This is a genomic window from Rhodococcus sp. P4_C10, from assembly GCF_056402135.1.
On the sequence record NZ_JBFUHZ010000002.1, the window covers coordinates 57,045 to 172,387 of the forward strand.

The 115,343-nt window shown below is 70.3% G+C and carries 86 protein-coding genes and 3 pseudogenes (1 of these 89 only partly in view); 51 read left to right on the forward strand and 38 right to left on the reverse strand.

The genetic code is table 11. The annotated features are described in order from the left end of the window. A protein-coding gene (locus AC1DWC_RS01460) for a TIGR03668 family PPOX class F420-dependent oxidoreductase (protein WP_477905510.1) crosses the window boundary here: on the reverse strand, nucleotides 1–154 show its beginning. It extends 284 nt beyond the left edge of the window; only the first 154 of its 438 coding nucleotides appear in the window; its start codon is at nucleotides 152–154; the stop codon falls past the left edge of the window. A gap of 28 nt (nucleotides 155–182) precedes the next feature. Next, a complete protein-coding gene (locus AC1DWC_RS01465) occupies nucleotides 183–1,100 on the reverse strand; it encodes an aldo/keto reductase (RefSeq protein ID WP_477905512.1) in 918 nt (305 codons plus the stop codon). Between the two features lie 142 nt (nucleotides 1,101–1,242). Here AC1DWC_RS01465 and AC1DWC_RS01470 point away from each other — a divergent pair, with 142 nt between their 5' ends. The 7 genes from AC1DWC_RS01470 to AC1DWC_RS01500 all read left to right on the forward strand — a co-directional run bounded on the left by AC1DWC_RS01470 (nucleotide 1,243) and on the right by AC1DWC_RS01500 (nucleotide 33,187). After that, nucleotides 1,243–2,085, forward strand: a complete 843-nt coding sequence (locus AC1DWC_RS01470; protein WP_477839836.1) for an undecaprenyl-diphosphate phosphatase — start codon at nucleotides 1,243–1,245, stop codon at nucleotides 2,083–2,085. A gap of 9 nt (nucleotides 2,086–2,094) precedes the next feature. Further along, nucleotides 2,095–2,829 (forward strand): histidine phosphatase family protein, encoded by a 735-nt coding sequence (locus tag AC1DWC_RS01475; protein ID WP_477905514.1) that lies wholly within the window; start codon nucleotides 2,095–2,097, stop codon nucleotides 2,827–2,829. Nucleotides 2,830–2,865: 36 nt separating this feature from the next. Then, nucleotides 2,866–3,459 carry a DUF3090 domain-containing protein gene (locus tag AC1DWC_RS01480; RefSeq protein ID WP_477839753.1) on the forward strand — a complete coding sequence of 198 codons (594 nt, stop codon included), beginning with the start codon at nucleotides 2,866–2,868 and terminating at the stop codon, nucleotides 3,457–3,459. 3 nt (nucleotides 3,460–3,462) lie between these two features. Beyond that, nucleotides 3,463–4,281: an SCO1664 family protein gene (locus AC1DWC_RS01485; protein ID WP_477905515.1), complete on the forward strand. Its 819-nt coding sequence runs from the start codon at nucleotides 3,463–3,465 to the stop codon at nucleotides 4,279–4,281. Between the two features lie 150 nt (nucleotides 4,282–4,431). Further along, complete coding sequence (locus tag AC1DWC_RS01490) at nucleotides 4,432–31,344, forward strand: non-ribosomal peptide synthase/polyketide synthase (protein WP_477905517.1); 26,913 nt, start codon at nucleotides 4,432–4,434, stop codon at nucleotides 31,342–31,344. 76 nt (nucleotides 31,345–31,420) lie between these two features. Continuing rightward, nucleotides 31,421–32,662 carry a cysteine--1-D-myo-inosityl 2-amino-2-deoxy-alpha-D-glucopyranoside ligase gene (mshC, locus tag AC1DWC_RS01495; protein ID WP_477905519.1) on the forward strand — a complete coding sequence of 414 codons (1,242 nt, stop codon included), beginning with the start codon at nucleotides 31,421–31,423 and terminating at the stop codon, nucleotides 32,660–32,662. Between the two features lie 123 nt (nucleotides 32,663–32,785). Then, nucleotides 32,786–33,187 carry a DUF1622 domain-containing protein gene (locus AC1DWC_RS01500; RefSeq protein ID WP_477905521.1) on the forward strand — a complete coding sequence of 134 codons (402 nt, stop codon included), beginning with the start codon at nucleotides 32,786–32,788 and terminating at the stop codon, nucleotides 33,185–33,187. Between the two features lie 36 nt (nucleotides 33,188–33,223). On the opposite strand, the gene AC1DWC_RS01505 is transcribed toward AC1DWC_RS01500, so the two are convergent. Next, nucleotides 33,224–34,216, reverse strand: coding sequence for an NAD(P)/FAD-dependent oxidoreductase (locus tag AC1DWC_RS01505; RefSeq protein ID WP_477905524.1), 993 nt, complete (start codon nucleotides 34,214–34,216; stop codon nucleotides 33,224–33,226). Between the two features lie 91 nt (nucleotides 34,217–34,307). On the opposite strand from AC1DWC_RS01505, the gene AC1DWC_RS01510 reads away from it, so the two are divergent. The 3 genes from AC1DWC_RS01510 (at nucleotide 34,308) to AC1DWC_RS01520 (ending at nucleotide 36,186) form a co-directional block, all read left to right on the forward strand. Then, on the forward strand, nucleotides 34,308–34,904 hold the full coding sequence (locus tag AC1DWC_RS01510; RefSeq protein WP_477905526.1) for a helix-turn-helix domain-containing protein: 597 nt from the start codon (nucleotides 34,308–34,310) through the stop codon (nucleotides 34,902–34,904). A 99-nt stretch (nucleotides 34,905–35,003) separates the two neighbouring features. Next, nucleotides 35,004–35,804, forward strand: coding sequence for a CPBP family intramembrane glutamic endopeptidase (locus tag AC1DWC_RS01515; RefSeq protein ID WP_477905527.1), 801 nt, complete (start codon nucleotides 35,004–35,006; stop codon nucleotides 35,802–35,804). Between the two features lie 184 nt (nucleotides 35,805–35,988). Next, entirely contained in the window at nucleotides 35,989–36,186 is a 198-nt protein-coding gene (locus AC1DWC_RS01520; RefSeq protein ID WP_477905529.1) for a hypothetical protein, read from the forward strand. 120 nt (nucleotides 36,187–36,306) lie between these two features. Here the strand turns inward: AC1DWC_RS01520 and AC1DWC_RS01525 are convergent, their stop codons facing one another. Continuing rightward, a complete protein-coding gene (locus AC1DWC_RS01525) occupies nucleotides 36,307–37,341 on the reverse strand; it encodes an alpha/beta hydrolase (protein WP_477905531.1) in 1,035 nt (344 codons plus the stop codon). A gap of 349 nt (nucleotides 37,342–37,690) precedes the next feature. Between AC1DWC_RS01525 and AC1DWC_RS01530 the strand changes: the two genes are divergently transcribed. Next, the gene (locus tag AC1DWC_RS01530) at nucleotides 37,691–38,086 is read left to right on the forward strand and encodes a tautomerase family protein (RefSeq protein WP_477905533.1); all 396 of its coding nucleotides are present in this window, start codon (nucleotides 37,691–37,693) and stop codon (nucleotides 38,084–38,086) included. Nucleotides 38,087–38,124: 38 nt separating this feature from the next. Here the strand turns inward: AC1DWC_RS01530 and AC1DWC_RS01535 are convergent, their stop codons facing one another. Continuing rightward, nucleotides 38,125–38,496, reverse strand: coding sequence for a YybH family protein (locus AC1DWC_RS01535; RefSeq protein WP_477905535.1), 372 nt, complete (start codon nucleotides 38,494–38,496; stop codon nucleotides 38,125–38,127). Between the two features lie 107 nt (nucleotides 38,497–38,603). Between AC1DWC_RS01535 and AC1DWC_RS01540 the strand changes: the two genes are divergently transcribed. Beyond that, complete coding sequence (locus AC1DWC_RS01540) at nucleotides 38,604–39,494, forward strand: LysR family transcriptional regulator (protein WP_477905538.1); 891 nt, start codon at nucleotides 38,604–38,606, stop codon at nucleotides 39,492–39,494. On the opposite strand, the gene AC1DWC_RS01545 is transcribed toward AC1DWC_RS01540, so the two are convergent. Beyond that, a complete protein-coding gene (locus AC1DWC_RS01545) occupies nucleotides 39,481–40,878 on the reverse strand; it encodes a flavin-containing monooxygenase (protein WP_477905540.1) in 1,398 nt (465 codons plus the stop codon). The two genes, AC1DWC_RS01540 and AC1DWC_RS01545, sit on opposite strands and share 14 nt — an antisense overlap. A gap of 227 nt (nucleotides 40,879–41,105) precedes the next feature. Here AC1DWC_RS01545 and AC1DWC_RS01550 point away from each other — a divergent pair, with 227 nt between their 5' ends. After that, nucleotides 41,106–41,891: an oxidoreductase gene (locus AC1DWC_RS01550; RefSeq protein WP_477905542.1), complete on the forward strand. Its 786-nt coding sequence runs from the start codon at nucleotides 41,106–41,108 to the stop codon at nucleotides 41,889–41,891. Nucleotides 41,892–41,934: 43 nt separating this feature from the next. Further along, nucleotides 41,935–42,744: an alpha/beta fold hydrolase gene (locus AC1DWC_RS01555; RefSeq protein ID WP_477905543.1), complete on the forward strand. Its 810-nt coding sequence runs from the start codon at nucleotides 41,935–41,937 to the stop codon at nucleotides 42,742–42,744. A 3-nt stretch (nucleotides 42,745–42,747) separates the two neighbouring features. Here the strand turns inward: AC1DWC_RS01555 and AC1DWC_RS01560 are convergent, their stop codons facing one another. Continuing rightward, nucleotides 42,748–43,767 (reverse strand): alcohol dehydrogenase catalytic domain-containing protein, encoded by a 1,020-nt coding sequence (locus tag AC1DWC_RS01560; protein WP_477905545.1) that lies wholly within the window; start codon nucleotides 43,765–43,767, stop codon nucleotides 42,748–42,750. A 185-nt stretch (nucleotides 43,768–43,952) separates the two neighbouring features. Between AC1DWC_RS01560 and AC1DWC_RS01565 the strand changes: the two genes are divergently transcribed. Beyond that, a complete protein-coding gene (locus tag AC1DWC_RS01565; RefSeq protein WP_477905547.1) occupies nucleotides 43,953–44,702 on the forward strand; it encodes a VOC family protein in 750 nt (249 codons plus the stop codon). 9 nt (nucleotides 44,703–44,711) lie between these two features. Here AC1DWC_RS01565 and AC1DWC_RS01570 read toward each other — a convergent pair whose 3' ends face one another. From AC1DWC_RS01570 to AC1DWC_RS01610, 9 genes are all read right to left on the reverse strand, one after another. After that, nucleotides 44,712–46,136, reverse strand: coding sequence for an aldehyde dehydrogenase family protein (locus AC1DWC_RS01570; RefSeq protein ID WP_477905549.1), 1,425 nt, complete (start codon nucleotides 46,134–46,136; stop codon nucleotides 44,712–44,714). Between the two features lie 29 nt (nucleotides 46,137–46,165). Then, nucleotides 46,166–47,290: an NDMA-dependent alcohol dehydrogenase gene (locus AC1DWC_RS01575; RefSeq protein ID WP_477905551.1), complete on the reverse strand. Its 1,125-nt coding sequence runs from the start codon at nucleotides 47,288–47,290 to the stop codon at nucleotides 46,166–46,168. 70 nt (nucleotides 47,291–47,360) lie between these two features. Continuing rightward, nucleotides 47,361–48,569 (reverse strand): TIGR02679 family protein, encoded by a 1,209-nt coding sequence (locus AC1DWC_RS01580; protein ID WP_477905553.1) that lies wholly within the window; start codon nucleotides 48,567–48,569, stop codon nucleotides 47,361–47,363. Nucleotides 48,570–48,572: 3 nt separating this feature from the next. Next, entirely contained in the window at nucleotides 48,573–52,787 is a 4,215-nt protein-coding gene (locus AC1DWC_RS01585; RefSeq protein WP_477905555.1) for a TIGR02680 family protein, read from the reverse strand. A gap of 12 nt (nucleotides 52,788–52,799) precedes the next feature. Continuing rightward, nucleotides 52,800–54,230: a TIGR02678 family protein gene (locus AC1DWC_RS01590; RefSeq protein ID WP_477905557.1), complete on the reverse strand. Its 1,431-nt coding sequence runs from the start codon at nucleotides 54,228–54,230 to the stop codon at nucleotides 52,800–52,802. Continuing rightward, nucleotides 54,227–55,678, reverse strand: a complete 1,452-nt coding sequence (locus tag AC1DWC_RS01595; RefSeq protein ID WP_477905799.1) for a TIGR02677 family protein — start codon at nucleotides 55,676–55,678, stop codon at nucleotides 54,227–54,229. The genes AC1DWC_RS01590 and AC1DWC_RS01595 overlap by 4 nt, the downstream gene beginning before the upstream one ends. 200 nt (nucleotides 55,679–55,878) lie before the next feature. Continuing rightward, on the reverse strand, nucleotides 55,879–56,583 hold the full coding sequence (locus AC1DWC_RS01600) for an MspA family porin (RefSeq protein ID WP_477905559.1): 705 nt from the start codon (nucleotides 56,581–56,583) through the stop codon (nucleotides 55,879–55,881). A gap of 135 nt (nucleotides 56,584–56,718) precedes the next feature. Next, on the reverse strand, nucleotides 56,719–57,861 hold the full coding sequence (locus tag AC1DWC_RS01605; protein ID WP_477905561.1) for an MFS transporter: 1,143 nt from the start codon (nucleotides 57,859–57,861) through the stop codon (nucleotides 56,719–56,721). After that, nucleotides 57,858–58,775 (reverse strand): PAC2 family protein, encoded by a 918-nt coding sequence (locus AC1DWC_RS01610; protein ID WP_477905563.1) that lies wholly within the window; start codon nucleotides 58,773–58,775, stop codon nucleotides 57,858–57,860. The genes AC1DWC_RS01605 and AC1DWC_RS01610 overlap by 4 nt, the downstream gene beginning before the upstream one ends. Nucleotides 58,776–58,826: 51 nt before the next feature. Here AC1DWC_RS01610 and metH point away from each other — a divergent pair, with 51 nt between their 5' ends. From metH to hisG, 8 genes are read left to right on the forward strand one after another with little or no spacing between them, the layout of a single operon-like run. Further along, a complete protein-coding gene (gene metH, locus AC1DWC_RS01615) occupies nucleotides 58,827–62,396 on the forward strand; it encodes a methionine synthase (RefSeq protein WP_477905565.1) in 3,570 nt (1,189 codons plus the stop codon). Then, on the forward strand, nucleotides 62,389–63,096 hold the full coding sequence (locus AC1DWC_RS01620; protein WP_477905567.1) for an HAD family hydrolase: 708 nt from the start codon (nucleotides 62,389–62,391) through the stop codon (nucleotides 63,094–63,096). Before metH ends, AC1DWC_RS01620 begins: the two co-directional genes overlap by 8 nt. A gap of 23 nt (nucleotides 63,097–63,119) precedes the next feature. Further along, complete coding sequence (locus AC1DWC_RS01625) at nucleotides 63,120–64,631, forward strand: ABC transporter substrate-binding protein (RefSeq protein WP_477905569.1); 1,512 nt, start codon at nucleotides 63,120–63,122, stop codon at nucleotides 64,629–64,631. A 4-nt stretch (nucleotides 64,632–64,635) separates the two neighbouring features. After that, a complete protein-coding gene (locus AC1DWC_RS01630; protein WP_477905571.1) occupies nucleotides 64,636–65,583 on the forward strand; it encodes an ABC transporter permease in 948 nt (315 codons plus the stop codon). Further along, complete coding sequence (locus AC1DWC_RS01635; RefSeq protein WP_477905573.1) at nucleotides 65,580–66,395, forward strand: ABC transporter permease; 816 nt, start codon at nucleotides 65,580–65,582, stop codon at nucleotides 66,393–66,395. The genes AC1DWC_RS01630 and AC1DWC_RS01635 overlap by 4 nt, the downstream gene beginning before the upstream one ends. An 11-nt stretch (nucleotides 66,396–66,406) precedes the next feature. After that, nucleotides 66,407–68,038, forward strand: a complete 1,632-nt coding sequence (locus AC1DWC_RS01640; protein ID WP_477905801.1) for a dipeptide ABC transporter ATP-binding protein — start codon at nucleotides 66,407–66,409, stop codon at nucleotides 68,036–68,038. A gap of 27 nt (nucleotides 68,039–68,065) precedes the next feature. Next, nucleotides 68,066–68,347, forward strand: coding sequence for a phosphoribosyl-ATP diphosphatase (locus AC1DWC_RS01645; RefSeq protein WP_477840141.1), 282 nt, complete (start codon nucleotides 68,066–68,068; stop codon nucleotides 68,345–68,347). Nucleotides 68,348–68,400: 53 nt separating this feature from the next. Beyond that, entirely contained in the window at nucleotides 68,401–69,252 is an 852-nt protein-coding gene (hisG, locus tag AC1DWC_RS01650) for an ATP phosphoribosyltransferase (RefSeq protein ID WP_477840139.1), read from the forward strand. Here the strand turns inward: hisG and AC1DWC_RS01655 are convergent. The 3 genes from AC1DWC_RS01655 to AC1DWC_RS01665 form a co-directional block, all read right to left on the reverse strand. After that, the gene (locus tag AC1DWC_RS01655) at nucleotides 69,167–70,330 is read right to left on the reverse strand and encodes an NADH:flavin oxidoreductase (RefSeq protein ID WP_477905575.1); all 1,164 of its coding nucleotides are present in this window, start codon (nucleotides 70,328–70,330) and stop codon (nucleotides 69,167–69,169) included. The genes hisG and AC1DWC_RS01655 overlap by 86 nt on opposite strands. Then, on the reverse strand, nucleotides 70,327–70,842 hold the full coding sequence (locus tag AC1DWC_RS01660; RefSeq protein ID WP_477840136.1) for a nuclear transport factor 2 family protein: 516 nt from the start codon (nucleotides 70,840–70,842) through the stop codon (nucleotides 70,327–70,329). Before AC1DWC_RS01660 ends, AC1DWC_RS01655 begins: the two co-directional genes overlap by 4 nt. A 67-nt stretch (nucleotides 70,843–70,909) precedes the next feature. Next, nucleotides 70,910–71,635, reverse strand: coding sequence for an IclR family transcriptional regulator (locus AC1DWC_RS01665; RefSeq protein WP_477905577.1), 726 nt, complete (start codon nucleotides 71,633–71,635; stop codon nucleotides 70,910–70,912). Nucleotides 71,636–71,979: 344 nt separating this feature from the next. Between AC1DWC_RS01665 and AC1DWC_RS01670 the strand changes: the two genes are divergently transcribed. Genes AC1DWC_RS01670 through AC1DWC_RS01685 form a run of 4 tightly spaced genes read left to right on the forward strand, consistent with a single transcriptional unit; the run spans nucleotide 71,980 to nucleotide 74,505 of the window. Then, nucleotides 71,980–73,134, forward strand: a complete 1,155-nt coding sequence (locus AC1DWC_RS01670) for a 3-ketosteroid-9-alpha-monooxygenase, oxygenase component (RefSeq protein ID WP_477905579.1) — start codon at nucleotides 71,980–71,982, stop codon at nucleotides 73,132–73,134. Nucleotides 73,135–73,175: 41 nt separating this feature from the next. Then, complete coding sequence (locus AC1DWC_RS01675) at nucleotides 73,176–73,361, forward strand: hypothetical protein (RefSeq protein ID WP_477905581.1); 186 nt, start codon at nucleotides 73,176–73,178, stop codon at nucleotides 73,359–73,361. Between the two features lie 28 nt (nucleotides 73,362–73,389). Next, nucleotides 73,390–74,181 (forward strand): SDR family NAD(P)-dependent oxidoreductase, encoded by a 792-nt coding sequence (locus AC1DWC_RS01680; protein WP_477905583.1) that lies wholly within the window; start codon nucleotides 73,390–73,392, stop codon nucleotides 74,179–74,181. A 9-nt stretch (nucleotides 74,182–74,190) separates the two neighbouring features. After that, a complete protein-coding gene (locus AC1DWC_RS01685) occupies nucleotides 74,191–74,505 on the forward strand; it encodes a nuclear transport factor 2 family protein (protein ID WP_477905585.1) in 315 nt (104 codons plus the stop codon). A gap of 91 nt (nucleotides 74,506–74,596) precedes the next feature. On the opposite strand, the gene AC1DWC_RS01690 is transcribed toward AC1DWC_RS01685, so the two are convergent. Both AC1DWC_RS01690 and AC1DWC_RS01695 read right to left on the reverse strand, forming a co-directional pair. Next, a complete protein-coding gene (locus AC1DWC_RS01690) occupies nucleotides 74,597–75,406 on the reverse strand; it encodes a thioesterase family protein (protein ID WP_477905587.1) in 810 nt (269 codons plus the stop codon). Then, the gene (locus tag AC1DWC_RS01695) at nucleotides 75,403–76,308 is read right to left on the reverse strand and encodes a RecB family exonuclease (RefSeq protein WP_477905589.1); all 906 of its coding nucleotides are present in this window, start codon (nucleotides 76,306–76,308) and stop codon (nucleotides 75,403–75,405) included. The genes AC1DWC_RS01690 and AC1DWC_RS01695 overlap by 4 nt, the downstream gene beginning before the upstream one ends. A gap of 88 nt (nucleotides 76,309–76,396) precedes the next feature. Here AC1DWC_RS01695 and AC1DWC_RS01700 point away from each other — a divergent pair, with 88 nt between their 5' ends. Continuing rightward, the gene (locus tag AC1DWC_RS01700; RefSeq protein ID WP_072844727.1) at nucleotides 76,397–77,263 is read left to right on the forward strand and encodes a tRNA (adenine-N1)-methyltransferase; all 867 of its coding nucleotides are present in this window, start codon (nucleotides 76,397–76,399) and stop codon (nucleotides 77,261–77,263) included. A 20-nt stretch (nucleotides 77,264–77,283) separates the two neighbouring features. Here the strand turns inward: AC1DWC_RS01700 and AC1DWC_RS01705 are convergent, their stop codons facing one another. Beyond that, nucleotides 77,284–77,766, reverse strand: coding sequence for a WKL family lipoprotein (locus AC1DWC_RS01705; RefSeq protein ID WP_477905591.1), 483 nt, complete (start codon nucleotides 77,764–77,766; stop codon nucleotides 77,284–77,286). Between the two features lie 171 nt (nucleotides 77,767–77,937). On the opposite strand from AC1DWC_RS01705, the gene arc reads away from it, so the two are divergent. Continuing rightward, nucleotides 77,938–79,713 (forward strand): proteasome ATPase, encoded by a 1,776-nt coding sequence (gene arc / locus AC1DWC_RS01710; protein ID WP_477905593.1) that lies wholly within the window; start codon nucleotides 77,938–77,940, stop codon nucleotides 79,711–79,713. On the opposite strand, the gene AC1DWC_RS01715 is transcribed toward arc, so the two are convergent. After that, nucleotides 79,646–80,254, reverse strand: coding sequence for an NUDIX hydrolase (locus AC1DWC_RS01715; protein WP_477905595.1), 609 nt, complete (start codon nucleotides 80,252–80,254; stop codon nucleotides 79,646–79,648). The two genes, arc and AC1DWC_RS01715, sit on opposite strands and share 68 nt — an antisense overlap. A gap of 35 nt (nucleotides 80,255–80,289) precedes the next feature. Here AC1DWC_RS01715 and AC1DWC_RS01720 point away from each other — a divergent pair, with 35 nt between their 5' ends. The 7 genes and pseudogenes from AC1DWC_RS01720 to prcA all read left to right on the forward strand — a co-directional run bounded on the left by AC1DWC_RS01720 (nucleotide 80,290) and on the right by prcA (nucleotide 86,162). Beyond that, entirely contained in the window at nucleotides 80,290–80,676 is a 387-nt protein-coding gene (locus AC1DWC_RS01720) for a nitroreductase family deazaflavin-dependent oxidoreductase (RefSeq protein WP_477905598.1), read from the forward strand. A gap of 78 nt (nucleotides 80,677–80,754) precedes the next feature. Further along, a pseudogene (locus tag AC1DWC_RS01725) lies at nucleotides 80,755–81,979 on the forward strand (hypothetical protein). 271 nt (nucleotides 81,980–82,250) lie between these two features. Continuing rightward, nucleotides 82,251–82,598, forward strand: coding sequence for a hypothetical protein (locus tag AC1DWC_RS01730; RefSeq protein ID WP_477905600.1), 348 nt, complete (start codon nucleotides 82,251–82,253; stop codon nucleotides 82,596–82,598). Between the two features lie 30 nt (nucleotides 82,599–82,628). Further along, complete coding sequence (gene dop / locus AC1DWC_RS01735; RefSeq protein ID WP_477905803.1) at nucleotides 82,629–84,092, forward strand: depupylase/deamidase Dop; 1,464 nt, start codon at nucleotides 82,629–82,631, stop codon at nucleotides 84,090–84,092. 182 nt (nucleotides 84,093–84,274) lie between these two features. Next, nucleotides 84,275–84,469 (forward strand): ubiquitin-like protein Pup, encoded by a 195-nt coding sequence (locus tag AC1DWC_RS01740; RefSeq protein ID WP_072844720.1) that lies wholly within the window; start codon nucleotides 84,275–84,277, stop codon nucleotides 84,467–84,469. Beyond that, a complete protein-coding gene (prcB, locus tag AC1DWC_RS01745) occupies nucleotides 84,466–85,350 on the forward strand; it encodes a proteasome subunit beta (RefSeq protein WP_477905602.1) in 885 nt (294 codons plus the stop codon). The genes AC1DWC_RS01740 and prcB overlap by 4 nt, the downstream gene beginning before the upstream one ends. Next, a complete protein-coding gene (prcA, locus tag AC1DWC_RS01750) occupies nucleotides 85,347–86,162 on the forward strand; it encodes a proteasome subunit alpha (RefSeq protein ID WP_477905604.1) in 816 nt (271 codons plus the stop codon). Before prcB ends, prcA begins: the two co-directional genes overlap by 4 nt. Before the next feature lie 41 nt (nucleotides 86,163–86,203). Here prcA and AC1DWC_RS01755 read toward each other — a convergent pair. Continuing rightward, nucleotides 86,204–87,379: pseudogene (locus AC1DWC_RS01755) on the reverse strand (phosphatase PAP2 family protein); the annotation flags it as partial. A gap of 88 nt (nucleotides 87,380–87,467) precedes the next feature. Here AC1DWC_RS01755 and pafA point away from each other — a divergent pair. The 7 genes from pafA to AC1DWC_RS01790 all read left to right on the forward strand — a co-directional run bounded on the left by pafA (nucleotide 87,468) and on the right by AC1DWC_RS01790 (nucleotide 95,920). Next, complete coding sequence (gene pafA / locus AC1DWC_RS01760; protein WP_477905606.1) at nucleotides 87,468–88,826, forward strand: Pup--protein ligase; 1,359 nt, start codon at nucleotides 87,468–87,470, stop codon at nucleotides 88,824–88,826. Between the two features lie 26 nt (nucleotides 88,827–88,852). Next, nucleotides 88,853–89,863: a helix-turn-helix transcriptional regulator gene (locus AC1DWC_RS01765; protein WP_092775996.1), complete on the forward strand. Its 1,011-nt coding sequence runs from the start codon at nucleotides 88,853–88,855 to the stop codon at nucleotides 89,861–89,863. After that, nucleotides 89,860–90,831: a helix-turn-helix transcriptional regulator gene (locus AC1DWC_RS01770; RefSeq protein WP_477905609.1), complete on the forward strand. Its 972-nt coding sequence runs from the start codon at nucleotides 89,860–89,862 to the stop codon at nucleotides 90,829–90,831. Before AC1DWC_RS01765 ends, AC1DWC_RS01770 begins: the two co-directional genes overlap by 4 nt. Nucleotides 90,832–90,905: 74 nt before the next feature. Then, nucleotides 90,906–91,172, forward strand: a complete 267-nt coding sequence (gene tatA, locus AC1DWC_RS01775; RefSeq protein WP_477905611.1) for a Sec-independent protein translocase subunit TatA — start codon at nucleotides 90,906–90,908, stop codon at nucleotides 91,170–91,172. Between the two features lie 70 nt (nucleotides 91,173–91,242). Next, nucleotides 91,243–92,184, forward strand: a complete 942-nt coding sequence (gene tatC / locus AC1DWC_RS01780; RefSeq protein ID WP_477905613.1) for a twin-arginine translocase subunit TatC — start codon at nucleotides 91,243–91,245, stop codon at nucleotides 92,182–92,184. Nucleotides 92,185–92,235: 51 nt separating this feature from the next. Further along, entirely contained in the window at nucleotides 92,236–94,956 is a 2,721-nt protein-coding gene (locus AC1DWC_RS01785; RefSeq protein WP_477905615.1) for a DEAD/DEAH box helicase, read from the forward strand. A 121-nt stretch (nucleotides 94,957–95,077) separates the two neighbouring features. Next, nucleotides 95,078–95,920, forward strand: coding sequence for a DUF4333 domain-containing protein (locus AC1DWC_RS01790; protein ID WP_477905617.1), 843 nt, complete (start codon nucleotides 95,078–95,080; stop codon nucleotides 95,918–95,920). Between the two features lie 19 nt (nucleotides 95,921–95,939). Here AC1DWC_RS01790 and AC1DWC_RS01795 read toward each other — a convergent pair whose 3' ends face one another. Continuing rightward, a complete protein-coding gene (locus tag AC1DWC_RS01795; RefSeq protein ID WP_477905619.1) occupies nucleotides 95,940–96,893 on the reverse strand; it encodes a 5'-3' exonuclease in 954 nt (317 codons plus the stop codon). Between the two features lie 37 nt (nucleotides 96,894–96,930). Here AC1DWC_RS01795 and AC1DWC_RS01800 point away from each other — a divergent pair, with 37 nt between their 5' ends. The 3 genes from AC1DWC_RS01800 to AC1DWC_RS01810 all read left to right on the forward strand — a co-directional run bounded on the left by AC1DWC_RS01800 (nucleotide 96,931) and on the right by AC1DWC_RS01810 (nucleotide 99,393). Next, nucleotides 96,931–98,070 (forward strand): M24 family metallopeptidase, encoded by a 1,140-nt coding sequence (locus AC1DWC_RS01800; protein WP_477905621.1) that lies wholly within the window; start codon nucleotides 96,931–96,933, stop codon nucleotides 98,068–98,070. A 126-nt stretch (nucleotides 98,071–98,196) separates the two neighbouring features. Then, nucleotides 98,197–98,676, forward strand: a complete 480-nt coding sequence (locus AC1DWC_RS01805) for a helix-turn-helix domain-containing protein (protein ID WP_477905623.1) — start codon at nucleotides 98,197–98,199, stop codon at nucleotides 98,674–98,676. A 282-nt stretch (nucleotides 98,677–98,958) separates the two neighbouring features. Further along, entirely contained in the window at nucleotides 98,959–99,393 is a 435-nt protein-coding gene (locus AC1DWC_RS01810; RefSeq protein ID WP_477905625.1) for a DUF6278 family protein, read from the forward strand. Between the two features lie 75 nt (nucleotides 99,394–99,468). On the opposite strand, the gene AC1DWC_RS01815 is transcribed toward AC1DWC_RS01810, so the two are convergent. The 3 genes and pseudogenes from AC1DWC_RS01815 to AC1DWC_RS01825 all read right to left on the reverse strand — a co-directional run bounded on the left by AC1DWC_RS01815 (nucleotide 99,469) and on the right by AC1DWC_RS01825 (nucleotide 100,981). Next, on the reverse strand, nucleotides 99,469–100,017 hold the full coding sequence (locus tag AC1DWC_RS01815; protein ID WP_477905627.1) for a hypothetical protein: 549 nt from the start codon (nucleotides 100,015–100,017) through the stop codon (nucleotides 99,469–99,471). Between the two features lie 81 nt (nucleotides 100,018–100,098). Continuing rightward, nucleotides 100,099–100,629, reverse strand: a pseudogene (locus AC1DWC_RS01820) (recombinase family protein). Nucleotides 100,630–100,636: 7 nt separating this feature from the next. Continuing rightward, nucleotides 100,637–100,981 carry a hypothetical protein gene (locus tag AC1DWC_RS01825; RefSeq protein WP_477905629.1) on the reverse strand — a complete coding sequence of 115 codons (345 nt, stop codon included), beginning with the start codon at nucleotides 100,979–100,981 and terminating at the stop codon, nucleotides 100,637–100,639. Nucleotides 100,982–101,414: 433 nt separating this feature from the next. Here AC1DWC_RS01825 and AC1DWC_RS01830 point away from each other — a divergent pair, with 433 nt between their 5' ends. After that, nucleotides 101,415–101,936, forward strand: coding sequence for a GNAT family N-acetyltransferase (locus AC1DWC_RS01830; RefSeq protein ID WP_477905631.1), 522 nt, complete (start codon nucleotides 101,415–101,417; stop codon nucleotides 101,934–101,936). Between the two features lie 246 nt (nucleotides 101,937–102,182). Here the strand turns inward: AC1DWC_RS01830 and AC1DWC_RS01835 are convergent, their stop codons facing one another. From AC1DWC_RS01835 to AC1DWC_RS01845, 3 genes are all read right to left on the reverse strand, one after another. Further along, nucleotides 102,183–102,728 (reverse strand): DUF2716 domain-containing protein, encoded by a 546-nt coding sequence (locus AC1DWC_RS01835; protein ID WP_477905633.1) that lies wholly within the window; start codon nucleotides 102,726–102,728, stop codon nucleotides 102,183–102,185. Between the two features lie 75 nt (nucleotides 102,729–102,803). Then, entirely contained in the window at nucleotides 102,804–103,028 is a 225-nt protein-coding gene (locus AC1DWC_RS01840) for a cold shock domain-containing protein (protein WP_477905635.1), read from the reverse strand. Nucleotides 103,029–103,677: 649 nt separating this feature from the next. Then, nucleotides 103,678–104,319 carry a TetR/AcrR family transcriptional regulator gene (locus AC1DWC_RS01845; protein ID WP_477905637.1) on the reverse strand — a complete coding sequence of 214 codons (642 nt, stop codon included), beginning with the start codon at nucleotides 104,317–104,319 and terminating at the stop codon, nucleotides 103,678–103,680. 79 nt (nucleotides 104,320–104,398) lie between these two features. Here AC1DWC_RS01845 and AC1DWC_RS01850 point away from each other — a divergent pair, with 79 nt between their 5' ends. Next, on the forward strand, nucleotides 104,399–104,737 hold the full coding sequence (locus tag AC1DWC_RS01850) for a VOC family protein (protein WP_269590300.1): 339 nt from the start codon (nucleotides 104,399–104,401) through the stop codon (nucleotides 104,735–104,737). Between the two features lie 188 nt (nucleotides 104,738–104,925). Here AC1DWC_RS01850 and AC1DWC_RS01855 read toward each other — a convergent pair whose 3' ends face one another. The 3 genes from AC1DWC_RS01855 to AC1DWC_RS01865 all read right to left on the reverse strand — a co-directional run bounded on the left by AC1DWC_RS01855 (nucleotide 104,926) and on the right by AC1DWC_RS01865 (nucleotide 107,262). Continuing rightward, nucleotides 104,926–105,513: an SMI1/KNR4 family protein gene (locus AC1DWC_RS01855; RefSeq protein WP_477905639.1), complete on the reverse strand. Its 588-nt coding sequence runs from the start codon at nucleotides 105,511–105,513 to the stop codon at nucleotides 104,926–104,928. 626 nt (nucleotides 105,514–106,139) lie between these two features. Then, complete coding sequence (locus AC1DWC_RS01860; RefSeq protein ID WP_477905804.1) at nucleotides 106,140–106,571, reverse strand: hypothetical protein; 432 nt, start codon at nucleotides 106,569–106,571, stop codon at nucleotides 106,140–106,142. Between the two features lie 274 nt (nucleotides 106,572–106,845). Beyond that, on the reverse strand, nucleotides 106,846–107,262 hold the full coding sequence (locus AC1DWC_RS01865; RefSeq protein WP_477905641.1) for a hypothetical protein: 417 nt from the start codon (nucleotides 107,260–107,262) through the stop codon (nucleotides 106,846–106,848). A gap of 985 nt (nucleotides 107,263–108,247) precedes the next feature. Between AC1DWC_RS01865 and AC1DWC_RS01870 the strand changes: the two genes are divergently transcribed. Then, a complete protein-coding gene (locus AC1DWC_RS01870) occupies nucleotides 108,248–108,763 on the forward strand; it encodes a GNAT family N-acetyltransferase (RefSeq protein WP_477905643.1) in 516 nt (171 codons plus the stop codon). A gap of 215 nt (nucleotides 108,764–108,978) precedes the next feature. Here AC1DWC_RS01870 and AC1DWC_RS01875 read toward each other — a convergent pair whose 3' ends face one another. After that, nucleotides 108,979–109,269: a hypothetical protein gene (locus AC1DWC_RS01875; RefSeq protein ID WP_477905644.1), complete on the reverse strand. Its 291-nt coding sequence runs from the start codon at nucleotides 109,267–109,269 to the stop codon at nucleotides 108,979–108,981. A gap of 875 nt (nucleotides 109,270–110,144) precedes the next feature. Continuing rightward, entirely contained in the window at nucleotides 110,145–110,285 is a 141-nt protein-coding gene (locus AC1DWC_RS01880; protein ID WP_477905646.1) for a hypothetical protein, read from the reverse strand. 446 nt (nucleotides 110,286–110,731) lie between these two features. On the opposite strand from AC1DWC_RS01880, the gene AC1DWC_RS01885 reads away from it, so the two are divergent. Next, nucleotides 110,732–111,586: a hypothetical protein gene (locus tag AC1DWC_RS01885; protein WP_477905648.1), complete on the forward strand. Its 855-nt coding sequence runs from the start codon at nucleotides 110,732–110,734 to the stop codon at nucleotides 111,584–111,586. A gap of 558 nt (nucleotides 111,587–112,144) precedes the next feature. On the opposite strand, the gene ccsB is transcribed toward AC1DWC_RS01885, so the two are convergent. Next, nucleotides 112,145–113,113 carry a c-type cytochrome biogenesis protein CcsB gene (gene ccsB, locus AC1DWC_RS01890; protein WP_477905650.1) on the reverse strand — a complete coding sequence of 323 codons (969 nt, stop codon included), beginning with the start codon at nucleotides 113,111–113,113 and terminating at the stop codon, nucleotides 112,145–112,147. A gap of 258 nt (nucleotides 113,114–113,371) precedes the next feature. Between ccsB and AC1DWC_RS01895 the strand changes: the two genes are divergently transcribed. Beyond that, nucleotides 113,372–114,100 carry a ubiquinone/menaquinone biosynthesis methyltransferase gene (locus tag AC1DWC_RS01895; RefSeq protein WP_477905652.1) on the forward strand — a complete coding sequence of 243 codons (729 nt, stop codon included), beginning with the start codon at nucleotides 113,372–113,374 and terminating at the stop codon, nucleotides 114,098–114,100. A 423-nt stretch (nucleotides 114,101–114,523) separates the two neighbouring features. Here AC1DWC_RS01895 and AC1DWC_RS01900 read toward each other — a convergent pair whose 3' ends face one another. Next, nucleotides 114,524–115,024 carry a DinB family protein gene (locus AC1DWC_RS01900; protein ID WP_477905654.1) on the reverse strand — a complete coding sequence of 167 codons (501 nt, stop codon included), beginning with the start codon at nucleotides 115,022–115,024 and terminating at the stop codon, nucleotides 114,524–114,526. Nucleotides 115,025–115,343: the final 319 nt, after the last annotated feature.

The following is a 115,343-nucleotide window of genomic DNA, read 5'->3' on the forward strand; positions in this document are numbered from 1 at the left end:
TGGACTTCGGCTTGTCGTCCACCGCCGAGTACACGAGGCCGTCGGCCGTCGCGAACACAAGGGGCACCAGGTGTGGGCGGCCCGCGGCGGTGACGGTGGCCATCCGTGCCACCCTCGCCGCGGCGAACCGCCGTCGTTGTTCCTCGGCGTGCACGGTGCCCAGAGTAGGCGGGCGGGGCCCGTCAGGCGCTGACGTCGTCCAATGCCGCCGAGATCGCGGCGGGCAACTCCAGCTCCTCGGACGCCAGCACGCCGGTGTGCTGCGCGTAGTCCCGGGCGCCGACGATGGCGCTGGCGACCCCGGGACGGTCCCGCACCCACGCGAGCGCGACGGCCAGCGGCGAGGCGCCGAGTCCGTCGGCGGCGGTGACGACCGCCTCCACCACCCGGGCGGTTTCCTCGGTCAGGTAGCCCGCCACCAGTTCCGCGCCGGTCTCGGAGGCGCCCCGCGAGTCCGCCGGGATGCCGTCGCGGTACTTCCCGGTGAGCACGCCGCCGGCCAGCGGGACCGCGGCCAGCAGTCCGACGCCGTGGTGGTCCGCCGCCGGGATGAGTTCGTCCTCGACCCCGCGGGCGAGCAGCGAGTACTCGGCCTGGGTGGCCACCAGCGGCGTGCCCGCGGCCGCGGTGGCCAGCTGCCAGCCGAGGTAGCCGCGGGCGCCGACGTACCGGACCCGGCCGCTCGTGACCGCGTACTCGAGCGTCGAGGCCACCTCGTCGACCGGGGTGAACGGGTCCCAGGTGGCCACCTGCCACAGGTCGAGGTGGTCGGTGCCCAGTTCGCGCAGCGTCGCGTCCAACTGCCCGAGCAGTGCGCGGCGCGAGCAGTCCACGCCGTCGCGGCCGGGATGGATGCCGCCGCTGCTCGAGATCACCAGTTCGGTGCGCGGGACCACGTCGTCGAGCAGTTCCGCGAGGATCCGCTGGGCGACACCGCCGCCGTAGAACGGGGACGAATCGACAAGGGTGCCACCGGCTTCGGTGAAACCGATGAGCTGGGCCGCCGCCTCGTCGCCCTCCGTGTCACGGCCCCACGCCAGGGTGCCGAGGCCGAGTCGTGAAACTCGGAGACCGCTGTTACCGACCGCGCGCTGCCGCATCAGATACTCACCACAAGTTCTGGAGCGTAGTGCCGCGACGGCCTGAACGCCGCACGGACCCGCCCGGTACGGTGCACTCCGTGAATCTTCGAGCCAGCATCCCTGCGGCCCTCGCCGCCAACCACTTTGGAGCCGACCGGTGATCGGCGAGTCCATGACCTGGATTCAGGCCATCGTCCTCGGCGTCGTGCAGGGCCTGACCGAGTTCCTCCCGATCTCGTCCTCCGGGCACCTGCGGATCGTCTCGGAGGTGCTCTGGCAGGAGGACGCCGGTGCCTCGTTCACCGCGGTGACGCAGCTCGGCACGGAGGCCGCGGTGCTGGTCTACTTCGCCCGGGACATCGCCCGGATCGCGATGGCGTGGTTCCGGGGCCTGCGCGACTCGGGCCGGCGTGGGCACGACTACAAGATGGGCTGGTACGTCATCGTCGGCACCATCCCGGTCGGCGTACTCGGGCTGCTGTTCAAGGACCAGGTCCGGACCGGGGCGAGGAACCTGTGGCTGGTGGCCACGATGCTGATCGTCTTCGCGGTGGTCATCGCGGCGGCCGAGTACTACGGCAGCAAGCGTCGGCCGATCGAGGGGCTGACCCTCAAGGACGGCGTCATCATGGGCTCGGCGCAGGCGCTGGCCCTGATCCCCGGCGTCTCCCGCTCCGGCGGCACCATCAGCGCCGGCCTCTTCCTGGGGCTCACCCGCGAGGCCGCCGCCCGTTACTCGTTCCTGCTGGCGATCCCGGCCGTGACCGCGGCCGGCCTGTTCAGCCTGCCCGACGCCTTCGAACCGGCGGGTGAGGGACTCAACGCCAGCGGCGCGCAGCTGATCGTCGCCACCCTCATCGCCTTCGCGATCGGGTACGTGACCATCGCGTGGCTGCTCAGGTTCGTGGTCAACCACTCGATGTACTGGTTCGTCGGCTACCGGATCATCCTCGGCCTGGTGCTGTTCGGACTGCTCGGCACCGGGGTGATCGCGGCCACCTAGGCTGATGCCATGACGGTGATTCTGCTGCGGCACGGGCGGTCGACGGCCAACACCTCCGGAACGCTCGCGGGCCGCACCCTCGGCGTCGACCTGGACGACCGCGGCCGCGAGCAGGCGGCCTCGGTGGTCGAGCGCCTCGCCGCGCTCGACCTCGCCGCGATCGTCCGGTCGCCGCTGCTGCGCTGCGAGAGCACCGTGGGCCCACTGGCCGGCGCCCGCGGCCTGACGCCGGTGGTCGACGAGGCGCTCGTCGAGGTGGACTACGGGCAGTGGACCGGACGGCCGATCAAGGACCTGCTCGGCGAGCCGCTGTGGAAGGTGGTCCAGCAGCACCCGTCCGCGGCGGTCTTCCCCGACGGCGAGGGGCTGGCGCAGGTGCAGGCCCGGGCGGTCGCCGCGGTCCGGGCACACGACGCCCGGTTGGCCGCCGAACACGGCAAGGACGTGCTGTGGGTGGCGTGCAGCCACGGCGACGTGATCAAGTCGGTGCTGGCCGACGCGCTCGGCACGCACCTGGACGGGTTCCAGCGGATCGTCGCGGAACCGGCCTCGATCAGCGTCGTGCGGTACACCGCGACACGCCCGTTCGTGCTGCGGATGAACGACACCGGCGCGGACCTGTCCGGGCTGAACGGCGCCGGGCCGGCGAAGGGCGCGGGGGTCGGCGCGTCGGACGCGGTGCCAGGGGGAGAGGTGGGAACCGATGGAAAAGCGGATAATGAGGGCGGGACCGATCCCGAATGACCAGTGAGCAGCTGATTCGAACAGGTGGAGGTGCAGATGTCCCGAGCGATTCACGTATTTCGCACCCCCGATCGATTCATCGCCGGAACGGTCGGTGAACCGGGCGACCGCGTGTTCTACCTGCAGGCCATCCACGACTCCAGGGTGGTGAGCGTGATGCTCGAGAAGCAGCAGGTGCAGGTGCTCGCCGACCGGATGGGCCTACTGCTCGACGAGGTGCACCGGCGGTTCGGCACCGCGATCCCGCCGGAGGAGACCGACCTCGCGGACCTGAGTCCGCTGGTGATGCCGGTGGACTCCGAGTTCCGGGTCGGGACGATGGGGCTGGGATGGGACTCCGACGCCGGCGCGGTGGTGGTCGAACTGCTCGCGGTCAGCGAGTCGGAGGTCGACGAGTCCGTCGTCCTCGACGACGTCGAGGAGGGCCCCGACGCGGTGCGCGTGTTCCTGACACCCGAACAGGCCCGGGAGTTCGCCCTGCGGTCGGTGCGGGTGATCGCCGCCGGCCGGGCGCCGTGCCCGCTCTGCGGCGAACCGCTCGCCCCGGACGGCCACATCTGCATCCGGACCAACGGTTACCGGCGCGGCGCCACCTTCGGCCACGCCGTCGAACCCACCGAAGAGAACTGACCGTTGACCGCCGATCTCCCCGACCCCGGTGACACCGACCTGCTCCTGTCGGGCGAACTGACGGTACTCGGGCGGATAGTGACCGCGAGCAACGCGACGCTGGTCTGCGAGGCCTCCTCGAACGGGCAGAGCCTGCGCTGCGTGTACAAGCCGATCCGCGGCGAGCGGCCGTTGTGGGACTTCCCGGACGGCACCCTCGCCGGGCGGGAGGTGGCGTCGTACCTGGTGTCCGAGGCGACCGGGTGGGGTGTCATCCCGCGCACCGTCCTGCGGGACGGACCGTACGGCCCCGGGATGGTGCAGGAGTGGGTGGAGACGCCCGAGCCGACCGGGGAGCTGGGCGAGCGCCTCGACCTGGTCGACGTGTGCCCGCCGGACCAGGTGCCGCCGGGCTGGTTCGAGGTGCTGCGGGCCGAGGACAGCGACGGCGAGGAGGTCGCGCTGATCCACGCCGACGATCCGCGCCTGCAGCGGATGGCGGTGCTCGACGTGCTGCTCAACAACGCGGACCGCAAGGGCGGGCACGCGCTCGAGGGCGTCGACGGCTCGGTCTACGGGGTGGACCACGGCATCTGCCTGCACACCGACGACAAGCTGCGCACCGTGCTGTGGGGCTGGGCCGGCCAGCCGGTGGAGGGCGCGCTGCTGCCGGACATCGAGATGTTCGCGAGCCGGCTGGACGGCGAGCTGGCGGACCGGCTGCACCAACACATCACCGGTGACGAGGTGGACGCGTTGCGGGCCCGGACCGCCGCGCTGCTGGCGGATCCGGTGATGCCGATGCCGTTCGGCCGTCGCACCATTCCCTGGCCGCCGTTCTGACATCGCCGGTCGCCGGCCGACGCCACCCGCGACACCGTGAAGAACCAGCTCCTCGCGTCGACCAATTGAGGCGACGACCGCCGCGTCCCTATACCCTGAACGAGCAGCCTGTGCCGACAATGAAGTGATTCCCACTGCGTGAGGATCCGGATGAAGAACTTCTCATCGCCTGATCCGCACCGCGACGCCGCGCAGCCGCTCGCAGTCGTACACGAACCGTACGGCTCGTCGGACGCGTTTCCGTTGTCTGCGGTCCAGAGAAGCGTGTGGTTCGGACAGCAGCTCAGCCCGACGGCGCCGATCTTCATCGCGCAGTACGTGGAACTGCACGGCGACGTGGACCTCGACCTGCTGCGTTCGGCGGCGGTGACCGCGGCCCGTGAGTTCCAGTCGCCGTTCCTGCGTCTGGTGGACACCGGCGGGGAACCGAGCCAGATGGTCGACCATTCGATCGACACCTCGATCGCGTTGTTCGACTTCCGGCAGGAGAAGGACCCGCTCGGCGCGGCGCATGCGTGGATCGACAACGACTACGTCACCCCGATCCAGCTGACGCGGGACCGTCTGGTGGAGATGACCATTCTCCAGGTCGGCGACAGGGATTATTTGTGGTACACACGAATTCACCACGTCGCGCTCGACGGCTACAGCGGCATGACGATGCTGAACCGGATCGCGGCCCTCTACACCGCCGCATCCAAGGGTGTCGAGCCGGAAACGAACCGGGCTCTCGACCTGCGCACGCTCTACCAGCTGGACCAGAGGTACCGCTCGTCGAGCCGGTTCGAGGGCGACCGGGAGTACTGGGCGGAGCATGTGCGCGGGATCGAGGGCGGTTCCACGCTCGCGCACCGGGACGGCCCGGCCGCGGCCCGCAGCCGGCTGGAGAGCGCACAGCTGACCGACGCGGCGCTCGATCGGCTGAACTCCTCCGACGACCTGGTCGGCGCCACGTCCGCGGCCGTACTGATTGCGGGGTTCGCCTGCTACCTGTCGAGGATGACGGGCAGCCGCGACGTCCTGGTGAACATACCGGTGTCCGCGCGTACCACCGCGCCGCTACAGCATTCCGGCGGCATGCTCGTCAACGTCGCCCCGCTCCGGATCACCGTCGATCCCGACGACACCGTCGCCGGCCTCGTGCGGCGGGTGCAGCTGGAACTGATGGGCGCGCTGCGTCACCAGAGGTGCAGCCTCGAGGACATCCGGCGCGACGCCGGGTTGACCGGCGCGCGGCAGGGACTGTCGGGGCCGATGGTCAACGTGATGCTCTTCCGTCAGGAGATCACCCTCGGGTCGATCGTCGGCGAGTACCACATCGTGACCTCCGGACCGGTGCGGGACCTGCTGGTCAACATCTACCAGAGCGGCTCGCCCGCCCGGACGCTCGTCGACTTCCGCGGCAACCCCAACAGATACGGGGAGGAGGAGTTGCGCGCCCATCACCGGCGCTTCGTCGAACTCGTCGAGGCCCTGCTCGCCGCCGAGCCGAACACCGTGGTGTCGGACCTCCATGCCGAGTCGGCCCGGATCGGGGAGCGCATGCGGCGCGAGGCCGCCGAGCTGGCCTTCTGGACGCAGGAACTGGCCGGGCAGCCGGAATCGGCGGTGCTGCCCCGCGCCGGCCCGGCGGCGACCGGCCGGACAGGTCGGGGCTCGGTCGCGCGCGCACTCGACCGCGACCTGCACACCGCGGCCACGGCGCTCGCCCGCGGCCTCGACGTCGGGCCGTTCACCATGCTGCACACCGCACTTGCCGCGGTGCTGAGCAGGCTCACCGACGTCGACGACATCGTCGTCGCCGCCCCGGTGCCGGCCCGCCCCGACGGCACCCCCACCCGCAACACCGTGGCGCTGCGCACCCCGATCGACCCGTCCGCCGCGTTCACCGACCTGGTGCTCGAGACCGGCGAAAGAGAGCGCCGCGCCTTCGCACACCCGGAGACCCCCATCGAGCGGGTCGTCGAGACGCTGGGCGCGCCCCGGCCTCGCGTGACGTTCGGCGTCCACACCGCCCCGTCCGCCGCGATCGCTCCGGAGGACACCGAACTCACGGTCGACCTGACCGAGCACTTCACCGCGCAGGGCGCGCCCGCCGGTATCGACGCGCGACTGACCTACGACAACGCCGCGCTCGACGAGCACACCGTCACCGCCCTGATCGACCGGTTCGAGCGCCTGCTCGCCGGTGTCGCCGAGGATCCGGACCGGCCGGTGGGGGACGTGCCCATCCTGACCGCTGCGGAGACCGCGGGCCTGACCCCGGTGGAGGGTCCGGCCGACGTCGCCCCGCGGACCCTCGCCCAGATCCTTGCCGACGCGGTCGCGGTCGATCCGGACCACGAGGCGGTCGTCGCCGACGGGCGCAGGCTCTCCTACCGTGAACTCGACGAGCTCGCCGACAGCTTGACCGGCCGTCTCCTCGATCACGGAGTCGGTCCGGATTCCGTTGTGGCCCTCGCGATTGCGCGTTCGGTCGAGTCGGTGACCGCGGTCTGGGCGGTGGCGCGAACCGGGGCCGCCTTCCTGCCCGTCGACCCGGACTACCCGGTGGACCGGATCGAGCACATGCTCTCCGACTCCGACTCCGGCGCCGGAATCGGCCTGACGGTCCGCGCTCACCGCGACGGGTTGCCCGAGACCACCACGTGGCTGGTCCTCGACGACCCGATCGCGCAGCCGGACCCCCCGTTCTCCCGCGTCGCGGCGACCGGGCCGGTGCATCTCGACGACGCGGCCTACCTGATCTACACCTCCGGATCGACGGGGGTGCCCAAGGGCGTGGTGGTCACCCATCGCGGGCTGGCGAACCTCGCCGCGGAGGAACGCGAACGGTTCGCGATCACCGCGGACTCGCGCACCCTGCACTTCTCCTCGCCGAGCTTCGATGCGTCCGTGCTCGAACTGCTGATGGCGGTGGGGGCCGGCGCGACGATGGTCGTGGTCCCGCCGAACGTGTTCGGCGGCGCGGAACTGGCGGACGTGCTGCGCCGCGAGCGGGTCACGCACGCCTTCGTCACCCCCGCCGCGCTCGCATCCGTCGATCCCGCCGGACTCGACAGCCTCGACTGCGTGGTCACCGGCGGTGACGTGTGCCCGCCCGAGCTGGTCCGGCAGTGGGCTGCACCGACACCCCCGGGTTCCCGAGGCGGGCCGACACCCCCGAGTTCCCGCGGAGCAGGTCGCCGGATGTTCAATGCGTACGGCCCGACCGAGACCACCGTCGTCGCGGGCATCAGCACCACGTTGCGGCCCGGCGCCACCGTCACCATCGGCGGGCCGTCTCGCGGATGCGGTGAAATGGTCCTGGACCGGCGGCTGCAGCCGGTGCCGGAGGGGGCGGTGGGGGAGCTGTACGTGACGGGCGGCGGGCTGGCCCGCGGCTACCACCACCGGCCGGGACAGACCGCGGACCATTTCGTGGCGGACCCGTTCAGTGCCACCGGCGGGCGGATGTACCGGACCGGCGACCTGGTGCGGTGGCATGCTCGGGCGAGCGGCGCGACCGCGAACACGGCCGCGCGCGAGCTCGAGTATCTCGGCCGCAGCGACTTCCAGATCAAGATCCGTGGCTTCCGGATCGAGCTCGGTGAAGTCGATGCCGTGCTCCAGGCGCATCCGAGTGTCGCGTTCGCGGCGACCACCGGGTACACCCGTCCCTCCGGGGACGTCGTGCTGGTCGGCTACGTGCGACCCGCGGCAGGCGCCGAGATCGACGAGGCCGAGCTCCTCGCTCACGCCGCCGAGTCGCTGCCCGCGTACATGGTGCCCGCGGCCCTCGTCACACTCGACCGGGTCCCGCTGACACCCGCCGGCAAGTTGGACCGCAGCGCGTTGCCGGAACCGCGCTTCCGCGGGACGTCCGCCGGATACCAGGCGCCGCGCAACAAGACGGAGGAGACCGTCGCGGCGGCGTTCGCGGATCTGCTCGGCGAGGAACACGTCGGTGTCGACGACAGCTTCTTCGATCTCGGCGGCGACTCCCTGGTCGCCACGCGAGTGATCGGACGGGTGAACCTGGCGCTGCCGGTGCGGCTGAGCGTGCGTGACCTGTTCGCGGAACCGACCGTTTCGGGACTGGCACACCACGTCGATCGGATCCTCGAGAACGCCGACCCCGGTCGGCCGGCGCGGGAGCGACCTGCGCTCGTTGCGCGGGACCGCCCGGACCGGCTCCCGATGTCCCCGGCGCAGCAGCGGATGTGGCTGGTGAACCAGATCGACACTGCGTCGCCGGCTTACAACATTCCGTTCGCCGTGACGTTCACGGGCGAGCTCGACCGTGCGGCGCTGCAGACCGCGTTGAACGACGTGATCGACAGGCACGAGGCCCTGCGGACGGTGTTCCCGGCAGATGCGAGGGGGCCGTGCCAGGTGATCCTGCCGGCGTCGGACGTCGCAGTGGACCTGACACCCGTTGTTGTGGACCCGGAGCGGGTGGGGGAGACGGTCGCGGCGACGGCCGCCGCCGGTTTCGATGTCCGCGGGCAGGTTCCGCTGAGAATCGTGCTGCTGCGGACCGGGTCGCGTCGACACGTCCTGGCCGTTGTGCTGCACCACATATCGGCGGACGGGCAGTCCGTCGAGCTGTTGGCCCGAGACGTGGCGGCGGCGTACGCCGCGCGGGTGGCCGGTCGCGCACCCGAGTGGGACCCGCTGCCGCTGCAGTACGCCGACTACGCCCTGTGGCAGCACGAACTGCTCGGGGCGGAGGACGATCCGCAGTCGCTCGCCGCCCGGCAACTCGCCTACTGGGGTGACCGGCTCGCCGACCTTCCGGCGGCGATCTCGCTGCCGCACGACCGCCCCCGATCCCCGCGTACGACCGCGTCCGGCGACCGGATCGAGTTGGACGTGGAGGCCGGGATCCACCGTGACCTGGTCCGGATCGCGCGCGAGCACGGCTGCACGCTGTTCATGGTCCTGCACGCCGCGCTCGCGGTGGTGCTCGCCCGGCTCGGCGCCGGGTCCGATGTCGCCGTGGGCACACCGGTCGCCGGCCGCGGCGAACCCGAACTGGACGACATCGTCGGCATGTTCGTCAACACTCTCGTCCTGCGCAGCACGGTCCGGCCCGAGACCACGTTCGCCGACCTGCTGGCACAGGTGCGCGAGACCGACCTGGGAGCCTTCGCCCATGCCGATCTGCCGTTCGAGCGGCTGGTCGACGAGTTCGCCTCGGACCGGTCGCCCACGTACGCGCCGCTGGTGCAGGTGCTGCTCGAGTTCCAGCACGGCGCGCCGACGACGGTGGCGATGCGGGGACTGTCCGCCGAGGCCGTCGAGGTGGACCCGGGTGTCGCCAAGTTCGACCTCCAGCTGGGAGTGCGGGAACGGTTCGACGACTCGGGTCGCGCCGCCGGCCTGTCCGTGGCCCTGCAGTACGCGACCGACCTGTTCGACCGCGCCACCGTCGCCGGGATCGGCGACCGGTTGGTGCGGGTCCTCGCCGTGGCGGCCGGCGACCCGACCACGGTCGTGGGCGACATCGTGATCACCGACGAGCGGGAAAGGGCGCTCGCGGCGCAGGAGCGGCCCGGCCGCGTGGTGCCGGCGGCCACACTGCCGGAGCTGTTCGCGAGTGCCGCGGCACGGAACCCGGACGCCTGCGCGGTCGTCTCCGGTGCGAGGCGCGTCCGCTATTCCGAGCTGGCGGCGCGCGCGAACGCGCTGGCTCGTTTGCTGATCGGTCACGGCGTCGGTCCGGGCTCTCTGGTGGCCGTCGCGACGGCGCGTTCGGACGATCTGCCGGTCGCACTCCTCGCGGTCCTCACGACCGGCGCCGCCTACGTTCCCGTGGACGTGGACTATCCGGCGGACCGCATCGCCTACATACTCACCGACGCGTCGCCGGTGTGCGTCCTGGTCGACGGTGCCGAGAACGGTTCGGCTCTGCGTCGCAACGACATTCCGGTTGTCGATCTCGGCGATCCCCGGGTGACGACCGCGCTCGACGAGCTGTCGCCCGAGGCGGTGACCGATGCGGACCGGACCTCGCCGTTGCACCCGGATTCGCTCGCATACGTGATCTACACGTCCGGGTCGACCGGACGGCCCAAGGCGGTGGCGGTGTCGCACCGAAGTGTGACCACGCTGTTCGGCAGTGCGCAGGAGTTGTTCCGATTCGACGGCGACGACGTGTGGACGATGTTCCATTCGTACGCCTTCGATTTCGCGGTGTGGGAGCTGTGGGGAGCGCTGATCCACGGCGCCACCGTGGTGCTGGTCGACCAGATCACCGCTCGCTCGCCACGCGAGCTCCTGCGGCTGCTGCAGGACGAGGCGGTCACGGTCCTGTGCCAGACCCCGAGTGCCTTCTACCAGCTGGCCGACGCCGAGCGGGCACGCGCCGACGAGGGGGACGCCGCGGTGCTGCGGCTGCGGTACGTGATCTTCGGTGGGGAGGCGATGGATCCGGCGCGGCTCACCGCGTGGTTCGCGCGCCGAGGGGATTCCACACCGCAGCTGGTGAACATGTACGGGATCACCGAGACCTGCGTGCACGTGACCCACGACCCGCTGACCAGGGCTTCGGCGGGCCGCGGCCGGGGGTCGATCGGCCGCCCGCTGCCGGGGCTGCGGGTGCGCGTGCTCGACGAGCGGTTGCACGTGGTGCCTCCCGGGGTGGTGGGGGAGCTGTACGTGTCGGGCACGCAGCTGGCGCGGGGCTACCCGAGTCGCGTGGGGGAGACGGCTGCGCGGTTCGTTGCAGACCCGGCCGGGGCCGGCACCCGGATGTACCGCACCGGCGACCTGGGCCGGTGGCGGGTGGACGGCACGCTCGAGTACGCGGGCCGCAGGGACGATCAGGTGCAGGTGCGCGGATACCGGGTGGAGCTCGGGGAGGTGGAGTCGGCACTCGCGGCGGTATCCGGGGTGGGGTCCGCGGTGGTGGTCGCCGACGCGGGCCCCGTCGGGATCCGGCTGGTCGCGTACGCGGTGCCGGACGGCGGTGCGGTCCTCGATCCGGACGAGGTGAGAGTGTCCGTCGCCCAGTGGCTTCCGGGCTACATGGTGCCGTCGGCGGTGGTGATCCTGGACCGGCTGCCGGTCACCGCGCACGGCAAGCTCGATCGCGCGAGCCTGCCCGCACCCGGTGTCGCCGGGCACTCCTACGTCGCGCCGCGGAACCCGGTCGAGGAGATCGTCGCGGGCGTGGTCACCGATCTGCTCGGTGTCGATCGGGTCGGCGCGGGCGACGGATTCTTCGCGCTCGGCGGCAATTCGCTGGTGTCGGCGCAACTGGTCGCCCGGATCAACGACGCGACCGGCGCCGCGCTCGGCATCCGGGACGTCTTCGACGGCCCGACCGTCGCCGAGCTCGCCCGGCGGGTCGGCGGGGAGGGCAGCGGGGTGCGCCGGCGATCGCTGAGTCCGGGTGCCCGGCCGGCCCGGATCCCGTTGTCCCCGGCGCAGCAGCGGATGTGGTTCGTCAACCAGTACGACCCGCAGTCCCCGGCCTACAACATCTCGTTCTCGCTGCGGTTGTCGGGAGACCTCGATGTCGAGGCGCTGCGGGCCGCGTTCGGCGACGTCGTCGCCCGGCACGAATCCTTGCGCACGGTCTACCCCCTCACCGGCGACGGACCCTGTCAGCAGATCCTGCCTGCCGAGCTCGCGGAGTCCGGACTCGAGGTGGCCCGGGTGCTCGATGGCGACGACCTGCGCTCCCGGGTGCGGGCGACGGTGGCACGCGGCTTCGACGTTGCGGAACAGGTCCCGTTGTCGGCAAGCCTCTTTCGGGTCGACGAGACGGACCATGTGCTCACCGTGGTGCTGCACCACATTCTCGCGGACGGCTTCTCGCTGAAACCGTTGGCGCGGGACGTGGCCGCCGCGTACGCGGCGCGCCTGGGCGGCGGCGCGCCGCAGTGGCCGCCGTTGACCGCGCAGTACGCGGACTACACGCTGTGGCAGCGCGATTGGCTCGGGAGCGAGGACGACGCGTCGTCCCCGCTCGCCCGTCAGCTCGACTACTGGACCACCACGCTGGCGGGCCTGCCCGAGGTACTGGACCTGCCGAGCGACAGGCCCCGGCCGGCGGACCGCTCGCAGTCCGGTGGGCGCGTCGAGTTCGCGGTCGACGAGCGGCTGCACCGGGGCCTGATCGCGCTCGCCCACAGCCGCGACGCGAGCGTGTTCATGGTGGTGCACGCGGCGCTGGCCGCCCTGCTGTCCCGGCTCGCCGGCACCGACGACATCGCGATCGGCACCCCGATCGCCGGCCGCGGCGCCGCCGCCCTCGACGACCTCGTCGGGATGTTCGTGGGCACCCTCGTCCTGCGCTGCGATGTCGGCGGCGCCTGCTCGTTCGGTGAGCTGCTGCACCGGGTCCGGGAGGCCGATCTGGGCGCGTTCATGCACGCGGACATCCCGTTCGAACGGGTCGTGGACGCGCTGGATCCGCCCCGCTCGCACGCGCACACGCCGTTGTTCCAGGTGATGCTTGAGTTCCGGACCATCGCGCAGCCGGAATTCGCGCTGCCGGGTCTGCGGGTGGAGCCAGTCGACCCCGGCGAGGTGGCCGCGAACTTCGACCTGCAGCTCACCGTGGCCGAGGAGTTCGACGCCGCGGGCGGCGGAGCGGGAATGGCCGCCGGCCTGGTGTTCGCGACCGACATGTTCGACGAGGCCACCGCGCGGACCCTCGCCGACAGGTTCGTGCGGATCCTCGAGGCGGTGGCCGAGTCCCCGGACCTGCCGGTGGCGGACATCGACATCCTCGACGGCGCCGAGCGCGCCGCGCTCACCGCGGTGGAGGGGGTGCCGGGCGCGTCGCCGCGCACGTTGGCCGCGGTGCTCGCGGCGGGCGCGGCGATCGATCCGCACGCGCCGGCGATCCGATTCGACGGCCGGGAGATCCTCTACCGCGACCTCGACCGCGCGTCGACGAGGCTCGCCCGCAGCCTGATCGACACGGGCGTCGGCCCGGGGTCGGTGGTGGCGCTGGCCATGCCCCGCAGCGTCGAGTTCGTGATCGGCCTGTGGGCCGTCGCGAAGTCCGGGGCCGCCTTCGTCCCGGTCGACCCGGCGCACCCGGCGGAGCGGCTCGCCTTCCTGCTCGACGATTCGGGTGCGATCCTCGGGCTGACGCTCGCGCGGTCCCGGGACGCCCTGCCCGAGGAGCCGCGCTGGTGGACGCTCGACGCCGGCCGCCTGATCGGCGAACCCACTGCCGCCGCACCGATCCGCGACACCGAACGGACCGCCCCGCTGCGGCTCGACGACGCGGCCTACCTGATCTACACGTCCGGATCGACGGGAACTCCGAAGGGCGTGACGGTCACTCACCGCGGTCTCGCGGCGTTCGCCGACCACCTGCAGCGGCGGTGCCGGACGACGCCCCGGTCCCGGACACTGCACTGCGCATCACCCAGTTTCGACGCATCGATCCTCGAGCTGCTCCTCGCGTTCGGTGCGGGTGCGACCATGGTGATCGCGCCGCCCACCGTGTACGGCGGCGGCGAGCTGAGAGATCTGCTCGCGGCCGAGCGGGTGACCCACTGCATGCTCACGCCGACGGCGCTCGCGGCGACGGATCCGGCCGGACTCGACGACCTGGTGTGCGTGCTGTCGGGCGGTGAGGCGTGCCCGCCCGACGTGGTGGCCCGCTGGGCCCCGGGACGGCGGATGTACAACGCGTACGGGCCGACGGAGGCGACCGTCGCGGCGAGCGTCAGCGACCCGTTGTTCCCGGGCGATCCCGTCACGATAGGCGGCCCGGCACCGGGTTTCCGCGTGCGAGTGCTCGACCGCAGGCTGCAGCCGGTACCCGTCGGGGTGCCCGGCGAGCTGTACCTCGCGGGCCCGGCGTTGGCCCGCGGCTACCACCGGCGTCCGGGGCTGACGGCCGGCCGGTTCGTCGCCGAACCCGGCGGGGATCCCGGCGAACGGATGTACCGCACGGGAGACCTCGTGCACTGGACCGCAGGCGGTCGGCTGGTCTGCCTGGGGCGCGCCGACCGTCAGGTCAAGGTGCGCGGCAACCGGATCGAGCTCGGCGAGGTCGAGTCGTGCTTGACGGCAGACGGATCCGTCGCTCAGGCGGTGGCCGACGTGCGCGCGGTCGGGCGCGGGGGAGACCGGCTGGTCGGGTACGTGGTGGCCGCCGCGGGGGCGGAGGTGGACACGGCGCGCCTGCACGAGGCCCTGGCGGCGCGGCTGCCCGGGTACATGGTCCCCGCACACATCGTCGTGCTCCCCGAACTGCCGATGACCGTGCACGGCAAGCTCGATCGGGCGGCCCTGCCGACGCCCGACCACGGGGCGGAGGTGTCGGTGGGCCGGGCGCCGTCCGGCGCGACCGAGGAGACCCTGGGCCGGCTGTTCGCGGACGTTCTCGGGCGCGGCACCGTCGGGACGGAGGACTCGTTCTTCGCCCTCGGCGGCGACAGCATCATGTCGATCCAGCTGGTGGCGCGCGCGAAGGCGGCGGGGCTGTCGCTCACACCGCGTGACGTGTTCGACAACCCCACCGTCGCCCGGCTCGCCGCGGTGGCCGACTCGAACACCGCCACCGCACCGTCGACGCTCGAGGAACTGCCCGGCGGCGGTGTCGGGGAGGTACCGCTCACCCCGATCCTCGCGTGGATGCTCGGCCGCAGCGCCGGCCGGATCGACCGGTTCTCCCAGTCGGTGTTGCTGTCGCTGCCCGACGGAGTCGACCGGGCCACGCTCGAGGTCGCGGTGCAGGCAGTCCTCGACACGCACGACATGCTCCGGGCCCGGCTCGGCCGCGACGGTGACACCGACAGTGACACACCCCGTCGCTCCGCTCGCCCCGGTGGCTGGCGAATGACGGTTCCCGGCGTCGGGGGCGTCACGGCCCGGGACTTGGTGACGCGGATCGAGGTCGATTCACTGGACGACGCCGCGTTCGACGTCCGCGCGGCCGCGGCGGCCGACACCGCGGCCGACCGCCTGGATCCGGCCGCAGGCACGATGGTGCAGGTCGTGTGGTTCGACGGGCCGTCCGGCACCGGCCGGCTGCTGCTGGTCGTCCACCACGCCGCCGTCGACGGCGTGTCGTGGCGCGTGCTGGTGGCGGACCTGGCATCGGCGTGGGCGCAGGCGTCGGAGGGGCGGGTGCCCGCGCTGCCGCCGGTGGGCACGTCGATGCGCCGGTGGGCGATCGCGCTGGAAGAACTCGCCCCGCAGCGGGTCCCGGAACTGCCGATGTGGGAGCGAATCCTCGGCGGCCCGGACCCGACGATCGGGTCGCGGCCGCTGGATCCCGCGCGCGATGTCGCCGCCACGAGCGAGGTGCTGACGTTGGAGGCGCCGCCCGAGATCACCGATGCCGTCCTCACCGCGCTGCCGGAGTCGCTCCACGCCGCCGTGCTGGACGGGCTGCTCACGGCACTCGCGATGGCGGTGGTCCGTTGGCGCGGCGAGCGTGGCGCCCCACGGTCCGACGTCCTGCTCGGCGTCGAGGGGCACGGGCGGGAGGAGTCGGCGGTGCCCGGTGCGGACCTGACGCGAACGGTCGGCTGGTTCACCACGATGTCGCCGGTGCGCCCGGACCTGTCGTCGATCGATCTCGCCGAGGCGTTCGCCGGGGGCGCGGCGGCGGGCGCGGCGGTCAAGCTCGTGAAGGAGGCGCTGCGGGCGATCCCGGACCGGGGGATCGGGTACGGGCTGCTCCGCGAACTGGCCGGGAAACCCGGGGCGGGACTGGCCGGGGAACCCGGGCCGCAGGTGCGCGGGTGGCGCGAGCCCCAGATCGTCCTCAACTACCTGGGCCGGATCACGGCGGGCGCCGGCGACGATCCGCAGGCGTGGCTGCCCACCCGGCGGCACGGGCTCGGCGGCGCCCATGAACCACGGATGCCCGTGACGGCCGTCGTCGACATCGCGGCCGGGCTCGTGCCGCGGCCCGGAGGCGCCGTCCTGCAGTCGTCCTGGACGTTCCCGACCGGAGTTCTCGATGCCGACGACGTGCACCGGCTCGCCGACCTGTGGCACCGGGCGCTGGGTGCGCTCGCCGCGTACGCCCACAGCCCCGGTGCGGGCGGTCTCACCCCGTCCGACGTCGATCTCGTCCCGCTCGACCAGACGGCGATCGACGCCCTCGAGGCGCGCCGGCCCGGGCTCACCGACGTGTGGCCGCTGACCCCGCTGCAGTCCGGACTGCTCTTCCACGCCCGTCTCGCGGAGCGATCGGTGGACGCGTACATGGTCCAGCTCGTCGTCGAGCTGCACGGCCGACCGTCGCGGGAGCGGATGCGCCGGGCCGCGCGGACTCTGCTCGATCGTCACCCGAACCTGCGGGCGTGCTTCGTGGAGGACGACGCCGGCGACGTGTACCAGGTCGTCGAGGGCCGGATTCCGGTGCCCTGGCATGAGATCGACCTGTCCGGACTCGACGGGGCGACGGGTCGGGAACGCTGGCGGGACCTGCTCGCGGCGGATCGGGCGACGCCGTTCGTGATGGACCGCGCACCGCTGCTGCGCTTCACCCTGACCCGGACGGGAACGGAGGAGTACCGGCTGCTGCTCACCCACCACCACATCCTGCTGGACGGCTGGTCGACGCCGCTGCTGCTCGAAGAGCTGCTCACCCTCTATGCCGCGGACCGGGAGCCGCCCCCGGCGGGCGACTACCGGGACTACCTGACGTGGCTGACCGCGCAGGACCACGCCTCCGGCGTCGAGGCGTGGCGCCGGGCCCTCGCCGGCGTCGACGGGCCGACGCTGCTGGTGCCGCGGGACGAGCCTGTGCTCGCTCCGCAGGCTCCGCTCGACGGTGTCGCGGCTCCGGCCGAACCCGGGGAGGTGACCGTGACGCTGCCCGCCGAGGAGACCGAGGCGCTGGCGACGGCCGCCCGGGAGCGCGGGGTGACGGTCAACACCGTCGTCCAGGTCGCCTGGGCGCTGGCGCTCGCGGCCCTGACCGGACGCGCCGATGTGGTGTTCGGTGCGACGGTGTCGGGCCGCCCGCCGCAGGTGCCCGGGATCGAGTCGATGATCGGGCTGTTCATCAACACCGTGCCGGTGCGGATCGAGTTCGATCCCCGCGAAACCGTCGGCGAGCTGCTGAGCCGCGTGCAGGCGGAGCAGGCGGCGATGCTCGACCACCACCACGTCGGGCTCGCCGACATCCAGCGGGAGGCGGGTCCGGCGGCGGTGTTCGACACCCTGACGGTCTTCGAGTCGTACCCCGTCGACCGCTCGGCGCTGGCGAGCGACACCGACGTCGCCGGCCTGCGGGTGGCGGGCGTCGAGGGTTTCGACGCCACGCACTATCCGCTGACCGTGCTCGCGAGCATGGACGAGCGCCTGCGGCTGGTCCTGAAGTACCGGCCGGACCTGCTCGACCCGGCCGAGGTGGAATCGATCGCCGCCCGGCTGCGGCGCGCGTTCGCGACCGTGACACACGAGACGGCGCACCCCGTCGCCCGGGTCGACCTGCTGTCCGCGGACGAGCGGGCCGCGGCCGCGCCGATCCGCGGCGGTGCGGCGAGTCCGCCGCGCCCGCTGCCGGAGATCCTCGTCTCCGGGGCCCGGATCGAGCCCGACGCCGTCGCGGTGGACTCGGAGGACGCGCGGCTGTCGTACCGGGACCTCGACGCGGAGTCGAATCGACTGGCGCGGCAGTTGATCGACGCGGGGGCGGGACCGGGCGCGGTGGTGGCGATCGCCCTGCCGCGGTCGGCGCGTTCGGTGACGGCCGTGTGGGCGGTGGCGAAGACCGGTGCGGCGTTCGTCCCGGTGGATCCGACCTACCCGCCGGCCCGCGTCCAGCACATGCTCACCGACTCCGGCGCCGCGGTGGGACTGGTGCTCGACGCCGATCACGGGCGCATGCCGGACTCCGTGCACTGGCTGGTGGTCGACGATCCGGACTGCGAGGCGGACCTCGCCGCACGGCCGGCGGATGCCGTCCACGACGCGGAGCGGCCGAGTCCGGTGCACACCGACGACGCGGCGTACCTGATCTACACGTCGGGATCGACGGGCAGGCCGAAGGGTGTGAGCGTCACCCACCTCGGCCTGTCGTCCCTGCTCGCCGCGCAGCGCGACCACTATGCGATTCCGGCCGCGGCGCGCTGCCTGCACGTGTGCTCGCCGAGCTTCGACGTCTCGGTCCTCGAGCTGCTGCAGGCCGCGTCTGCGGGCGCGACGCTGGTGATCGCGCCGCCGCGCGTGTACGGCGGGGCCGATCTCGCCGGACTGCTGCGCCGGGAGCGAATAACCCACGCCTGCATCACGCCCGCCGTGCTCGCCACCGTCGAGCCCGACCGCCTCGACGACCTCGACGTGCTGGTCGTCGCGGGCGACGCCGTCGGCCCGGAACTGGTGGCCGACTGGGCGCCCGGACGAACGATGCTCAACGGATACGGGCCGACCGAGTCGACGATCCTGACGACGATCAGCGCGCCCCTGGTGCCCGGGGCGCGGGTGCCGATCGGGGGCCCGGTGAACGGCACCGACCTGCTCGTCTTCGACGGTTTCCTGCGACCGGTCCCGGCCGGCGTGCCGGGTGAGCTGTACATCGCGGGCGCGGGACTGGCCCGCGGATACCACCGGCGGGCCGCGTTGACCGCCGTGCGATTCGTCCCGGACCCGCGCGGCGCGCCCGGCAGCCGGGTGTACCGCACCGGCGACGTCGTCCGGTGCCGGCCGGACGGAGCGCTCGACTACCTGGGCCGCAGCGACTTCCAGGTCAAGGTGCGGGGGCTGCGCGTCGAGCTCGGGGAGATCGACGCGGTGTTCGCCGCCCACCCGGCGGTCGGGTTCGCCGTCACGGCCGCGCGGGCACGCGAAGCCGGCGACCCGATGCTGGTGACGTATGTCGTGCCGAACACCGCGGACGGCGTCGACGTCGCCGCCCTCACGGACTTCGCGGGCGGGCGCCTGCCGGCGCACATGGTGCCGACGACGGTGGTGACGCTCGACGCGGTCCCGCTCACCCCGGTGGGCAAGCTGGATCGCGCCGCACTGCCCGAACCGGAACTCGCCTCGCTGACACCGCGATTCCGGGAAGCGGGCAACTCCACGGAGGCGGCACTGGTCACCGTGTTCGCCGAGGTGACCGGCATCGACACGGTGGGGGTCGACGACAACTTCTTCGCGCTGGGCGGCAACTCCCTCAGCGCGACGCGGGCGGTGGCCCGGATCAACCGCGTGCTGGGCAGCAGGATCGGGCTGCGAGACCTGTTCGAGTGCCCGACCGCGGCCGCGCTCGCGCCGCGGTGCGGGGCCGCCACCGCACTGCCCGGGGACGGGCTGCGCACGGGCGTCCGGCTGGACCGCATCCCGCTCTCGCTTGCGCAGGAACGCATGTGGTTCGTCAACCAGTTCGATCCGTCGTCGGCCGCGTACAACGTGCCGATGGTGTTGCGGCTCTCGGGGAGTCTCGACGCGCCGGCCCTGCGGCGGGCCCTGGTCGACGTGGTGGAGCGGCAGGAATCGCTGCGGACGGTGTTCCCGTCCTCGGCCGCAGGCCCGTCCCAGGTGACGGTGCCCGCGCCCGGCGTGGTCGGGGACCTGACGCCGGAACCGGTCACCGCGGACCGGGTGACCGCCCGCGTCGGGGAGATCGTGCACGAGGGATTCGACGTGGCACGCGAGGTCCCGGTGCGGGTGCGCCTGCTGCGGACCGGGCCGGACGAGCACGTCCTCGTGCTCGTGGTCCACCACATCGTGGCCGACGGGTTCTCGATCGGACCCCTGGCCCGTGACGTCGCGACGGCGTACGCGGCCCGGGTCGGCGGCGCCGCACCGGGCTGGGGGCCGCTGCCGGTCCAGTACGCGGACTTCGCCGTGTGGCAGCACGCGGCGCTGGGTTCCCGGGACGACCCGGACTCGCGCGTCGCCGGCGAGATCGCCTGGTGGGAGGACCGACTCGCGGGGGCGCCGCCGGTGACGGGGTTGCCGCTGGACCGTCCGCGCGAGCCCCGGCGCTCGACGCGCGGTGGGCGGGTCGAGCTCTCGGTGGAAGCCGGCGTCCACCGCAGGCTCACCGAACTCGCGCGCCGGCACGACTCGACGCCGTTCATGGTGGTGCACGCCGCACTCGCGGTGCTGTTGTCCCGAGTGGGGGCCGGCCGCGACGTCGTCGTCGGAACCCCCGTCGCCGGGCGCGGCGAGGCCGAACTGGACGACGTGGTCGGCATGTTCGTGAACACCCTGGTGCTGCGCACCGCGGTCGATCCGGCGGCGCCGTTCGACGCGGTGCTCGCCGGGACGCGCGAGGCGGACGTGGACGCCTTCGCACACGCCGACGTGCCGTTCGAGCGGCTCGTCGAGAGGTCGGCCTCGGCGCGGTCGACGTCGTACGCCCCGTTGTTCCAGGTGATGCTCGAGTTCCGCAACGTCGACCGGCCCCGCGTCGGCCTGCCTGGCCTGACGGCCGACGTGCTCGACATCGACATGGGCGAGGCCAAGTTCGACCTCCAGTTCGGGATCGGCGAGCGATTCGACGACTCCGGCGCTCCGGCGGGACTGACGGGCGACGTGCTGTTCGCATCCGACGTGTTCGACGAATCCACCGCGACGGCACTCGCGGACATGTTCGGCCGGGTGCTCGCGGCGGTCGCGGCCGATCCGTCCGTCCGGGTCGGGGACATCGACATCGCGGGGGCGTTCGCGCGCGAGGAGGCGGCGGAACTCGCGCGCGGACGCGTGCCGGCTGCCGCGGCGGAGGGGACGCTGCCGGACCTGTTCGCGGCGGCGGCCGCCGCCGACCCGGACACGGTCGCCGTGGTCGCCCCGGGCATGCGGGTGACGTACCGCGAGCTCGACGAGCGTTCGAACCGGCTGGCGCGCTGGCTGATCGACCGCGGCATCGGTCCGGAGTCGGTGGTCGCCGTGATGATGGATCGGTCGGCGGACCTGGTGGCCGCGCTGGTCGGGGTCGCGCGGTCGGGTGCGGCGTACCTGCCGGTGGACCCGTCGTATCCGGCGGCGCGAATCGGATACATGCTCGACGACGCGGCACCGGCCTGCGTGCTGGTCGACGCGAGCGCGCCGTCGGATCTCGGCGTCGGCAGCGTCGGCGACGGCGGTGCCGGGGCGCCCGTGGTGCGTCTCGACGACCCCGACATCCGCGCACAGCTCGACGCGCGGGACACCGCGCCGGTGACCGACGCCGAGCGCATCGGTCCGCTGCACGCGGATTCCGTCGCCTATGTGATCTACACGTCGGGTTCGACCGGGAGGCCCAAGGGCGTCGCGGTGACCCACCGGAACGCGGTGACGCTGTTGACCGGAGCCCGCGCCGTGCTCGGCTTCGGCGCGGCCGACGTGTGGACGATGTTCCACTCGTTCGCGTTCGACTTCGCGGTGTGGGAACTGTGGGGGGCCTTGGGGTTCGGCGGCCGGCTGGTCGTCGTCGAGCACGACACCGCGCGGTCCCCGGACGAGCTGCGACGCCTGCTGGTGGCCGAGTCGGTGACGATGTTGAGCCAGACGCCGTCGTCGTTCTACCAGTTCGCGCGGGCCGATGCCGCGGCCGACGGCGGCACCCTCGCGCTCCGCTGGGTGGTGTTCGGCGGCGAGGCGCTGGACGTCGCCCGCCTCGCCCCCTGGGTCGACCGGCACGGGTGCGCCGCACCGGCTCTGGTGAACATGTTCGGCATCACCGAGACCTGCGTGCACGTGACGTGGCGGGTGATCGACGTCGCGGCGGTCACCGGGCCGCGCCCCACCGGGTCGGTGATCGGCGGCGGACTTCCCGGGGTGCGGGTGTGGGTGCTCGACGAGCGCCTGCGTCCCGCACCGCTCGGGGTCGCCGGCGAGTTGTACGTGTCGGGCCCGCAGGTGGCGCGGGGATACCGGGGACGGCCCGGACTGACCGCGGGACGCTTCGTCGCCGACCCGTTCGCGGCGTCGAGCCGGATGTACCGCACCGGCGATCGCGCCCGGTGGACCTCGCGCGCCGAGCTCGAGTTCCTGGGGCGCAGCGACTCCCAGGTCCAGATCCGGGGATTCCGGGTGGAGCCCGGGGAGGTCGAGTCGGCGCTGTCCGCGGTTCCGGGTGTCGCGTCCGCGGTCGTGCTTGCACAACCCGGACAGGTCGACGGCGGCGCGCGGCTGGTCGCGTACGTGGTCCCGGAGTCCGGAGCCGGCCTCGACCCGGTCGCGGTCACCGAGGCCGTCGGCCGTCGGCTGCCCGGACACATGGTGCCGTCGGTGACGACGGTCCTGGCGGAGTTCCCGATCACCGCGCACGGCAAGCTCGACCGCGCCGCCCTCCCCGAGCCTCGACCCGAGAGCGTCGGTGGGACGGCACCCGGCACCGGCACCGAACGCGTGCTGGCGAAGCTGTTCGCGGAGATCCTCGGCGTCGAGACGGTCGGTGCCGACGACTCGTTCTTCGGGCTCGGCGGCGACTCGATCATGTCCATCCAACTGGTGTCCCGGGCGAAGGCCGCAGGGGTGACGTTCACGCCGCGCGACGTGTTCGAGCGCCCCACCGTCGCGGGCCTCGCCGGGGTCGCCGACCGCACCGATCCCGACGACGTCGTCGAGCTGCCGGAGCTGCCGGGCGGCGGCGTCGGCGATGTTCCGCTCACGCCGATCATGCGCTGGATGGTCGAGCGCGGGGGAGCGCCGGGTGGTGGCGGCTTCCGCCGCTTCTCGCAGTCGGTCCTGCTCGAGGTGCCCGCCGGAATCGACGGCGACACCCTGACGCGCGCGGTGGGCGCGGTCCTGGACCGGCACGACATGCTGCGGTCCCGGCTGCGTCCGGACGCCCGCTCGGCGTCCGGATGGCGGCTCGAGGTGCGACCGCCGGGTGCGGTGCCCGCCGATACGGCCGTGCGGCGGATCCCGGTCGACACCGTCACCGGAGCGGGCTTCACCGCGGCCGCCCGCGACGCGGTGGAAGCGGCCGCGGATCTGCTGGACCCGGAGTCCGGGATCATGATCGCGCTGGTGCACTTCGTCGGGGGCGACGCGGACCGACTGCTCGTCGTCGCCCACCACCTCGTGGTCGACGGGGTGTCGTGGCGGATCCTGATCCCCGACCTCGCAATCGCCTGCACGCAGGCCTCGGACGGCGCGGAACCGGACCTGCCGGCGACCGGCACGTCGATGCGGACGTGGGCGGACGGGCTCGTGCGGGCGGCGCGGGAGCGCGCCGGCGAGCTGGGCCGGTGGTTGTCGACGGTCCCCCGAGCGCCGGCGGGACGCGCTGCGCGCGAGCTCGATCCGTCGGTCGACGTGGCCGGCACCGTCGAGCGCGTCGAGGTGGAACTGCCGGCCGACGTGACCCGGGGCCTGACGACGACGGTGCCGCGGGTGTTCCACGGCGCAGTCGACGACGGTCTGCTCACCGCGCTGGCCCTCGCGCTCGTGCACTGGCTGCGTGGTCGCGGCGTCGAGACCGAGGACGTCGCGGTGGCGCTCGAGGGACATGGCCGGGAGCCCCAGGTGGTGCCGGGCGCCGACCTGTCCCGCACGGTCGGGTGGTTCACGTCGATCTACCCGGTGCGTCTGGACCTGTCGGGCGTCGACGTCGAGGAGGCTCTCGGCGGTGGCGCTGCCGCCGGTGCGGCGGTGAAGGCGGTCAAGGAGCAACTGCGCGCGGTGCCCGACCACGGGATCGGGTACGGACTGCTCCGGTACCTGAACGACGAGACCCGGCCCGAGCTGAGCCGGTTGCCCGAGCCCGAGATCAGCTTCAACTACCTCGGTCGACTCGACGGCGGCTCCGATTGGCGCGGAGACGGAAGTTGGCTTCCCGTCACGGAGTCCGGCCTGCACGACGCCGTCGCGGCCGGTATGCCGGTGGCATTCGCGATCGATGTCAACGCGGTGACGGTGCCCGGTCCGGACGGCCCGCGGATCAAGGCGACGTGGGCGTTCCCTCGCCGTGTGCTCGAAGCCGCGGACGTGCAGCGGCTGGCGCAGGGGTGGATCGTCGCGGCCCGCGCGGTGGTCGCGCGGGCAGACGCGCCGGGTGCGGGCGGTCGGACGCCGTCGGATCTGGGTCTGGTGCACCTGGACCAGTCCGCCGTCGAGCGGTTCGAGGACCGGTTCCCCTCGCTGTCCGACGTGTGGCCGCTGAGCGCGATGCAACGCGGCCTGTTCTTCCACGCCGAACTGGCCGACACCTCGGTGGACGCGTACCTGGTGCAGCTGATCCTCACCCTCGGCGGCGTCGTCGACTCCCGGCGCCTGCGGGGTGCGGTCCAGGGCGTGCTGGACCGGCACGCGAACCTGCGCACGGGATTCGTGCGCGCTCCGGACGGGGAGGCCGCGGCGATCGTCCTGGACGGGGTGGCCGCGCCCTGGGCGGAGACGGACCTGAGCGCGTCCGCCGAGCCGGCGGCGTCGGAGCGGTTCGCCGAGATCCTGGCCGAGGACCGCACCCACCCGTTCGTCATGGCGTCGCCGCCGCTGCTGCGAATTCGTCTGGTGCGCATGCCCGGTGGCACGAGCCGACTGGTCCTGACCAACCACCACATCCTGCTCGACGGGTGGTCGACGCCGTTGCTGCTCGCGGAGCTCGTCGTCCTCTACGCCACCGACGGCGACCCCTCCGCGCTGCCGCGGGTGCGCCCCCACCGGGACTACCTCGAATGGCTCGCGGCGCAGGACCGGTCGGCGGCGCTGCACGCGTGGACCGACGCCCTCGACGGGCAGGACGAGCCGACCCTGCTGGTCCGCGCCGGGTCCGCCACGACCGCGCAGTCCACCCCGTCGCGGGACCTGCCGTACGAGTTGGACGTCGAGACGACCGAGCGGCTGCGGGTCCTCGCACGTGAGCGCGGGCTGACGCTCAACACCGTCGTCGAGGTCGGGTGGGCGATCGTCCTCGGACTTCTCACCGGCCGCGACGACGTCGTGTTCGGCAGCACGGTGTCCGGGCGGCCCCCGCACGTGCCCGGCATCGAGTCGATGATCGGGCTGTTCATCAACACCGTGCCGGTCCGGATCCGGCTCGATCCCGCGGAGACTCTGGGTGCGTTGCTCGACCGGGTGCAGGCGGAGCAGTCGTCGCTGCTCGACCATCACCACGTCGGGCTCACCGACATCCAGCGCGCGGCGGGACCGGGTGCCGGCTTCGACACGCTCACCGTTTTCGAGTCCTATCCCGTGCCCGGCGAGCTGTCCGCGGACGCCGACATCGCGGGGATGCGGGTGACCGGCATCGAGGTCCGCGACTCCGCCCACTACCCGCTGAGCGTGGTCGCGTCCACGACCGACCGTCTGCGCCTGACGATGAAGTTCCGCCCGGACCTCCTCGGACGGACCGCGGTCGACGCTGCCGCCCGCCGACTGCTGCACGTCCTGCGCGCGATCGTCGACGATCCGGGGCGGCGCCTGGCCGGACTGGACCTGCTGACCGCGGACGAACGCCGGGTGCTGGCGCCGGTGCGGGGAGGTCCACGCGGCGCGGCCCGCACCCTCCCGGAGATCCTCGCGGCCGCGGCCGCCCCCAACCCGGAGGCGATCGCGCTGGTCGCCGACGGACGCGAGCTCACCTATGCGGACCTCGACGCTCGGTCCAACCGGGTTGCACGGGCACTGATCGACCACGGTGTGGGGCCGGAAACGTACGTGGCGCTGGGTGTTCCACGGTCCGTCGAATCGGTTCTCGCGATGTGGGCGGTGGCCCGCACCGGGGCCGCGTTCGTCCCGGTGGACCCGGACTATCCCGCCGAACGGGTGCAGCACATGCTCGCCGACTCCGGTGCCCTCGTCGGGCTCACCGTCGCGGCCCACCGGCACCGGCTGCCCGACACGCTGCCGTGGCTGACGCTCGACGACCCCGGATTCGCCGCGGACTGCGCTTCGCGATCGCCGGCGCCGGTGGCCGACACCGAGCGCACGGCGCCGCTGCGGGTCGACAATCCCGCCTACCTGATCTACACCTCCGGATCCACCGGCGTGCCCAAGGCCGTCACCCTGACCCATCGGGGCCTGGGGAACTACGCCGACGTGCAGCGGGACCGGTGCGCGGTGACCGCGGGCTCCCGGACGTTGCACTTCTCGTCTCCCAGCTTCGACGTCTCGCTGCTCGAGTACCTGCTGTGCTTCGCGGCGGGCGCGACCATGGTGATCGTGCCCCGCACCGTCTACGGCGGCGCGGATCTGGCCGCGGTGCTGAAGAAGCAGCGCGTCACCCACGCCTTCATCACGCCGGCCGCGCTCGCCTCGATCGACCCGACCGGGCTCGACGATCTGCAGTGCGTGATGGTCGGCGGGGAGGCGTGGCCGCCGGAACTCATCGCGGACTGGATGCCGCAGCGACGAATGGTCAACGTGTACGGGCCGACGGAGACCACGATCGTCGTGAACATCGAGGACTGTGTGCCGGGAGTCGCGCCGATTCCGCTGGGCGGGCCGATCCGCGGCGTCGCCGAGACGGTGCTGGACGCGCGACTTCAGCCGGTGCCGGCGGGCGTCGAGGGCGAGGTCTACATCGCCGGCCCGGGCCTGGCCCGCGGCTACCACCGGCGGGCCGGTACGACCGCCGGACGTTTCGTCGCCGACCCGTTCGGCGCGGCCGGCGGGCGGATGTACCGCACCGGCGACGTCGGGGTGTGGACCCCGGACGGGAAGCTCGAGTACCGCGGCCGCAGCGACTTCCAGGTGAAGGTCCGAGGCTTCCGCATCGAACTCGGCGAGATCGACGCCGTGCTGGCGGCGCATCCCGACGTGCGGTTCGCGGCCACGCTCGGGCGCCCGGGGCCGGGCGGCGACACCGTGCTGGTGTCCTACGTGGCAGCGGCCGGCGGCCGGGACATCGCCGTCGACGACCTCCGGGCGCGGTTGGCCGCGCAGGTCCCCGGCTTCATGGTGCCGACGTCGATCGTGGTGCTCGACGACATCCCGCTCACGCCCACCGGGAAGCTCGATCGCCGCGCACTGCCCGATCCCGAGTCCGGTCACGCCGCGGAGGTGTTCAGGTCGCCGACCAACCCGATGGAGGAGGCGGTGACCGAGGTGTTCGCGACGGTGCTCGAGGTGGACCGGGTGGGCACCGGCGACGACTTCTTCGAACTCGGCGGCAATTCGCTGTCCGCGACACGCGTGGTAGCCCGGCTCCGGGAGACCCTCGGCATCGATCTGGGGGTCCGCGCGCTCTTCGTCGCGCCGACCGCGGCGGCGCTGGCCGAGCGCATCGAACACGGGGCGGCGGGCGCGTCCGGCCGTCCTGTCCTCGAGGCGACCGAACGGCCGGACGAGGTCCCGCTGTCGCCGGCGCAGCAGCGGATGTGGTTCATCAACCAGTTCGACCCGGCCTCGCCCGCGTACAACGTCCCTCTCGTGGTGCGTCTGTCGGGTGCACTCGACGTCGAGGCCCTCGACGCGGCGCTGGCCGACGTCGTCGACCGGCACGAGTCGCTGCGCACCGTCTTCCCGGTCGGGCGCGACGGCCCGGTTCAGCAGATCTGCCCGGCGGCCGAGGCGGCGCCCGCCATTCGGCCGGTGCCGGTCGCCGACGAGCACGAGCTGGCCCGGCGGATCCACGCCGAGGTGTCCGCCGGGTTCGACGTCACCGCCCGGGTGCCGATACGTGGGGCGCTGTTCGTGCTCGGTGCCGACCAGCACGTCCTGGTGCTGGTGGCCCACCACATCGCGGTCGACGGGTTCTCGACCGGCCCGCTGTCCCGGGACCTGGTCCGCGCGTACGCCGCGAGGGCGGCGGGCCGCGCGCCCGAGTGGTCGCCGCTCGCGGTGCAGTACGCCGACTACACACTGTGGCAGCGCCGGCTGCTCGGTGACGACCACGACCCCGGGTCGGTGGCCGCGCGGCAACTCGACTACTGGACGTCGACGCTCGCGGGGGCACCGGATCTACTGGGGCTGCCGACCGATCGACCACGCCCACCCCAGCAGTCGTTCCGCGGCGGCCGAACGGGCTTCGCGATCGAACCGCGGCTGCACCGCGGGATCGAGGAGTTCGCCCGGCGGCACGGGACGAGCGTGTTCATGACGGTGCACGCCGCGCTCGCGGTGTTGCTGAGCCGTCTCGGCGACACCGACGACATCGTGATCGGCACCCCGGTCGCGGGCCGCGGGGAATCGGCTCTCGACGACCTGGTGGGAATGCTCGTCGGCACGCTCGTGCTGCGCACCCGGATCGAGGCCGCGCAGTCGTTCGCCGATCTGGTCGCCGCCGTGCGGGAGGCGGACCTCGGCGCGTTCGGGCACGCCGACATTCCGTTCGAGCGGGTGGTCGAGGCGCTCGACCCGCCGCGCTCGACCGCGTACTCCCCGATCTTCCAGGTGGCGTTGGAGTTCCAGAACGACTCGCGGGCCCGCCTCGACCTGCCGGGCCTGACCGTCGAGGGCCTCGCCCCGCCGTCCGGTGTGGTGAAGGAGGACCTCGAGTTCGTGCTCGCCGAGCAGTTCGACGGCTCGGGCGCCCCGGCCGGCATCGCCGGAAGCATCGAGTACGCCGCGGACCTGTTCGACGCCGACACGGTGCGCGGTTTCGCCGAACGGTTCCTCCGGGTCCTCGAATCGGCGCTCGCCGATCCGCACCGTGCGGTCGGTGACCTGGGGATCCTGCGCGACGACGAAGAGGGCGACCTCACGCCGACGCACGGCGGCCCCGACGCCCCGGAGATGCTGCTGCCGGGGCTGTTGGCCCACGCCGGGCAGGATCCCGATGCGGTCGCGGTCGCCTACGACGGCGACGAGGTGTCGTACGGCGAGCTGGACCGGCGGTCGAACCGGCTGGCGCGGATGCTGATCGGGCGCGGCGCCGGGCCGGAGCGCTACGTCGCGCTCGGGTTGTCGCGGTCGTTCGAGTCGTTGCTCGCGGTGTGGGCGGTCGCGAAGACCGGGGCGGCCTTCCTGCCGGTCGACCCGGAGTACCCGGCCGGCCGGATCGAGCACATGCTGGACGACTCCGGCGCGGTGCTGGGGGTGACCGTCGCCGGGGCGCGGAGTCGTCTGCCGGACGACGTCGACTGGGTGGTGCTCGACGATGCCGACACCACCGCGGTGGTCGCGGACATGTCGGACGCGGAGGTCGTCGACGCCGAGCGGATCCGCCCCCTGGGGGCCGAGAACCCCGCGTACCTGATCTACACGTCCGGGTCGACCGGCATCCCCAAGGGCGTCGTGCTCACCCACCGGGGCCTGGCGAACCTCGCCGCCGAGGAGCGCACCCGCCTGGACGTCACTCCCGGCGCCCGCACCCTGCACTTCGCGTCCCCGAGCTTCGACGCGTCGGTGTTCGAGATCGTGATGGCGCTGTGTGCGGGCGCGACCACGGTGGTCGTCCCGCCGGACGTCTACGGGGGCACCGAGCTGGCCGCTGCCCTGGAGGCCGGCCGCATCACCCACGGATTCCTCACCCCGACCGCGCTGGCGTCGGTCGATCCCGACGGGCTCGACTCGCTCCGCACGCTCGTCGTCGCCGGTGAACCGTGCCCCCCGGAACTGGTTGCGCGCTGGGCGCCGGACCGCGCGATGCTCAACGCGTACGGCCCCACCGAGACCACGATCATGGCGAACATCAGCGATCCGATGACCCCGGGCGCGCCGATCACGCTCGGCGGGCCGATCCGCGGCGTGTCCGAGCTGGTGCTCGACGCGCGCCTGCACCCGGTGCCGCGTGGCGTGGTGGGGGAGCTGTACGTCGCGGGGCCGGCCCTCGCCCGCGGCTACCACCGTCGGCCGGCGCTGACGGCCGGCCGCTTCGTCGCGGATCCGTTCGGTGAGCCCGGTGCCAGGATCTACCGCACCGGCGACCTGGTCCGTCGCCGGACCGACGGCACGCTCGAGTACGTCGGCCGCAGCGACCTCCAGGTGAAGGTTCGCGGCTTCCGCATCGAACCCGCCGAGACAGACGCCGCGCTCGCCGCGCAGGCGGGCGTCGGGTTCGCGGTGACGATCGCCCGTACCGGGCCGGCGGGCGAGACGCTGCTGTGCTCGTACGTGCACGCGGCCGGGGACGCGTACCTCGAGCCCGACGAGCTCCGACGCGGGGTGGCGCAGCGACTTCCGAGCCACATGGTCCCGGCGTCGGTGACGGTGCTCGACCGGGTCCCGTTCACCCCGACCGGCAAGCTCGACCGCGACGCGCTGCCGACTCCGGAGTTCGCGTCTGCCGCGACCGCGTTCCGGGAACCCGCGGGTCCGGTGGAGTCCGCGGTCGCATCGGCATTCGCGACGGTGCTGGGGGTGGAGCGGATCGGCGCCGACGACAGCTTCTTCGACCGCGGCGGCAACTCGCTGCTGGCGACCCGCGCGGTGACCGACCTCCGCGAGCGCCTCGGACGGGACGTCTCGCTCCAGATGCTCTTCCTGGATCCGACCCCGGCCGGAATGGCAGGCCGGATCGGCGCGACGGCTGCCGTCGGCGTCGAGGCCGCCCTCCGGGTCGTGATTCCGCTGCGCGGCACCGGAACCGGCCGCCCGCTGTTCTGCGTTCATCCTGGAATCGGGTTGTCCTGGGGGTACGCCGGACTGGTCCGGTACATACCCGTCGAACGCCCCGTGCTCGGCCTGCAGTTGCCCGCGATCACCGGCGGGCCGGCTTACGGATCGATCGGGGAGCTCGCGCGTCGGTACGTCGACGAGATTCGCGCGATCGCTCCCGAGGGACCGTACGACCTGCTCGGCTGGTCCCTCGGCGGCGTCCTCGCGCACGCGATGGCTGTCGAGCTGCAGCGCCAGGGCGAGTCCGTCTCGACCCTGGCGGTCATGGACAGTTACCCGGACGACGGCGCGGACCCGATGCTCGGACGGCTCGAGCTCGCGGAGTTGCTGCGCGGTCTCGGGCTGGACGTCGGAGCGCCCGACGAACATCGGGACCTGACCTACGACTCCGCGGCGCGCATGCTGGGCGAGTTCCTCGGCAGCGAGGGGATCACCGCGGCACACCTCGAGCGGATCAACGACGGTTACGCGCACTCACGACTGCTGGTGCACCGCTTCGTGCCGGGTGTCTTCGACGGCGACCTGCTGGTGTTCCCGGCGCAGCGCGGGCAGGAGGGAGGCACCGACCGCACGGCGCAGGAGTGGCGGCCGCTCGTCACCGGCGCCATCGACGAGTGCCCGGTCGACTGCGGGCACAACGACATGATCGAGCCGTCGTCGCTGGCTGTGATCGGTCCCACGCTTGCCGCGCGACTCGGGCGGCGGACCTGAGCGGTCGGAGTCGGGACCACCTCCTTGGACCGACTCGTGCGGATCGCGTGTCCGGGCCTCCGATAGGCTCGGGGCCATGCAGTCCTGGTCCGACATTGCCGTTCCCACCGTCCCCGGTCAGGGTCCGCCCCTGCGCCTTTTCGACACCGCGGACCGCCGGGTCCGGCCCGTCACGCCGGGCGCCGTCGCCACGATGTACGTCTGCGGGATCACCCCGTACGACGCGACCCACCTCGGTCACGCGGCGACCTACCTCGCCTTCGACCTGGTGAACAGGCTCTGGCGGGACGCCGGGCACGAGGTGCACTACGTGCAGAACGTCACCGACGTCGACGACCCGCTGTTCGAGCGGGCCGAGCGCGACGGCGAGGACTGGGTGGTGCTCGGCATGCGCGAGACCGCGCTGTTCCGCGAGGACATGGAGGCGCTGCGGGTGCTGCCGCCGCGCGACTACATCGGCGCGGTCGAGTCCGTGAACGAGGTCGTCGAGATGGTGGAGAAGCTGCTCGCCGCCGGGGCCGCGTACGTGGTGGAGGACGCCGAGTACCCGGACGTCTACTTCCGGGCCGACGCCACCGAGCAGTTCGGCTACGAGTCGGGCTACGACCGCGAGACCATGGAGCGATTCTTCGCCGAGCGCGGCGGCGACCCGGACCGCCCCGGCAAGCGGGACCCGCTCGACGCCCTGGTGTGGCGGGCGCAGCGGCCGGGCGAGCCGTCCTGGCCGTCGCCCTTCGGCGCGGGCCGGCCCGGCTGGCACATCGAGTGCTCGGCGATCGCGCTCAACCGCATCGGCTCCGGCTTCGACGTGCAGGGCGGCGGCAGCGACCTGATCTTCCCGCACCACGAGTTCTCCGCCGCGCACGCCGAATCCCTGGTCCTGGAGCGACGTTTCGCCCGGCACTACGTCCATGCCGGGATGATCGGACTGGACGGCGAGAAGATGTCCAAGAGCCGCGGCAACCTGGTGTTCGTCTCCAAGCTGCGCGGCGAGGGCATCGACCCGATGGCGATCCGGCTGGGCCTGCTCTCCGGTCACTACCGGACCGACCGGGCCTGGACGGCGGAGGTCCTCACCGCCGCCGAACAGCGGCTGGACCTGTGGCGCCGGGCCGCGGCACGGCCGACCGCGCAGAACGCCGAGGACACCGTCGCTCGGCTGCGTCAGCACCTGGCCGACGACCTGGACACCCCCAAGGCCCTCGACGCGGTGGACGGCTGGGCGCGTCGCGCCGTCGAGCACGGCGGGGCCGACGCGGCGGCGCCCGGTCTGGTCTCCGACGCGGTGGACTCGCTGCTGGGCGTGTCCCTGCGCTGACCTCCGCCGCCTTCTCCCCAATGTCACACTGGGTCCCTTGGGGATCCCCGATGTGACATTGGGGACGGGTGACTCCGGCCGGTTCGGTGGGCGGGGGAGCGTCACCTCGGATTAGATGGGCAGATGGACACAGTCAGGTTCTTCGAGCTGGCAACCGAGGCCTTCGAGGTGCTCGGGGTCCTGTCGATGGTGGTGGGGTTCGTCTTCGCGTTCCTCCTCGCCGCGCTCACCTGGAAGCGGACGGACGACGGCGCGCGGGCGTTCAAGACCCTGCGCGAATCCCTCGGCGGGGCAATCCTGCTCGGCCTGGAGCTGCTCGTCGCGGCGGACATCGTCAAGACCGTCACCTCCACACCGTCGCTGACCGACGCGGCAATCCTGGGCCTGATCGTGCTGATCCGGACCGTGCTGAGCCTGTCCATCGAGGTGGAGATCGAGGGGGTGCCGCCGTGGAAGCGGGCGCTGACCACCGGCCCGCAGGTGTTGGCGCGGGCAGCACGTCAGGCCGGCGACGAGGCGCGCTGACGCGGCCGGCGTGAACCGCCGGCCGCGATCGCCCCGCTAGTCCGTGACAGCCGAGTCCTGCTGTACCCGAGGCGAACCGGCGTCGCGCCGGGCGGCGACGGCCAGCCGGGTGTCCTCGGCGATCAGGTCCGCGTTCAGCGCAGCGCCGGCCATCACCCCGGCCGCGGCGGCCCCGATCACCTGGGCGCGCGGGTCGGTGACGTTGCCCGCAGCCCACACCCCGGGCACCGTGGTGGCGCCCATCGCGTCGACGGGGATGTGGGTGCCGATCACGTGGCCGCCCATCTCCATCTCGGCCGGCTCGAGGCCCAGACCCACGAGGAAGTCGGCGCGGGCGGCGAAGAGCGGCGAGACCACCAGGGCCCGGCAGTCGACGCGCTCGCCGGTGGCCAGCTGCACGCCGGTGAGCCGGTCCTCGGACACCTCCAGGCCGGTCACCTTCTCGGCCACGACGGCGATGCCCCGGGCGGCGAGCTGCTCGGCCTCGTCCGCGGTCGGCTCGGGGCCGTCGTACAGGAACAGGGTCACCTCCGCGCTCCACTGCCGCCACATCAACGCCTGGTGCACGGCCAGCGGCCCGGTGGACAGCACGCCGATCCTCTGGTCGCGGACCTCCCAGCCGTGGCAGTACGGGCAGTGCAGCACCTCGCGACCCCACCTCTGCGCCAGTCCGGGCACGTCGGGCAGCTCGTCGACCAGCCCGGTGGTGACCAGCAGCCGCCGCGAGGCCACCCGGCGGCCGTCCGCCAGCTCGACGCGGAATCCGCCGTCCGCCGCCTCGGCCGTGGCGACGCTGCCGGTGACCAGCTCGGCGCCGTAGCCGGCGATTTCGTCGCGTCCGTCGGCCAGCAGGGTGGCGGGGTTGTCGCCCTCGCGGCCCAGGTAGTTGTGCATGTGTGCGGCCGGGGCGTTACGCGGGGCGCCGGCGTCGACGACCAGGACGGAGCGGCAGGCCCGCGACAGCGTCAGTGCCCCGCTGAGCCCGGCCGCTCCGCCGCCCACGACAACAACGTCGTACTTCTCGTTCATCTGTGCTCCTCGTGCTCGTCGGTGGAGTCCGACTCTTCGCCCGCGGACGGGATGCTGGCAAGTTCTATTGCCGAGACGGCAAACTGAGGGGATGAGCGAAGACCCGCACGCCCTCGACGACGTCCTCGACGCGGTGGGGCCGCGGCTGCGGGTGCTGCGCCTGCAACGCGGTGCGACGCTCGCGCAGCTGTCGGAGTCGACCGGGATCTCGGTCAGCACCCTGTCCCGGCTCGAGTCCGGTCAGCGACGGCCCACGCTGGAGCTGTTGCTGCCGTTGGCCCGCGCCCATCAGCTTCCCCTGGACGAGCTGGTCGACGCGCCGGCCACCGGTGATCCGCGGATCCACGCCCGGCCGATCAGCCGGAACGGGATGGCGATCATCCCGTTGACGCGGCGACCCGGCGGGGTCCGGGCGTTCAAGCACGTGATCCCGCCGCACATGCCCGCCGGCGAACCGAAGCTCCAGGTGCACGAGGGCTACGAGTGGCTGTACGTGCTCTCCGGGCGGCTGCGGCTGCTGCTCGGCGAGCACGACATCGTCATGACGCCGGGGGAGGTCGCGGAGTTCGACACCCGGACCCCGCACTGGTTCGGCAACACCGGCGACGAGCCAGTGGAGATACTCAGCCTGTTCGGCCCGCAGGGCGAACGCGCGCATGTCCGCACCCGGCCGGGCGCGTCTGCCTGACGCGACACGCCGACGGTGCGGGGCGCCCCGGGTGCGCGCGGCGCGGGTCCGGCTGCGAGGATTGCGCCCTGCGTCGAACTACCCAAAAGGGGCATACAGATGAGTGGCACCACCGGCGCACACGCGCTTCCGGAGCAGGCAGCGAACGAACGATTCGGTCACCTGATCGAACGCAGTGACGACGCCGACTTCCCCTTCTACAACGACCGGCCCGCGGCGTTGTCCGTGCGGCAGTGGCTCCTGGTGCTCGCCTCCGTGGTGGTGGGTTTCGCGGCACTAATCCTCATCCCTCAGCCCAACAACCTCGTGGCACTGATTCCGCGGATCCTGTTCGTCGGCATTCCGCTGGGCGTCCTGGCGGTGGTGACACGGGATCACTGGCGGGCGCTGTTCCGCCGCGTGCACGGCCGCGACGTCCGCACCATGATCGGCTTCGCCGTGCTCAACCTGGTGGTCACATTCGCCCTTGCATTGATCGTCAAGTCCCTGTTCGGGGCGGCCGAGAATGACGCGATCTCGGAGGCCGGCAGCGGCGGCGCACTCGACACCGTTGCCTTCTACGTGGGCACCGGCTTCCAGCTGGTCGGTGAGGAGGTCTTCACGATCATCCCGTTCCTCGCGGTCATGTACTTCCTGTTCACCAAGGTGAAGGTGTCTCGCAAGACCGCGATCCTGCTGGCCTGGCTGATCAGCTCCGCCTGGTTTGCCGCCGCCCACCTGCCGACCTACGACTGGAACTTCGCCCAGGCCTTCATCGTCATCGGCGGCGCCCGAATTGTGCTCACGCTGGCCTACATCCGGACCAAGAACCTGTGGGTGTCCGCGGGCGCGCACATCATCAACGACTGGACGTTGTTCACCCAGGCCGTGATCGTCAACGCGGCGTTCATCGCGTTCTGAGTCGGCTGTCGAGGCTGGCGCCCGTCGAGGGCGCCAGCGCCGACAAGCAGGCGCCATCGACTGTCCCGGTCCGGCCACCGCACCCTGAACTCGGCAATCCACGTCGTCGCCGTCACCCAAGCTAGAGCCGATCCAGTGACGGACTCCCGCGGCATGCGCCCTCTCATCGCCATATCCTGAGTGAATGGGCACGAACCCCGCTGCAGATCAGGTCGCTCGCCTACTGATCGAGCGGGAGGATCTCCTGCTCGATGGCCGCGAACTCGAGGCTCGCCTGGACCGATTGAGGCGACGGCTCGATGACGTGAACGCAGAGATTGCCTCACTTCACCGAGTTGAGTGCGAACTGCTCCAGCGCCACCCCGAGCTCGAGCAGGGCTGATTCTGAGGCTGGTCGAACGTCCGCCCGCCATGGTTTGGCCGCCTCTCGATGGAAGCAGCGGACGGAGCTGGCGCACAATCGCCAGCTCGGTCCACAGGCAATGTCGCTCCTGACGGCTGCCTAGACTCCCAACGACCGGGCAATCATCGGCCAGGAGTTGTGCAGGTCGTCCTGCCAGTAGCCCCACGAGTGGGTGCCGCCGGGCTTGAAGTCGAACGTCGCCGGAATGTTCAACTGTGCAAGACGGTTGGCGAGATTGTGGGTGCAGTAGTTCGTGGCGGCCTCGATGACGCCGCCGACGATGACCTGGTTGGCGAGCGCCCCCACCTGGCCGTTGATGCCGGGCGCGTCCAGCGTCTCGTGCGGGCCGGGGAGTCCGGAGCTGGCGGCGACGTAGAGGTCGGTCCCGCGGAGCTTCTCGGCGTTGACGACGGGATCGTTCTCCACCCAGCCCGGCCCGTCGAGGGGACCCCACATGTTGGTGACGTCGCCGCCGCCGCGTGTACCGGTGACCACACGGATCGCCTCTTGACCGGCGAAGGTGCTGGTCTCTGCACAGCCACTGTACGAGCCGACACTCTTGTAGAAGCCGGGCTTCGCGATCGCGAGATTGAGCACCGAGGTTGCGGTCATGGAGATCGCGGCAATGGACTGCACTTTGTCGGTGTTGAACGCGGCGTCGATGACGGGCGGAAGCTCCTCGTTCAGGAAGGTCTGCCACTTCTGGCGGCCGAGTTTCGGATCGTCCTTGACCCAGTCGGTGTAGTAGCTGAAGGCACCCTCGAGCGGGGTGACGACGTTGACGTTCTTGTCCTTGAAGAAGTTCATGACGTCGGTCTTGCGCTGCCAGGTGGCCGAGTCCTCGCCGCCGCCCGCGCCGTTGAGGAGATACAGCGTCGGTCGCGGCTCGCCGGTGTCCGAGGGAAGGATGACTTCGAGGGGGATCTTCCGATCCATCGACGGCGAGTACACCGAGATGGTGACCTTGCGGTCGGAGTTCTTGGTGGTGCTCACCAGGTAAGAGCCGGTGGCGTTCGATGTGGCGGCGGTGTCACCGGCAGCAGAAGCTGTCGCAGGGATCGCCAGCAGCGAGGCGGCTGACACGACCACCGCAGCCGCGAGACCCCGGCCGCGCCCGACCTTCGAACTCCTCATACGGACGTCCTCCCCTGAACTCGAAACATGCCGCGTAACACCGAAGGTGCTCACGGTCGGTCGTCAACTCAGCACCCAGCCTCCCCGCGGACCCGGCACTGGTGCAGCATCGTATCGTCTGAAGTGCGGCGAATTTCCCGATCAGCCTTACCGGCTCGGGATTCGCCCGTCGATTCATCCCACGCCGACGACATCGCAAACCAGTCCTCGGGCTTCGGTGTTCGCGAAGTGCTGGGCAGCTGGTCCGTGGGACCACGGAGATCGCCGGCCAACTCCTGGGCGAGCCGGCGTCACGACGAAGTCGCGGATCGCGACCAAGACCTGATGCGGATCTGACAAGGTAGGCGCCATGCCTACCGCCCTGATCGAGGTTCGCCGACGCTATTCGGAAGCGGATGAAGTTGCCATCATCGACGCGGTCCATGGCGCGCTGGTGGCCGCCTTCCTCATCCCGCCGCAGGACAAGCATGTGCGGCTCATCGCACATGAGCCCCACAGGTTCGCCTGCCCGCCGCATCTGGCGGAACCCGAGTTCTGCACCATCGTTTCGATCGACTGTTTCGCAGGTCGATCAGGGCAGGCCAAGCGGAACCTCTATGCCGAAATCGTCGACCGCCTCGCGGCGCTCGGCATCCCCCGAGACCACATCACGATCACTCTCAGGGAGATCGAACCCGAGAACTGGGGGATCAGGGGAGGGCAAGCCGCCTGCGACGTCGACCTCGGCTTCAACGTGCATGTATGACGGGCATTGTCGACGCGGCCTGCTGACCAGCAGTCCGTCTACGAGCCGTCGGTCGGCGTCACGAACTCCGGCTGATCGAGCACCCGTAACCAGCTTCCGTCCGCCTGCCTGCGGGCGACCTGGGCCCGGGCGCCCGCACCGTCCCTCGGGGGAGTCGACGTCAGCGCGATGTCGCCGCTGATCAGCGTCGGCAGCGGCGGCTCCTGCTCGAAACGCGGCGCGTGGGCCAGCACCGACTCCCAGAGTGCCTGGATTGCGGCGCGGCCCACGGTCTGGCCGCCGGGTGGGTACGCCATCACGGCGTCCTCCTCGTAGAGCGCCGCGACCCCGGCCGCGTCGCCGGCATTGCTGCGTTCGACGAACAGGCGGGTGAGGTCTTCCGGGACGAGCGCTTTCTCGTTGGGCGACATGGCAATTCCTTTGCTCGGATGGACGGTTCTGCCGACACGGTCCAGTCTTCCGGGTCGTCTGCCATGTGTCCAACAGATAGTTCTTCTAGGAACTAGAATCTGCAGTCATGGAATTGCGGCAGCTGGAGTACCTCGTCGCGGTGGCCGAGGAACGCAACTTCACCCGGGCCGCCGAACGCATGCACGTCAGCCAGTCCGGGATCAGCGCGCAGATCCGCCAGCTCGAACGCGACCTCGGTGCCCGCCTGATCGACCGTTCGAGCCGCACCGCCACCCTGACCACCGCGGGCAAGGCGGCGATCGCACACGCCCGCGCCGCGCTCACGTCGGCGGAGGCGGTCCGGCAGGCCGTCGACGAGGTGACCACCCTGATCCGGGGTCGGCTGGTGGTCGGCATGGTCACCGCGTGCACCGTCACGGGGCTGTTCGACGCGCTGGCGGCCTTCCACACCGCTCATCCCGGGGTCGAGATCACCCTCGTCGAGGACGGGTCGGATCGGCTGGTGGACAAGGTGCGGTCCGGCGCGGTGGACCTGGCCCTGGTCGGGTCCGCATCGGCCCCGCCGCCGGGACTGGACGCGCTGCAGATCGTCAGCGAGCGACTCGTGGTGGCGGCGCCGCCCGGCCACCCGCTGACGGGGCTGCGACGGGTGCGGATCGAGGACCTGGCGCGGCACCCCATCGTCTGCATGCCGAAGGGCACGGGGATCCGCACGGTCTTCGACCAGGCCTGCGCGGCGGTCGGGGCCCGACCGGAGATCGCGTTGCAGGCCAGCGCGCCGGACGCGGTGGCGGACCTCGCGACCCGTGGCCTCGGCGTGGCGATCCTCAGCGAGTCGATGGCGGGCGGGTACGACGGGCTCGTCGCCCGGGTGATCGACGACGTCGGGATCCCCGCGGTGCTGGCGCTGGTCTGGGGTCAGACGGGCACCCCGGCGCTGCGTGAGTTCGTGCGGCACTGCCGACTCGCCTTCGGCGAGGGTCCTACCCCGGCCTGACGGACGCGGCGACCGCCGCACTGGCGCGGCGGGCACCCCGCCGGCGTTCACGGCCCAGCTCCCACAGGTAGTGGTCGAAGTCGACCTCCATGGTGTGACGGGCGGACTTGTAGAACCGCTTCTTGTAGAGCTGGTCGTCCCGGGTCATCTGCGCCCGCACCTCGGTGTCGTCCGGGGCGACGTAGTCGCCGCGCACCGTCTCGGCGATCCAGACGCCCTGTGCCTCGGCGAGCGGCATCACCGCACCCACCGGCTGCAACAGCCCCACGAAGTACAGGCCGGGCAGGTCGGGGTGGACGGTCCGCTTCCACAGCGGCAGGTCGTTTTCCTCGACGCTCAGCAGGTCCGGGTCGAGGAACGGGAAGGACACCCGGTACCCGGTCGCCCACACGATCAGGTCGGCCGGTGCGCTGCTCCCGTCCACGAAGACGACACGGTCGCCGTCGAGCCGCTCGATGCCGGGCCGAGGGGTCAGGCGTCCGGAGCGCAGGGCGTCCCGGATGCCCTCGGACTGCACCGGGTGCGACTGTCCGGGACGGTGCTTCGGCTGCGGAAGACCGAGCTTGGCCACGTTGCCGGAGAGGGCGGCACCGAAGGCCAGCCGGGCGCTGGTCACCCACCAGGGCAGCCACGCCGGCAGCGCGATCTGGTCCGACGGCCGCCCGAGCAGGAACTTGCGCAGCACCCACTCGCCGCGACGCTGGGAGATCGACGCCGACCGGGCACACTCGGCGGCCGCCACCGCGATGTCCATCGCCGAGTTGCCCGCGCCCACCACGAGGACGTCCCGCCCTTTTAGCTGGTCGGCGTTGCGGTAGTCGTGCGAGTGGATCTGCTGCCCGTCGAACGTGCCCGGGTAGGCCGGCTCGGGCCACCGCGCGTCCCAGTGGTGGCCGGTCGCGACGACGACCGCGTCGAACTCCTCGGTGCGCGTTCCGTCGGGCCCGGTGACGGTGACCGACCAGCGGCCGTCGGCCTCCCGGTCGACCCGGTCGACGGTGGTGGAGAACGTGAGGCGATCGCCGAAGCCGAAGTGCTCGACGTAGTCCCGGAAGTAGGCGGCGACCTGGTGGTGCATGGCGTAGGCCGGGTAGTCCTGCGGCATCGGGAAGTCGGAGTAGGCCATCCGTGGGCAGGACGTGTTGATCTCGAGGGTGTCGTAGCAGGCGGACCGGCCGTTGGGGTTGTCGTAGACCCAGTTGCCGCCGACGACCGGGCCCTGTTCGTAGCACTCGAACGGGACGCGCGCGCCGTAGAGCGCCTTGGCCGCGGTGATCCCGCTCGACCCGGCGCCGATCACGCAGACCCGCGGCAAGGTGGGGTCGGGGGTGATCGGCGCACGCTGGGCTGGCGCTCGATGCCCGGCCTTGACCATGTAGGACATGTCGTCATGGTGGCACGGGGAAGCGGTGCTCCGACAGGGATCGAAGCCGACGGGGGTCGCCGGAGATGGGGAAGTTCGGCCGACATGCACGCCGGTGTGGGGCTAATGTCGCAGGTGGACTGCGCCTGACTACGGACACATTCGTCGCGGGGTCCTCGAGTTCGCGGTGATGGCCACCGCAGCCGCGGTGGCCGGATGGAGTTCGCATCCACCCGGGAGGGTGTCCGATGGACCTGCACCTCGATGGAAGATCCGCGGTGGTGACCGGCGCCAGCAAGGGCATCGGCCTGGCGATCACCCGCAGCCTCGCCGCGGCCGGTGCGCAGGTGGTCGCCGGATCACGAACCCGTACACCGCAACTGGAGGCCCTCGAGTCCGAAGGGAAGGTCACCTTCGTCGCCTGTGACCTGTCCACGGCCGAGGGGCCGATCGCGCTGGTCGCGGCCGCCGAGCGGCTGGGCGGTGTCGACATCCTGGTCAACAATGCCGGCGCGGTCACCCCGCGGCCCGGTGGCTTCGTCTCGGTCACCGACGAGGACTGGAACGCCGCGTGGTCACTCGGGATGATGGCCGCGGTCCGGACAACCCGCGCCGCGATCCCGGGGATGACCGCGCGCGGCAGCGGGTCCATCGTCACGATCGGCTCGGTCAACGCGTTCTACCCCGATCCCGGCATACCCGACTACTGCGCGGTCAAGGCCGCGCTCACCAACCTCACCAAGGCCCTGTCGAAAGAGCTGGGCCCCAAGGGTGTTCGCGCCAACTCCGTCAGCCCGGGCCCGGTGTCGACGGACCTGTGGTTCGGCGACGGCGGCGTCGCGGACGTGATCGGGAAGTCGAGCGGCGCGAGCGCCCAGGAGGTCGCGGACGGCGCCGTCGCCGGCACCGCGACCGGGCGGTTCACCACCCCCGACGAGGTCGCCGACCTGGTGGTGTTCCTGGCCTCCGACCGGGCCGCGAACATCACCGGCGCGGACATGACCATCGACGGCGGATTCATCACCACCGTGTAGGTAGAAGCCGATCACCGAAGAAACGGGCAGGAAGGGACACCTCATGAGAATCACCCAACTCGCCAGGTCGGCCTTCGTCATGGTGGCCCTGGTGGTCATGGCCGCCGTGACGACCGCGATCCCGGCGGCCGCGAAACCGCTGCCCACGATCGTGCTGGTGCACGGGGCGTTTGCCGACACCACCAGTTGGGACGGCGTCGCGGCGAATCTGCGGGGCCGCGGCTACACCGTCGTCGTACCGGACAACCCACTGCGCGGACCCGGCTACGACTCCGCCGCGATCGAGAAGACGCTCGCCGGCATCTCGGGTCCGGTGGTGCTCGTCGGACACTCCTACGGCGGTGCGGTCATCACCAACACCCACAACCCGAACGTGAAGGCGCTCGTCTACGTGGCGGCCTTCGGCCCGGCGCAGGGCGAGCCGGTTCAGCTGGCACTGGATCCGATCCGGTTCCCGGGCAGCCAACTCCTGCCGCCGGCCCTGCAGGTGAAGGTCGTCGACGACGCGCACGCGATCGGCGGCAAGAACCTTGACGGCTACATCGCCGACGCATACTTCCACCAGGTGTTCGCGCCCGACGTCAGCGACAGTGTCGCCGCGACCATGCTCGCCCACCAGCGCTCGATCGCCCTGTGGGCGAACCTCGAACCGTCCGGGCCCACGTCGTGGTCGAACACCCCGAGCTGGTACCTGGTCTCGGCGGGCGACACGGTGATCCCGCCGGCGGCGCAGCGGTTCATGGCCGACCGCATGCACGCGCACACCAGCGAGGTCCAGGCCTCGCACGTCGCGCTGGTCTCGCAGCCCGGCGTGGTGGCCGACACGATCGTCGCGGCGGCCAACGGCTCGTAGCGGTCAGAGCCCGGTCGTCAGGACGACGCGGAATCGGGCCTTGCCGCTGAGGGCGTGGCGATACGCGGCCGGCGCGTCGATCAGCGGGACCTGCTCGATCATGGGACGGATGCCGGTGAGGGCCGCGAAGTCCAGGGTCCGTTCGACGTCGCGGGCGGTGCCGGCCGGGTGCCCGCGCACCGCGCGGGACTGGAAGATCAGTTGGAAGGGGCTGACCGGGATCGGATCCGGGACGGCGCCGATGACGATCAGTTCGCCGTCCGCGGAGAGCCCGTCGATGGTGGCGGCCATGGCCGCGGAGTTGGCGGCGGTGGCCTGGACGACCCGGGCACCGCCCAGACTGGTCAGCTCGACGGCGACGTCCTGCGTGGTGGAGTCTATGTAGTGCCGGGCGCCGAGCTGGCGGGCAAGCGGTTCCTTGTCCGGGCCGCGGGCGATCGCCACCGTGTCGAAACCCATCTTCGCCGCGAACTGGACGCCCAGGTGCCCGAGGCCACCGAGGCCGAGGACCGCGACCAGGTCGCCGGGCCGGGCCGAACTCCGGCGCAGCGAGTTGTAGGTGGTCACCCCGGCGCAGGCCATGGGCCCGGCCTCGGCGGCGGTGAACTCGTCGGGGATGCGGGCGATCGCGTTGGCGGGCACCACCACCGCGTCGGCGTACCCGCCCGGGTAGTGCCAGCCGGGAACCTGGAGGTTCTCGCAGTGCATGAAGTCCCCGTCCCGGCACGGGTCGCAGTACAGGCACGCGCCGCCGAACCAGCCGACCGCCACCCGATCCCCGGGGCGCCAGCGGGCGACCGCCTCGCCGACCGCGTCGATGCGACCCGCGATTTCGTGGCCGGGGGTCACCGGGAAGGTCACGCCGGGCAGCGCGTTGGTGACGAACGCGTCGTCGGAGTGACAGATGCCGCAGGCCTCCACGGTGACCCGCACCTGACCCGGATCGGGGTCGGGAATCTCGCGGGTGGTGACGCGCAGTTCGGCGCCGGGCTGGTCTACCTGGACGGACCGGATAATGGCCATGACGTGTATCTCCTCCCTGGCGTGATCAACGCGGGTCGGAGGACCGTACGAGATGTCGTGCGGGGCAGAGATACTCGCCAGGAGTTGGGTGCAGAGACGGTCCGGACCGCCGCGGCGCGCCCCGTCCTGACGGGGCCCACCGGCATTCGGCGTCGATGTTTCGAGCGTAGTGCCCATCCGTCGCGATGACCATCGCCCGGCCGGTCGCCATCTCCTTCGAGGTGCTACGGGTGATGGACTTTCGGCGTTTCGTGGTGGGAGTGTGGATGTCGGGCCTGCCCGAGAGGCATCGGCCGGCGGTGACATCGGCCGGCAGCAACGGAGGAGTGGTGGCCGTGGACACGAAACTCGAGATTGTGGTTTTGCCGGTCTCCGATGTGGAGCGGGCCAAGGACTTCTACCAGTCGCTCGGGTGGCGTGAGGACGCCGACGTCACCACCGGCCCGGATTTCCGGGTGGTGCAGCTGACACCGCCGGGTTCGGCCTGCTCGGTCATCTTCGGCACCGGTGTCACCTCGGCGGCCCCCGGCTCGGCGGACGGCCCGCAGCTCGTGGTCACCGACATCGAGGCGGCCAGGGCCGACCTGGCGAGCCGCGGTGCGCCGGTCAGCGACGTCTTCCACGACACCGGTGGGGTGTACCACCACGCCGGGGCCACCGGCCGGGTCCCCGGGCCGGACCCGGACCGCCTGAGCTACTGCTCGTGGCTGTCCTTCGCCGACCCGGACGGCAACACCTGGTTCGTGCAGGAGGTCACCACCCGGCAACCCGGCCGGGTGGTGACCTCCGGTCCGGTCGCCTACGCCTCCGCCGCCGACCTGGCGGAGGCGCTGCGCCGCGCGGCCGCCGCGCACGGCAGGCACGAGGAACAGATCGGGCAGGCCGACCCGGACTGGCCGGACTGGTACGCGCAGTACATGGCGGACGAGCGCTAGGGACGAGCGTCAGAACTGGATGGACTTCGTCTCCAGGAACTCGGCGAGGCCGTCGGGTCCGAACTCACGGCCGTTGCCGGACTGCTTGTAGCCGCCGAACGGTGCGTTCAGGTTGAACGCACCGCCGTTGACCGCGACCTGACCGGTCCGGAGACGACCGGCCACCGCGCGGGCCCGGTCGACGTCCCGCGACCACACCGCGCCCGAGAGGCCGTAGTCGGTGTCGTTGGCAATGACGACGGCCTCGTCCTCGGTGTCGTAGGGGACGATCGAGAGGACCGGCCCGAAGATCTCCTCCCGGTGAATCGTCATGTCCGGGGTCACATCCGAGAACACGGTGGGCCTGACGTAGTACCCGGCCGGCAGTCCGGGGAGCGGTCCGCTGCCGCCGGTGAGAAGGGTGGCGCCCTCCGCCACGCCGCGGTCGATGTAGCCGCGGACGCGGTCCAGTTGCGTCTTCGAGACCAGGGGGCCGAGCACGGTTCCCGCGTCGGCGGGTTTGCCGACGGCGACCGACTCCGCGGCGGCCTTGACCGCGGACTCGACCTCGGTGAGCCTGTCCCGGGGGACGATCAGTCGCGTCAGCGCCGAGCAGGTCTGGCCGGAGTTCAGGAACGCCATCTGCACGGCGTGCGGCACCACCGCGTCGAGGTCGGCGTCGGGGAGCACCACGTTGGCGCTCTTGCCGCCGAGTTCGAGGGTGACCCGTTTGACTGTGCGGGCGGCCAGTTCGCTGACCCGGGTGCCGGCACGCGTGGACCCGGTGAAGGACACGAGGTCGACGTCTGGGTGCGAGGCGATGGCCTCGCCGACCACCGGTCCGGTGCCGCTGACCAGGTTGAACACCCCCTTGGGCAGGCCGACGGCATCGACGATCTCCGCCAGCAGCCAGGCGTCGAGCGGCGCCACCTCGCTGGGTTTGACGACCACGGTGTTGCCGGCGGCGAGCGCGTAGGCGACCTTGCCCGCGATCTGGTGCAGCGGGTAGTTCCACGGGGTGATCGCGCCGACGACCCCGACCGGTTCGCGGACGATGAGCGAGTTGCCGCGCTCGGTCTCGAACTCGAAGGACTCGGCCACCTCGGCGGCGTGCAGGAAGCTGTTGATCGGCATCGGCACCTGCACCGCCGCCGCGAACGAGAGCGGGGACCCCATCTCGTCCGAGATCGTCTGCGCGACTTCGTCTGCGCGGTCGATCAGGCCCTGCGCGACGGCCCGCAGGTAGGTGGCGCGTTTGTCGACCGGGGTGTGCCACCAGTCCTCGAACGCGGCCCGGGCCGCGGCAACCGCGGCGTCCACGTCGGCGGGACTGCCGTCCGGTATCGCGGCGATGACCTCCTCGGTGGCGGGGTTGAGGACGTCGATGCTCGCGGTTCCCTGGGAGGGGACCCACTGCCCGCCGATGTACAGCTGGTCGAAATGATGTGTGCTCATGTCTGCCTGCTCCGTTGGTCGGTCGGCGGTCAGTAGTCGGCGTCGGTGAACTCGATGACGCCGCGCAGGTTCCTGCCTGCCAGCATGTCGTCGTAGCCCTGGTTGATCTCCTCGAGCGTGTACGTCCGGGTGATCAGCTCGTCGAGTTTCAGCGCGCCGCTGCGATACTCGTTGAGCAGGGCCGGGATCTGGGTGCGCGGCCCGATGCCGCCGAAGATCGCGCCCTGCAGGCGTTTCTGCAGCAGGGTCAGCTCGAACAGGCTCAGGGTCACGTTGGTGTCGGTGTAGTCGCCCATGCCGACCACCACGACGGTGCCGCCCTTGGCCGTGATGCTCATCGAGGGCGCGATGATGTCGCCGGTGATCTCGCCGACGGTGATGACCGTGACGTTGGCCATCTCGCCCCAGGTGATCTCGCCGATCGTCGCGGCGGCCTCCTCGATCGAGGCGAAGGCGTGGGTGGCGCCGAACCGGATCGCCTCGGTCCGCTTGAACTCGACCGGGTCGATCGCGACGACGAACCGGGCGCCGGCGGCGTGCGCACCCTGGACGGAGTTGATGCCGACACCGCCGACCCCGACCACCACCACCGTGTCGCCGACCTTGGTGCCGCCGGCCTCGGTCGCCGATCCCCACCCGGTGGCGACGCCGCAACCGAGCAGCGCCGCCGACTTCAGCGGAATGTCGTCCTCCACCTTGACAAGTGACGCCTGGTTGACCGTGATGTAGGGGGAGAACGTGCCGAGCAGGCACATCTGCGTGAGACCCACGCCGTCCTGGGTGACCCGGTATGACTTGTCGGCGATCGAGAGCCCGGTGAGCAGTCCGGCGCCCTCGTCGCAGATGTTCTGCAGGCCCATCGAACACGGCTTGCACACGCCGCAGGCCGGGATGAACGCGGTGACGACGTGGTCGCCCTCGGCGAGCCGGCTGACGCCCCGGCCGACCTTCGTGACGATGCCCGCGCCCTCGTGACCGCCGATGGCGGGGAAGGGGACCGGGCTGTGCCCGGTGCGCAGGTGGTGGTCGGAGTGGCACATTCCGGAGCTGGTCAGGCGAACCTGGACCTCTCCGTCCACGGGATCTCCGAGGTCGACCTCCTCGACCTTCCAGTCCTCGCCGACACCGCGGAGTACAGCTGCCTTGGTCTTCAAGATTGCTCCTTCTGTGGCCCAGCTCACATTGTCGTGATGGGGCCACGTTAGGTGCAGTGGGTGACCTGTGTCACGTGCGCCGCGCGACGAGGCTTTCCAGCAGCGCGGGGATCAGGCGTTCTTCCATCACTGCGGCGCCCGACACGTGCATGGCCTCGGCCAGCTCTGGTTCCCAGGGGGATGCGGCGGGGCGGTCCTTCTCCTTGAGCGGCTCGGACCTGCCGAGCTTCGATGCGTGCAGGTACGTCGCGGCGTCCATCAGCCAGGGCTGTGCGCTGAGATCGGCTATTGCACGGGCTGTGGTACGCAGGCCGGTCCAGTCGAAGTCGCCACGCCAGTGGACGGTGCCGCGTACCGACGCGAGCAGCCGGCGAGCCGCCACCGTCGGCTGACCCTCGGTGCAGACCAGCGGTGGGCACGCGGGACCGAGCTCTCGGGCCGCGGCGTTGAGCACCGCAGGGTTCTCGCAGACGAATACGTCGCCGGGGGCCAGTTCGAGGGACCAGTCCCGGATCTGGCCGAGCGTCAGCACACACGGCTGTCTGTCCCGGTTGGCGACGTCGAGCAATCCCGACATGGGATGGTCACCGAGCAACCGGACGCCGAACACCGAGACGCGACTCGACAGTGCGTCCGCGACCACCCCGAACTCTGCCCACAGCCAGTTCCGCTCCTCGGCGTTGGTCGGCTCCTCCACTCCGACTTCGTCGGCGAGGGCCCGCAACACCAATGTGCGGGTCGCGGAGGCCTTGCTCAGCGCCTTCGTGTTCCCGGTGGCCGACTCCGCGAGTTCGGTGAGGGAGAGTCCCGGCGCCGGTAGCGCCGCCAGCACCAGGGCCGCCTCCCGGGCAGACCCGGTGCGGAGTGCGGTCTTTCGGCCCCGCGCAGCTTCGACCGAGTCGAGTCGGACGCGGTGACGCGGATCGCCGAGGATCTCACGTACCTCGGCGAGTGCCCGGTCGTCGGTTTCCTCCTGGGCTGCCGCGTCGGCCTTCCGGTCGACGAGTGGGGCTGCCTCGGTGAGGACGGTGAGCAGTCCGCGTCGACCGTACCCGGGCCCACGTAGGTACTCGTCGAGCTTGGCGAGGGGGAACTTGATGGTCGGGGTCGCGGAGTTCGTCGCGCTGACGCCCATCGCCTTTCGGAGCCGGTGCAGGTCGGGGACGTCCGATCCCTGCGGCACGCTCACCGCTCCCTGGACCCGCATTCCGTTGGCTTCGAGCAGTTTCCGGGCACGGGCCAGGACGGCGTCGAGCTCAGGGGTTCCCTCCCATGTCATGGCCTACGCCTGCGCGAACTCGAGCCCGCCCTCTGCCGGTGCGAGCATCCGCCGGCGCAGCGGCGAGCCGAGCGCCCGCGCGAGGTCGGTGCCGTCGTGCTCGGCCAGCAGTTCGCCGCCGGACCACACCAGCAACGCGGCGCTGACGGTCTGCTCCGCAGTCGAGTGCGCCAGGTCGTAGTGGGCGCACCCCGGGACCCCGGCGTAGGTCACCCACAGGTCGTACCCGGTCATGAACAGGTCCAGGTCGAACTGCACGCTCAGCCCGAGCAACTCGCTGCGGCCGTTGTCGTCGACACCCGCGAACGCCTCGTCGAGCCCGAGCAGCCGGGGGGAGTGCGGGTCGGCGGACGAGAGCATCACGTGCGCCGCCGCGAACAGCGGCAGGTGCAGCGACACCGACTGCTCGCCACCGGAGAGCGCGCCGTGCCGCGCCACCGTCAGCCGGTCCTCGCTGCCGTCGCCGCCGATCAGGGTGAACGAGAACACCCGCCAGCGGCGGTAGTCCAGGGCCGTCGACAGGATCTCCGGGTAGGACCGCTCGGGGTGCGCGGCCCGCGCGATCCGGATCTGCGCCGCGAAATGCGCACGCATCGTGGCCAGTTCGTCCGGGCCGAGGCCCGACGCGTCCCGGTCCAGCAGCTTCGAGATGGCCCGCGAGTTGTCGTCGAGGTTGTCCGCCAGCACCCAGTGCACGCCGATGGTGCTGCCGGAGGACATGCGCCGCTCGCGCATCTCCGCGCCCATCTGGCCGATCAGCTCACGGGCGTCGACGGTCCGCTCGTGGATCTGCTGCGCCAGCCCGGTCAGCAGCGCGTCCTCGAGGATGCGCCGCTCGGACTCGGTGAGCAGCTGCTCCTGGTCGGCCCGCGCGCCGCCGATCCGGGCCGCGAACTCGCCGATCGAGGAGTAGCCCTGCTCGTCCTGCACCCGGACCGTGGTCAGACCGTCGGGTGCGTCCCACTGCAGCCGGTAGTCCTGGCCGGCCGCCGCGAGTTGCGCGTCGAAGTCCTGCAGCGCGGAGGTCAGGGCCGTCCGGGTGGCCTTGCGGGCGCCGTCGCTGACCTTGACCGACGCGGTCGCGTCCGCCATCGCCGAGTGCAGCGCGTGCACCTCGGGCGGCAGCACCGACGCCCCCGAGCCGGGGCCGTCCTCGCTCTGGATGCGGTACACCAGCTGGTCGGCGCTGAGCCACGCCGCCGCACTCGCGGGCCAGGAGTGGGCGTCGGTGACGCCGATGAGCTCGAGCAGGTCACGGCGCGCATAGGGGGCGAGCCGGTCGGCGTCGGCGCGGGCCTCGGTGAGCGCGCTGCGCAGCGTCTCGACCGCGGTGTGGTGGGCGCCCGCGGACTTGCCGATCTCCTCGACCGCCGAGTCGCTGGCCTTGCGCGCGGCGCGCTGCTCGACCTTGCACTCCTCGATCCGCGCCCGGGCCTTCTCGAGGTCCGCGTCGATCTGGTCGGCGTTCGCGCCGAGCAGGTCCCGGAGCATGTCCAGGCGCTGCACCTGCTGGGCGTAGCTCTCCTCCGCGATCGCGGACTCCTCGGCATGCTCCTCGGCGATGCCGCGCGCCTCGGCGTGCCGGTCGTCGGCCTCGCGCAGGTGCTCCACCTCCTTGGCGTGCTCGCGGCGGCACCGCAGCACCAAGTCGCCCTGCTTCTCGAAGTGCCCGATGGCGGCCGCCAGGGAGTCGAGGTCCCGGGCCAGGTGCGGGGTCCGGTGCGCGACCGCCGTGGACCGCAACGCCTTCTCCTTGGCGCTGAGGTCGGCGATGGCCTGGTCCAGCTCCCGCTGCGACGACGCCGCGGCCTCGGAACGGGTCCGCAGCGCGCCCGCCGACTCCGTCACCGCCTTGAGCGCGGCGAGCACCGGCGTGGTGCGCGGCAGCGACTTCGCCGCCGCTGCCACCGCCGTGATCAGCTCGGCCGTCCCGCGTTGGGTGTGCAGGGCGGCCTCGCGGGCTGCCTCGGCGGCCTCGAGGGCGGCGTCCAACTCGGCCAGCCGCAGCTCGCGGCGCCGCGCCCGGGCGGTCGCGCCGATGTACTCGGCGTCGGTCTTGGTGTGGCGGCCCTGCTGCACGCCCTGCCAGAACCGGCCGTCGTGTCCGACCGCGACGGCCGCGTCGGTCCAGCCGGACTCCTCGCGGGCTGTGTCGGACGAGCCGGACTCCCCGCCGGCTGTGCGCAGCGAGATCGACGCCAGCAGCGCCTCGACCCGGCCCTCGGGGACGCCGGCGTCGGCCTCGACCAGCAGCACGTCGGCCAGCGTCGGGCCGGTGGGGCGGCGGTCGGCGGGCAGCGGCACCAGGTACTGCTCGGACGCCGCATCCGGCGCCTCGTCGCCGCCGTACACCCAGCCGTCGAGCAGGTTCGCGGCCTGCAGCGCCGACTCGACGCCGGCGGCGACCGCGGGGTCCACGTCGTCCGCGAACCGCACCAAGCGCCACAGCGGGGCGCCGGACAGGTGCTCGCGCGAGCCGGTGCGGGCCGCGAAAGCCGGTGGTGCGTCGTCGCTCTCGGCGGCGATCCGGTCACGGTCGGCAGTCAGTGCGGCCACCGTGGCCGCCGCCTGCGCGGCATCCGCGCCGGCCTGCTGACGCCGGAAGCGGACGGCGTCGAGGCCCTCCTCGGTGTGCTCGGCCAGCAGCGTGGCCAGGCTGGGGGACTCGTCGTCGCCGACGTCCGCGACCGCGTCGTGCAGGGCCACGAACATCTCGCTCGACACCCCGATCGACGCATAGGTCGCGGAGTTGCGGGTCCACCACGTGCGCAGCGCCTTCGCGCACTCGGACCGGGCCAGCTGGGCGCCGGCCTCGGCCTCCACGACCGCGGCACGGGCGGCGTCCAGCAGCTCCCGGCCGCGGTCCGCGGCGCGGTCCGCGCGGGTGCGTTCGGTGCTCGCCTTGTCGACGGTGGCCAGTGCCTCCCGGACCACCCGGACGTCGCCGTCGCGCTCCTCGGCGTGCCCACGCACGGCGGCGGTGAGCTGGTCGGTGCGCGCGGCGTCGGGCAGCGGCGTCCAGACGATGCCGGCGTCCTCGGCGGCGGACTGCAGTTCGTCCTCGGCCCGGGCCAGGGCCGCGGTGGCGGCGGAGACGGCGGCGGCGGAGCGGTCCGACTCGCCGGCCCGCTGCTCGAGGCTGGCCTGCGCCTTGCGGGCCTTGTCCGACTGCTGCTCGGTGGAGAGCTTGAGCTGCGCGACCACCGCGGCCAGGTCGTCGAGTTGCTGCTTGCCCTCGTACGCGCCGGAACGCTGCAGCGTCTCGAGGTCGGACCGGCTCTGCTCGAGGTCGCGTTCGGCGGCGGTCAACCGTTCCTCCGCCGCGAGCCGCTCCTCCTGGCGCCGGGCCTGCAGGGCTGCGGCGTCGAACAGCGTGCCGATGCCCTGCTCGACGGACTCGAGCCGCCGGGAGACCTGTTCGACGTCGGCGCGGGCCTGCTGGCGCAGGTACTTGCGGTACACCGTGACGAAGTCCTGTGCCGCCTGGTCGGCCGCCGCGAGACCCTCGAGCGCGCGCCCCACCTCCTCCATGTCGCTGAAGGACCGGGCCGCCTCGAGCACCAGGTGCTCGTCGAGCGGCCGGAGACCGTCGGTCAGTGCCTGGGACAGGCCCTTCGGGTCGAGGTTCTTCGCCAGCTGCGGGCGGCGCAGGGTGAGGATCAGGTTGATCAGCTGGTCGTACCGCTCGGCGCCGAGGCCGAAGAGCCGGGCGTCGATCGCGGCCCGGTAGTCGGTGGGACGGTCGGTGAGCGCGTCGGTGCCGAGCTGGTCGGCGAGCTGGCGCTTGGTGAGCGGGCGGTCGTCGCTGCCGAGCAGCGAGAAGTCCACTCCCACTCGGCCTTCGGCGACGAAGTGCCACCGGGTCACCTTGTCGTTCTGCCGGGTGGCGCGCATCCCGATGCCCACCGTGACGGCCTCCGGGTCGTCCTGCGGCCCGCGGGCGAACTCCATCCAGACGTACGAGTGCGCGCTGTCCTGTCCGCGGTAGAGCAGGTTGGACTTCATGGTCCGTTCCTCGCCGGCGAACGGGTTCAGCCGGCGGGGCTCGATGCGACCGTCGAGGACGAACGGGAACAGCACCTCGAGCGCCTTGGTCTTGCCCGAGCCGTTGGGCCCCCGCAGCACCAGTCGCCCGTCGGCGAAGGAGAACTCCTGGTCGCGGTAGTCCCACAGGTTGATGATCCCGGCCCGGGTGGGACGAAAGCGCGCGCGTGCCATGCGAATCTGCCTCTACTTCTCTGCGGGGCTGGGGTCGGTGGAACGGAACTGCGGGGAACCGGACTGTGGCGAGCCGGGGTGCACGTCGAACAGGTCGGGCTGGGCGGCGCGCTCGCGGACCGTCACCACCACGCCGCGGTACCGCGCCAGCGCGGGCAGCGCCAGCACCCCACCGTCGGTGCGCCGCACCAACATCTGCTTGTCCAGCAGCTCGACCGCACGGCGCCGCAGCCCGTCCGGGTCCGCCTGCCACTGCGCGGCGAAGGTGCGCCCGAACCGTCGGACCAGCTCGGCCACCGCCGCGTCGATCCAGCTGTCCTCGATCAGCGGGTACCGCGGCGGCTCCCGGTACTCGGTCTCGGCCGCCACGGTGTCGGTCTCCGGCTCCTCCGGTTCGTCCGCGAGCCCGCGGAAGATACCGGCGTCCGGGATGGCGGAGTCCAACTGCGCCACCAGGTCCGAGTGCCGGGACTCGGGCAGCGGCAGCCGCACCGGCTCGGGGGCATCGGGATCGAGCACCCGGTCGGCGATCTCCCCGGCCAGCAGCAGGGCCACCTGCGCGACGGTGCCGGTGCTGGGGAACCTCAGGTCCGAGAGCCGGCCGGACGAGTCGATCAGGGTGATGCCCTCGGCGCGGCGCTCGGCGACCAGACCGGTCAGCTTCTCCACGTCCGCGGCGGTGCGGGGCAGGGCCAGCTGGAGGGCCTCGTCGTCGTCGAGCTCGGCGGCGTACACGACGGGCCGTTCCACCAGCGCGCGGCGCACCCGGCGGGCGGTCTCCCGGACGTCCGTGGCGTGCTCGGCGTTCGGCGGCGCGTCGGCACCGCCGGCCACCAACCCCTCGACGGACACCAGGTGCTGCAGTGCCCGGTGCGGCCGGAACAGCGCCACCACCACGGAGCGGTCGATGTCGTAGAGCGCTTCTCCCGCAGCGGGATTCGCGGCCCAGCCGGTGGCGTCGCCGTCGGCGAGGGCGATCGCGCCGCGGGCCGTGAGCCACCCGACGGCGTCGACGAAGGCGTCCCGGTCCGCGGCCCGCTCGGTGGACAGGTCGACGCCGTCCACCKGGGCGGCGTCGGCGGCGACATGGTCGGCGAGCTCGGAGAGGGTGATCTGGTTGCCCGCACGTCCCAGGGCCGCGAGGCACAGCGCCAGGTAGGCGTACCGGTGCCGGTCGAAGTCGCGGTCGGTGCCGGTGCGGGCGGGGGTGGTGGCGTCGAGCCGGTCCGCGACGGTGAACAGCCGGGCCGTCGTCTCGGTGACCTCGAGCCGGTAGCCGAACAGCTCGAGCAGGTCGTCGCGCAGTTCGGTGGCCCAGCGGCGCAGCAGCGGCAGCGCCACCCGGTCCGGGTAGGTGGCGGTGACGAGGTGGTTGGCCAGGATCACCCGGGCCGCACGCTGGTAGGAGTCCAGGGCCAGCGGTGAGATCTCGTGCGCCCTCACTGCACGCTCACCCGCAGCCCGTCCAGGTGCAGGCTGCCGCGCGCGGTGCGGACGGTCGTCGACTCGGTGTGCGGGGTCAGCGTCAGCCGCACCCCGCTGTCCGAGCCGGTGGAGCTGGCCACCCGGCCGCTGACCGGCACCCGCGCGGTGAGCGCGGCGTTGAGCAGGCTGAGCAGCACCTGCGTCTCCTGTTCGTCGAGGGTCCGCTCGTAGACGCCGCCCGCGGCGAGGGACGCGGCGGCGACGCTGCGGGCCCGCTGCTGGTCGAGTTGGCGCTCGCGGAGACGGCGGATGCCGGCGTCGTTGCGCTGCACCCGCCCCGGCAGGCCGGTGGAAGGCGTGCGCCCGGTCTCGGCGAGGGTGCGGGAGATCTCCACCGGCGGCGCGTCCCACCAGGACCGCGACTGCGGGATCACGTCCGCGTCGGGATGGAGCATCGACAGGTGCCGGGGCTGGCCAAGGTCGAAGACGGACCGGTACAGCGCGTGCGCCGCGTCCTCGGTGGGGGTCGCGGCGAACCAGCCGGCGAGGTGGCGCAGCTGGCTCTCCCGGCTCACCCCGCCGCGGCGGGTCTCGGTCACCCGGCGCAGCAGCGCGAGCACGGCCGCGATGGCGCTCATCGTCCCCTCGCGCAGCCGTTCGGACTCGCTGAGTCCGGCCTCGGCGGCGACGAACCACTGGGTCAGGCCGCGCCAGCGCGCGGCCCAGTCCGCCTCCCGCTCCTCGACCGGCAGGAACATCCGTTCGTCGCTCGCGGCGGCCCGGGCGAGCAGCCGTTCGATGCCGGTTGCCTCGACCTCGGCGATGGCGTGCGCGATCTTCGGCGCGTACCGGGCCAGGTCGGAGCTGAACTCCCGCATGTGGGTCAGCAGCGCGTCCTTGTGCGTCAGGAACGACTCCGGGGTGATCTCGGTGGTGCGGACCAGGTCGCCGAGCGTCAGGTAGAACTGCGCGGCCCGGGCGGCCATCTCGGAGAGCGTCGAGTCCAGGCGGTTGAGCTTGCGGTAGATCAGGTCGCCGTCCGCCGTGCGGTTGGCGTCCGCGAGTTCGTTCATGTCGGCCAGCAGGTCCGGCAGCGCCAGGCGGGAGAGCGAGGCGTCGTCGCCGCGGGCGCCGAGCACGTCCTCGACCGCGCGGAAGGTCTGGTAGCCGAGCTGGCTGAACTGGTAGACGAAGTGCCGGTTGCGGTACTCGGCGAGGGTCGCGGCGCGGGAGCCGTCGTAGCTTCGTTCGAGCACGCCCCACTGGTGCAACTGTTCGAGCAGGGGGCCGATCTCCGCGGCCGTCAGCCGGCCGGCGGGGTCGTCCGCCGCGATCGTGGCCAGCCGGTCGGCAACCTCGGCGCCGTGCAGGAGCACCACGTAGTTCGCGCGGGCATGGTCGAACGCGCGCAACACCCACAGGTAGTCCGCCCGCTTCTCCGCGGTCGCGAAGGAGAACAACCGCAGCCGGTCGTCGCGGACGAACGTGTCACGGGTTGCCAGGTCGGCGGTACCGGAATCGCTCACCGGGAACAGCCTAGGGGAGCGGGACTCTCGCGTGGTCAACCGGCAGGGAGCGCGTGTCCCGGGGCGGGTCGACGGCCCGGAGACGCAGCGCGTCCCGGGACCGTGACGGTCCCGGGACGCGGTCGGACACCTTCGGGTGGCTACAGCGGGACCGGCATGCCGTAGGTCATCACGATGTTGCCGTCGGCGGTCTCGAGTCGCGCGTAGGGGCGGATCGTGGTCTGCCCGATCGCTCCGGAGACGCTGCCCTGAACCCCGCCGATGCGGATCTTTGCCCTCGGTCCGTCGAACTCCTTGTCCTTGACCACCGGGACGTCGGTGATGCCGCCCGGCTGGAGGTCGAAGATGAAGTTCTGCTGCGGGATGATGTCGCCGAGAAGTTCACCGCGGTTCTCGAACGCGAGTCCCAGAGCGAAGTCGTCGGTGACGTCGCCGAGGGCGATGGCGTCTCTGTGCTCCATTTCGAACCCGAGCCCTGGTGTGTTGAGCTGGATGGAGGCGCCGGTCAAGGCGACCGGGTACCCGACCTGGTAGCCGAAGGTCAGCTTGCTGCCCTTGGCGTCCGCCGCGCCGGGACCCTCGATGCGGGCCTCCGCGTAGCCGTTGTGGAAGAACTCCCGGCTGAGCGGCGAGCTGTCGAGCGGTGCGACGATCTGGATCGAGGTGTCGCCCTGGCTGACTTCGAGCCGGTTGCCGTGGTCGTCGAAGATGCTGTTCGCGTTGTCGACTGCCGCGGACGAGGTCCCGCCGCCGAGCGTGATCCCGAGCAGTGCCGCGCCCGCAGCGGCGAGCGCACGGGTGGCAACTACCTTGCGATTTCGACGTGGCTTGCGATTATCCGTCATGAAATCATCATCCGTTCGGTCGCGTTCCGAGGTGCCCAGCACCTGGTCACCAGTTCAATGATGGATCCCCGATCTGGGTCAGACGTTAGTGGATGACGGCCGAGTGCGCGCGCCTTTGCACACCGGACCCGCCGGTCAATCCCGTTCCGGTGCAGCGGTGGGTCCGTTCCGCGGCATCAGCAGCGGCGCCAGCACCGCGAGCGCCGTCGTCGGCACCAGGAACGCCGCGGCCGGGCTGACCGAGTAGAGCGGCGTCAGCAGTAGCGGGGCCAGCGCACCGCCGCCGAACCTGAAGGCCTGTACCACCGACACCGCGCCACCCCGGTTGGCGCCGGTGCCGGCGAGGATCGAAGCGTTCACCCCGACGAGGACGAGCTGCGAGGCCGCGCCCGCCAGCGCCCAGGCCACCGCGACGACGGCGAGCGAGCCGACCAGTCCCGTGGCGATGATCGTCGCGGCACCCCCGATCGAGCCGACCAGCACCGCGGTGCGCGCGCCGTACCGGTCGATCAGGTCGCCCACCGGCCGCGCGACCAGCATGCCGACGATGCCGAATCCGGTGAGCAGCAGCCCGCGTGACGAGGGTTCGAGGCCGAATGCGTCCTCGGCCCGGAACGCGATCAGGAAGTTGACGCCACCGAGGGCGCCCCAGCCGAGCAGCGACACCACGCCGATCCGTAGCACAGTCGGCTCGAGTGCGTCCCGGAGCCGAGGCGGCGGGCCGGTGGTCGTTTGCTCGCTGCTGGCGGGCAGGCCCGCCGCACCCAGCGCGAGCGCGACCGCCGCGATGACGACGAAGGCCAGTCGCCACTCGAACTCCGCGGCCAGCCCGCCGACGATCGGTGCGGTGGTCATGCCCGCGGCCTGCAACGCACCGAAGGTGCCCAGGGCCCGGCCCAGTTTGGCGCGCGGGGTGACCGCGGCCAGCGCGGCGAGCAGCAGCGGCGTGGTGAAGGCGTTGCCGGCGCCCTGCAGCACCCGCCCGGCGAGGAACACCTCGAAGGTCGGGGCCAGCGCACACAGCAGCGAGGCGAGTACATAGCAGCCGTAGGCGACCCGGACGGTGCGCAACCGGCCCCACCGGGCCCCGTAGGTGCCCGAGACCAGCATCAGGGCCGCGAACGGCAGCAGGTACGCGGTCACCGTGGACGCCGCGGTGGCGGCGCTGACACCGAGGTCTGCGCCCATCTCGGGCAGCATGCTGATGACGACGCCACCACCGAACGGACCTAGAAAGCCGCCGGCGTAGAGCGCGCCGCGTTGAAGTCGAGATCTCACAGACCGCCGAAACTCCCGGGCCCACGCCGCCGCAGGTACCGCTCGAACTCGGCGGCGATGGCGTCACCGTCGATCTTCGAGATCACCTCGGAGATGTCCACCTCCGCGTCGCCGCGCTCCTCGAGCGAGCGGACGTACTCGCTGATCTCCTCGTCGTCCTTGGTCATCTCGGTGATCGACTGCTCCCAGTCCTCGGACTGGGCGGGCAACTCCGCGAGCGGCACCTCGACGTCGAGCACGTCCTCGACGCGCTGCAGCAGCGCCATCGTGGCCTTCGGGTTCGGCGGTTGCGAGACGTAGTGCGGTACCGCGGCCCAGAACGAGATCGCCGGGACCCCGGCCTTGACGCACTCGTCCTGGAGCACGCCGGTGATCCCGGTGGGCCCCTCGTACCGCGTCTGTTCCAGGTTGAACCGGGCCGCCGACTCGGAGTTGTACGCGGTGCCGGTCACCGGGACCGGGCGCGTGTGCGGGGTGTCCGCCAGCAGTGCACCGAGGATCACCACCGTCGTCACGCCCAGGTCCTCGATGATCTCGAGCAGGTCGTCGCAGAAGCTGCGCCAGCGCATGTTCGGCTCGATGCCGCGCAGCAGCAGGACGTCCCGGTCGCTGCCGGGCGGCGAGCACACCGAGATCCGGGTGGCCGGCCACTCGATCTCCCGGGTCACCCCGTCGACCTGCCGCACCGTGGGCCGATTGACCTGGTAGTCGTAGTAGTCCTCCGAGTCGAGCTCCGCGAGGGGGCGCGCGTCCCAGATCAGCTCCAGGTGCTCGACGGCGCCGCTGGCCGCGTCGCCCGCGTCGTTCCAGCCCTCGAACGCAGCGACCAGGATCGGATTTCGCAGCACCACCGCGTCGCCGTCGGGGGAGGAATGACGGCCGTCGGGCGTGACATGGGGTTCGCTTGGACTCACCCACCCAGCCTACGACCAGGGTGATTTAGTCCGCCCACTACTGTGGACGGCATGTCTACCCCATTCAATTCCGGCCTGTTGGATGCGCTCACGCGGCGCGTTGTCATCGGCGACGGTGCGATGGGAACGATGTTGCAGGCAGCGGACCTCACCCTCGACGACTTCCTCGGGCTCGAGGGCTGCAACGAGATCCTCAACGAAACCCGGCCTGACGTGCTGCGCGACATCCACGCCGCCTACTTCGAGGCCGGCGCCGACGCCGTGGAGACGAACACCTTCGGCTGCAACCTCCCGAACCTCGCCGACTACGACATCTCCCACCGGATCCGTGACCTGTCCGAGCGGGGCACCCGCATCGCCCGCGAGGTCGCGGACGAGATGGGCCCGGGCCGCGACGGCATGCCGCGCTTCGTGTTCGGTTCGATCGGGCCGGGCACCAAGCTGCCGACCCTCGGCCACGCGCCCTTCGCGGTGCTGCGCGACGCCTACACCGAGTGCGCGCTCGGCATGATCGACGCGGGCGCGGACGCCATCCTGGTCGAGACCTGCCAGGACCTGCTCCAGGTCAAGGCCGCGATCATCGGCAGCCAGCACGCGATGGACCAGGCCGGTCGCCGGATCCCGATCATCACCCACGTCACCGTGGAGACCACCGGCACCATGCTGCTGGGCAGCGAGATCGGCGCGGCCCTGACCGCGCTCGAACCGCTCGGCATCGACATGATCGGTCTCAACTGCGCCACCGGGCCGGACGAGATGAGCGAGCACCTGCGGCACCTGTCGAAGCACTCGACGCTGCCGGTCTCGGTGATGCCGAACGCCGGCCTGCCGGTGCTCGGCCGCCACGGCGCCGAGTACCCGCTGACCGCCGAGGAACTCGCGGTCGCGCTGAGCGGCTTCGTCTCCCAGTACGGGCTGTCGATGGTCGGCGGCTGCTGCGGCACCACCCCCGAGCACATCACCGCGGTCGCCGAGGCGGTCCGCCTGGTCGAGAAGGCGCAGCGCACCCCCGCGCCCGAACCCGGCACCTCGTCGCTCTACGCGTCCGTCCCGTTCGAGCAGGACGCGAGCATCCTGGTGATCGGCGAGCGCACCAACTCCAACGGCTCCAAGGGTTTCCGCGACGCGATGATCAGCGGCGACTACCAGAAGTGCATCGACATCGCGAAGGACCAGACCCGCGACGGCGCTCACATGCTGGACCTGAACGTCGACTACGTGGGACGCGACGGTGCACTGGACATGGCCGCGCTGGCCAGCCGGCTCGCGACCGCGTCCACGCTGCCGATCATGCTCGACTCCACCGAGCCGGAGGTGCTCGCGGCGGGTCTCGAGCACCTCGGCGGCCGCAGCGCCGTGAACTCGGTGAACTACGAGGACGGCGCCGGCCCGGACTCCCGGTTCCAGAAGATCATGCGGCTGGTCAAGGAGCACGGTGCCGCCGTGGTCGCCCTGACCATCGACGAGGAGGGCCAGGCCCGCACCGCCGAGCACAAGGTCCGGATCGCGCGGCGGCTGGTCGAGGACATCACCACCAACTGGGGCCTCGCCGAGTCCGACATCATCATCGACGCGCTGACCTTCCCGATCTCCACCGGTCAGGAGGAGGTGCGCCGCGACGGCATCGAGACCATCGAGGCCATCCGGCAGCTGCACGAGATGTACCCGGAGGTGCACTTCACGCTGGGCATCTCGAACATCTCGTTCGGGCTCAACCCGGCCGCGCGCCAGGTGCTCAACTCGGTGTTCCTGCACGAGTGCACCGAGGCCGGCCTGGACACCGCGATCGTGCACGCGTCGAAGATCCTGCCGATGGCCCGGATTCCCGACGAGCACCGCGAGGTGGCCCTCGACCTGGTCTACGACCGTCGCCGCGATGGCTACGACCCGCTGCAGCGGCTGATGGAGCTCTTCGAGGGCGTCTCCGCGGCTTCGGCGCGCGAGACCCGGGCCGAGGAACTGGCCGCGCTGCCGCTGTTCGAACGGCTCGAACGGCGCATCGTCGACGGCGAGCGCAACGGGCTCGAGCCGGACCTCGACGCCGCCATGACCGAGGTCCCGCCGCTGGCGATCATCAACGAGACGCTGCTCTCGGGCATGAAGACGGTCGGCGAACTGTTCGGCTCCGGCCAGATGCAGCTGCCGTTCGTGCTGCAGTCCGCCGAGGTCATGAAGGCCGCGGTGGCGTACCTGGAGCCCCACATGGAGGCGTCCGACGAGGACGGCAAGGGCCGGATCGTGCTGGCGACCGTCAAGGGCGACGTCCACGACATCGGCAAGAACCTCGTCGACATCATCCTGTCCAACAACGGCTACGAGGTGGTCAACCTCGGCATCAAGCAGCCGATCGCGACCATCCTCGAGGCCGCCGTCGACAAGCGCGCGGACGTCATCGGCATGTCCGGCCTGCTGGTGAAGTCGACCGTGGTGATGAAGGAGAACCTGCAGGAGCTGAACTCCCGCGGGGTCGCGGAGCAGTTCCCGGTGCTCCTCGGCGGCGCGGCCCTGACCCGCTCCTACGTCGAGAACGACCTCGCCGACGTCTACCACGGTGAGGTGTCCTACGCCCGCGACGCCTTCGAGGGGCTGCGGTTGATGGACGACATCATGTCCACCAAGCGCGGCGGCGGTCCGGACCCGGACAGCCCGGAGGCGTTGGCGGCCAAGGAGAAGGCCGCCGAGCGCAAGGCCCGGCACGAGCGGTCCAAGCGGATCGCCGAGGCACGCAAGGCCGCCGAGGTCCCGGTCGTGGTGCCCGAACGGTCCGACGTGGCAACCGATGTGACGCTGCCGACGCCGCCGTTCTGGGGAACCCGCGTCGTCAAGGGCATCGCCGTCGCCGAGTACTCGGGGCTGCTCGACGAGCGCGCCCTGTTCCTGGGCCAGTGGGGCCTGCGCGGCCAGCGGGCGGGCGACGGACCGACCTACGAGGACCTGGTGGAGACCGAGGGCCGCCCGCGGCTGCGGTACTGGCTGGACCGGCTCGCCGCCGACGGCATCCTGGCGCACGCCGCGGTGGTGTACGGGTACTTCCCGGCCGTCTCGGAGGGCGACGACATCGTGGTGCTCACCGAGCCGGAACCCGATGCGCCGGAACGCTTCCGGTTCACCTACCCGCGTCAGCAGCGGGACCGGTTCCTGTGCATCGCGGACTTCGTGCGCTCGCGCGCCGCGGCCCGTGAGACCGGGCAGGTGGACGTGCTGCCGATGAACCTGGTGACGATGGGCCAGCCGATCGCGGACTTCGCCAACGAGCTGTTCGCGTCGAACTCGTACCGCGACTACCTCGAGGTGCACGGGATCAGCGTGCAGCTGACCGAGGCGCTGGCCGAGTACTGGCACCGCCGGGTCCGCGAGGAGCTGACCCTGCCCGACGGCCACAACCTCGCCGAGCAGGACCCCGCCGACGTCGAGGAGTTCTTCAAGCTCGCCTACCGCGGCGCCCGCTACTCGTTCGGCTACGGCGCCTGCCCGGACCTCGAGGACCGGGTCAAGCTGGTCGCGCTGCTCGAGCCGGAGCGCATCGGGGTGAAGCTGTCGGAGGAGCTGCAGCTGCATCCCGAGCAGTCCACGGACGCGTTCGTGCTGCACCACCCGGAGGCCAAGTACTTCAATGCCTGACCTGGTACTGGCGGACCCGGCGGTCGTCGGGGTCACGCTCGAGGGTGTGCTCTGGGACATGGACGGCACGCTGCTCGACTCCGAGAAGCTCTGGGACGTGGCGATGGGCGAGCTCGCGACCGAGCTCGGCGGGGTGATGACCGAGCAGATGCGGCACGCGGTCCTCGGCGCCTCCGCGCCCGACGCGCTGGCGCGGATCTTCGCGGCGCTGGACCTGGACCCGACGCCCACCGCGGTGGCCGGCGCGGGGGACTGGATCAACGCCCGCGTCACCGAGCTGTTCGCACTGGGCATCCCGTGGCGGCCGGGGGCCCGCGACGCGTTGCGTGCGGTCCGGGCCGGCGGGCTGCGCACCGCGCTGGTGACGAACACCGAGCGTGAGCTCGCCGAGCAGGCGCTGGACACCTTGGGGCGCGAGCACTTCGACGTCACGGTGTGCGGCGACGAGGTTCCCCGCGGCAAGCCGCAGCCGGACCCTTACCTGCGGGCCGCCGCCCTGCTGGGTCTCGAGCCGGCGCAGTGCCTGGCGATCGAGGACTCGCCGACCGGTGCGGCGGCCGCCGTGGCCGCCGGCTGCGCGGTACTGGTGGTGCCGTGCGAGGTGGACGTGCCGACGGGTCCGCGCCGGGTGCACCGCACCACGCTGGAGGGCATGGGCGAGTCGATGCTCGCCTCGGTGTGGCGCGCCGCGCACGCCTGACCTGGGGTGGCAAGATCGCACGCATGACAGCGCGGCGGGGCGGACGGCTGACGGCTGCCGTCGCCCCGGCCGTCGCCGTGGTGGTGCTGGCGACGGGGTGCTCGGCGGGCGCCGGGCTCTCCGGGGCCGGCGGCCCGGACACGCTCACCGTCGCGCTCACCGCGAAGCCGGACAACCTCGACTTCACCCGCACCGCGGGCGCCGCGATCCCGCAGGCGTTGCTGGGCAACGTGTACGAGGGTCTGGTCCGGCTCGACGACAACGGCGTGATCACCCCGCAGCTGGCCGCCTCCTGGACCGTCAGCGACGACCGCACCGTCTACGACTTCGCCCTCCGCGAGGACGTGGTGTTCAGCAACGGGGACGCCTTCGACTCCGGCGACGTCAAGTTCAGCATCGACCGGGTCAAGACCGAGTGGACGGCCAACTCGCCCGCCACGATGGCGGTGGTGGACCGGGTCGAGACCCCGGACCCGCACGTGGCGAGGGTGGTGCTGCGGCGGCCGAGCAACGAGTGGCTCTTCGCGATGACCGGCCCGGTCGGCGCCATGTTCACCCCCGACGGCGTCAGTCACCTGGCCGCCACCGCGGTCGGGACCGGGCCGTTCACGGTGGCGCGGTGGAACCCCGGCTCGGAGCTGGTCCTCGCGGCGAACCTCCGGTACTGGGGGCCGGCGCCGGGGATGAAAACCGTTCGGCTGCGCTACTTCGCGGACGCCACCGCCCAGGCCAACGCGATGCGCAGCGGGGGAGTCGACGTCGTCTACAGCCTGGGTGCGCCGCAGCTGCTCGCCCAGTTCGCCGGTGACAACCGGTTCCGGGTCACCCAGGGCACCACCAACGGTGAGGTCACCCTTTCGATGAACGGCGCGGTCGCGCCGTTCGACGACGTGCGGGTGCGCCGCGCGGTCATGTACGCGGTGGACCGGAAGTCGGTGCGGGACACCGCCTATGCGGGATACGGCGAGCTGATCGGGTCCATGGTCCCGCCGACGGACCCGTGGTACGAGGACCTCACCGGCGTCTACCCGTTCGACCCGGACAGGGCGCGGGCGCTGCTCGCCGAGACGGGCACCCCGAACCCCTTGGTGCGCTTCAGCGTTCCCAACCTCCCGTACGCGAGCGCCGCCGCGCAGGTGGTGGCCTCGCAGCTGCAGCAGGTCGGCTTCGACGTGCGCACCGAGCCCGTCGAGTTCCCCGCGGTCTGGCTGGACAAGGTGTTCGCCCGCCACGACTACCAGATGTCGGTGATCCAGCACTCCGAGCCGCACGACATCGTGACCTTCGCGAATCCGAAGTTCTACTGGGGCTACGACAATCCGGAGGTGACCCGCCTGGTTGCCGAGGCCGACGCCGCCGACGAGGCCGGGTACGTCGAGCGGATGCGGGAGGTGGCCAGGACCGTCACGGACGACGCCGCCGCGGACTGGCTGTTCCTGTTCCCCCTGCTGGTGGTGGCGGACTCGGACCTGACCGGACTGCCCCGCAACGCCACGAGCCTCGCGCTCGACCTCGCACCGGTGCGGCGCGGGTAGCGGGATGGCGCTCGCACTGCTCCGGCGGCTCGGGATCTTCGCGATGACCGCCGCCGTCGCGTCCGTGCTGGTGTTCGCGTTGCTCTCGGTGCTGCCCGGCGACCCGGCCCGGATCGCGCTGGGCGTGCAGGCCGACGAGGCGGACGTGGCCCGCGAACGCGTGGCGATGGGCCTGGACCGGCCGCTGTACCGGCAGTACCTGGACTGGGTCGGGGGGATGCTGCACGGCGACCTGGGCACCTCGTACCTCACCCGGCAACCGGTGGGCCCGGAGATCTTCGACCGGCTGCAGGTGACGCTCTGGGTGGTCGCGGCGGGCATGGTGGTCGCGCTGGTGATCGCGCTGCCGCTGGGGGTGGCCGCCGCGGTCCGCAGCCGCCGGCCCGACGGCGTGCTGATCGGCGGGATCAGTCAGGTCGGCATCGCGATCCCCGCGTTCCTCGCCGGCGTGCTGCTCTCCACCGTCTTCGCCGTCGAGCTGGGCTGGCTGCCGTCCAGCGGCTGGCAGGCCCCGATCGAGGGGGTCGGCGGGTTCCTGTCCTACCTGGCCCTGCCCGCGCTGGCGCTCGGGCTGGTGCAGGGGTCGGTGCTGACCCGGTACGTGCGGTCGGCGGTGCTCGACGAGATGGGCAAGGACTACCTCCGCACGGCGCGGGCCAAGGGCCTGACCCGGACCCGCGCGCTGCTGCGGCACGGCCTGCGCAACGCGGCGATCCCGGTCGTCACGGTCGCGGGCCTGCAGCTGACCACGCTGCTGATCGGCGCGGTGGTGGTCGAGCGGGTGTTCGTGGTGCCGGGACTGGGCAGTCTGCTGCTGGACAAGGTGAGCCAGCGGGACATGGCGGAGGTGCAGTCCATCGTGATGGTGCTGGTCCTGATGGTCCTGCTGCTGAACCTGTTGGTGGACATCGTCTACACGGCGATCGATCCCCGCATGAGGAGTAGGGCGTGAAGAGGGCGTCCGGCAGCCTGGTGGCGGGGGCGGTGCTGGTCACCGGGGTGCTCCTTGCGGCGCTGGTCTCCTTCGTGTGGACGCCCTACGACCCGACCGTCGTCGACCCCGCCGCCCGCATGCTGCACCCGAGCGCGGCGCACTGGCTCGGCACCGACGACTTCGGCCGCGACATCTTCAGTTCGCTGCTGGTGGGGGCGCGGACGACACTGCTGGTCGGGTTCGTCGCGACGGCGATCGCGGCGACCCTGGGCATCCCGGTCGGGGTGGCCGCCGGCATGCGGCCCGGTCGCACCGACGAGGTCCTGATGCGCGGGAACGACGTGGTGCTGGCGTTTCCGGCGCTGCTGCTGGCGATCGTCTTCGCGGCGGTGTGGGGTGGCTCGACGGTGACGGCGATGGTCGCGCTCGGCCTCGGCTCGGCGCCGTCGTTCGCGCGGGTGGCCCGGGCCGGCACCCGGCAGGTGACCGCCCACGACTACATCCTGGCCGCCCGGGCGGCGGGCCGGCGGCCGGCGACGATCGCGCGGCGGCACGTGCTGCCGAACATCTCGAGCGCGCTCATCGTGCAGGCGTCGGTGACCTTCGCGATCGCGGTGCTCGCCGAGGCGGCGCTGTCGTACCTGGGGTTCGGCACCCCGCCGCCGACGCCGTCGTGGGGGCGGATGCTGCAGGAGTCGCAGCCGTACCTGTACCTGCAGCCGGCGGTGATGCTGTGGCCGGGACTGGCGATCGCCCTGACCGTGCTCGGGTTCAACCTGCTCGGCGACGGGCTGCGGGACCGGCTCGACCCGAAGTCGGTGCGGCAGTGACGGCCCGGACCCTGCTCACCGTCGCCGACCTGACGGTGCGGACGGGTGACCGGACACTGCTCGACGGCGTCGGGTTCGCCCTGTCGGCGGGTGAGCGGCTGGGGCTGATCGGCGAGTCCGGGTCCGGGAAGTCGCTGACCGCACTGAGCGTGCTGGGGCTGCTGCCGGACGAACTGCACGCGAGCGGGTCGATCGTCGTCGACGGCGGGCCCGGGAACCTGGTGGGCGCGCCGGAACGGGTGTGGACGTCGCTGCGCGGCGACGACATCGCCATGGTGTTCCAGGAACCGATGACCGCGCTGAACCCGCTGATGCGGGTGGGCCGGCAGGTGGCCGAGATGATCGAGCTGCACCAGCCTGGCACCGACCGCGCCGGTCGGCGCGCCGCGACCCTCGACCTGCTGGCGTCGGTGAACCTGCCGGACCCGGCGCGGGTAGCCCGCTCCTACCCGCACGAGCTGTCCGGCGGGCAACGGCAGCGGGTGCTCATCGCGATCGCCATGGCGAACCGCCCCCGGGTGCTGATCTGCGACGAGCCGTCGACCGCGCTGGACGTGACGGTGCAGGCGCAGATCCTGGACCTGATCGACACCACGGTCCGCGACCACGACACCTCGCTGCTGCTGATCACCCACGACCTGGCCGTCGTCTCCCAGCTGTGCGAGCGGGTGCTGGTGATGCGCGACGGCCGGATCGTCGAGTCCGGCCCGGTGGCCGAGGTGTTCGCCGACCCGCAGCACCCGTACACGCGGTCGCTGCTCGACGCCTCGACGCTCGGTCCCGGCAGCTCCGCGGCGGGTGAGCACGCCGTCGCCCCGCCGCCGGAGTCCGGGCCGGCGCCGGTGTTCAACGAGCAGCCGCGGCCGCTGGTGTCGGTGCGCGGGCTCGGCCGCACCTACCGCGGTTCACGGTCCAGTCTGCTGCGTCCGCCGGAACCTGTTCACGCGCTGGCCGACGCGTCCTTCGACATCGGCCCCGGCCAGCGCTTCGGGGTGGTGGGAGAGTCCGGTTCCGGGAAGTCGACGTTGATCCGGCTGCTGTGCGCCCTGGACACCCCCACCACGGGTTCGATCCGGTTCGGCGGGCAGGAGGTCGCCGGCGCACCGGAACGGGACCTGCGCGGGTTCCGCCGCGACGTGTCCATCGTGTTCCAGGACCCGATGGGCTCGCTGGACCCACGGATGCGGGTGGGCGAGATCGTGGCCGAGCCGCTCACCGACCGGACCGGCGCCGCGGAGAAGGTGGCCGAGATGCTCATCGCGGTGGGCCTCGAACCCGACATGGCTCGCCGGCATCCGCACCAGTTCTCCGGCGGCCAGCGTCAGCGGATCTCGATTGCCCGCGCATTGATCACCAGCCCCAAGTTCCTGGTCGCGGACGAGCCGGTCAGTGCCCTGGACGTGTCGGTGCGGGCGCAGGTGCTCGACCTGCTGGCGCGGCTGGTCCGGGAGTACCAGCTGACCCTGCTGCTCGTCTCGCACGACCTGGCGGTGGTGCGGCACGTCTGCGAGGTGGTGGCGGTGATGAACCGGGGCCGGATCGTGGAGTGCGGGCCCACCGAGGACGTCTACGAGCGGCCGCGCGACCCGTACACCCGGACCCTGATCGGCAGCGCGCCGATCCTCGGCCGTCCGGCAGGCTGAGTGCGCGGGTGGCGGCCCGTACCCACTGTGAAACAATCACGACCCGTGAAGACCTTCGAATCGCTGTTCGCCGAGCTGTCCGACCGTGCCGCCACCCGCCCCGAGGGCTCCGGCACCGTGGCCGCGCTGGACGCGGGCGTCCATGCCCAGGGCAAGAAGGTGATCGAGGAGGCCGGCGAGGTGTGGATCGCCGCCGAGTACCAGAGCGACGAGGAACTGTCCGAGGAGATCTCGCAGCTGCTCTACTGGGTGCAGGTCCTGATGGTGGGGCGCGGGCTGAAGCTCGAGGACGTCTACCGACATCTGTGAGCCCCGCTCGCATTCCCGGTAGACCCCATTCGACCTTCCCGAAAGGAAGCACCATGCTGCGCGTCGCAGTCCCCAACAAAGGTTCGCTCTCCGAGTCCGCCGCCGAGATCCTCAGCGAGGCGGGCTACCGCCGCCGCACCGACTCGCGCGACCTTACCGTCCTCGACCCGTCGAACCAGGTCGAGTTCTTCTTCCTGCGCCCCAAGGACATTGCCATCTACGTCGGCTCCGGCGAGCTGGACCTGGGCATCACCGGCCGCGACCTCGCGCTGGACTCGGCGGCCCCGGTCGCCGAGCGCCTGTCGCTCGGCTTCGGCCGGTCCAGCTTCCGGTACGCCGCACCGGCGGGCAAGGAGTGGGCACCCGCGGACCTCGCCGGCCTGCGCATCGCCACCTCGTACCCGAACCTGGTCCGCGCGGACCTGGCCGCGCGCGGCATCGAGGCCACCGTGATCCGCCTCGACGGCGCCGTGGAGATCTCGATCCAGCTCGGTGTCGCGGACGCGATCGCCGACGTGGTCGGCTCCGGACGGACGCTGCGCCAGCACAACCTGGTGGCGTTCGGCGAGTCGCTGTGCGACTCCGAGGGCGTGCTGATCGAGCGGGAGGGGTCCGACCGCTCGGACAAGGCCCGCAACCAGCTGATCGCCCGCGTGCAGGGCGTGGTGTTCGCGCAGCAGTACCTGATGCTCGACTACGACTGCCCGCGCTCGCTCCTCGACGAGGCGCTGCGCGTCACCCCCGGTCTCGAGTCGCCGACCATCTCGCCGCTCGCGGACGAGGCGTGGGTGGCGATCCGGGCGCTGGTGCCGCGCAAGGTCAGCAACGACGTGATGGACCAGCTGGCCGACATCGGCGCCAAGGCGATCCTGGCGTCCGAGATCCGGGCCTGCCGCGCGTTCTGAGCCGACAGACGAACGGCCCCGACCACAAGGTCGGGGCGGGATCCGCGAGGTGCAGCCGTCCGATCGCGACGAGATCGAACTCCTGGGCCTCGAGTCTGCGGAGCAGCCCGTCGAGGTCGGCAGGCTCGGGCGTTCCCGCATCGCGCAGGGACTTGCTCAGGCCAACGCTGCCGACCGCCATGCTCGTGGCCCCGGTCAGCTTCTTCGCCCAGCCCGCAAGGGTCAGGTCGCTGCCCTCGAACGCGGGGAGGTCGAAACGCCGGATGCTGGCGTCCAGCACGTCGACTCCCGCCTCGACCAGGGCGCCGAGGATCACCGACAGCTCGTCGGGGGTGTTTGCGATGCGGGCACCGTAGTCCTGCTGCTTGTGTTGCGAGAACCGGTAGAAGATCGGCAGATCCGGGCCGATCTCGCGCCGGATCGCCCGGACCACCTCGACCGGGAAGTGGGTCCGTCGCTGCAGGTCGCCGCCCCAGTGATCGGCGCGCCGGTTGGTCGACTCCCACAGGAACGCATCCAGCAGGTAGCCATGCCCGGCGTGGATCGCGATGCCGTCGAAGCCGGTGTCGACGGCGTTGCGCGCCGATCGCACGTACGCGGCGACGACGTCTTCGATGTCGCGTTCGGTCATCGCCCGGGTGGGGGCGCTCGCCCGCTCGACGTAGCTGTCCGGGTAGACGGTGCGCCCCACCTGCCCCCAGAGCCCGGACGGGCGCATCGGGGCCAGTGCCGGATCCACCGTGCTCATCGCGCCCCACAGCGGGCCGACGTGCCACAGCTGCGGGACGATCCGGCCGCCCGCCCCGTGTACCGCCTCGACCACGTGCCGCCACCCCGCCAGCGGGGCTTCGCCGTGCAGTCGTGGCACCTTCGGGCTGTCGACGGCAGTGGGGTGGTCGATCGCCACTCCCTCGGTGATCACCAGGCCGGTGCCGCCCTCGGCGCGGCGCCGGTAGTAGGCGGCCACGTCCGGGCCGGGCACACCGTCGGGAGAATGCTCCCGGGTCATGGGGGACATGACGATCCGGTTGGGCAGCGCCAGCGAGCGGATCTGGAGCGGGGCGAAGAGCGGGTTCACAGCGCCTGCAGGTAGTCGAAGAATTCCGCGCTCGCGTCTTCACGCAGCCGAGTGAGCTTGCGGTAGCTGATCAGCCAGTGGCCGTTCACCTTTCGGTACTCCTCGTGGTAGTGCCCGTAGCCGTGGAGATGCTCCTCGTGGGTGCCGTTGGTCCACCAGAGCTTGTCCTCCATCGCCCAGATCCCGCGGGCGGTGGTGTCGGAGGTGAGCTCGATCTCCGGGGTGTGACCGTGGTGCACGGTCGTCACCACGGTCTCCCCGCCGAGCATGGTGCTGATCGCGCGAGTCAGGTTTTCCTTGCCCACGACGCGGTTCGAGCCGCCCTCGGCCTGCGGTTGCTTCTCGTCCGGCAGGCCGCCCCACGTCTCGGACACCACGTCGTCGGTGTGCAGCGTCGGGTAGATCTCCCACTGCTTGTTGTCCATGCATCGCAGCCGGGCCGCGAAGGTGCGCTTGATCTCCTCGATCGCCATGAGCTGCTCGGGGATCGTCAATGTGAGCTCGGATGTCATGGCCCAACGCTGTCAGCAGCCCGGTGCCCGGGCAATTTTCCGTTCCGATGAGCGGACTGACGCCAGGTCAGGCGGGGCGTCGGGTCGCTGAGGCCAGATCGAGGTACTGCGCGATGGCGGCGGCCGCCATCCGCACCGGCGCGGCATGTCGGTGGTCGAACCTGACCCGGTTCACCGGACCGCTGACCGACAGGCCGACCGCTGCGCCGTCCAGGGAGCCGACCCGCACACCGATGCAGCCGAACCCTGACGCGCAGGTTCCGAACGCAACACCCGACCGGCGTGCGCCACCGGGCTCCGGGCGGTGGCCGCCGATCACCGCGTCGGACTCGGGGGCGGCGGCGAGCAGCGCCTTGCCGATCGTCGACGACCGCGCGGGTATCCGGTCGCCGACTCGCGTGCGCAGGTCAGACCCGGCCCCGCCGCCGACCTTGTCGAGGTAGAGCACGTGCTTGCCGTCGAGGACACCGAGGTGCACGACATGGCCGGTGACGCAATGCAACTCCTGTAGCAGCGGCGGCACCACCCGATCGAACCGGTTCTGGTACAGCGACAGCGCACCGATTTCCGCGAGTGTGTCACCGAGTCCGTACTCCACACCCAAGCGCCGGAGCCAGCCCATTCGGACCAGATGTTCGAGCATTCGGTACGTGCTCGTCCGCGGTATTCCGGTGCGGCGGGACACGTCGGTGAGGCTGAGGCGCGGAGCGCTGCGGAAGCTGTCCAGCACCAGGGACAGGCGATCGAGCGTGGACGTGGGCAGACCACGCTCCGAACGTTCTCCGTCGTGCAATGCCTTCCCTCCTCCAGTGTCGCCCGCGTGGCGGAGTCGGCGCCGCCGGGCCGGCGAAGTCAGCACACCCGCGATCGTCGACCGATACCAGGGGCACGTCCCGGTGAGCGGGATCCGACGCCGACCGACCGGGCGTCGCCGAAGGCGGGTAGAAGGGTCGGTGACCTGCGCCGATTCCGCTCAACGGACACGCAAGTTGTTGCTGTGCCCGCGCCGTTGACAGCCTCTCCAGGCGGCGTGACCGCGATCACGTCGACGCCGGCTCTCGCGGTGCCGCGTGCTTTCGAATCAGACGAATCGGCCCGCGCCCGACACGCGCCGGGGCCACGACCAAAGGAGACACAGTGACCACTGTGGATATCGACGGAGCCGACGAGGTCCGCGTCATCGACCAGGGCACCCCGCCCGATCGTTTCGCGCGTGGGTGGCACTGCCTCGGCCTGGTCGAGCAGTTCCGGGACGGCAAGCCGCATTCGATCGAGGCGTTCGGCACCAAGCTCGTCGTGTTCGCCACCGCCGAGGGCGAGATCAAGATCCTCGACGCCTACTGCCGGCACATGGGCGGCGACCTGAGCCAGGGCGAGGTCAAGGGCGACTCCGTCGCCTGCCCGTTCCACGACTGGCGCTGGGGCGGCAACGGCAAGTGCACGGGCATCCCCTACGCCCGTCGCGTGCCCCCGATCGCCAAGACGCGCGCCTGGACGACCATGGAGCGCGACGAGCTGCTGTTCGTGTGGCACGACCCGGAGGGCAACCCGCCGCCTCCGGAGGTCACGATTCCCGTGATGCGGACCGACGACGCCGAGTGGACCGACTGGCAGTGGAAGTCGATCGTCATCGACACCAACTGCCGCGAGATCGTCGACAACGTCGTCGACATGGCGCACTTCTTCTACGTGCACTACTCGTTCCCCACCTACTTCAAGAACATCTTCGAGGGCCACGTCGCGATCCAGGAACAGGCCGGTGTGGGCCGCGACGACATCACCGAGTGGACCGATCCCGACGTCCCGAAGCTGGTCGGCCACGGCTCCATCGCGGCCTACCACGGGCCGTCGTTCATGATCGACGACCTCGTCTACCGCTACGACAAGTACGACGTCGAGTCCGTCCTGATCAACTGCCACTACCCGATCTCCCCGAACCAGTTCGTACTCATGTACGGCATCTCGGTGAAGAAGACCGAGCAGGTCCCGGCCGAGATCGCCGACCAGCTGGTCGACGCGATGATCGGCTACATCGGTGTCGGCTTCGAGCAGGACATCGAGATCTGGAAGAACAAGACCCGGATCGAGAACCCGCTGCTCACCACCGAGGACGGCCCGGTCTACCAGCTGCGCCGTTGGTACGAGCAGTTCTATGTCGACGTCGCGGACATCAGGCCGGAGATGGTGGACCGCTTCGAGTTCGAGCTCGACACCACCAGGCCGGTCGAGGTGTGGAAGCAGGAAGTCGCCGCCAACATCGCCCGGCGCGATGCCGCGACGATGTCGGTCTGATGCGGCACATCGATTGTGCGCGTTGCGGAGTCCTGGTCCTCGTGGAGAAGAACAGCTGGCAGCACACCAGCGTCCAGTGGAGCACCGCCCACCCCGACACCGTCTGCGACGAGTACCGGGACGACCCGACGTTGACGCTGCGCGGCGCTCGGGTGGGGCGCTGCCCCGCACTGCGTGAATCGATCGTCGCGGCCGCCGTGGACGGACGGATCCCCGTCCCCGACTGACAACCGACCCAAAGGAATCGAGACAACGATGATCGACAAAGACAAGTACGGCCCGTGGGCCGTCATCGCAGGCGGCTCGGAGGGCGTCGGTGCCGGGTTCGCCGAGGAACTGGCAGAGGCCGGACTGAACCTCGTGCTGCTCGCCCGCAAACCCGGCCCCCTCGAGGAGACCGCGGCCAAGGCGCGAGCCCACGGAGTCGAGGTGCGCACCCTCGCCGTCGACCTGCTGGCGGCGGATGCCGTCGAACGGATTCGGGAGACCACCGCGGATCTCGACGTGGGACTGCTGATCTTCAACGCCGGTGCCAACACCTACGGCCACGAGTTCGTCACCGGCGACCTCGACGCCTGCCGAAAGGTCCTCACGCTCAACATCGACCGCCAACTGGAGCTCTCCCAGGTCTTCGGCGCACCGATGCGCGAACGCGGCCGCGGCGGCATCATCCTGCTCGGCTCGCTGGCCGGTTTCGTCGGCGCCGAACACGTGAGCATCTACGCGGCGGCAAAGGCATTCAGCCGCGTCTTCGCCGAGGGACTCTGGCTCGAGATGGCCGAGCACGGCGTCGACGTTCTCGGGCTCGTCCTCGGCGTCACCCGGACGCCCGCCATGGAACGAGCCGGCCTCGATTTCGATCTGCCCGGCCTCAACGCATCGGACCCCTATGCGGTCGCGCGCGAGGGTCTCGACCACCTCAGCGACGGCCCGATCTGGGTCGCGGGCGGCAACTACGAGCTGGCCGCCGGCCGTGCCGGCTTCCCGCGCGCCGAGATCGTCAGGGCGGCCTCCGACGAGGCCCGCGCGATGATGGGGCGCCGATGACCGAGACGGATGGTCGGAACCCACCCGCACCAAGGCTTTCTCGAGCAAGGGTGCGGACACGTGATGAGCCCGGCGCACATCACTGTCGAGGGCGACACCGCCGTGGCGGTGTGTCACACCCAGTTGATCCTTCGTGAGAAGGAGGGGAGTGGCTACCGTGTCAGTAGGGTCACGGCCAATCGGTGGGAACTCGTCCGGACGCGGGACGGCTGGCGCGTCGTGACCCGGACGAGCCGAATGCTCGACGGACACGAGGATTCACGCGCGATCCTCGCGAGTGCGTTCGGCTCGGCGGACGGACTGCGGCAGCAGCACACCTGCTGACGACAGCTCCGCCCCCCGGCGACGGCGCGACGGCATGCGGTCGCGATGGACGATTGCGATCGCATGCCGCCCGTGTCGACGCACCCGCGGGCTAGCGGCCGCGGACCTGCAGGGTCTGGTTGATCCGGCCGACCGGGCCGGACTCGTCGTGCAGGACGCCCGCGCACATGCCGACCCCGTCCGGGCCGTAGGACGTCTCCGCGGCGATGCCGACCCACTCGCCCTCGGGAACCCGGAACAGGTGCACCGTCAGGTCGGTGTTGAGGAACGTCCACTCGGCCGGGTCGAGCTTGGTTCCGACCCCGTTCGCGACATCGGCCACCACGAACAGCTGCTGGACGGGGGAGAGTGGTTCGCCCTCCACGAGAACGGCATTCGGGCGCGCCCACATCTGCCCCGGGCCCTCACAGCCGATGTCGGTCAGCCACATCCACTCGAGGCTGGTGACGAACCCGGTGTCCCAGAACGGGCCCTCCAGTGCCGTCTCGTGTGCCTGCGACCGCGGGGCCAGTGCCGGGTCGCCGGCATGCGCGACGGCGGACGAGTCGGCGGTCTGCATGCGCCAGCCGGTGCCGCGGGCCACCGCGCGGGCGGTGCCGTCCGGGCCGGCGGCCCACAGTTCGGCGACCACGAGCTCGACCCGGCGGCCGGGCCGCTCCACCCAGGACCGCACCTCGATCTCGGCGATGGGGACCGGGCCCAGGATCTCCACGACCACCCGGGTCAGCCGGGTGTCCTCACGCGACTCGCACCGCTCGAGCGCCCGCACCAGCAGCGCCGACGGGGGTGCGCCGTGCTGCATGGCCGGCCCCCAGGTGCTCTCCGTCAGTGCGGTGCTGGCGAAGCGCTCGGTGCCGTCGGCGTCCCGTCCCAGCGGGATGTAATAGGCCTGGTCACTCAATTGTCGATCTCCTCGGAACTCTCGTCTTCAGAACTACCGGCGCCCGATGCGGTCGGACCCTCGGGCCAGCCGGGGTAGGGCGGCGGCGTGCCACCGAACGCGGGGCAACGGACCTTATGATCGCACCAGTCGCACAACCGCCCGGGATTCGGTGGGAAGTCCCCGGTCGCCCCGGCGGCGCGGATCGCCTGCCAGATCGCGGTCAGCGTGTTCTCGAAGCGGAGCAGCTCCTCCTCGTCGGGGGCGTAGGTGAGGATCTCCCGGTCCGCGAGGTACAGCAGTCGCAGTTGCGCGGGCACGATTCCGCGGGTGCGCAGCAGCACCAGCGCGTAGAACTTCATCTGGAACAGCGCCTTGGACTCGCTGGTCTCCCGCGGGGCACGTCCGGTCTTGTAGTCGACCACCCGGAGGTGGCCGTTCGGCGCGACGTCGATCCGGTCGACGAATCCTCGCAGCACGACGCCGTTGTCCAGCTCGGTCTCCACCCCCAGCTCGCAGGACTCGGGATCAAAGCGGGTGGGGTCCTCGAGCTGGTAGTAACCGTCCACCAGTGCCCGGGCCTCGGCGAGGAAGGCGTCGCGCTCCTCGGCCGGCACCGCCTCCGCGACCTCGGGGGACTCGGCGAGCACCCGCTCCCAGGCGGGGCCGAGCAGGGTGGCGGCGCGCTCGGGGACCCGCTCGTCCGCGGGCAGGCCGTAGAGCGCTTCCAGCGCGGCGTGCACGACGGTGCCGCGGATCTGTGCCTTGGACGGTGTCTCGGCGATCCGGTCGACCGCTCGGAACCGGTACAGCAGCGGGCACTGTTTGAAGTCGCCGGCGCGGGAGGGGGAGAGAGCAGGCCGGGAGCGGGCTTGAACGCCGTCGGCGGGGGAGACGGGGGGCGACGTCGCGGGTGTGCTCACACCTGGCAGGGTATGCGCAGGGTCCGACACCGCTGTCGGGGCCGGCGCGAGGGTCGCCGGGAGTACCTACGCTAGGAGCAGTTGACTGATGACAGTGCGCGATGCCAGGCCGAGTGGGCCGTTCCGGGTGGGCGACCGGGTCCAGCTGACGGACGCGAAGGGCCGGCATTACACGGTGGTGCTCACCGAGGGCAAGGAGTTCCACACCCACCGCGGTGGGATCGTGCACGACGCGCTGATCGGCGCCGACGAGGGCAGCGTCGTCACCTCCACCAACGGCACGCCGTACCTCGCACTGCGTCCGCTGTTGGTCGACTACGTGCTGTCGATGCCGCGCGGCGCGCAGGTGATCTACCCGAAGGACGCCGCGCAGATCGTGCACGAGGGCGACATCTTCCCCGGTGCCCGGGTGCTGGAGGCGGGTGCCGGTTCCGGCGCGCTGACCTGCTCGCTGCTGCGCGCGGTGGGGCCCGAGGGAACGGTGCTCTCCTACGAGGTGCGCGACGACCACGCCGAGCATGCCGTGCGCAACGTCGAGACCTTCTTCGGCGAACGACCGGAGAACTGGGAGCTGACCGTCGCCGACGTGGCGGACTTCGATCCCGAGACCGCGGGCGGACAGGTGGACCGGGTGATCCTGGACATGCTGGCGCCGTGGGACACGCTGCCGGCGATGGCGAAGGCGCTGGTGCCGGGCGGCGTGCTGATGGTCTACGTCGCCACCGTCACCCAGCTGTCGAAGGTGGTCGAGGCGCTGCGCGAGCAGGAGTGCTGGACCGAACCGCGGTCCTGGGAGTCGATCGTGCGCGGCTGGCACGTGGTGGGCCTCGCGGTGCGCCCCGAGCACCGGATGCAGGGGCACACCGCGTTCCTGGTGAGCGCGCGCAGGCTCGCCGAGGGCACCGTCACCCCCAAGCCGCAGCGCCGCGCGGGCAAGGGCAAGGCTCCCGCCTAGGGATTGTCTTCCGGCCTGCGTCAGCTGACGCAGGTCAGGCGGCCCATCGAGAAGATGGTGCAGGCGGCGGTGTCCGAGACGACCCACTTGCCGTCGACCTGGTCGAAGGTCAGGTCGGCGGGGGCACCGCCGTGCGGGCCGGTGATCGTGGCGGTGGCCTTGACGGTGTCGGCGTCGACCGGGGTGACAGCGGTGACCGCGGTGGTCAGCGGGTAGCCCCGCAGGACGCCGTTGAACTGCTCGAGCACCGGCGCCTGCTTCTCGCCCTTGACGATCAGCGCGGCCTTGTCCGCGGCCGGGACGGCGGGGTCGAAGAACGTCACCAGCGTCGCGTTCAGTGCCTCGGTGCTGGGCGCGTCCGCGGGCGCCTCGGTGGCGGCAGCGTCGGCGGTCGTCGTCGTGGCGGGCGCCTCGGTGGCGGTGGAGTCGTCGGAACTGCAGGAGGCGACGCCGACTGCGACGAGGGCGGCTGCGGCGGCGACGAGGGACTTGCGGATGATCACGAATGGGCCTTTCGCTTGCGACAAGACTGCGGGTAGATAGGTGAGGCTAACATGACCTAGAACCGGTTCTGCCTGACGGACATCTCACACTGTGTCGTGTCGCCGGTGTCGCTCCGCAGATTCGGCGCGGCGGCTGTAGCGTTGATAGATCGCAACTGGGAGGAGTCGCGCATGAGCGCATCAGAGAATCCGGACTCGTCGGCTGCCAGGGCGGAGCTGGAGGCCCTGCAACTCGAGGCGGCCCGGTTGCGTCGCCAGTTGGCACAGTCGCCCGAGCAGGTACGCGAACTCGAGGCTCGGGTGGACTCGCTCTCGATCCGCAACTCGAAGCTGATGGACACGCTCAAGGAAGCGCGTCAGCAGCTGATCGCGTTGCGAGAGGAGGTCGACCGGCTGGGCCAGCCGCCGAGTGGGTACGGCGTGCTGATCGGGGTGCACCCGGACCAGACCGTCGACGTGTTCACGTCCGGGCGCAAGATGAGGTTGACGTGCTCGCCGAACATCGAGCCGGAGTCGCTGCGGCCCGGCCAGACGGTGCGGCTCAACGAGGCGCTCACCGTGGTCGAGGTCGGCTCGTTCGAGCGGATCGGCGAGATCTGCAGTCTCCGAGAGGTGTTGGACGACGGCGAGCGTGCGCTCGTGATCGGGCACGCCGACGAGGAGCGGGTGGTCTGGCTCGCACACCCGCTGATCCTGGCGGCCTCGGACGTCACCGAGCACCCCGTCGACGAGGACATCGACTCCCCGACCCGCAAGCTGCGGCCCGGCGACTCGCTGCTGGTCGACACCAAGGCCGGGTACGCGTTCGAGCGGATCCCGAAGGCCGAGGTCGAGGACCTGGTGCTCGAGGAGGTGCCGGACGTCGACTACGGCGACATCGGCGGACTCGGCCGGCAGATCGAGCAGATCCGCGATGCAGTGGAACTGCCGTTCCTGCACAAGGACCTCTTCCACGAGTACGCGTTGCGGCCGCCGAAGGGTGTGCTGCTCTACGGCCCGCCCGGCTGCGGCAAGACGCTGATCGCCAAGGCGGTGGCCAACTCGCTGGCCAAGAAGATCGCCGAGGCCCGGGGGCAGGACGCGAAGGACGCGAAGTCCTACTTCCTCAACATCAAGGGCCCGGAACTGCTCAACAAGTTCGTCGGCGAGACCGAGCGGCACATCCGGATGATCTTCCAGCGGGCCCGGGAGAAGGCCTCCGAGGGCACCCCGGTGATCGTGTTCTTCGACGAGATGGACTCGATCTTCCGCACCCGCGGTTCCGGCGTCTCCTCGGACGTCGAGACCACCGTGGTCCCGCAGCTGCTCAGCGAGATCGACGGCGTCGAGGGCCTGGAGAACGTCATCGTGATCGGCGCGTCCAACCGCGAGGACATGATCGACCCGGCGATCCTGCGGCCCGGCCGCCTGGACGTGAAGATCAAGATCGAACGCCCCGACGCGGAGTCGGCGCAGGACATCTTCTCGAAGTACCTGACCGAGCACCTGCCGGTGAACGCCGACGACCTGGCGGAGTTCGGCGGCGACCGCAGCGCCTGCATCAAGACCATGATCGAGCGGGTCGTGGACCGGATGTACGCGGAGAGCGACGAGAACCGCTTCCTCGAGGTCACGTACGCGAACGGTGACAAGGAGGTGCTGTACTTCAAGGACTTCAACTCGGGCGCGATGATCCAGAACATCGTGGACCGGTCGAAGAAGTACGCCATCAAGTCCGTGCTGGACACCGGCACCCCGGGCCTGCGCGTGCAGCACCTGTTCGACTCGATCGTCGACGAGTTCTCCGAGAACGAGGACCTGCCGAACACGACGAATCCGGACGACTGGGCGCGGATCTCGGGCAAGAAGGGCGAGCGGATCGTCTACATCCGCACCTTGGTCACCGGCAAGAACGCCAGTGCCAGCCGCGCGATCGACACCGAGTCGAACACCGGCCAGTACCTGTAGGACCGTCAGGCAGCGGTGGCCCGGACCGTCGACCGGTCCGGGCCAACGGCCACGCCGGATCGGCGAGGTGCGCGCGCAGCTCCGCCTCGGTCCACCACCAGCCGTCGACGATCTCGCTCGCCTGGTGCACCACCGGCCCGTCCCAGCGCCCCTCGAAGGCGAAAAGGTGGCAGCGCAGCAGCTTTCCGTCCCACTCTCCGTCCCAGGAGACCCGGGCCAGGGGAGTGAGGTCGATGCCGTGCACCCCCAGTTCCTCGCCCAGTTCGCGGGCGGCGGCGTCGGCCGGCGTCTCGCCCGGGTCGACGACGCCGCCGGCGAGGCAGTCGTGCATGCCGCCGAACACGGCCTTGGCGGGGGAGCGGCGGTGCACGTAGATCCGCTGCCCGTCGAGGGACCGCAGCAGCACGCCGGAACTGGCGTGCCACAGTCCCTCCTCGTACACCCGCGACCGCGGGGCGGTGCCCGTCTCGTGTCCCTCGGCGTCGTAGACGGTGACGACCTCGTCCCCGACGGGTGCGGCATTGCCGGGCTGCTGATCCATGTCCTCATCGTGTCACGAGGCGTTAGGCTGACCGAGTGCCTCTCCCGAGGCGGCTGGCCCGCTTCAACAGGGCGGCGACCAATCGCGTAGTGCTACCGGTCGCCGGTCGGCTGCCGGGATTTGCGATCGTCCACCACCGGGGTCGCCGCAGCGGCCGTCCGTACCGGACCCCGGTGAACTGCTTCCGGTACGGCGACGGTTTCCGCTTCGGGATCACCTACGGGCGGGACAGCGACTGGGTACTCAACGTGCTGGCCGCGGGCCGAGTCGACATCACCACCCGCGGACACCTGCTGGCCCTGACCGACCCGCGACGGGAATGCGACCCCCAGGCGCGGTGGGCGCCCCGGCCGGTGCGCGTGGTGCTTCGGCGCCTCCACGCGGGCGACTACCTGCAGTGCCGTCTCGGCAGCGGAACGTGAGCGTTCTGATCAGGCGTTGACGTGCGCGCGCTCCGCCACATCGAAAGGCGTGGTCCGATGAGAATGCACAGTCGACAGATGAGCTTCGCCGGTGTGGCGCTGGGCCTGTGTGCCGCCGTCTTGGTTCCGCCGCCGGCGGCCCGCGCGTTCGCCGAGGACATCTGCTACACGGAGGACGGCGCCCCCGCCCACAACTGCGGCCCGCTGCCACCGGTGTGCCCGCTCGACGATCCGGATGCGCCGGTGTGCGGACTGCAGGCGTTCGCGGCGTACGGGTTCACGTTGCGTCGCCCGCTCGGCGGACGCAGCCTCGTGCACACGGACTCGACGTACGTCATCGCTCGCGACGTGGGCTTCTCCGAGCGCGACGCGTACTGGATCGCGGCATACGACGAGGCGACCGATCTGGGGGCGTTCGCCCCGCGCGACGTCGCCGGCCGGCTCGTCCCCGACGCGGATTCCCTGACCACCCAGGACATCAGCGGCCTGGTGCGCACCCACTTCGCCACCGGCGGTTTCCTCTTCCACTTCCTGCCGACGATGCGTGGGCCGTCGGATCCCCAGCCGGACGGGCTGAGTCCCGATGCCGACGATCCCGCACACGAGGTCATGCTCACGCACCTGCGCCGGTGGGCCATGGCCGGACCAGGAAGCGCCGCGCCGCTGTGCACCGGAGGCTTCACCAACCCCAGCGCGGCCGGCGACTACGCCACCGGCGCAACCTGTTACGGCGACGCTCAGCCCGCGCAGATCCACGGCGAGTACGCCGTCGAGACCCCGGTGGCCATCCCGTTCGACAACGAGACCGGCGAGCAGGTCATCTCCGGCGACGTGCGGTCCGGGCAGTTCGACTCCTGGATCGGCGACAACGCCTGGAACGCGCGGACCGGCATCTACCTGCATGCGCTCGGCGACCGCATCTCGCACCGGGCCTGCACCGACGCCGGCACGATCACGCCGCCGTCGCCGGATCGGCCGGAGTTTCGCATCGACCTGAACAAGCCCACCTGCGATCCGCCACGAGTACGAGACGGGTGTGGACTTCGCCGGGCTCGAGCCGGGGGACCGGACGACCGAGGCGATGCTGTCGATGGTCTACGACGAACTGGTCGCCTTCGCGCAGGCCCGCGGAACGCTCGACGAGCGCGCGACGCTCCCCGCGACCAAGACGGCACTCGTCTCCGACGGCTTGGTGCCGGCGTTGCAGATCAGGGAACCGGTCGAGCGGATGACCGCGGTGACCGAGGTCGGCTGCCGGGCAGGGGTGGGGCAGTTCCCGGGCACGCCGACCTGCCTTGCCTGACCGTTTCGGTGGTGTCGCGGCCAGTCGTCATCGCTCGCCATTCACCACAATAATGTCATAACGCAGCTTATCGGCGTTTGAGCCGAGGGCTCAGGCCGTCGACGAACGATCTAGAACACGCCCCGAGGGAGGGGGCGTCGGCCCGAGCAATGGCGCCGCGAAATCGGCAACAGACCCTGGTGGGGGACGTCAGGGTGCCTCCACTGTTCTGATCAACGACCAATGAAGGGGATGAGGAATGCGCACAGCGGGGGCTCTACGGGTTGGCATCTTGGGAGGGATTGCCGCCGTTGCGGTGGCGGCCGCGGTGTCGCCGATCGCCGCAGCCGCCGGTTCGTCGGGTGGCTCGGCGGATGTTCCCGGCGAGACGGTGTTCTCGGCGCCGCTCTCGGACGAGGTCTGCTCCGCAAACGGTTTCGGCTTCCGATCGATCAGGATCGGCTACACCAACGTCGCCACGGGCGAGGCGGGATCGGTGGACGTGCAGCCGTGCACCACCTTCATGGGGTCGCCACTGGATCGTGTCACCGCGCACACGGGATCCGGACCGGTGGTGTTCACCGTGTCCATCGTCGGACAACCCTCCCTGCCCGGGTTCGGCGGTTTCATCGCTCCCTGAGCGACTGGTTCCCCTCGGCGGCCGGCAGCGATCGCTGCCGCGACGGAACCGACCGCGAACCCCATCCTGACCTCGACTCAGGCGGTACTCGCCTATGCGGCGGCCGCCGGCGTCCCGAGGGCCAAGCGGACCCGCTGGGATTACGAGGTGGAATCGCCCCTGCGCGATGCCCGCGGCTTCGACCTGGGCCGGTTCAGCGGCCCGGCCCCGGTGATCGACGCGGACGAGGTCGGCGCCGCCAACATGATCCTCACCAACGGCGCCCGCCTGTACGTCGACCATGCGCACCCCGAGTACTCGGCGCCCGAGGTCGCGGACCCGCTCGACGCGGTGATCTGGGACAAGGCCGGCGAGCGGGTGATGGAGGCCGCGGCCCGGCACGTCGCGAGCGTGCCCGGCGCACCGCGACTGCAGCTCTACAAGAACAACGTCGACGGCAAGGGCGCGTCGTACGGCACCCACGAGAACTACCTGATGTCGCGGGCGACGCCGTTCAACGCCGTCGTCGCCGGCCTGACACCGTTCTTCGCCTCCCGGCAGGTGATCTGCGGGTCGGGACGCGTCGGAATCGGGCAGTCCGGCGACGAGGCCGGCTTCCAGCTGTCCCAGCGCGCCGACTACATCGAGGTCGAGGTCGGGCTGGAGACCACCCTCAAGCGCGGCATCATCAACACCCGCGACGAGCCGCACGCCGACGCGGACAAGTACCGGCGTCTGCACGTGATCATCGGCGACGCCAACCTCGCGGAGATGTCGACCTACCTCAAGGTCGGCACCACCGCGCTGGTGCTGGACCTGATCGAGGCCGGCGTCGACCTGTCGGACCTGCATCTGGCCCGGCCGGTGACCGCGGTCCACCAGATCAGCCACGACCCGACCCTGCGTCAGGCGGTGGCTATGGCCGATGGCCGCGAGCTGACCGGCCTTGCCCTGCAGCGGATCTACCACGAGCGGGTGGCGGAGTTCACGGCCCGACGCGGCGACGACGACCCGCGGGTGGCGGACCTGCTGGACAAGTGGGCCATGGTCCTGGACCTGCTCGAGCGGGACCCGATGGAGTGCACGCACCTGCTGGACTGGCCGGCCAAGCTGCGGCTGCTCGAGGGCGCACGCAGCCGGGACGGGCTGGGCTGGGCCGCGCCGAAGCTGCACCTGATCGACCTGCAGTACTCCGACGTGCGGCTCGAGAAGGGTCTCTACAACCTGCTGGTGGCGCGCGGGTCGATGGACCGGCTCGTGACCGAGCAGCAGGTGCTCGACGCGGTGCACAACCCGCCGACCGACACCCGGGCCTACTTCCGGGGCGAGTGCCTGCGCCGGTTCGGGGCGGACATCGCGGCCGCGAGCTGGGACTCGGTGATCTTCGACCTGGGCCGGGAGTCCCTGGTGCGCATCCCCACGATGGAGCCGCTGCGGGGCAGCAAGGCGCACGTCGGCGCCCTGCTCGACGCCGCGGAATCGGCCGCCGACCTGGTCGATCAGCTCACCACCTGAACACCGCCCCCGCGACACGGCCACGCACCCGCGTTCTGACGGTGTCGCTCGGTAGGGTGGAGATCCGTGCACGAAGCGCACACTGGGTGTGGCAGGGACATCGACGGTCGAGAAGACCCCGGCGTTCAGGAAGACCCGGTGTGCGGGCGCAACTGAGGAACCTAACGAGGAGGTCGGCGGCTATGGCGCAGGAGCAGACCAAACGCAGCGGCGGTGGCGACGAAGACGACGGCCAGGTCGGCGAGGGAGCGGCCGGTCAGGAACGTCGGGAGAAGTTGGCCGAGGAGACCGACGACCTGCTCGACGAGATCGACGACGTGCTCGAGGAGAACGCCGAGGACTTCGTGCGCGCGTACGTGCAAAAGGGTGGGCAGTGACGGCGGATCACCCGGCGTCGCGCCCCGCACTCGGGGACGAGCGGCTGCGGTACGGCACGCAGCTGTCCTCGTTCTCCGAACATCTGCGTCTGCATGCGCCGGACCTGTTGCCGGAGAACCGGTTCGACGTCGGTCGCTCGCTCCGGACCGGGAGTGAGCCGATGAACGCCGCGGACCTGGCACCGCACGGCACCACGATCGTGGCGGTCTCCTTCGAAGGCGGCGTGGTGCTCGCCGGTGACCGCCGCGCCACCATGGGCAACATGATCGCCAGCCGCGACGTGGAGAAGGTGTACGTCACCGACGACTACTCCGCCGCCGGCATCGCGGGCACCGCGGGCGTGGCGATCGAGCTCGTCCGCCTGTTCGCGGTCGAACTCGAGCACTACGAGAAGATCGAAGGGGTGCCGTTGAGCTTCGACGGCAAGGCCAACCGGCTGTCCTCGATGGTCCGCGGCAACCTGGGAGCGGCCATGCAGGGGCTGGCCGTGGTGCCGCTGCTGGTCGGCTTCGACCTCGACGCGGCGGACCTGTCCAAGGCCGGCCGGATCGTCTCGTACGACGTGGTCGGCGGACGCTACGAGGAACGCGCCGGATACCACGCGGTGGGCTCCGGGTCGCTGTTCGCGAAGTCGGCGTTGAAGAAGACGTACGACCCGCGTGGCACCGAGGAGGACGCACTGCGCGCCGCGATGGCCGCGCTGTACGACGCCGCCGACGACGACTCCGCGACCGGCGGACCGGACATGACCCGGGGCATCTACCCGACCGCCGTGGTGATCACCGCGGACGGCGCCGTCGAGGTGGCCGCGGCCAGGGCCGCGGAACTGGCCCGGGACGTCGTCACCGCCCGCATCCAGGAAGCAGGTGACATGCCGTGACGATGCCGTACTACGCGTCCGCCGAGCAGATCATGCGCGATCGCTCGGAGCTGGCGCGCAAGGGAATTGCCCGCGGCCGCAGTGTCGTCGTGCTCACCTTCGCGGACGGGGTGCTGTTCGTGGCGGAGAACCCGTCGACGGCGCTGCACAAGGTCAGTGAGCTCTACGACCGGCTCGGGTTCGCCGCCGTCGGCAAGTACAACGAGTTCGAGAACCTGCGGCGGGCCGGCATCATGCATGCCGACATGCGGGGGTACTCCTACGACCGCCGCGACGTCACCGGCCGTTCGCTGGCCAACGTGTACGCGCAGACGCTCGGCGGAATCTTCACCGAGCAGCCCAAGCCGTACGAGGTGGAGCTCTGCGTCGCCGAGGTCGGCCGGGCGGGTCAGGACACGCACGCCCAGCTCTACCGGATCACCTACGACGGGTCCATCGTCGACGAGCAGCGGTTCGTGGTGATGGGCGGCGCGACCGAGCCGATCGCGCTGGCCCTCAAGGACAGCTACCGGCCGGGCCTGGACCTGGCCGCCGCGGTGGACGTGGCGGTCACAGCGCTGCGCAAGGGCACGGTGGTGCCCGGCAGCGGCGACGCGGAGCCGCGCACCATCGGCGTCGAGGCGCTCGAGGTGGCGGTGCTCGACCAGAACCGCCCGCGGCGCGCCTTCAAGCGGATCACCGGCGCCGCACTCGCGGCGCTGCTGCCCGCCGCGACCAAGCCGGAGTCGGCCGCGCGCGCACCGAGCGACGCGGGGGACGAGAAGGCCGACAAGGTCGAGAAGTCCGACGGGGACACGCCGGCAGGAACCTGACGCACCGGCGGTGACCGCCCGTGGGGAAGCCACGGGCGGTCACTCAGGTCCGGTCTCGACAGCGGGACCTGGTCGGACGGCGCGTACCTGCCGTTGCCGACGAACAGCATCCAGATCGCGGTCCGCCGACCGTCCACCGTCGCCGGGATCGGCTCGGCCGAGGCCAGCACCCGGGCCATTGCGGCGGCGGCCGCCGGCCACTTGCCCAGTCGCGGTTCCCACCGCTCACGCAGCCGGACCGCGTCGGGATACCCACCCAGGCTCGCCGTGTTGACGAAGACCGTTGCGGGTTTCCCGTCGCGCAGTACCTCGCCGACATCCACCCGGACCGCGGTGCCCGCCGTCACCGCGTCGCGGGTGGCCTCGACGTCCTCGACGCCGACGTCGCGGGCGAAGTGGTTCAGTGTGCCGCCGGGGAAGACCGCCAACGCGAGGTCGTGACGGAGTGCGGCGTCCACCGCGGTCACGACCGTGCCGTCGCCGCCGCACACCCCGAGCGCGCGGGGCGCCGAGCGTTCGACGGCAGCCTCGAGTTGCGCGTTGACGTCGCCGTCCGGGTCGGCGCGCAGGACGGTGGCGGCCGGCAGCAGACGAAGCAGCTGGTCGCTCGGGTCCTCGTCGGACGCGCCCGATCCCGGGTTGACCAGGATCAACAGGCCGCTGCCGTCGGGCAGGGCGGGGGCGGTCGCGGTGGTGCCGAGGGTGGCGGGCTCGTCCGTCCGGACCGCCCACCAGCGCCGGGTGCCGAATGCGACCGCCGCACCGACCACGGCGCCGGCCAGCACGTCCGACGGCCAGTGCACCCCGACATGGATGCGCGAGTACGCGACCGCGGCGCCGACCGGGGCGAGCGCAACCGCGGCCGCCGGCGACTCCAGGGCCACCCCGGTGACGAAGGCGGCCGCGGAGGCGGCGTGGCCGGACGGGTACGACGACGACGTGGGCACCCGGCGCGGCCGCCGTCCCGGCGCGACGTGCTCCTGGGGCGGTCGGCGACGCGGGAAGACCGGTTTGAGCACGGCGTTTGTCAGCGCGCTGGCCCCGGCGAGGGACAGCACACCGCGAACGCCCGCACGCCGGGTCCGGCCGCCCACGGCGAACGCGACGGCCCCGACGGCGAACCACAACAGGCCGTGGTCGGCCGCCCGGCTGGCCGCGCGCAAGGCGTCGTCGACCCACACCCTCGACTCGACGACGGTCGGTTCCGAGTTCGTCACGGCTCCAGGTTAGGCCGCGCTGGTCACCGTTCGATGTCCGTACGCGTGGAACAGGTCAACGAGGCTGTGCGCGTTGTACTCTCGAAGTGTGCAGCGACGAATTATGGGCATAGAGACCGAGTTCGGTGTGACCTGCACCTTCCACGGCCACAGGAGGCTGAGCCCCGACGAGGTGGCCCGCTACCTGTTCCGCCGGGTGGTGTCCTGGGGTCGCAGCTCCAACGTGTTCCTCCGCAACGGCGCCCGGCTCTACCTCGACGTCGGATCGCACCCCGAGTACGCGACCGCCGAGTGCGACAACCTGGGGCAGCTGGTCACCCACGACCGTGCCGGTGAGCGGGTGCTCGAGGACCTGCTCGTCGACGCGGAGGAGCGCCTCGCCGAGGAGGGCATCGGCGGCGACATCTACCTGTTCAAGAACAACACGGACTCCGCGGGCAACTCGTACGGCTGCCACGAGAACTTTCTGGTGGTCCGGGCGGGGGAGTTCTCCCGGATCTCGGACGTGCTGCTGCCGTTCCTGGTGACCCGGCAGCTGATCTGCGGCGCGGGCAAGGTGCTGCAGACCCCGAAGTCCGCCACCTTCTGCCTCTCGCAGCGTGCGGAGCACATCTGGGAAGGGGTCTCCTCGGCGACCACCCGGTCCCGGCCGATCATCAACACCCGCGACGAGCCGCACGCCGACGCCGAGAAGTACCGGCGCCTGCACGTCATCGTCGGCGACTCGAACATGTCCGAGACCACCACCATGCTCAAGGTCGGCTCGGCGGCGCTGGTGCTGGAGATGATCGAGGCCGGCGTCACTTTCCGCGACTTCGCCCTCGACAACCCGATCCGCGCGATCCGTGAGGTCAGCCACGACATGACCGGCAGCCGCCCGGTTCGGCTCGCCGGCGGCAGGCAGGCCAGCGCCCTCGACATCCAGCGCGAGTACCACTCGCGGGCGGTCGAGCACCTGCGCACCCGTGAACCCGACCCGCACGTGGAGCAGGTGGTGGACCTGTGGGGCCGCGCGCTCGACGCCGTGGAGGCGCAGGACTTCGCGAAGGTCGACACCGAGATCGACTGGGTGATCAAGCGCAAGCTGTTCCAGCGGTACCAGGACAAGTACGGCATGGAACTGTCGGACCCGAAGATCGCCCAGCTCGACCTCGCCTACCACGACATCAAGCGGGGGCGTGGCGTCTTCGACCTGCTCCAGCGCAAGGGTCTGGCCAAGCGGGTCACCGAGGACGAGCAGATCGACGAGGCCGTCAACACCCCGCCGCAGACCACCCGGGCCAAGCTGCGCGGCGAGTTCATCTCCGCGGCCCAGGACGCGGGCCGGGACTTCACCGTCGACTGGGTGCACCTCAAGCTCAACGACCAGGCTCAGCGGACCGTGCTGTGCAAGGACCCGTTCCGGTCGGTCGACGAGCGCGTCGAGCGCCTGATCGCCTCCATGTGAGCGTGGTGTGGCTAGGCTGCTGACCCGTGGCGATCAGCAAAGTCGAGCGGTTGATGAATTTGGTCATCTGCCTGCTCGCGACGCGGCAGTTCCTGACGGCCGAGAAGATCCGGCACCTCGTCGCCGGGTACGACGAGGAATCCAACTACGACGCCTTCAGTCGCATGTTCGAGCGGGACAAGAACGAGCTGCGTGACCTGGGCGTGCCGCTCGAGACGGGGCAGGCCTCCCGCTTCGGCACCGTCGAGGGCTACCGGATCAACCGCGACGCCTACGAACTGCCCGACATCGACCTCACCAGCGAGGAGGCCGCCGCGGTCGCGATCGCGGTGCAGCTGTGGGAGTCGCCGGAGCTGACCTCCGCCGCACAGGGCGCGCTGATGAAGTTGCGCGCCGCGGGCGTGGTGGTGGACCAGGACCCGGCCGCGCCCGTGGTGACCGCGCTGCCGGCCCGCACCCGCGGCTCCGAACCGGCGCTGGAGAAGTTGCTGGCAGCGGTGGACGCCGGACGTGCCGTCCGCTTCGAGCACCGCCCGGCGCGCAACGAGCCCTACCGGACCCGGACCGTCGAGCCCTGGGGTGTGGTCACCCACGACGGCCGCTGGTACCTCGTCGGGCACGACGTCGACCGCGACGCCACCCGCACGTTCCGGCTCTCCCGGATCGGCGACGACGTCGTCGCGTTCGGCCCCGAGAACGCGGTGCACAAGCCGGCCGGCGTCGACCTGCGGGCGATGGTCGACCGGATTGTCGGCACCGGGGGCGTCGCGGGCACCGCGACGGTGGTGGTCCGCGACGGCCGCGCCCAGGAACTGCGGCGGCTGGGCCGGGCGGTGTCGACGCGGACCGTCGGCGACTGGGATGGGACGGTGCTCGAGGTGCCGGTCCGGTCCTGGGACTGGGTGGCCCGGCTGATCGCCGGATACGGGGAGGACGCGCTGGTGCTGGCACCGCCGGACCTGCGTGGGGACGTGATGGACAAGCTGCGGGCGGCCGCAGGGGTGGGGGAGAACCCGGGTATGGAGACTGCTCGATGAGTCAGCTGTCGCGACGGCTGTCCCGGCTGCTGAACATGGTCCCGTACTTCGCGGCGAACCCGGGGATCAGCGCGGCCGAGGCCGCCGCGGAGCTCGGGGTGAGCACCACCCAGCTGATGAGCGACCTGAACCAGCTGTGGATGTGCGGGCTGCCCGGTTACGGCCCCGGCGACCTGATCGACCTGTCGTTCTCCGAGGAGAGCATCCAGGTCACCTTCTCCGCCGGCATCGACCGTCCGTTGCGCCTGACGTCCACGGAGGCGACGGCGTTGCTGGTGGCGCTGCGCTCGCTGGTGGAGATGCCCGGCACCGCGGACCCGACGGCCGTGCAGGGCGCGATCGCCAAGATCGAGTCCGCGGCGGGCACTGCCGCGGGTGGTACCCACGCCGCGCCGCGCGTCGAGCCGGAGGACCCGATCGCCGCGACGGTCCGCGCCGCGGTCGGCCGGGGCCGGGCCCTGGACCTGACCTACTTCTCCGCCTCTCGCGACGCGGTGACCCGTCGGGTGGTGGACCCGGTGCGGATCGTGCTGATGGACAACCACAGCTACCTGCAGGCCTGGTGCCGTCAGGCCGAGGGCGTCCGGATGTTCCGGTTCGACCGGATCGACGCGGCGACCGAGCTGGACGAGCCGGCGCGGCCCCCGCAGGAGGCGCTCGACGATTCGCACGCGACGGACCTGTTCCACGACGACGACACCCTGCCGCAGGCCCGGCTCGCCGTCGCCGCGGACCATGCCTGGGTGATGGACTACTACCCGATGACCGACGTGCGGGTGGCCGCCGACGGGTCGATCGAGGCCTCGATGCGGTACGGGTCGCTGGAGTGGATGGCCCGGTTGATGGCCGGCTTCGGGCTCGGGGTTCGGGTACTCGGCCCCGAGGAGCTCTCGGTCGCGGTACGGTCCCGTGCGAGCGTCGCGTTGGCGGCCTATTCTCAGTCCGCTGACGGATCCACTTCCGGATAAATCGGTCACTCACGACCGAGAACGCGGGCCATCGGTCCGGTAGCATCGAACCAACTAAGTCTCTGGAGGTAGAAATGGGCGGATTGCAGCCCACGCACTGGATCATCGTCGCAGTGGTGCTCGTCATCCTGTTCGGCTCGAAGAAGCTGCCCGACGCCGCTCGCGGCCTCGGACGGTCGCTGCGGATCTTCAAGAGCGAGGTCAAGGAGATGCAGAACGACGGCCCTCCCGCGGCCGCCGCGCCTGCGGCCCCGGCCGTGACCCCGCAGTTGCCCGCCGTCACCCCGGTGACGGCCGAGGCGGCGCCGGTCACCCCGCAGACCGAACCTCGTACGTCCTAGTCCCGTACCCGACCTGGCCCGGGATGCTGCTGCGTCCCGGGCCGACGGCTGACCAGAACTAGGGTCCACAGTGCGAATCCCCTTCGACCCGCGCCAGAGCAAGCGCAGGGTCAATCCCGACGGCACCATGTCGCTGGTCGAACATCTCTACGAGTTGCGTACCAGGCTGCTGCTGGCGCTCTTTGCGGTGCTGGTGACGACGGCTTTCGGCTTCTTCTGGTACGGACACCAGATCCTCGGACTCGAGAGCCTGGGCGACCTGCTGCGCGGCCCGTACTGCTCGCTGCCGGAGTCCAGTCGTGCCGAGATCAGCCCCGACGGCAGTTGCCGCCTGCTGGCCACCGGGCCGTTCGACCAGTTCATGCTGCGGTTCAAGGTCGCGCTGGCCGCGGGCATCGTGCTGGCCTGCCCGGTGTGGCTCTACCAGCTGTGGGGCTTCATCACCCCCGGTCTGCACGACAAGGAGCGCCACAACGCGATCGGCTTCGTGACCGCCGGCGCGGCCCTGTTCGTGACCGGCGCGGTGCTGGCCTACGTGGTCGTCGCGCAGGCGTTGAGCTTCCTGCTCACCATCGGCGACACCGTCCAGGTGACCGCGCTCAGCGGCAACGAGTACTTCGGGTTCATCATCAACCTGCTGATCATCTTCGGCGTCAGCTTCGAGATCCCGCTGATCATCGTGGCGCTGAACTTCGTCGGGGTGCTCCCGTACGAGAAGCTCAAGGCCTGGCGTCGGGGGCTGATCTTCGCTCTGTTCGTCTTCGCGGCGTTCGCCACTCCCGGCTCGGACCCGTTCTCGATGCTGGCGCTGGCGCTGGCGCTCACCGTCCTCTTCGAGTTCGCGGTACAGATCGCCCGCGTCCACGACAAGCGCAAGGCGCGTCGACAGGCCGCAGAGGGCTGGGGCGCGCTCGACGACGAGGAGGCCTCGCCGCTGGGCGAGACCGCGCCGATCGACAAGGCGGACGCGGTCAGCGCGCCGTCGTCCGGCGACTTCTCCGACACTCTGTGACGGCGCACATGTCGGTCGCAGTCCGCGACCGACATGTGACAGCCTGACGGGGTGGAACTAGAGGTCTTCGCGGCGCAGCTGAAATTTTCCCTTGATCCCTTCCAGTCCGAGGCCTGCCGTGCCCTGGAGGCCGGTCACGGGGTGCTGGTGTGCGCCCCGACTGGCGCGGGCAAGACCGTGGTCGGCGAGTTCGCCGTGCACCTCGCGTTGGCCTCCGGGCGCAAGTGCTTCTACACCACCCCGATCAAGGCGCTGAGCAACCAGAAGTACGCCGAACTGGTGGAGCGCTACGGCAAGGCCTCGGTGGGCCTGCTCACCGGCGATTCGAGCATCAACCCGCAGGCGCCGGTGGTGGTGATGACCACCGAGGTGCTGCGCAACATGCTGTACGCGGACTCCGACCTGCTGCGTGGGCTCTCGCACGTGGTGATGGACGAGGTGCACTACCTGGCGGACCGGTTCCGCGGCGCCGTGTGGGAAGAAGTGATCCTGCACCTGTCGGAGGACGTGCGACTGGTGAGCCTGTCGGCGACCGTGAGCAACGCCGAGGAGTTCGGGTCGTGGATGGCCACCGTGCGCGGCGACACCGAGGTGATCGTCGACGAGGTGCGGCCGGTCCCGCTCTGGCAGCACATCATGGTCGGCCGGCGCATGTTCGACCTGTTCGACAACGACGCGCAGGCCCAGGACCCCGCCGCCCGCCTGGTGGTGGACCGCGAACTGGTGCGGCACCTCAAGCAGCGGGAGGCGGCGGCCCGGCTCGAGTCGTGGGAGCCGCGGGGCCGGGTGCGTGGCGGTCGCGGTGGCAACACCAACTACCGCCCGCCTGCCCGGCCGGAGGTGATCGCCCGGCTCGACGAGGACGGATTGCTGCCCGCCATCACCTTCATCTTCAGTCGCGCCGGCTGTGACGCCGCGGTCGCGCAGTGCCTGCGCTCCCGGCTGAAGCTGACCACCGAGGAGCAGGCCGCCGAGATCGCCGAGATCATCGACCGTCACACCGGCGCGCTGCCGAAGGCAGACCTCGCGGTGCTCGGCTACTGGGAGTGGCGCGAGGGCATCGAACGCGGCATCGCCGGGCACCACGCCGGCATGCTGCCCGCGTTCCGGCACGCCGTCGAGGAACTGTTCGTCAAGGGACTGGTGCGGGCGGTGTTCGCCACCGAGACGCTGGCGCTGGGGATCAACATGCCGGCCCGCACGGTGGTGCTCGAGCGGCTGGTCAAGTACAACGGCGAGACGCACGCGGAGCTGACGCCCGGCGAGTACACCCAGCTCACCGGCCGGGCGGGCCGCCGCGGCATCGACATCGAGGGGCATGCGGTGGTGCTCTGGCAGCCGGGCATCGAGGCCACCGAGGTGGCCGGCTTGGCCTCCACCCGGACCTTCCCGCTGCGCAGCTCGTTCCGGCCGGCGTACAACATGTCGATCAACCTGATCGACCGGATGGGCGCACGAGAGTCCCGCTCGCTGCTGGAGCGGTCCTTCGCGCAGTACCAGGCCGACCGTTCGGTGGTCGGACTGGTCCGCACCGTCGAACGCAACGAGGCGGCGCTGGCCCAGCTCGCCGACCAACTCGGCGGCGTCGACGGCGAGTTCTTCGAGTACGCGCAGCTGCGCGAGCGGGTGCGCGCCCGCGAGCGTCAGCTCGAACGTCAAGGCCGCACGGATCGCAGGCAGGACGCGGTCGAGGCGCTGACCGCGCTGCGCCGCGGCGACGTCATCGCCATCCCGGTCGGACGACGCTCCGGACTCGCCGTCGTGCTCGAGGCCGACTCCGACGCGACCGACCCCCGGCCGTTGGTGCTCACCGAGGACAAGTGGGCCGGCCGGGTCTCCGCGGCCGAGTTCCCGATGCCCGCGAAGGCGCTCGGCACCATGCGGCTGCCGAAGTTCGTCGACCACCACACCGCCCGCAGCCGCCGCGACCTCGCCGCCGCGCTGCGCAGCACCGGCATCGTCGCGCCGGGCCGGTACGGCAAGCGGCGTTCGCCCGCGTCGAGCGACCGGGAGCTGGCGACGCTGCGGCGGGCCCTGCGCTCGCACCCGTGTCACAGCTCGCCGGATCGTGAGCAGCTCAACCGGATCGGCGAGCGGTACAACAAGCTCGCCCGCGAGACCGAGACGCTGCGGCAGAAGGTCGCCGCGACCACCAACTCGCTGGCGCGCACCTTCGACCGGATTCTCGGCCTGCTCGGCGAGCGGGACTACATCGAACAGGGCGAGCTGGGCGCCGCCGGCGCAACCGGCCACGGCATCACCGAGAACGGGCAGCGGCTGGCTCGGATCTACTCGGAGAGCGACCTGCTGGTGGCCGAGTGCCTGCGCCACGGCGCCTGGAAGGGGCTCGGCCCGGCCGAACTCGCCGCGGTGGTTTCGAGCATGGTCTACGAGTCGCGTCAGGACGGGGACGTCGGCGACCGCGGACCCACCGGCCCGATCCGGCATGCACTCGACGAGACCGTGCAGTTGTGGTCCGCGCTGCGGGCCGACGAGGTCCGGCACCGGCTGCCGTTGACCCGGGAGCCCGACCTGGGGTTCGTCACCGCCGTCTACAAGTGGGCACGCGGCGAACCGCTCGTCGACGCGCTGCTGGCGGCCGGGGACCGTGGCCAGGCCCTGTCGGCGGGCGACTTCGTGCGGTGGTGCCGGCAGGTGATCGACCTGCTCGACCAGGTGCACTCGACCGCGCCCGACCCCGAGGTGCGGTCCGCGGCATCGAAGGCGGTCGGCGCGATCCGCAGGGGTGTCGTCGCCGTCGACGCGGCCTGAGCGTGCCGGATGTGATTGGATTCGGGCGCTGTCGAAACATCGGGCCGCCGAGGGGTTGTCGCGCCCGACGCGTTGCGGCGGGGGAGCAAGGACGACGGGCGAGCACCCGAGTGGAGGCACGATGAACGATCAGTTCGACGCCGGCAGCACCGACGGACGGGCCGCGCAGGACCAGCAGTGGGCGCAGCGCCCCGACGCGCCGCAGCCTCAGCCGGCGGACGCGGCGCCCGTGCCCACACTGGCCCCGCCGCAGTGGGACCAGCCGGCCTGGGGCGGTCAGGTGCCGCCGCAGGCCCCGCCGCCCCAGATGTCGGCAGAGCCGTTTCCCGCGCAGCCGTTCCCGGGCCAGCCGTTCCCCGGGCAGCAGCAGTTTCCGCCCGCGCAGTACCCGGGTCAGCAGTTCCCTCCGGCACAGTTCCCGCTGGCGGGATTCCCGGGTGGCCAGTACCCGCAGCCGGGCCCGTTCCCGACCGGACAGGTCCCGCAACCCCAGTACGCGCAGCCGCAGTTCCCGCAGCCCCAGTACGCCGGTGCGCAGTTTCCGCAGCAGCCGTACCCGGGGCAGCCGCTGCCGGGCCAGTACCTCCCGCCCGGTCAGTACCCAGCTCAGCCCCCGTACCCGGCGGCGCCGCTCGAGCACGGCCCGGCCAAGTCCTCCGTGTCGAAGTGGGTGGGCATCGGCATCGTCGCCCTCCTGCTGGTCGGCGGTGTCGTCGCCGCGGTGCTCGGCACCCGCGGCACCACCCTCGACCGGGCGGCGGCGGAGCAGGGCGTCGCCCAGGTGCTCGAGGACTCGTACGGGGCCACCGACGTCGCCGACGTCGCCTGCCCCGCCGGGCAGAAGGTGGTCAAGGACGCCATCTTCACCTGCACGCTGACCGTCAAGGGAAACCCGCAGCAGGTCACCGTCACGTTCACCGACGACGAGGGCACCTACGAGGTCGGCCGGCCGACCACGCCCTGACCGGCGGGCCGGTCACCGGTCACGCCTGACGCGGCGCCGCCATCGCCTTGACCAGTCGGCCGACGGACGTCTCGATCACGAGGTCGGCGGCCAGTTCGGCCAGCCGGTCCGGGTCCGCCGGCGCGGCGGCCAGCAGGTCCGGCCGCGACAACGTCACGTCGGCGTCGGTGAGCACCCGCACCACCGGCAGCGCCGCGTCGAGGTAGCCCGCCGAGGCCGTCAGCTTCGCCCGAATTCCCTTGGCCAGACCGGACTCCGGGTCCGCCACCGCGTCCCGCAGTGCCGCCACGGAGCCGTACTCGAGCAGCAACGCGGACGCGGTCTTCTCGCCGACGCCCTTCACGCCGGGCAGGCCGTCGGACGGGTCGCCGCGCAGCAGGGCCAGTTCCGCGTAACCGGGCCCGGGACGCCCGGCCGGGACCCCGTACTTCTCGGCGACCTCGACGGGGCCGAACAGTTCGGCCTTGGCCAGTCCGCGGCCCACGTAGAGCACCCGCACCGGCACCGGCTCGTCGGCGACCACCTGCAGCAGGTCCCGGTCCCCGCTCACCACGACCACGGTGTCCTCGCGTTCGCGGGCGGCGAGCGTGCCGAGCACGTCGTCCGCCTCGCACCCCGGCGCGCCCGCGGTGGCGATCCCCGCCGCCGCCAGCACGTCGAGGATCATCGGGACCTGCGGGGTCAGGGTGTCCGGCACCTCCTCGACATCCGGGCCCTGCTCGTGTTCGGCGGCCACGCGGTGAGCCTTGTACGACGGCACCGCGTCAACCCGGAACTGCGGGCGCCAGTCCAGGTCCAGGCAGACCGCGAGCCGGGACGGCTGGTGCCGGGTGATCAGCGAGGCGACCATGTCGGTGAACCCGCGCACCGCGTTGACGGGCCGGCCGTCCTTCGCCGTGAACGATTCGGGCAGTGCGTAATACGCGCGGAACCACAGGCTTGCGCCGTCGAGGAGAAGGAGGGGGCCAGTCATGCCGCTCATCCTGCCAAACATCGTTAGCCTCAGTGTCATGAGTGCACAGAGCTCCTCGACAGGACGATTCCCGACCGCCGTATACGGCGAGCGCCTGCGCCGCGCCGCCGAGCTCACCGCGGCCGCCGGACTCGATGCGCTGCTCATCACCCCGGGTCCGGACCTGCGGTACCTGCTGGGCTCGCGGGCCGACTCGTTCGAGCGGCTCACCTGCCTGGTGGTGCCGGCCGACGGGAGTGCCGCGTCGGTGGTGGTCCCGCGCCTGGAGCTCGCCGCGCTCGGCGACTCGGCGACCGCGGAACTGGGCCTGTCGGTGCGGGACTGGGTGGACGGCGTGGACCCGTACGCGCTGGTCGGGTCGCTGCTGTCGACGCCGAGCCGCACTGCGGTCGCTGAGGCGATGCCGGCCCTGCACGTGATTCCGCTGACCGCGGCCCTCGGCGCACCGCCGGTGCTGGCCACCGGGGTGCTGCGCGAGCTGCGAATGCTCAAGGACGAGGCCGAGATCGAGGCACTGCGCCGAGCGGGCGCGGCGATCGACCGGGTGCACGCGCGGATGGGGCAGTGGCTGCGGGCCGGTCGCACCGAGGCCGAGGTGGCCGCGGACATCGGGGCCGCGATCGTCGAGGAGGGCCACACCGGCGCCGAGTTCATCATCGTCGGGTCCGGTCCGCACGGCGCCGACCCGCACCACGAGGTGTCGGACCGGGTGATCGAGTCCGGTGACATCGTGGTGATCGACATCGGCGGCCCGGTGGAGCCGGGCTACAACTCCGACTCCACCCGCACCTACAGCCTGGGCGAGCCCAGCCCGCAGATCGCGGAGCAGTTCGCCGTGCTCGAGCGGGCCCAGCGCGCCGCGGTCGACGCGGTCCGGCCGGGGGTCACCGCGGAGTCGGTCGACGCCGCGGCCCGCGACGCGCTCGCGGCCGCCGGGCTCGCGGAGGTCTTCGTGCACCGCACCGGCCACGGCATCGGCCTGTCGGTGCACGAGGAGCCGTACATCGTGGCGGGCAACAGGATCGAGCTCGCCGAGGGCATGGCGTTCAGCATCGAACCGGGCATCTACTTCCGCGGCCGGTGGGGCGCACGGATCGAGGACATCGTGGTGGTGACGGCCGACGGCTGCGAGTCGATGAACCTGCGTCCGCACGGTCTGACGGTCCTCGGCGGGTAGCGCGGTCCGACACCCGCCGCGATCCTGGACGGCGCCCGTCTGGGGGACTTGTCGCCCCGACTGGATTGAACCCCTTACCATTCCCACCTGCGGGTATAGGACTGCCTATAGAGCAACGGGGAGAAGATGCCGATCATCATGGGTCTCGATCATGAGCAGCAGCAGCTCTACCGCGAGCTGGCACGAGACAAGGCCCGCGAAAAGGTAGCGCGGATCAACTACCTGCGGCACCTGCGCCAGCTCTACGAGTCGGGGCTGACGCAGACCGACCTCGCTCGAATCGCGGACGTGAGCCAGCCGACCATCAGCGACCTCCTCAAGCGAGCCCGCGTCGAGGCCCGCGACGCCCGGCCCGGCACGCACGGAGGCACCGCCTACGAGATCGCCGCCCGGTACGCCGCGGGAGAGATCGACCGCGTGACGCTGCGGCGCGAGTTGATCGAGTGGACCTACGAGAAGCCTGGCGCCCCGAGCCCCTTCCCGTACGCCAACGACGCCCCTCCGATCACCGAGGGGGGGTTCAACAACCAGGTCGGCCGAGCCCTCGACGAGGGACTCCTCGACGACGAGGACTACGACGCCGTTCTCGACGCCCTGGCCGACTGACCCGCGGCGTCTCCCGAGCAGATCGAGTCCCGTCGTGCCTGGCTCGCCTCACTTTCCGAAGACGGCGGCCCCTGACCCCGAACGCAATCCCACGCGACGATCAACGATCGCCGGTACATCCGGATGGTCGACAGGGAAGCAGTCCCGACGCCCACCCGCCGGCCAAAGCTACTTCCACCCGAACGAGCTGTCCGCACTCGTCCACCGCGAGTCGACCCAGCTGTTCGCGGTCGCCGCCCGCGAAGCGATCGCCCACGGCGACCGGTGCCCGATACTGGGTTTGTGATTCGACTTGTTCAGCGGGTGTTTCGTTTTGGACCCAAGTACGGCATGGCTCGCGGGATCGCTCTGTACGTCCGTGATCGAGATATCGAGGGGCAGCCCCTCCAGCCGGACGAGCTGCCCCAATGGATGGCTGACCGCGGCGAGCAGCTGAGTAACTCGGTGGAAGGTCTGGACGCTGTCGATACTGCCATCGATGCTTGGTCGCGTGACCCAGAGATCAGTCCGATGTTGGGCAACGAGATTGGCCAGTTTCTTGGTGTCGTGCTTGTCGATCAGGTCGAGGGCGCACGATGGCATGCCTGGCCGAACGGCCATCCGGTGGTGCGCCTAGCCAATGATCGAGACGTCGACGTCATCGCGATCGCACGCGATCGGATCTCGACTGGGGCCCCGCGATTGGCGACTGTCCTGTGCCGAGCACGCGGGACCTGAGGCTCGGTTCTCTCCGACTCGTTGTGCGCGCTGGTGAACCGGACCGGTCTCGATAGGTGAACACCGCCGCCGGCCCTAGAGTCCCCTGAGCCCGAGCAGTCGACTCGCGAGTCGAGGTGGTCGATCCCCTCGCCCCCTCAGTCGATCTACGAGCTCAGGCGTGTGGGGTGGGAACGAGTCGAGGATCTCAGCGGGCCCGAACGCGATGGGTTCGCCTCGTTTCGCACGGTCTCGAGCATCCGTCCAACCCGTGACGAGGAGATACCATCCCGCTTCCGCGACTACTGGCGAGTCTGAGGTCAAGACCGCTTCGATCTCCACGACGCCGTCGCTGAGCGAGACGACATCCTCGACCGTCCGAGATATCACCACGATCCTCGCCGATGGATCGCTGTTCCAGACCGTCGCGTTGGCCCACCGCTTGAAGAGCTCGGTCTCCTTGCGTTCTCGGGCATCTTGACGCCACCAGAATGCGAGGAGCCCCGCCACGATGAGCCCCGTAGAGCCCCAGAGAACGAACTCGAACATGCCCACATCATAGGAATCGATACGCCCGCCTTCCCGAGAAGCCGGCGTATCCGAGAAGAGCATGCAGAGGTCGGCGACAAGCGCGTCAACGACCACGGTCAGAAGGCGATGAGTGTGAACAGTCCGAAGCACCCTGGCCCCGCCGTGGGCGATGACCAGCCATTTAGGAGACACGCCCTAGCCGAGATGCCGGTACAGGGTGCTCCGCGCGACCTCGAGCACCTCGGCGATCTCCGACATGGGCACGCCCTCTGCGCGCATTTTCTTGGCCTGGCGCTTCTTCGCGGGGGTGAGCGCGGCCGGACGGCCCCCGATACGGCCTCGCTCGCGGGCCGCGGCGAGGCCGGCGACGGTCCTTTCCTTGATGAGGCTGCGCTCGAAATCTGCGAGGGCGCCGAAGATGAGCCGTCCGCCGGCGGTCGAGGTGTCGATGGACTCGGTCAGGGATCGGAAGGCGACGCCGCGCTGCTCGAGCTCGGTGACGGTCTCGATCAGGTGGGGGAGGCTCCGCCCGAGTCTGTCGAGCCGTCACACGACGAGGGTGTCGCCGGGCCTCAGTACGTCCACGAGGGCGGCGAGTTCCGGCCGATCGGTCTTGGCTCCGGACGCGATGTCGGTCCACACCTTGAAGCAGCCCGCGGCGCTCAGGGCGTCGCTCTGGAGATCGGGGTTCTGGTCGGCGGTCGAGACCCCGGCGTAGCCCAACATTGCCGGACTATTCACGACCTTTCTCGGCAATTGCCCTGTACTTGCCCTCAAGGATCTCGTACTCAGGCTCACTTATCCGACGAAGGCCCGGCACAATTCCGTCCGGGTCCGTTTCTGTAATTTTCAAAGAGAAGCCAGAGCCATAGCTAATTGGCTCATCTTCCAGTGCGACCCAGGTAACCCGGACATGGTGCCGGTCAGGATCCAGTATCCGCCCGGGATGCCCCTTGCGCAGAACAGCTATAGCAGAGTCACCAAAGTAATACGGTTGGGCAATATCGGCGCCGACATACACCACGGCAACGCCCTTGGCTAACTCCACTCCAGAGATCTGCGGCCAATCGTCCATCATTTCCTTACATCCTTCGGTCAATGACCAGTCCGGTTTCGCGACGCGCCCGAATTTACTACTCTGGACGCACTCTCTTGCTCCGGAAGGAGTGTCGCATCGGCGATTATGGTGTGGCGGCAATTCCGAATATATTCGAAGTGACTTTCGGGCACAGTGGGTGGAGAGACCAGCGCAGGAGTGTCTCATCGTGCGGGAGAGTTGCGCCGATCCGCTCTCACCGTAAGCCTGCTGTACCGCATCAAGTAGCTGCGCGCTCCCAACCGCAGCCTCCGAATGGTGCCCGGCCACCTCATGCGCGCCGGGTTCGAGAATCGAACGATGAAGAGACACCCGCAACTCGATAGGGGGGAGCTATCAATCCTGGCGCCCGCTTCTCGGGTGTGACTCGCGGCGATATGTGGCGGTCGGGAAGGCGGGATCGGATACTCGGACTGTGACCGACGTGATCATTCGGCAAGCCATGCCTGACGACGACCTCGCGGACCTCCCTGCGATGCAGATCGCGGCCGGCGCCCTCTTTCGAGAACTGGGAATGGACCTGGTCGCCGATGGCCCTGCACCCGTATTGGCAGAGTTCGAAGCTGCCAGGACACGCGGTTATCTCATCGTCGCAGTCTCCTGTGAGGGTGCCTTTGTCGGATTCGTCCGCATGAGCCCGCTCGACGGCGCGCTACACGTTGAACAGGTGACCGTTGCACCCGACTGGGGTCGCCGAGGAATTGGACGCCGGCTCATGCGCGCCGCCGAACAGCGCGCTCTCCATCAGGGATTCGCCAATATGACCCTCACTACGTACCGCGATGTTCCGTTCAATGCCCCCTTCTATGAGCAGTTCGGCTGGATGGCACTCGACGACGAGGACCTCACGTACGGCTTAGCTGCTCAACGATGCGCGGAAGCGGCTGCGGGACTTGACCAGTGGCCGCGGATCGCCATGGGAAAACCTCTTCCTTAACCGGCAAGTTGTCCGCCTCAGCGATCGGCTAACAGGACAGGTCCATACATCGCGAGGAGTCACAAGCGATGCTGGCCGCCATCCGAGGCGTCCATCAATCGACCGATGAGGAGACACACGCACTCAATAAGGGGGAGCTATCAATCCGGGCGCCAGGCCGGGCACTGCTATCCGCAGACGACCTCGCGGAGGTGTTTTCGACCGTGCATCGCGCAGTCGCCGAAGCTCAGGTGGTGTTCGGTTGCGCTACACGGAGTCCGGTCGTTGGCCGTCGATTCGTTTGACAGGCAGCCACGTCGCGAGGGTACGTGCGAGTGTGCCCAGGAGGCGGTCGCCGAAGACGCAGAGGGTCTTCTCCCACGGATGCCCGAAGGTTCCCTCGCTGAGGTCGTCTCGCAGGAAGATGTAGTAGTCGCCGTCGGGGTAGACGGGAACCCGCCACTCGGTGTCACGAGTGGCGGCATGGACGGCTGCATCAAGCCGGTATCCGGGGTGCTGCCAGTCCAACACCACGAACGTCGGGTCGTCGGGAAACTCGCTGACGAAACAGCGCAATGCCTCGGCGTTCACTGCGTCGAAGCGGCTCTGCCAGGCGCCTGAGATGTCGGCGGGCGCGGTCAGATCGAAGGTGACCGACGGTGTCGGTTCGGCGATCGCCGGCCAGGTCGATCCGGTGATGCCTGGCCGGAACCCGAACCTGTCGGTGAACCGATCCCAGTATCGACTCCGATCTTCCAGCGTGGTCCAGCCATTCGGCAGCGGGCTGCCGAAGTTGAGCGTGTGCCTCATCATTGCGGCGACCTCCTTCGGCTAATCCCGGACCGGATCTCGTCGATAAACAGCTCCATCAGGTTCATCGCCCGCAGTTCACGTCTCCAGCTGCTTCACTCGGGTCGCGCGAAAGCGGTACCCGTCCTGGGCCGCCTGCTCCCAGTCGAGGTCGACCGTTGCGCCTACCGTCAACGAGCGGAATCCGGTCCCCTCGATGTTGCTGAAGTGCGCCCAGCATCCGCCGGGGGTGTCGGAGGAGTCCAGCACTCCCCACCCCAACTCGGCGTGCCACTCCCGGACCATTCCCGTTGTCTGTCCCACGGCAAGGACGATCTCATGGTTTCGGCGAAGATCGACAGTCCGAAACGCCCGACGACGGCACGAAGTCCGTCTGACGCCAACGCATTCCCGAATGAAGACAACCGAAGCTCACACATCCTGAGCTGCCCAGTCCGATTCGTGTCCGGGAACGGCCGATGAGGAGACACACGTACTCAATAGGGGAGAGCTATCAATCCGGAGCTGAGGTCGCACGTACAGATACTCTGCGGCTGGTGCGCGCCGAAACCGCGCCCAGTGATGGGCAACTGCGACGAGGGGACGAATGAACAGTCGACGCGTCATGACTCTTGTCGGCGTAGCGCTTCTCGTGGTCGGCGCTGTGGGAACTGTCGGTTCGCTCTTCCTCGGAGGCTTGCTAGTCGGGCAGTGGGCGGCAGAAATGTCGGCCCTGTTCGTGATGGTTGCAGTCGCGGGCCTGCTTGTCGTCAGCCGGCGGGGATAGCCGCGTTGTGGACAGCTGCTCCCTGAGCGCTGTCCAAGAATCGGTCGATTGATGGACGCCTCGGATGGCGGACGTCTCGGTTATGACCCGAGCTGATACTTGGGTTGGCACCACGAGGGTGTGACTCGCGGCGACAAATGGCGGGGTTCTCGCGTCGTCAGGTGGCGTCAAGCAAGCCCGCCGCAGTCACCGGCGGGTTGTCTCATCTGTTGCGAGGAGTTCTCGGATGCTGGCATAGAGATGACGCTGGAAGATTGCTTCTGGTTCGCGCCAGTCAAGATGATGGTTGACCTCGAGGGCGACAATGCCGTGGAACGCCCCCCACCAGGCGAGAAAGTCATCGAGGAGATCGTCGTCGGCCAACAGTTGACTGATCGTGCATCCTCGGGCCTCGGCGTATTGGGCGGCGATTGGTTGCAGCACGTCTGTTTGCGCGGACACGGTGGACCCGCCTGGCGGTGCGGCGTACCCGTCGATCTGGTCAAAGAAGATGAGGTTGAACTGTCGGCGATGTTCGATCGCCCAGGACCGGTAGGCAAGTGGCCCGGCGGCGAGGCGCTGTTCGAGAGCCAACCCTGCCGATGCACCGAATGCCGCGGCGATGTTGGCTTCGAGCGATTGATAGCTCTGCACGATCAACTCGGTGAACAGCTCGGCGAGACTGGGAAAGTAGGTGTAGAGCGCGGGTGCGCTGACCCCGACCTCGCGCGCGATCCCGCGAAGGGTGACCGCAGTCGGCCCACCTTCCTCGAGTCGTCGGCGCGCTTCGGCGACGATGTCCTGCTTGAGTTCTCGACGCTGTCGATCGCGTCTGGGTTCCTTCGTCATCCTGCACAGGATACACTTAACACCGTTAGGTAACCGAACATCGATCAGGAAGCAGGGTGTTGTGAATCAGACTGTCGGAATGACGCTCGATTGCGTCGACGTGAAGACCGCGGCGATCTTCTGGAAGGCGGCTCTCGGCTACGACGAACCCGTCCCATTCACAGACGGTGCGCAGTTCCATGGGCTTGTTTCACCGGGCGGAGGTTTGCATCACCTCACGCTGCAAAGTGTGAAGGAGCCGAAAGATGTCAAGAACCGGGCTCATCTGGATCTCTTCGTCGATGACCTCGATTCTGAGGTCTCGCGACTAGCTGGCCTCGGTGCGCGAACACTGGAAGAGCACAACGACGACGGCGGGTATCGCACCGCGGTACTGGCCGATCCCCTGGGAAATGAGTTCTGTGTCGTCCAACGCTGAGTAGCAGCCTCTCATCACAGCTCGACGGCCTAGGTGCTCGGCGGCGTGGCGGAATCGTGACTACTCGACTGCGGGATGCTTGAGCAGTGAGCGCAGCGCAGTTCTTCGATCCCCCAAGGAGCGACGCGAGAACACCGCCATCTATCGCCGCGAGTCACACCAAGAGGGTTCTGCGCCTGATCGAGGCGCTACGGCTGAAAGTCCCAACGGAGTAGACCGTCCTCGATGACCGGCACCCACCCCTCGCAGTCCGTTCCCTGCTCGAGCGCTGTCGCAGTGGAGTCGAGCATCGCCTCGATCGAGACCCACTTCAGGGTTTCGACTCCCTCCCCGAAGAAGTCGACCACGCAGTCCTGGCGGTCCCCGGAGCGGGTGTCGATCACGAGGTAGTCGCCGGCGCCGTCCTCACCGATAGGGATGTAGGCGGGTAGGTAGGTCCCGGCTTCCTCTCCTGCGGGTGCAGCCATCAACATCTCAGTGCCCCCGAGATCGTCGGTCATGTCCTGCCACAGCTGAGTCATCCGTGAGTGAACCTCAGCGGCGGCAGTGGCGGAGATTGGTGCGAACCTGGGGAGTAGATAGAGCGGGCAACCGGGGCGGCTGCCATCGTGCAGAGTGAACCACTGGCGGAGCTGTTCAGGCCAGACCCTGCCGGTGGCAGTCTCAGCGGCGCGAGTATCTGCCGGTTTGGCAGGTGGCAACAGTTTCGCCGCGGTCGCGGAGGCGTGTTGCTCGCACCAGCGGATGATCCGGGCCCAGTTCGCCTCAACCGTCATGACGCAAAGCTATCGGCGCCGGCGTCGAACCATGGTTAGACATCCGATAAATCAACAACATTCCCCAGGTCAACAAAGACAAGGCGGTGCGGGCCGACGCTTCCCTCGGCCCCGAGGCTTCCGCGGCTGAATCCGGCCGCCAATTCTCGCGCTCAGCTGGTTGACCCGGAGTGACTCTCCCAGAGATCCCCACCAGTGGATACCAGCGGCGTCTGGCTTTAGTTTCCGCGCAACGGTTCCCAGCGGCTCGCCGAGGTCTCCGGTGGCAACGTCCTGCCCGAACCGCACAGGCGCGGCCTCACCATCCGGATTCGTGTCCGGAAAACGGTCGGTTCCGGGACGGTGGTCGCCGTGGCCACGCTGCCCGATGGGCCCGGATACGGGGTATTCGCCAGCACACCCGGTGCCGGTGTCTGGACGGTCCGCTGACCGACTCGGCAGCCCCAAGGACCGGCTGGAACTGCTCGAGGCGTTGAGCGGGCCCCACCGGCATGGCCGCACCGCCGCCGCCGGCTGATCCACATTCAGAGAGGCCTCGACCACCGCCTGTCGGGATCGAGAACTGAGCCCACTCCGGCCTGGTGAGCGGGAGACCCGCGTGCCCTCCCGGACCGCGGGGCCGGCGCCTACGGAACGTAGACGGTTGCGACGCCCGGTGTGGTCGTGCCGGGGGCGGGTATGACGGCGACGACGACTTGCCCGGTCCCGGTCGGCAGGACCGCGGCCGGGTAGCCGTACTGGGCGACCGACATCCGGGCGGAGCCGGAGGCTCCGCTCGACAGGTTCAGCCAGTGCACGTCGCCCAGGACTTGGCACGCCCATCTGCCTTCACGTCTGCCTTCCTCCGAGCCGGTGATCGTCACCGTCCCAGGCTGTTCGCCGACCACGGCCACGCAACGGACCGCGGGCGCGTCGAAGCTGCCGTTCGGGTTTCCGAACGGCGCAGGGTTGATCTGGAACGGAACGGTGACCGCGGCGGAGGCGATGGCCGCCGGCGCCAGAACGGAAACGGCCACGACGGCCGCGCAGACGACCGATCGGCGAACGAAATCAATCATGGCGACCTCCAAGGACAGCATTGCGGTGCAGGTCAATCCGGCGGGCAAGGGCTTCGTGGTCACCAACAACTGATCACGGATACGGACAGTGCCCCCATCCCCACCACTCGCAAGGGGCTATGGCATTCAGTGCCTGGATCCATTCTTTCGGCAGGTTCATGGTGTACCACCACAGTTGGAACACGTCGGGGAACCTTTCGGGTTGGCGGCGTTGTTCGCCGAAAAAGTCTGGCGGCAGCATCCGCAACGCCTCCGGGGGCGGCTTCCGAGTCGGTCAGGGGACCGTCCAGGCGCCGGCGCCGGGCAGGAGGGTGAGTCCCGGCCACGCCGCGAGCAGGGCGTCCGGCGTGACGGTGGCGACCATCGGTCCGGACCCGGTGTGGACGTTGACGCTCGGCCATTCGACACCGATCACGGTGTCGGCTGCGCCGGTCGAGAGATTGCGCCAGTGGACCGTGTAGGGGGTCCCGGTGAATCGGGTGATGCCCGGCATTGCCGGGTCGGTGCTGGCTGTCACGTACTCGATGTCGCCGGCGGGGAGGTTGGTCACGCCGTGTCCGACCCACACCACGGGGATGGGGAAGACTGTGTCGGTCCGCGCGGCGGCGGCCGCCGGTTGCACGGCGAAGAGCAGCGCTAATCCAGCTCCGGCGACGATGGATGCTCGGCGTAGACGGCGACGTTGTCTCATCGACGGACCTCCCTGCCCGGTGGCCCGCTCCGGATCCCGAACACCGATGCCGACCGAAGGATGCTGTCAGCCTACGTCCGCGACGGTGGCCCCGACCATGTATCACCTGGTCGGGCCGCCCGTAGCGTGTTCGGCGTGGACTAGTCGAGCCTGATCGACTCGGGGTGGGGGCGTGTGCCGCGATCACCTTCTCCACACCGCCGACGTCGTCGAAACCGCCCACAGCACCCTTGTCGTTGGCGCCACCTGACGCCGCGAGAACGCCGACCATCTATCGCCGCGAGTCATGGGCATCCGGGCGGCTGGCCAGCCCAAATTCGTGTCCGGGAAACGGCCGTTCCCGGACGCGAATCGGACTGGGCGGCCTGATCGAGTCGGGTGAGGCCTCCTCTGACCACGCACGCGATCCTCAGCTGTGGTCGTGTCCTCGTTGGAGGGTCTGTATGCCGTGTGGTCGTATCAGACAGATGACTGTGTTCCGGAAACGATCGCGGCCGCTGTGGGCCGGCGTTGCCATTGCCGTAGTCATCGTCGGAGCGCTGGCTCTCTGGTTTGGTGGCCCTCGGCTTTGTCGTTGGGTGAGCGCACGATCGGCCGAGAGGGCGGCGGAGTCGCTGGCAACGAACCTCGGGCTACATCTGACCGATGCCGACACGATCGCTTACGCCAAGCATTTCAGTTCTTTCCCCGACTCGTCCGCGTACTTGGTCATCGAGTCGAACTCGGGTGCCCGCGCGAGCGCTCTTCGCAGCGAGGCAGCTCTGACGGCGTGCCAGCCGGCCACGGCCGATGATTTCGGCCGGGCGCCGTCGGAATACAGTCCTGTGCCGTCGACGACTTTGCTGGTCTGCGAGTCGCTCTTGCCTGGGCAGGGACTGCTACGGGCAGTGTGGGATCCGGCAGTAGACCAAGGCAGACGGGTCTACCTTTGGGCACTCCAGATGTGACGGCCGGTGAGTCGTTGTTGACTGACAGGACGATGACCATGAGTCGCCGAACCATCCTGAGCACGGACCGGCTGACGATTACGGATTGGCTGCCAGCTGACTTTGACGACCTCGCCGCTCTGCATTCTGACTCGCTGACAATGAGATACATCGGTCATGGACGGCCCGACACCCTCGTCGAGGCGCGGTCCCGCCTTGACGGCTACCTCAACGAGCAACGGAGCAGGGGTTGGACAAAGTGGCGCGTGGAGAACCACGACGGCGAAATGATCGGGCGCGCCGGATTCGGCGAGGCCGGCCCCAGTCGTGAGCTGGCCTACGCCTTGCGTCGGGACCAGTGGGGCCAAGGTCTCGCGACGGAGCTCGCACGCGCATTGGTTGACTGGCATCGCCAACATCCGGCCCGCGAACTATCGTCGAGCGACCTGTGTGCCCATGTCGAGGTAGGCAATCGAGCGAGCGTTCGTGTACTCGAGAAGGTTCAATTCGAGCTCGTGGACAGGCGCGTGTACGCGGGCGTCGACTGTGATTACTTTCGGCTTCCTGGAATCTGAGTTCTGGAAATCGGTGAGGAACTGTGAGCGGGGCGGCCACCGAGACCCGCGGCGAGGACCGATGGCCACAGCCACGAATAGAACCGACGGTATGACTCCTGCGCATGGACGCCCAACAAGTCCGCCAGCCGTCCAACAATCGACCGATTGATGGACTGTCGAAAATCGTGAACGAAGACACCCGCGGTTTGCAGCGTCCACGCACCTGGCGCCTTCTACTGCCGACCAATCGCCGGCAAGTGCGCCCGACCACCATCGAGATCGACCCATCCACCGTCCCCAACGGTTACGTCGACTCGACCGTTCTGCTTGTTGACAACCTCCTCGAGAGTGTGGCTCTTCGCGGGCGAGAGGAGTTCGTCCATGACCCCCAACATGCCGCCTCCCGCATCCCCACGTTTGCCCTTGCGCCAGAACACCCACCCTTTTCGCTCGGCCCACAGTCCTGCCTGGTCCAGGCCGACCAACACCGCCACTGCGATCACCCCGACCAGAAAGATTTCCATCAAACGATTCTCCTTGGATGTACGTACCCCTGGGGACCACCAGCAACACTTCGCTCGGACGGTAGATCGGCCCGCACACTCACTGATTGTGTCGGGATGCAGCGAAGATTAGCGAGGTGCGACGCCAGATTGACCAGGTGGCGATGCTAGGGCCCCGACCGTGCGCAGTTCCGATTCGGGGAAATACACACATGACGCAACGAACGCGATCGTCCCGACGGCACCGCCGACGGGCAGAGCCGTGCCGTCCACGCCCAACCACACGAGAGCGACCCCGGCAACCAGTGCCACTGCAAGACCCGTTGCAGCACCGAAGGCGAGTCGCCAACCAGTCAGCCGGTGATCCACGGTGTGCTGCGGTATGAACGCGAGGACGGAATGTCCGACAAGGATCGCAATCACGCCGAGGAGCGCGCCGGCAGGAAGTGAGCAAAGTGCCCCGAGGACGACACCCAGGAGTCGTGTCATGAAACCGGGATCTGCAAACTGCCACGCAACGTAGATCCCGCACACGGCGCCGCTGATCAGTGGCCACGCCATCGCCTGCCTGCGCCAACCGCCCCCGGGAACCGTCATACCCCGACCCTACGAGGTGGCCCGACCGGATCGACGGACATGTCTGGATGTACAGGCGAGTTCGTGTGCAGAAACCGAACGGTTGGGAGACGCGCGCAACTCGATAGGAAAGAGCTATCAACTCTGAGTTGACGGCACGCCGCGCCCCGTCGCGAGTCTTCTTTGCTCATTTCGAGACAGAGGCAGCGTCTGTCGACCTGAGATGTTGGTGGACGACAACAAATCACTATGACCTTTAGTGATAGATCGGTAGTCGCCGAGTCCGAGGCAGCACGACCTTTGCCGGCTGAGCCATCGACTCAATCGTCGATTGAAACAGGCGGACCTGGATCCAGCTCATTGGGATCCCAGTCATCTCGCCGGTCCAACCGCTCCATCAGCGCAACTACCAGGCTCAGGATGATGAAGAACCCGGCAATGACCGCGACAACGCCTGCCATTTCTCCCCCTATGCTGCCCTCCCTGCGTGCGCAAGCACGGTACCAACCAGCATGCGAACGCGTACGGGTTCATCTCGAACGCCCGGGCCAGCGGCGCCGGCGAGAGCCCGTGTCTAAGAATCGAACGATTTCAGGACGACCTCGGATGGCGGCGACCATCAGTTGTGTGACTCGCCGGGTGCAGCAATCTCTCACCAATCGTCAACGACTCCCGTTTGCTGCTCACCTAAGAGGCTTTGCGCACAATATGACTCGGTAGCACTAAGGGTAAGGACAATATGACTACTGCCTGGATACAAGTTCTCGTCGCGATGGTCGACGGCCCCACGACCCCGGTCGATGGAATTGTGCGGACCCATCACAACTCCGACGAGCCCATCAAGGTCACCGCCATCAGCTACGGCGAGAAACCCGTGATCGTGGGACTCGGCCCCGGTGGTGTCCGGGTGATCCGGGCCGGCCGGAAGACGCGCGTAGAGGCGTTGACCGGCGAACTGGTGTTCCTCACTGACGGGGAAACGGCGTGGCACTTCCACGATGACCCATCACGGCCCCGACAGACTCCCGTCGAACGTGTGCATATCGCAGGTCCGGGAAAACAGTTGTTGATCACACCACCGACCGGGCACTGGGTACGGGAAAACTATGCCCGCCCAACCCGCCCCGTCGAGGACGTCGAGTTCCTCGCCCGCCCATGCTGGTCCGTCGAGCTGGCTCCGCGCAGACCTGACAAACCGTCCGTGCGGCTGATCGTCGACGCCGACTCCGGCGCGGTACTCGCCGCGCACACCGGTGACGGAATCGACGGAGCGGCGTTCGAACAGGCAACATTCGGCACTCCGGTCGACCCCGCCGCCTTCACCTGGGACGGGCCTATCGAGACCGACGACGACTCCCAGAGGAAGATGAAGGCCGCGGCCGAGACCAGGCGCCGACGGACCTACGACTGGTTCCGCGAGAACGTTTCCGCCGCAGACCTGCACGTCCCCGTCCTGCACGATTTGACGCCCATGTGGATCAGGATCGATGACGAGGCGACCGGCGCGTTCAGCGCGGGATTCGGCGGCGGCGAAGGCGACGGATGCATGGCCCGTCGCCCACGGTCGAGCGAACCGTGGAACCTCGCCTGGTACTGGGGAGCGGCCGCCGCGTGGTCCACTGCCGACTTCGACTGGGCCTGCCACGTTTTCCGCGGAACTCTCCATCCCGAGGGCCTCGCACTCTTGCAGCAGCGTTTGCATCCGAACGACCCGGTCGTCGGGCAGCCAGATGTGCGTCGGCCCGAACCGAACGTGCACTAGTTGTATCGGCATCCGACGACGGGCCCGTGACGAGTCCTGATCGCGGCGGTACTACTCCCACCACAGAACCGCCATCTGGCCACGCGAGAACACCGCCACATATCGCCGCGAGTCACATCCTCAGCCACCCAGCCCAATTCGTGTCTGAGGAACGACCGATGAAGAGACACACGCACTCAATAGGGGCGAGCTATCAATCCGGGCGCCAGACCAGGCGCTGATATCCACCCCGAGCCAGAACGGGCAGTAGCAATACCCTCAAGAAGCAGAGTGCCAGTTCCGGACGGCCCGGTCGGCGCGCACACACGGGGGATACGTTTGGAGCATGGAAGCCGGCCCAGTCCCCATGATCACTGGGTTCGCCCTGTCCGCAATGGTGCTGGCGGTCTTCGGTTGGCTTGCACCGTATGTCTGGATCCTTGCTTTCCCGGGCTCCGTAATCTTCGCCATTATCGCCTGGGACATGCCGATTCGGACCTACCGACCACGGAATGAGCAGACCGGTGGGTTCAACTCCGTCAGCGCCGCCTCCGCGGAGTGCGCTGAGTCAGCTGAACGTCAGTTGAGGCCTGCGTAGGAGTGCAGGCCCGAGACGACGAAGTTGATGGCGAACATGTTGAACAGTGTGGTGGCGAGGGCTGCGACGTTGATCCACGATGCGCGAAGATTCCCCCATCCGCTCGTAGCTCGGGAGTGCAGGTAGGCGGCGTAGAGCACCCACGCAATGAAGGAGACGGTCTCCTTCGGGTCCCAGCCCCAGAAGCGTCCCCATGCGGCTTCGGCCCAGATCGCGCCACAGATGACCCCGATTGTGTACAGCGGAAAGCCGACAATGGTCGTGCGGTAGGCGACCCGATCGAGTAGTTCCGCGGAGGGAAGTCGGGCGGCGACCCACGCCAGTGGTCCGCGGGATCGCTTGTGCCCGTGGACCGCGACGACGTGGAGCAGGCTCGCAGTGCTGGCGAAGGTGAGGATCCCGCACGCGGACACGACGATCGTGACGTGGATTGCGATCCAGTAGGAGCGCAGCGCCGGCACCAGGGGAGCGGCATCGTTGTACATCACCGCTGCTGCGATGAACAGGAGTACGACCACCGGTGCGAGGACGAAGACCGTCAGGTTTCGGATCGGGTACTGCCGCACTGCGACCAGCCAACACGCCACGGTTGCTGCGCACAGGAACAGTGCGTATTCGTAGAGGTTGCCCAGCGGCCATCGCTCGGTCGCCAGGCCCCGCAGGGCGATCGCGGCCACATTCAGTGCCAGCGCGACGAGTGTCACGGCGATGGCGGCACGTCCAGCTCGCTCGCTGGGTGAGCGGTTGCTGTCTGCGGCCGCAATCCGACCCGGCACGTCCGGGGCTGTTGCGCCGACGGTGATGACGGCCCGGGCCTCCGCTGCGACGCGGCGGCGAACCGACGAGCCCGCAAAGTCGAAGGCCGAAAGACCGAGTGCAAGAACGTAAATCGTGAACGCGGATGCGAAAGCGAAGTCGCTGTACTGCGCCAGCGTGGCACTGACCGGCATGAGTCCCCCTCGTGACCAATGTCTACTACGGTGGATAGTAGAGGATTGCCGCCGGTCAACTCTGCGAGATCAGCGGCCTATCCCGCTCGGCGATGTGCGCGACACTGCAACTGGCCCAGGACGGGTCCTGATCGCGGCGACATCTGTAGACGCCGGTACCTGGAGGGGCTCAGTGAGCCGTCTATGCCCCCGGAGCACGCAGTGGGGCCGCCGGACTGGCAGGCCGCCACCGGCTGCGGAGCGGCTACCGTGAAGCGGGTGAGCACGAGCCAGCCGGTACCTGAAGATGCCAAACCCGCCGACCACCCAGCCCGGGTCTCCTCGATGTTCGACAGTATCGCCGGCCGCTACGACCTGATGAACCTCTTCATGACCTGGGGACAGGAGCCGCGGCTGGTGCGGCGTACCGTCCAGCGGGCACAGCTGCCCGATGCCCCGAAGGTGCTGGACCTGGCCACGGGAACCGGCGACATCGCCCACGAGGTGCTGCGAACCCACCACGACGCGGACGTCACCGCAGTGGACTTCGCGCCGGAAATGATGGCGATCGGCGCAGCCCGTCCCGATGGCGACCGGATCGCCTGGGTCGAGGCAGACGCGATGGACCTCCCGTTCGAGGACGACACCTTCGACGCCGTGACCCACGGCTACCTGCTGCGGAACGTGGCCGACATCCCCACCACGCTGGCCGAACAGTTTCGTGTGCTGAAGCCCGGTGGTCGGATGGTGGCTCTGGAAACCTCACCGGCGCCGGACAACATCCTCAAGCCCTTCTCCACCGCCTACATCAAGTACGTCGTCCCGCAACTCTCACGGCTCATCACCAAAGATCCGGAGGCCTACGAGTACCTCTCGGCTACGACCCGAGGATTCCGGACTCCCGCCCAGGTCCAGGAGCTACTGAAGGATGCGGGCTTCGTCGGCGTCGGTCACGAACTGCACCTCTTCGGCGCCCTGGCGATCCACTGGGCCACCAAGCCGAGATAGTCGATAGGCGACGGCCGTGGGCCGACGTCATTTCATGCGATGGGATGAAGACTCCGGAACCGACCTGATGTACCACTTCTCGTGTTGCGGGTCATGGCGGTGGTGAAAGCCATCAATCAGTCGATGCAGATGTTGACCGACTGTGCAGTTGCTGCAGGTCGTCGCGTATTTCCCGCATAGGCGCGGACGCGGTGGGCGTGTACAAAACGGTCCGTGAGCGTGCCAGCGCGGCGTAGATGTTGTTGGCGCCACCTGACGCCGCGAGTCACAACGCGACCTCACCATCCAGATTCGCGTCCGGAAAACGAACGATTTCAGGACGACCTTGGATCGGAGTTCAGCGTCGGTCCAACGCCAACGAGGTCCGACATCGTCCGGGCCACTTGACGGTCAGGATGCAGAGCACACGCGCCACGAGAGAGTTCAGCTCGGCTGACGCAGTGCGGGCTTGTCGATCTGTTCGCGGAGGATGTCGCCGTGGCCTGCGTGCCTGGCGAACTCTTGGATGAAGGTGAGCAGCGTCCATCGCATACTGACGCTTCCCTCGCGGGGCATGTCCTTCGTGTCGTCGAGGTCGAAGCGAGACGCGATCTGACGTGATCGTTGGCTTGCTCGCTCGAATTCGGCGATGACGTCCACTAGCGACTCGTCGTCTGCGACGGCGAAGGTGCCCTCGTCGCGGCGCGAGTATCCATCGCACTCCGATTCGTCGAGTCCCGCCCAGAACCGTTGGAACCAGATCCGTTCTGCGGCAGCGGCATGCTTGATCAATGAGATCGGTGTCGTCAGCGACGCGACGAGTCGTCGGCGGGCATCGGCGCCAGACAGGCCGCGTGCGGTGTCGATGAGTGCTTCGCGGTTGCGGTCGAGCATGGTCTCGATGATCGCTCGCTCGGTGCCAGTGGTAGTTCCGTAGGTGCCCATGCTTTCACTCCAATTCTGTTGTGTGGTTGAGGCCCGTGCGGCAGGTGTCGGTCGGGCTGGATGACACGACGCTGCGCAGCGGCGATCGATCTCGAAAGAGGGACAAAGCGTCCAGCGGCCAGGGAACAACCGGGAAGGAGAAGGACAACCGATCTGCCGGCGCGAAGATTGCACACGAAGCGTGAAATGGCGGGCGCCGTCAACACCGGAGCCCAGGCCCGTCAGAAGGGCCCTGTTGCCTGGCGTCAGCGTATCGCAGAGTTTCAACTGCAACTGCAACTGCAACCGCGAGTCGCGACTCAGGACCCGAGGCTCCGGC

Coding starts and splice junctions, on each gene's coding strand:
- AC1DWC_RS01700 (WP_072844727.1), top strand. CDS start 76,397: ATGACAGTGCGCGATGCCAGGCCGAGTGGGCCGTTCCGGGTGGGCGAC.
- AC1DWC_RS01515 (WP_477905527.1), top strand. CDS start 35,004: ATGAGTGGCACCACCGGCGCACACGCGCTTCCGGAGCAGGCAGCGAAC.
- AC1DWC_RS01490 (WP_477905517.1), top strand. CDS start 4,432: ATGAAGAACTTCTCATCGCCTGATCCGCACCGCGACGCCGCGCAGCCG.
- hisG (WP_477840139.1), top strand. CDS start 68,401: ATGCTGCGCGTCGCAGTCCCCAACAAAGGTTCGCTCTCCGAGTCCGCC.
- AC1DWC_RS01560 (WP_477905545.1), bottom strand. CDS start 43,767: ATGGCCATTATCCGGTCCGTCCAGGTAGACCAGCCCGGCGCCGAACTG.
- AC1DWC_RS01855 (WP_477905639.1), bottom strand. CDS start 105,513: ATGACGGTTGAGGCGAACTGGGCCCGGATCATCCGCTGGTGCGAGCAA.
- AC1DWC_RS01790 (WP_477905617.1), top strand. CDS start 95,078: ATGAACGATCAGTTCGACGCCGGCAGCACCGACGGACGGGCCGCGCAG.
- AC1DWC_RS01555 (WP_477905543.1), top strand. CDS start 41,935: ATGAGAATCACCCAACTCGCCAGGTCGGCCTTCGTCATGGTGGCCCTG.
- AC1DWC_RS01845 (WP_477905637.1), bottom strand. CDS start 104,319: ATGACGAAGGAACCCAGACGCGATCGACAGCGTCGAGAACTCAAGCAG.
- AC1DWC_RS01585 (WP_477905555.1), bottom strand. CDS start 52,787: ATGGCACGCGCGCGCTTTCGTCCCACCCGGGCCGGGATCATCAACCTG.
- AC1DWC_RS01805 (WP_477905623.1), top strand. CDS start 98,197: ATGCCGATCATCATGGGTCTCGATCATGAGCAGCAGCAGCTCTACCGC.
- AC1DWC_RS01680 (WP_477905583.1), top strand. CDS start 73,390: ATGATCGACAAAGACAAGTACGGCCCGTGGGCCGTCATCGCAGGCGGC.
- AC1DWC_RS01520 (WP_477905529.1), top strand. CDS start 35,989: ATGGGCACGAACCCCGCTGCAGATCAGGTCGCTCGCCTACTGATCGAG.
- AC1DWC_RS01545 (WP_477905540.1), bottom strand. CDS start 40,878: ATGTCCTACATGGTCAAGGCCGGGCATCGAGCGCCAGCCCAGCGTGCG.
- AC1DWC_RS01685 (WP_477905585.1), top strand. CDS start 74,191: ATGGTCGGAACCCACCCGCACCAAGGCTTTCTCGAGCAAGGGTGCGGA.
- AC1DWC_RS01865 (WP_477905641.1), bottom strand. CDS start 107,262: ATGAGACAACGTCGCCGTCTACGCCGAGCATCCATCGTCGCCGGAGCT.
- AC1DWC_RS01770 (WP_477905609.1), top strand. CDS start 89,860: ATGAGTCAGCTGTCGCGACGGCTGTCCCGGCTGCTGAACATGGTCCCG.
- AC1DWC_RS01465 (WP_477905512.1), bottom strand. CDS start 1,100: ATGCGGCAGCGCGCGGTCGGTAACAGCGGTCTCCGAGTTTCACGACTC.
- AC1DWC_RS01475 (WP_477905514.1), top strand. CDS start 2,095: ATGACGGTGATTCTGCTGCGGCACGGGCGGTCGACGGCCAACACCTCC.
- AC1DWC_RS01600 (WP_477905559.1), bottom strand. CDS start 56,583: ATGACGGATAATCGCAAGCCACGTCGAAATCGCAAGGTAGTTGCCACC.
- arc (WP_477905593.1), top strand. CDS start 77,938: ATGAGCGCATCAGAGAATCCGGACTCGTCGGCTGCCAGGGCGGAGCTG.
- metH (WP_477905565.1), top strand. CDS start 58,827: ATGTCTACCCCATTCAATTCCGGCCTGTTGGATGCGCTCACGCGGCGC.
- AC1DWC_RS01715 (WP_477905595.1), bottom strand. CDS start 80,254: ATGGATCAGCAGCCCGGCAATGCCGCACCCGTCGGGGACGAGGTCGTC.
- AC1DWC_RS01505 (WP_477905524.1), bottom strand. CDS start 34,216: ATGAACGAGAAGTACGACGTTGTTGTCGTGGGCGGCGGAGCGGCCGGG.
- ccsB (WP_477905650.1), bottom strand. CDS start 113,113: ATGCCGGTCAGTGCCACGCTGGCGCAGTACAGCGACTTCGCTTTCGCA.
- AC1DWC_RS01525 (WP_477905531.1), bottom strand. CDS start 37,341: ATGAGGAGTTCGAAGGTCGGGCGCGGCCGGGGTCTCGCGGCTGCGGTG.
- AC1DWC_RS01630 (WP_477905571.1), top strand. CDS start 64,636: ATGGCGCTCGCACTGCTCCGGCGGCTCGGGATCTTCGCGATGACCGCC.
- AC1DWC_RS01740 (WP_072844720.1), top strand. CDS start 84,275: ATGGCGCAGGAGCAGACCAAACGCAGCGGCGGTGGCGACGAAGACGAC.
- AC1DWC_RS01500 (WP_477905521.1), top strand. CDS start 32,786: ATGGACACAGTCAGGTTCTTCGAGCTGGCAACCGAGGCCTTCGAGGTG.
- AC1DWC_RS01800 (WP_477905621.1), top strand. CDS start 96,931: ATGAGTGCACAGAGCTCCTCGACAGGACGATTCCCGACCGCCGTATAC.
- tatA (WP_477905611.1), top strand. CDS start 90,906: ATGGGCGGATTGCAGCCCACGCACTGGATCATCGTCGCAGTGGTGCTC.
- AC1DWC_RS01480 (WP_477839753.1), top strand. CDS start 2,866: ATGTCCCGAGCGATTCACGTATTTCGCACCCCCGATCGATTCATCGCC.
- AC1DWC_RS01550 (WP_477905542.1), top strand. CDS start 41,106: ATGGACCTGCACCTCGATGGAAGATCCGCGGTGGTGACCGGCGCCAGC.
- AC1DWC_RS01510 (WP_477905526.1), top strand. CDS start 34,308: ATGAGCGAAGACCCGCACGCCCTCGACGACGTCCTCGACGCGGTGGGG.
- AC1DWC_RS01880 (WP_477905646.1), bottom strand. CDS start 110,285: ATGGCAGGCGTTGTCGCGGTCATTGCCGGGTTCTTCATCATCCTGAGC.
- AC1DWC_RS01620 (WP_477905567.1), top strand. CDS start 62,389: ATGCCTGACCTGGTACTGGCGGACCCGGCGGTCGTCGGGGTCACGCTC.
- AC1DWC_RS01540 (WP_477905538.1), top strand. CDS start 38,604: ATGGAATTGCGGCAGCTGGAGTACCTCGTCGCGGTGGCCGAGGAACGC.
- AC1DWC_RS01835 (WP_477905633.1), bottom strand. CDS start 102,728: ATGATGAGGCACACGCTCAACTTCGGCAGCCCGCTGCCGAATGGCTGG.
- AC1DWC_RS01580 (WP_477905553.1), bottom strand. CDS start 48,569: ATGACATGGGAGGGAACCCCTGAGCTCGACGCCGTCCTGGCCCGTGCC.
- AC1DWC_RS01900 (WP_477905654.1), bottom strand. CDS start 115,024: ATGGGCACCTACGGAACTACCACTGGCACCGAGCGAGCGATCATCGAG.
- AC1DWC_RS01530 (WP_477905533.1), top strand. CDS start 37,691: ATGCCTACCGCCCTGATCGAGGTTCGCCGACGCTATTCGGAAGCGGAT.
- AC1DWC_RS01565 (WP_477905547.1), top strand. CDS start 43,953: ATGACCATCGCCCGGCCGGTCGCCATCTCCTTCGAGGTGCTACGGGTG.
- AC1DWC_RS01535 (WP_477905535.1), bottom strand. CDS start 38,496: ATGTCGCCCAACGAGAAAGCGCTCGTCCCGGAAGACCTCACCCGCCTG.
- AC1DWC_RS01850 (WP_269590300.1), top strand. CDS start 104,399: ATGACGCTCGATTGCGTCGACGTGAAGACCGCGGCGATCTTCTGGAAG.
- AC1DWC_RS01570 (WP_477905549.1), bottom strand. CDS start 46,136: ATGAGCACACATCATTTCGACCAGCTGTACATCGGCGGGCAGTGGGTC.
- AC1DWC_RS01860 (WP_477905804.1), bottom strand. CDS start 106,571: ATGATTGATTTCGTTCGCCGATCGGTCGTCTGCGCGGCCGTCGTGGCC.
- AC1DWC_RS01870 (WP_477905643.1), top strand. CDS start 108,248: ATGAGTCGCCGAACCATCCTGAGCACGGACCGGCTGACGATTACGGAT.
- AC1DWC_RS01795 (WP_477905619.1), bottom strand. CDS start 96,893: ATGACTGGCCCCCTCCTTCTCCTCGACGGCGCAAGCCTGTGGTTCCGC.
- AC1DWC_RS01625 (WP_477905569.1), top strand. CDS start 63,120: ATGACAGCGCGGCGGGGCGGACGGCTGACGGCTGCCGTCGCCCCGGCC.
- AC1DWC_RS01875 (WP_477905644.1), bottom strand. CDS start 109,269: ATGGAAATCTTTCTGGTCGGGGTGATCGCAGTGGCGGTGTTGGTCGGC.
- mshC (WP_477905519.1), top strand. CDS start 31,421: ATGCAGTCCTGGTCCGACATTGCCGTTCCCACCGTCCCCGGTCAGGGT.
- AC1DWC_RS01660 (WP_477840136.1), bottom strand. CDS start 70,842: ATGACATCCGAGCTCACATTGACGATCCCCGAGCAGCTCATGGCGATC.
- AC1DWC_RS01825 (WP_477905629.1), bottom strand. CDS start 100,981: ATGATGGACGATTGGCCGCAGATCTCTGGAGTGGAGTTAGCCAAGGGC.